Annotated in this window: 122 protein-coding genes and 1 pseudogene (2 of these 123 cut by a window edge); 53 read left to right on the top strand and 70 right to left on the bottom strand. The window is 54.0% G+C overall.

All coding sequences use genetic code 11. The annotated features are described in order from the left end of the window. The 6 genes from TGAM_RS04175 to glmM all read left to right on the top strand — a co-directional run. Nucleotides 1-976: the 3' portion of an ADP-specific glucokinase gene (locus TGAM_RS04175; protein WP_015858437.1), read on the top strand. 386 nt of this gene lie to the left of the window's left edge; 976 of the gene's 1,362 nt are visible here — the last part of the coding sequence; its start codon lies beyond the left edge, outside the window; it ends in the stop codon at nucleotides 974-976. An 82-nt stretch (nucleotides 977-1,058) separates the two neighbouring features. After that, the gene (gene mpgS / locus TGAM_RS04170) at nucleotides 1,059-2,234 is read left to right on the top strand and encodes a mannosyl-3-phosphoglycerate synthase (RefSeq protein WP_015858436.1); all 1,176 of its coding nucleotides are present in this window, start codon (nucleotides 1,059-1,061) and stop codon (nucleotides 2,232-2,234) included. Between the two features lie 3 nt (nucleotides 2,235-2,237). Further along, nucleotides 2,238-2,981 carry a mannosyl-3-phosphoglycerate phosphatase gene (gene mpgP, locus TGAM_RS04165; RefSeq protein WP_015858435.1) on the top strand — a complete coding sequence of 248 codons (744 nt, stop codon included), beginning with the start codon at nucleotides 2,238-2,240 and terminating at the stop codon, nucleotides 2,979-2,981. Further along, nucleotides 2,978-4,375, top strand: a complete 1,398-nt coding sequence (locus TGAM_RS04160; RefSeq protein WP_015858434.1) for a mannose-1-phosphate guanylyltransferase/mannose-6-phosphate isomerase — start codon at nucleotides 2,978-2,980, stop codon at nucleotides 4,373-4,375. Before mpgP ends, TGAM_RS04160 begins: the two co-directional genes overlap by 4 nt. A gap of 101 nt (nucleotides 4,376-4,476) precedes the next feature. Beyond that, nucleotides 4,477-4,767: a hypothetical protein gene (locus tag TGAM_RS04155; RefSeq protein ID WP_238516252.1), complete on the top strand. Its 291-nt coding sequence runs from the start codon at nucleotides 4,477-4,479 to the stop codon at nucleotides 4,765-4,767. Nucleotides 4,768-4,777: 10 nt separating this feature from the next. Beyond that, a complete protein-coding gene (glmM, locus tag TGAM_RS04150) occupies nucleotides 4,778-6,157 on the top strand; it encodes a phosphoglucosamine mutase (RefSeq protein ID WP_048811116.1) in 1,380 nt (459 codons plus the stop codon). On the opposite strand, the gene TGAM_RS04145 is transcribed toward glmM, so the two are convergent. From TGAM_RS04145 to TGAM_RS04110, 8 genes are all read right to left on the bottom strand, one after another. Next, nucleotides 6,154-7,701, bottom strand: a complete 1,548-nt coding sequence (locus tag TGAM_RS04145; RefSeq protein ID WP_148206263.1) for a hypothetical protein — start codon at nucleotides 7,699-7,701, stop codon at nucleotides 6,154-6,156. The genes glmM and TGAM_RS04145 overlap by 4 nt on opposite strands. A gap of 301 nt (nucleotides 7,702-8,002) precedes the next feature. Continuing rightward, entirely contained in the window at nucleotides 8,003-8,803 is an 801-nt protein-coding gene (locus tag TGAM_RS04140; RefSeq protein WP_015858430.1) for a proteasome assembly chaperone family protein, read from the bottom strand. Continuing rightward, nucleotides 8,800-8,979, bottom strand: a complete 180-nt coding sequence (locus TGAM_RS04135; RefSeq protein ID WP_015858429.1) for an RNA-protein complex protein Nop10 — start codon at nucleotides 8,977-8,979, stop codon at nucleotides 8,800-8,802. The genes TGAM_RS04140 and TGAM_RS04135 overlap by 4 nt, the downstream gene beginning before the upstream one ends. 2 nt (nucleotides 8,980-8,981) lie before the next feature. Next, nucleotides 8,982-9,803 carry a translation initiation factor IF-2 subunit alpha gene (locus TGAM_RS04130; protein WP_014121321.1) on the bottom strand — a complete coding sequence of 274 codons (822 nt, stop codon included), beginning with the start codon at nucleotides 9,801-9,803 and terminating at the stop codon, nucleotides 8,982-8,984. 99 nt (nucleotides 9,804-9,902) lie between these two features. After that, the gene (locus TGAM_RS04125) at nucleotides 9,903-10,118 is read right to left on the bottom strand and encodes a hypothetical protein (RefSeq protein ID WP_015858428.1); all 216 of its coding nucleotides are present in this window, start codon (nucleotides 10,116-10,118) and stop codon (nucleotides 9,903-9,905) included. A 72-nt stretch (nucleotides 10,119-10,190) separates the two neighbouring features. Beyond that, complete coding sequence (locus TGAM_RS04120) at nucleotides 10,191-10,781, bottom strand: lysine exporter LysO family protein (RefSeq protein ID WP_015858427.1); 591 nt, start codon at nucleotides 10,779-10,781, stop codon at nucleotides 10,191-10,193. Then, a complete protein-coding gene (locus TGAM_RS04115; RefSeq protein ID WP_048811115.1) occupies nucleotides 10,778-11,014 on the bottom strand; it encodes a hypothetical protein in 237 nt (78 codons plus the stop codon). Before TGAM_RS04115 ends, TGAM_RS04120 begins: the two co-directional genes overlap by 4 nt. A 94-nt stretch (nucleotides 11,015-11,108) precedes the next feature. Further along, nucleotides 11,109-11,312, bottom strand: a complete 204-nt coding sequence (locus TGAM_RS04110) for a MoaD/ThiS family protein (RefSeq protein ID WP_048811114.1) — start codon at nucleotides 11,310-11,312, stop codon at nucleotides 11,109-11,111. 132 nt (nucleotides 11,313-11,444) lie between these two features. Here TGAM_RS04110 and TGAM_RS04105 point away from each other — a divergent pair, with 132 nt between their 5' ends. Then, nucleotides 11,445-11,705, top strand: a complete 261-nt coding sequence (locus TGAM_RS04105) for a 50S ribosomal protein L37ae (RefSeq protein WP_015858424.1) — start codon at nucleotides 11,445-11,447, stop codon at nucleotides 11,703-11,705. Between the two features lie 23 nt (nucleotides 11,706-11,728). Further along, nucleotides 11,729-11,878 (top strand): DNA-directed RNA polymerase subunit P, encoded by a 150-nt coding sequence (locus TGAM_RS04100; protein ID WP_048811113.1) that lies wholly within the window; start codon nucleotides 11,729-11,731, stop codon nucleotides 11,876-11,878. Here the strand turns inward: TGAM_RS04100 and sfsA are convergent. Continuing rightward, entirely contained in the window at nucleotides 11,875-12,585 is a 711-nt protein-coding gene (sfsA, locus tag TGAM_RS04095) for a DNA/RNA nuclease SfsA (protein WP_015858422.1), read from the bottom strand. The genes TGAM_RS04100 and sfsA overlap by 4 nt on opposite strands. A 46-nt stretch (nucleotides 12,586-12,631) precedes the next feature. On the opposite strand from sfsA, the gene TGAM_RS04090 reads away from it, so the two are divergent. Beyond that, complete coding sequence (locus TGAM_RS04090) at nucleotides 12,632-13,240, top strand: hypothetical protein (protein WP_015858421.1); 609 nt, start codon at nucleotides 12,632-12,634, stop codon at nucleotides 13,238-13,240. Nucleotides 13,241-13,291: 51 nt separating this feature from the next. Further along, a complete protein-coding gene (locus TGAM_RS04085; protein WP_015858420.1) occupies nucleotides 13,292-14,338 on the top strand; it encodes a M42 family metallopeptidase in 1,047 nt (348 codons plus the stop codon). Between the two features lie 112 nt (nucleotides 14,339-14,450). Here TGAM_RS04085 and TGAM_RS11335 read toward each other — a convergent pair whose 3' ends face one another. After that, a complete protein-coding gene (locus TGAM_RS11335; protein WP_015858419.1) occupies nucleotides 14,451-18,329 on the bottom strand; it encodes a PEGA domain-containing protein in 3,879 nt (1,292 codons plus the stop codon). A gap of 202 nt (nucleotides 18,330-18,531) precedes the next feature. Continuing rightward, the gene (locus tag TGAM_RS04070; protein ID WP_015858418.1) at nucleotides 18,532-18,849 is read right to left on the bottom strand and encodes a hypothetical protein; all 318 of its coding nucleotides are present in this window, start codon (nucleotides 18,847-18,849) and stop codon (nucleotides 18,532-18,534) included. 94 nt (nucleotides 18,850-18,943) lie between these two features. Here TGAM_RS04070 and TGAM_RS04065 point away from each other — a divergent pair, with 94 nt between their 5' ends. From TGAM_RS04065 to TGAM_RS04040, 6 genes are read left to right on the top strand one after another with little or no spacing between them, the layout of a single operon-like run. Then, nucleotides 18,944-19,372, top strand: coding sequence for a class III signal peptide-containing protein (locus TGAM_RS04065; protein ID WP_048811111.1), 429 nt, complete (start codon nucleotides 18,944-18,946; stop codon nucleotides 19,370-19,372). Nucleotides 19,373-19,416: 44 nt separating this feature from the next. After that, nucleotides 19,417-21,339 carry a helicase C-terminal domain-containing protein gene (locus tag TGAM_RS04060; RefSeq protein ID WP_015858417.1) on the top strand — a complete coding sequence of 641 codons (1,923 nt, stop codon included), beginning with the start codon at nucleotides 19,417-19,419 and terminating at the stop codon, nucleotides 21,337-21,339. 60 nt (nucleotides 21,340-21,399) lie between these two features. After that, complete coding sequence (locus tag TGAM_RS04055) at nucleotides 21,400-22,398, top strand: hypothetical protein (protein WP_048811110.1); 999 nt, start codon at nucleotides 21,400-21,402, stop codon at nucleotides 22,396-22,398. Nucleotides 22,399-22,402: 4 nt separating this feature from the next. After that, nucleotides 22,403-23,161, top strand: a complete 759-nt coding sequence (locus tag TGAM_RS04050; RefSeq protein WP_015858415.1) for an ABC transporter permease — start codon at nucleotides 22,403-22,405, stop codon at nucleotides 23,159-23,161. Next, nucleotides 23,158-23,622 carry a hypothetical protein gene (locus TGAM_RS04045; protein ID WP_048811109.1) on the top strand — a complete coding sequence of 155 codons (465 nt, stop codon included), beginning with the start codon at nucleotides 23,158-23,160 and terminating at the stop codon, nucleotides 23,620-23,622. The genes TGAM_RS04050 and TGAM_RS04045 overlap by 4 nt, the downstream gene beginning before the upstream one ends. Further along, nucleotides 23,619-24,290 (top strand): ABC transporter ATP-binding protein, encoded by a 672-nt coding sequence (locus tag TGAM_RS04040; protein WP_015858413.1) that lies wholly within the window; start codon nucleotides 23,619-23,621, stop codon nucleotides 24,288-24,290. The genes TGAM_RS04045 and TGAM_RS04040 overlap by 4 nt, the downstream gene beginning before the upstream one ends. On the opposite strand, the gene TGAM_RS04035 is transcribed toward TGAM_RS04040, so the two are convergent. The 5 genes from TGAM_RS04035 to TGAM_RS04015 are packed head-to-tail and all read right to left on the bottom strand — an operon-like array spanning nucleotide 24,277 to nucleotide 27,547. Further along, nucleotides 24,277-24,639, bottom strand: a complete 363-nt coding sequence (locus TGAM_RS04035) for a hypothetical protein (RefSeq protein WP_048811108.1) — start codon at nucleotides 24,637-24,639, stop codon at nucleotides 24,277-24,279. The genes TGAM_RS04040 and TGAM_RS04035 overlap by 14 nt on opposite strands. A 42-nt stretch (nucleotides 24,640-24,681) precedes the next feature. Continuing rightward, a complete protein-coding gene (locus tag TGAM_RS04030; protein ID WP_015858411.1) occupies nucleotides 24,682-25,521 on the bottom strand; it encodes a M55 family metallopeptidase in 840 nt (279 codons plus the stop codon). A gap of 1 nt (nucleotide 25,522) precedes the next feature. After that, nucleotides 25,523-25,948 carry a secondary thiamine-phosphate synthase enzyme YjbQ gene (locus TGAM_RS04025; RefSeq protein ID WP_015858410.1) on the bottom strand — a complete coding sequence of 142 codons (426 nt, stop codon included), beginning with the start codon at nucleotides 25,946-25,948 and terminating at the stop codon, nucleotides 25,523-25,525. 38 nt (nucleotides 25,949-25,986) lie between these two features. Further along, nucleotides 25,987-26,277 (bottom strand): hypothetical protein, encoded by a 291-nt coding sequence (locus tag TGAM_RS04020; protein WP_015858409.1) that lies wholly within the window; start codon nucleotides 26,275-26,277, stop codon nucleotides 25,987-25,989. Continuing rightward, complete coding sequence (locus tag TGAM_RS04015; protein WP_238516250.1) at nucleotides 26,252-27,547, bottom strand: prenyltransferase; 1,296 nt, start codon at nucleotides 27,545-27,547, stop codon at nucleotides 26,252-26,254. Before TGAM_RS04015 ends, TGAM_RS04020 begins: the two co-directional genes overlap by 26 nt. 80 nt (nucleotides 27,548-27,627) lie before the next feature. On the opposite strand from TGAM_RS04015, the gene TGAM_RS04010 reads away from it, so the two are divergent. The 3 genes from TGAM_RS04010 to TGAM_RS04000 are packed head-to-tail and all read left to right on the top strand — an operon-like array spanning nucleotide 27,628 to nucleotide 29,381. Next, nucleotides 27,628-28,728, top strand: a complete 1,101-nt coding sequence (locus TGAM_RS04010; protein WP_015858407.1) for a TRM11 family SAM-dependent methyltransferase — start codon at nucleotides 27,628-27,630, stop codon at nucleotides 28,726-28,728. 32 nt (nucleotides 28,729-28,760) lie between these two features. Continuing rightward, the gene (locus TGAM_RS04005; RefSeq protein WP_238516249.1) at nucleotides 28,761-28,985 is read left to right on the top strand and encodes a hypothetical protein; all 225 of its coding nucleotides are present in this window, start codon (nucleotides 28,761-28,763) and stop codon (nucleotides 28,983-28,985) included. 48 nt (nucleotides 28,986-29,033) lie between these two features. Next, entirely contained in the window at nucleotides 29,034-29,381 is a 348-nt protein-coding gene (locus TGAM_RS04000; protein WP_094745784.1) for a PIN domain-containing protein, read from the top strand. Here the strand turns inward: TGAM_RS04000 and TGAM_RS03995 are convergent. Then, a complete protein-coding gene (locus TGAM_RS03995; protein ID WP_015858404.1) occupies nucleotides 29,371-29,799 on the bottom strand; it encodes a CoA-binding protein in 429 nt (142 codons plus the stop codon). The two genes, TGAM_RS04000 and TGAM_RS03995, sit on opposite strands and share 11 nt — an antisense overlap. A 57-nt stretch (nucleotides 29,800-29,856) precedes the next feature. Between TGAM_RS03995 and TGAM_RS03990 the strand changes: the two genes are divergently transcribed. Next, a complete protein-coding gene (locus TGAM_RS03990) occupies nucleotides 29,857-30,297 on the top strand; it encodes a hypothetical protein (protein ID WP_238516248.1) in 441 nt (146 codons plus the stop codon). Here TGAM_RS03990 and TGAM_RS03985 read toward each other — a convergent pair. Together TGAM_RS03985 and TGAM_RS03980 are read right to left on the bottom strand one after the other, a co-directional pair. After that, the gene (locus tag TGAM_RS03985; protein WP_015858402.1) at nucleotides 30,254-30,664 is read right to left on the bottom strand and encodes an NfeD family protein; all 411 of its coding nucleotides are present in this window, start codon (nucleotides 30,662-30,664) and stop codon (nucleotides 30,254-30,256) included. The two genes, TGAM_RS03990 and TGAM_RS03985, sit on opposite strands and share 44 nt — an antisense overlap. Beyond that, nucleotides 30,643-31,290 carry a M48 family metallopeptidase gene (locus TGAM_RS03980; protein WP_048811107.1) on the bottom strand — a complete coding sequence of 216 codons (648 nt, stop codon included), beginning with the start codon at nucleotides 31,288-31,290 and terminating at the stop codon, nucleotides 30,643-30,645. The genes TGAM_RS03985 and TGAM_RS03980 overlap by 22 nt, the downstream gene beginning before the upstream one ends. A gap of 37 nt (nucleotides 31,291-31,327) precedes the next feature. Between TGAM_RS03980 and TGAM_RS03975 the strand changes: the two genes are divergently transcribed. Next, the gene (locus TGAM_RS03975; protein ID WP_193777120.1) at nucleotides 31,328-32,128 is read left to right on the top strand and encodes an SPL family radical SAM protein; all 801 of its coding nucleotides are present in this window, start codon (nucleotides 31,328-31,330) and stop codon (nucleotides 32,126-32,128) included. Here the strand turns inward: TGAM_RS03975 and TGAM_RS03970 are convergent, their stop codons facing one another. Together TGAM_RS03970 and TGAM_RS11240 are read right to left on the bottom strand one after the other, a co-directional pair. After that, nucleotides 32,129-32,758: a diacylglycerol/polyprenol kinase family protein gene (locus TGAM_RS03970; RefSeq protein WP_048811106.1), complete on the bottom strand. Its 630-nt coding sequence runs from the start codon at nucleotides 32,756-32,758 to the stop codon at nucleotides 32,129-32,131. 60 nt (nucleotides 32,759-32,818) lie between these two features. Beyond that, nucleotides 32,819-33,142 (bottom strand): hypothetical protein, encoded by a 324-nt coding sequence (locus TGAM_RS11240; RefSeq protein WP_048811105.1) that lies wholly within the window; start codon nucleotides 33,140-33,142, stop codon nucleotides 32,819-32,821. Nucleotides 33,143-33,191: 49 nt separating this feature from the next. Here TGAM_RS11240 and TGAM_RS03960 point away from each other — a divergent pair, with 49 nt between their 5' ends. Then, complete coding sequence (locus TGAM_RS03960) at nucleotides 33,192-33,563, top strand: hypothetical protein (RefSeq protein WP_015858397.1); 372 nt, start codon at nucleotides 33,192-33,194, stop codon at nucleotides 33,561-33,563. 40 nt (nucleotides 33,564-33,603) lie between these two features. Here TGAM_RS03960 and TGAM_RS11115 read toward each other — a convergent pair whose 3' ends face one another. Next, complete coding sequence (locus TGAM_RS11115) at nucleotides 33,604-33,900, bottom strand: hypothetical protein (RefSeq protein WP_015858396.1); 297 nt, start codon at nucleotides 33,898-33,900, stop codon at nucleotides 33,604-33,606. Between the two features lie 57 nt (nucleotides 33,901-33,957). Here TGAM_RS11115 and twy1 point away from each other — a divergent pair, with 57 nt between their 5' ends. The 11 genes from twy1 to TGAM_RS03905 all read left to right on the top strand — a co-directional run bounded on the left by twy1 (nucleotide 33,958) and on the right by TGAM_RS03905 (nucleotide 46,878). Continuing rightward, entirely contained in the window at nucleotides 33,958-34,959 is a 1,002-nt protein-coding gene (gene twy1 / locus TGAM_RS03955) for a 4-demethylwyosine synthase TYW1 (RefSeq protein ID WP_048811104.1), read from the top strand. 74 nt (nucleotides 34,960-35,033) lie between these two features. Beyond that, complete coding sequence (locus TGAM_RS03950; protein ID WP_048811103.1) at nucleotides 35,034-37,298, top strand: prenyltransferase/squalene oxidase repeat-containing protein; 2,265 nt, start codon at nucleotides 35,034-35,036, stop codon at nucleotides 37,296-37,298. Between the two features lie 9 nt (nucleotides 37,299-37,307). Next, nucleotides 37,308-38,405 (top strand): FtsZ/tubulin family protein, encoded by a 1,098-nt coding sequence (locus tag TGAM_RS03945; RefSeq protein WP_015858393.1) that lies wholly within the window; start codon nucleotides 37,308-37,310, stop codon nucleotides 38,403-38,405. Then, nucleotides 38,395-39,021: a hypothetical protein gene (locus TGAM_RS03940; RefSeq protein ID WP_015858392.1), complete on the top strand. Its 627-nt coding sequence runs from the start codon at nucleotides 38,395-38,397 to the stop codon at nucleotides 39,019-39,021. Before TGAM_RS03945 ends, TGAM_RS03940 begins: the two co-directional genes overlap by 11 nt. A 64-nt stretch (nucleotides 39,022-39,085) precedes the next feature. Then, complete coding sequence (locus TGAM_RS03935) at nucleotides 39,086-39,727, top strand: class III signal peptide-containing protein (RefSeq protein ID WP_015858391.1); 642 nt, start codon at nucleotides 39,086-39,088, stop codon at nucleotides 39,725-39,727. A 1-nt stretch (nucleotide 39,728) separates the two neighbouring features. Next, the gene (locus tag TGAM_RS03930; protein ID WP_048811102.1) at nucleotides 39,729-40,169 is read left to right on the top strand and encodes a hypothetical protein; all 441 of its coding nucleotides are present in this window, start codon (nucleotides 39,729-39,731) and stop codon (nucleotides 40,167-40,169) included. Next, nucleotides 40,150-40,620 carry a hypothetical protein gene (locus TGAM_RS03925; protein WP_015858389.1) on the top strand — a complete coding sequence of 157 codons (471 nt, stop codon included), beginning with the start codon at nucleotides 40,150-40,152 and terminating at the stop codon, nucleotides 40,618-40,620. The genes TGAM_RS03930 and TGAM_RS03925 overlap by 20 nt, the downstream gene beginning before the upstream one ends. Then, nucleotides 40,617-41,612 carry a hypothetical protein gene (locus TGAM_RS03920; RefSeq protein ID WP_015858388.1) on the top strand — a complete coding sequence of 332 codons (996 nt, stop codon included), beginning with the start codon at nucleotides 40,617-40,619 and terminating at the stop codon, nucleotides 41,610-41,612. The genes TGAM_RS03925 and TGAM_RS03920 overlap by 4 nt, the downstream gene beginning before the upstream one ends. A 2-nt stretch (nucleotides 41,613-41,614) precedes the next feature. Next, nucleotides 41,615-43,723 carry a hypothetical protein gene (locus TGAM_RS03915; RefSeq protein ID WP_015858387.1) on the top strand — a complete coding sequence of 703 codons (2,109 nt, stop codon included), beginning with the start codon at nucleotides 41,615-41,617 and terminating at the stop codon, nucleotides 43,721-43,723. Beyond that, nucleotides 43,723-46,113, top strand: a complete 2,391-nt coding sequence (locus tag TGAM_RS03910; protein ID WP_015858386.1) for a DUF2341 domain-containing protein — start codon at nucleotides 43,723-43,725, stop codon at nucleotides 46,111-46,113. Before TGAM_RS03915 ends, TGAM_RS03910 begins: the two co-directional genes overlap by 1 nt. Before the next feature lie 9 nt (nucleotides 46,114-46,122). Next, the gene (locus TGAM_RS03905) at nucleotides 46,123-46,878 is read left to right on the top strand and encodes a DUF2101 family protein (RefSeq protein WP_015858385.1); all 756 of its coding nucleotides are present in this window, start codon (nucleotides 46,123-46,125) and stop codon (nucleotides 46,876-46,878) included. 344 nt (nucleotides 46,879-47,222) lie between these two features. On the opposite strand, the gene TGAM_RS03900 is transcribed toward TGAM_RS03905, so the two are convergent. The 5 genes from TGAM_RS03900 to guaB all read right to left on the bottom strand — a co-directional run bounded on the left by TGAM_RS03900 (nucleotide 47,223) and on the right by guaB (nucleotide 50,922). Continuing rightward, nucleotides 47,223-47,789, bottom strand: a complete 567-nt coding sequence (locus tag TGAM_RS03900) for a GMP synthase subunit A (protein ID WP_015858383.1) — start codon at nucleotides 47,787-47,789, stop codon at nucleotides 47,223-47,225. After that, nucleotides 47,786-48,232 (bottom strand): type II toxin-antitoxin system VapC family toxin, encoded by a 447-nt coding sequence (locus TGAM_RS03895; RefSeq protein WP_015858382.1) that lies wholly within the window; start codon nucleotides 48,230-48,232, stop codon nucleotides 47,786-47,788. The genes TGAM_RS03900 and TGAM_RS03895 overlap by 4 nt, the downstream gene beginning before the upstream one ends. Beyond that, the gene (locus TGAM_RS03890; protein ID WP_048811101.1) at nucleotides 48,229-48,438 is read right to left on the bottom strand and encodes an antitoxin AF2212-like protein; all 210 of its coding nucleotides are present in this window, start codon (nucleotides 48,436-48,438) and stop codon (nucleotides 48,229-48,231) included. Before TGAM_RS03890 ends, TGAM_RS03895 begins: the two co-directional genes overlap by 4 nt. A 41-nt stretch (nucleotides 48,439-48,479) precedes the next feature. Next, the gene (gene guaA / locus TGAM_RS03885; protein ID WP_048811100.1) at nucleotides 48,480-49,403 is read right to left on the bottom strand and encodes a glutamine-hydrolyzing GMP synthase; all 924 of its coding nucleotides are present in this window, start codon (nucleotides 49,401-49,403) and stop codon (nucleotides 48,480-48,482) included. A 61-nt stretch (nucleotides 49,404-49,464) separates the two neighbouring features. Next, entirely contained in the window at nucleotides 49,465-50,922 is a 1,458-nt protein-coding gene (guaB, locus tag TGAM_RS03880) for an IMP dehydrogenase (RefSeq protein ID WP_015858379.1), read from the bottom strand. 90 nt (nucleotides 50,923-51,012) lie between these two features. Between guaB and TGAM_RS03875 the strand changes: the two genes are divergently transcribed. Further along, nucleotides 51,013-52,077, top strand: a complete 1,065-nt coding sequence (locus TGAM_RS03875; protein WP_015858378.1) for a DUF835 domain-containing protein — start codon at nucleotides 51,013-51,015, stop codon at nucleotides 52,075-52,077. On the opposite strand, the gene TGAM_RS03870 is transcribed toward TGAM_RS03875, so the two are convergent. From TGAM_RS03870 to purD, 8 genes are all read right to left on the bottom strand, one after another. Then, entirely contained in the window at nucleotides 52,070-53,065 is a 996-nt protein-coding gene (locus TGAM_RS03870) for a formate--phosphoribosylaminoimidazolecarboxamide ligase (RefSeq protein ID WP_015858377.1), read from the bottom strand. The genes TGAM_RS03875 and TGAM_RS03870 overlap by 8 nt on opposite strands. Beyond that, a complete protein-coding gene (gene purL / locus TGAM_RS03865; RefSeq protein WP_015858376.1) occupies nucleotides 53,062-55,200 on the bottom strand; it encodes a phosphoribosylformylglycinamidine synthase subunit PurL in 2,139 nt (712 codons plus the stop codon). The genes TGAM_RS03870 and purL overlap by 4 nt, the downstream gene beginning before the upstream one ends. Before the next feature lie 4 nt (nucleotides 55,201-55,204). Next, nucleotides 55,205-55,876 carry a phosphoribosylformylglycinamidine synthase I gene (gene purQ / locus TGAM_RS03860; RefSeq protein ID WP_015858375.1) on the bottom strand — a complete coding sequence of 224 codons (672 nt, stop codon included), beginning with the start codon at nucleotides 55,874-55,876 and terminating at the stop codon, nucleotides 55,205-55,207. Between the two features lies 1 nt (nucleotide 55,877). Next, complete coding sequence (gene purS, locus TGAM_RS03855) at nucleotides 55,878-56,120, bottom strand: phosphoribosylformylglycinamidine synthase subunit PurS (protein ID WP_015858374.1); 243 nt, start codon at nucleotides 56,118-56,120, stop codon at nucleotides 55,878-55,880. A gap of 82 nt (nucleotides 56,121-56,202) precedes the next feature. After that, nucleotides 56,203-57,399 carry an MFS transporter gene (locus TGAM_RS03850; RefSeq protein ID WP_015858373.1) on the bottom strand — a complete coding sequence of 399 codons (1,197 nt, stop codon included), beginning with the start codon at nucleotides 57,397-57,399 and terminating at the stop codon, nucleotides 56,203-56,205. A 266-nt stretch (nucleotides 57,400-57,665) separates the two neighbouring features. Beyond that, entirely contained in the window at nucleotides 57,666-58,355 is a 690-nt protein-coding gene (locus TGAM_RS03845) for a hypothetical protein (RefSeq protein ID WP_015858372.1), read from the bottom strand. A gap of 68 nt (nucleotides 58,356-58,423) precedes the next feature. Next, nucleotides 58,424-59,566, bottom strand: coding sequence for a formate--phosphoribosylaminoimidazolecarboxamide ligase family protein (locus TGAM_RS03840; RefSeq protein ID WP_015858371.1), 1,143 nt, complete (start codon nucleotides 59,564-59,566; stop codon nucleotides 58,424-58,426). 10 nt (nucleotides 59,567-59,576) lie between these two features. Beyond that, nucleotides 59,577-60,893 carry a phosphoribosylamine--glycine ligase gene (gene purD, locus TGAM_RS03835; protein ID WP_015858370.1) on the bottom strand — a complete coding sequence of 439 codons (1,317 nt, stop codon included), beginning with the start codon at nucleotides 60,891-60,893 and terminating at the stop codon, nucleotides 59,577-59,579. Nucleotides 60,894-61,056: 163 nt separating this feature from the next. On the opposite strand from purD, the gene TGAM_RS03830 reads away from it, so the two are divergent. The 7 genes from TGAM_RS03830 (at nucleotide 61,057) to TGAM_RS03800 (ending at nucleotide 66,455) form a co-directional block, all read left to right on the top strand. Next, nucleotides 61,057-61,692 (top strand): hypothetical protein, encoded by a 636-nt coding sequence (locus tag TGAM_RS03830; RefSeq protein WP_148206261.1) that lies wholly within the window; start codon nucleotides 61,057-61,059, stop codon nucleotides 61,690-61,692. Continuing rightward, nucleotides 61,689-62,438: a hypothetical protein gene (locus TGAM_RS03825; RefSeq protein WP_015858368.1), complete on the top strand. Its 750-nt coding sequence runs from the start codon at nucleotides 61,689-61,691 to the stop codon at nucleotides 62,436-62,438. The genes TGAM_RS03830 and TGAM_RS03825 overlap by 4 nt, the downstream gene beginning before the upstream one ends. Nucleotides 62,439-62,510: 72 nt before the next feature. Further along, nucleotides 62,511-62,942, top strand: coding sequence for a 5-(carboxyamino)imidazole ribonucleotide mutase (gene purE / locus TGAM_RS03820; protein ID WP_015858367.1), 432 nt, complete (start codon nucleotides 62,511-62,513; stop codon nucleotides 62,940-62,942). 116 nt (nucleotides 62,943-63,058) lie between these two features. After that, nucleotides 63,059-64,048, top strand: a complete 990-nt coding sequence (locus tag TGAM_RS03815) for a membrane protein (RefSeq protein WP_048811097.1) — start codon at nucleotides 63,059-63,061, stop codon at nucleotides 64,046-64,048. Between the two features lie 5 nt (nucleotides 64,049-64,053). Next, entirely contained in the window at nucleotides 64,054-64,950 is an 897-nt protein-coding gene (locus tag TGAM_RS03810) for a zinc ribbon domain-containing protein (protein ID WP_015858365.1), read from the top strand. A 9-nt stretch (nucleotides 64,951-64,959) separates the two neighbouring features. Beyond that, on the top strand, nucleotides 64,960-65,454 hold the full coding sequence (locus TGAM_RS03805) for a hypothetical protein (protein ID WP_015858364.1): 495 nt from the start codon (nucleotides 64,960-64,962) through the stop codon (nucleotides 65,452-65,454). Nucleotides 65,455-65,456: 2 nt separating this feature from the next. Next, nucleotides 65,457-66,455 carry an SPFH domain-containing protein gene (locus TGAM_RS03800; protein ID WP_015858363.1) on the top strand — a complete coding sequence of 333 codons (999 nt, stop codon included), beginning with the start codon at nucleotides 65,457-65,459 and terminating at the stop codon, nucleotides 66,453-66,455. Between the two features lie 139 nt (nucleotides 66,456-66,594). Here the strand turns inward: TGAM_RS03800 and TGAM_RS03795 are convergent, their stop codons facing one another. The 5 genes from TGAM_RS03795 to TGAM_RS03775 form a co-directional block, all read right to left on the bottom strand. Next, nucleotides 66,595-67,356, bottom strand: a complete 762-nt coding sequence (locus tag TGAM_RS03795) for an acetate--CoA ligase family protein (RefSeq protein WP_015858362.1) — start codon at nucleotides 67,354-67,356, stop codon at nucleotides 66,595-66,597. 24 nt (nucleotides 67,357-67,380) lie between these two features. Continuing rightward, nucleotides 67,381-68,805 (bottom strand): acetate--CoA ligase family protein, encoded by a 1,425-nt coding sequence (locus tag TGAM_RS03790; protein WP_015858361.1) that lies wholly within the window; start codon nucleotides 68,803-68,805, stop codon nucleotides 67,381-67,383. Between the two features lie 87 nt (nucleotides 68,806-68,892). After that, a complete protein-coding gene (locus TGAM_RS03785; protein ID WP_015858360.1) occupies nucleotides 68,893-69,666 on the bottom strand; it encodes a sugar phosphate isomerase/epimerase family protein in 774 nt (257 codons plus the stop codon). Next, nucleotides 69,663-70,847, bottom strand: coding sequence for a magnesium transporter (locus TGAM_RS03780; RefSeq protein ID WP_015858359.1), 1,185 nt, complete (start codon nucleotides 70,845-70,847; stop codon nucleotides 69,663-69,665). The genes TGAM_RS03785 and TGAM_RS03780 overlap by 4 nt, the downstream gene beginning before the upstream one ends. Nucleotides 70,848-70,891: 44 nt before the next feature. Continuing rightward, nucleotides 70,892-72,082, bottom strand: coding sequence for a magnesium transporter (locus TGAM_RS03775; RefSeq protein ID WP_048811096.1), 1,191 nt, complete (start codon nucleotides 72,080-72,082; stop codon nucleotides 70,892-70,894). Between the two features lie 106 nt (nucleotides 72,083-72,188). On the opposite strand from TGAM_RS03775, the gene TGAM_RS03770 reads away from it, so the two are divergent. Both TGAM_RS03770 and TGAM_RS03765 read left to right on the top strand, forming a co-directional pair. After that, nucleotides 72,189-72,794 (top strand): potassium channel family protein, encoded by a 606-nt coding sequence (locus TGAM_RS03770; protein WP_015858357.1) that lies wholly within the window; start codon nucleotides 72,189-72,191, stop codon nucleotides 72,792-72,794. Continuing rightward, nucleotides 72,787-73,365: a potassium channel family protein gene (locus TGAM_RS03765; RefSeq protein WP_015858356.1), complete on the top strand. Its 579-nt coding sequence runs from the start codon at nucleotides 72,787-72,789 to the stop codon at nucleotides 73,363-73,365. The genes TGAM_RS03770 and TGAM_RS03765 overlap by 8 nt, the downstream gene beginning before the upstream one ends. Nucleotides 73,366-73,439: 74 nt before the next feature. On the opposite strand, the pseudogene TGAM_RS03760 reads toward TGAM_RS03765, so the two are convergent. From TGAM_RS03760 to TGAM_RS03735, 6 genes and pseudogenes are all read right to left on the bottom strand, one after another. After that, nucleotides 73,440-75,300 (bottom strand): annotated as a pseudogene (locus TGAM_RS03760) (aldehyde ferredoxin oxidoreductase family protein). Beyond that, entirely contained in the window at nucleotides 75,300-76,142 is an 843-nt protein-coding gene (locus TGAM_RS03755; protein ID WP_015858353.1) for an aldo/keto reductase, read from the bottom strand. Before TGAM_RS03755 ends, TGAM_RS03760 begins: the two are co-directional and overlap by 1 nt. A gap of 124 nt (nucleotides 76,143-76,266) precedes the next feature. Further along, the gene (locus tag TGAM_RS03750) at nucleotides 76,267-76,773 is read right to left on the bottom strand and encodes a hypothetical protein (protein ID WP_015858352.1); all 507 of its coding nucleotides are present in this window, start codon (nucleotides 76,771-76,773) and stop codon (nucleotides 76,267-76,269) included. A gap of 245 nt (nucleotides 76,774-77,018) precedes the next feature. Further along, a complete protein-coding gene (locus TGAM_RS03745) occupies nucleotides 77,019-78,254 on the bottom strand; it encodes a 2,3-bisphosphoglycerate-independent phosphoglycerate mutase (protein ID WP_015858351.1) in 1,236 nt (411 codons plus the stop codon). 63 nt (nucleotides 78,255-78,317) lie between these two features. Then, a complete protein-coding gene (locus tag TGAM_RS03740; protein WP_015858350.1) occupies nucleotides 78,318-79,490 on the bottom strand; it encodes a CBS domain-containing protein in 1,173 nt (390 codons plus the stop codon). Between the two features lie 81 nt (nucleotides 79,491-79,571). Next, nucleotides 79,572-80,771: an amidohydrolase family protein gene (locus TGAM_RS03735; RefSeq protein WP_015858349.1), complete on the bottom strand. Its 1,200-nt coding sequence runs from the start codon at nucleotides 80,769-80,771 to the stop codon at nucleotides 79,572-79,574. A gap of 220 nt (nucleotides 80,772-80,991) precedes the next feature. Here TGAM_RS03735 and asnS point away from each other — a divergent pair, with 220 nt between their 5' ends. Further along, nucleotides 80,992-82,284, top strand: a complete 1,293-nt coding sequence (gene asnS, locus TGAM_RS03730) for an asparagine--tRNA ligase (RefSeq protein WP_015858348.1) — start codon at nucleotides 80,992-80,994, stop codon at nucleotides 82,282-82,284. A 95-nt stretch (nucleotides 82,285-82,379) separates the two neighbouring features. Here asnS and TGAM_RS03725 read toward each other — a convergent pair whose 3' ends face one another. Both TGAM_RS03725 and TGAM_RS03720 read right to left on the bottom strand, forming a co-directional pair. Then, nucleotides 82,380-83,258, bottom strand: coding sequence for an MBL fold metallo-hydrolase (locus TGAM_RS03725; protein WP_015858347.1), 879 nt, complete (start codon nucleotides 83,256-83,258; stop codon nucleotides 82,380-82,382). A 49-nt stretch (nucleotides 83,259-83,307) separates the two neighbouring features. Next, nucleotides 83,308-83,487, bottom strand: a complete 180-nt coding sequence (locus tag TGAM_RS03720) for a hypothetical protein (protein ID WP_015858346.1) — start codon at nucleotides 83,485-83,487, stop codon at nucleotides 83,308-83,310. Between the two features lie 156 nt (nucleotides 83,488-83,643). On the opposite strand from TGAM_RS03720, the gene TGAM_RS03715 reads away from it, so the two are divergent. Continuing rightward, complete coding sequence (locus tag TGAM_RS03715; protein WP_015858345.1) at nucleotides 83,644-84,960, top strand: 2,3-phosphoglycerate synthetase; 1,317 nt, start codon at nucleotides 83,644-83,646, stop codon at nucleotides 84,958-84,960. After that, the gene (locus TGAM_RS03710; RefSeq protein WP_015858344.1) at nucleotides 84,944-85,816 is read left to right on the top strand and encodes a 2-phosphoglycerate kinase; all 873 of its coding nucleotides are present in this window, start codon (nucleotides 84,944-84,946) and stop codon (nucleotides 85,814-85,816) included. The genes TGAM_RS03715 and TGAM_RS03710 overlap by 17 nt, the downstream gene beginning before the upstream one ends. Here the strand turns inward: TGAM_RS03710 and TGAM_RS03705 are convergent. The 3 genes from TGAM_RS03705 to TGAM_RS03695 are packed head-to-tail and all read right to left on the bottom strand — an operon-like array spanning nucleotide 85,813 to nucleotide 88,580. Then, complete coding sequence (locus TGAM_RS03705) at nucleotides 85,813-87,315, bottom strand: metallophosphoesterase family protein (RefSeq protein WP_193777123.1); 1,503 nt, start codon at nucleotides 87,313-87,315, stop codon at nucleotides 85,813-85,815. The two genes, TGAM_RS03710 and TGAM_RS03705, sit on opposite strands and share 4 nt — an antisense overlap. Before the next feature lie 5 nt (nucleotides 87,316-87,320). Continuing rightward, a complete protein-coding gene (locus TGAM_RS03700; protein WP_015858342.1) occupies nucleotides 87,321-87,731 on the bottom strand; it encodes a CBS domain-containing protein in 411 nt (136 codons plus the stop codon). A 45-nt stretch (nucleotides 87,732-87,776) separates the two neighbouring features. After that, nucleotides 87,777-88,580 carry a class II glutamine amidotransferase gene (locus tag TGAM_RS03695; RefSeq protein ID WP_238516245.1) on the bottom strand — a complete coding sequence of 268 codons (804 nt, stop codon included), beginning with the start codon at nucleotides 88,578-88,580 and terminating at the stop codon, nucleotides 87,777-87,779. 86 nt (nucleotides 88,581-88,666) lie between these two features. Between TGAM_RS03695 and TGAM_RS03690 the strand changes: the two genes are divergently transcribed. Further along, nucleotides 88,667-89,611, top strand: a complete 945-nt coding sequence (locus tag TGAM_RS03690) for a type I restriction enzyme HsdR N-terminal domain-containing protein (protein ID WP_015858340.1) — start codon at nucleotides 88,667-88,669, stop codon at nucleotides 89,609-89,611. On the opposite strand, the gene uppS is transcribed toward TGAM_RS03690, so the two are convergent. Then, the gene (uppS, locus tag TGAM_RS03685; RefSeq protein WP_015858339.1) at nucleotides 89,608-90,402 is read right to left on the bottom strand and encodes a polyprenyl diphosphate synthase; all 795 of its coding nucleotides are present in this window, start codon (nucleotides 90,400-90,402) and stop codon (nucleotides 89,608-89,610) included. The two genes, TGAM_RS03690 and uppS, sit on opposite strands and share 4 nt — an antisense overlap. A 5-nt stretch (nucleotides 90,403-90,407) precedes the next feature. After that, nucleotides 90,408-90,932, bottom strand: coding sequence for a gamma carbonic anhydrase family protein (locus tag TGAM_RS03680; RefSeq protein WP_015858338.1), 525 nt, complete (start codon nucleotides 90,930-90,932; stop codon nucleotides 90,408-90,410). A gap of 96 nt (nucleotides 90,933-91,028) precedes the next feature. On the opposite strand from TGAM_RS03680, the gene hjc reads away from it, so the two are divergent. Next, nucleotides 91,029-91,445, top strand: a complete 417-nt coding sequence (gene hjc / locus TGAM_RS03675) for a Holliday junction resolvase Hjc (protein WP_015858337.1) — start codon at nucleotides 91,029-91,031, stop codon at nucleotides 91,443-91,445. Continuing rightward, nucleotides 91,435-93,015 (top strand): COG1470 family protein, encoded by a 1,581-nt coding sequence (locus TGAM_RS03670; RefSeq protein ID WP_015858336.1) that lies wholly within the window; start codon nucleotides 91,435-91,437, stop codon nucleotides 93,013-93,015. Before hjc ends, TGAM_RS03670 begins: the two co-directional genes overlap by 11 nt. A gap of 86 nt (nucleotides 93,016-93,101) precedes the next feature. Here the strand turns inward: TGAM_RS03670 and nuoI are convergent, their stop codons facing one another. From nuoI to TGAM_RS03600, 14 genes are all read right to left on the bottom strand, one after another. Further along, the gene (gene nuoI / locus TGAM_RS03665; protein ID WP_048811094.1) at nucleotides 93,102-93,809 is read right to left on the bottom strand and encodes an NADH-quinone oxidoreductase subunit NuoI; all 708 of its coding nucleotides are present in this window, start codon (nucleotides 93,807-93,809) and stop codon (nucleotides 93,102-93,104) included. A gap of 5 nt (nucleotides 93,810-93,814) precedes the next feature. Continuing rightward, on the bottom strand, nucleotides 93,815-94,999 hold the full coding sequence (locus TGAM_RS03660) for an NADH-quinone oxidoreductase subunit D (RefSeq protein WP_015858334.1): 1,185 nt from the start codon (nucleotides 94,997-94,999) through the stop codon (nucleotides 93,815-93,817). 10 nt (nucleotides 95,000-95,009) lie between these two features. Further along, nucleotides 95,010-95,606 carry an NADH-quinone oxidoreductase subunit C gene (locus TGAM_RS03655; RefSeq protein ID WP_094745783.1) on the bottom strand — a complete coding sequence of 199 codons (597 nt, stop codon included), beginning with the start codon at nucleotides 95,604-95,606 and terminating at the stop codon, nucleotides 95,010-95,012. Continuing rightward, on the bottom strand, nucleotides 95,597-96,181 hold the full coding sequence (locus TGAM_RS03650) for a NuoB/complex I 20 kDa subunit family protein (RefSeq protein ID WP_015858332.1): 585 nt from the start codon (nucleotides 96,179-96,181) through the stop codon (nucleotides 95,597-95,599). The genes TGAM_RS03655 and TGAM_RS03650 overlap by 10 nt, the downstream gene beginning before the upstream one ends. A gap of 10 nt (nucleotides 96,182-96,191) precedes the next feature. Beyond that, entirely contained in the window at nucleotides 96,192-97,085 is an 894-nt protein-coding gene (locus TGAM_RS03645; RefSeq protein WP_015858331.1) for a respiratory chain complex I subunit 1 family protein, read from the bottom strand. Next, nucleotides 97,086-98,939 (bottom strand): proton-conducting transporter transmembrane domain-containing protein, encoded by a 1,854-nt coding sequence (locus TGAM_RS03640; protein WP_015858330.1) that lies wholly within the window; start codon nucleotides 98,937-98,939, stop codon nucleotides 97,086-97,088. After that, a complete protein-coding gene (locus TGAM_RS03635) occupies nucleotides 98,936-100,423 on the bottom strand; it encodes a proton-conducting transporter transmembrane domain-containing protein (protein WP_015858329.1) in 1,488 nt (495 codons plus the stop codon). The genes TGAM_RS03640 and TGAM_RS03635 overlap by 4 nt, the downstream gene beginning before the upstream one ends. Next, complete coding sequence (locus TGAM_RS03630; RefSeq protein WP_015858328.1) at nucleotides 100,420-100,776, bottom strand: NADH-quinone oxidoreductase subunit K; 357 nt, start codon at nucleotides 100,774-100,776, stop codon at nucleotides 100,420-100,422. The genes TGAM_RS03635 and TGAM_RS03630 overlap by 4 nt, the downstream gene beginning before the upstream one ends. Further along, complete coding sequence (locus tag TGAM_RS03625; protein ID WP_048811093.1) at nucleotides 100,773-101,480, bottom strand: Na(+)/H(+) antiporter subunit B; 708 nt, start codon at nucleotides 101,478-101,480, stop codon at nucleotides 100,773-100,775. The genes TGAM_RS03630 and TGAM_RS03625 overlap by 4 nt, the downstream gene beginning before the upstream one ends. A 2-nt stretch (nucleotides 101,481-101,482) precedes the next feature. After that, on the bottom strand, nucleotides 101,483-101,767 hold the full coding sequence (locus TGAM_RS03620; protein WP_015858326.1) for a DUF4040 domain-containing protein: 285 nt from the start codon (nucleotides 101,765-101,767) through the stop codon (nucleotides 101,483-101,485). Further along, nucleotides 101,764-102,159, bottom strand: a complete 396-nt coding sequence (gene mnhG / locus TGAM_RS03615; RefSeq protein ID WP_015858325.1) for a monovalent cation/H(+) antiporter subunit G — start codon at nucleotides 102,157-102,159, stop codon at nucleotides 101,764-101,766. The genes TGAM_RS03620 and mnhG overlap by 4 nt, the downstream gene beginning before the upstream one ends. Next, the gene (locus TGAM_RS03610; protein WP_015858324.1) at nucleotides 102,156-102,410 is read right to left on the bottom strand and encodes a monovalent cation/H+ antiporter complex subunit F; all 255 of its coding nucleotides are present in this window, start codon (nucleotides 102,408-102,410) and stop codon (nucleotides 102,156-102,158) included. Before TGAM_RS03610 ends, mnhG begins: the two co-directional genes overlap by 4 nt. Beyond that, on the bottom strand, nucleotides 102,407-102,940 hold the full coding sequence (locus TGAM_RS03605) for a Na+/H+ antiporter subunit E (RefSeq protein WP_015858323.1): 534 nt from the start codon (nucleotides 102,938-102,940) through the stop codon (nucleotides 102,407-102,409). Before TGAM_RS03605 ends, TGAM_RS03610 begins: the two co-directional genes overlap by 4 nt. Before the next feature lie 198 nt (nucleotides 102,941-103,138). Continuing rightward, complete coding sequence (locus TGAM_RS03600) at nucleotides 103,139-103,639, bottom strand: ACT domain-containing protein (protein ID WP_015858322.1); 501 nt, start codon at nucleotides 103,637-103,639, stop codon at nucleotides 103,139-103,141. A gap of 144 nt (nucleotides 103,640-103,783) precedes the next feature. On the opposite strand from TGAM_RS03600, the gene TGAM_RS03595 reads away from it, so the two are divergent. Next, the gene (locus TGAM_RS03595) at nucleotides 103,784-105,043 is read left to right on the top strand and encodes a radical SAM protein (protein WP_015858321.1); all 1,260 of its coding nucleotides are present in this window, start codon (nucleotides 103,784-103,786) and stop codon (nucleotides 105,041-105,043) included. 45 nt (nucleotides 105,044-105,088) lie between these two features. Beyond that, nucleotides 105,089-105,757, top strand: a complete 669-nt coding sequence (locus TGAM_RS03590) for a hypothetical protein (protein ID WP_015858320.1) — start codon at nucleotides 105,089-105,091, stop codon at nucleotides 105,755-105,757. A 4-nt stretch (nucleotides 105,758-105,761) separates the two neighbouring features. Here the strand turns inward: TGAM_RS03590 and TGAM_RS03585 are convergent, their stop codons facing one another. Both TGAM_RS03585 and TGAM_RS03580 read right to left on the bottom strand, forming a co-directional pair. Continuing rightward, nucleotides 105,762-106,334, bottom strand: coding sequence for a stage II sporulation protein M (locus TGAM_RS03585; RefSeq protein ID WP_148206259.1), 573 nt, complete (start codon nucleotides 106,332-106,334; stop codon nucleotides 105,762-105,764). Between the two features lie 2 nt (nucleotides 106,335-106,336). Further along, a complete protein-coding gene (locus TGAM_RS03580) occupies nucleotides 106,337-106,615 on the bottom strand; it encodes a lipoate protein ligase C-terminal domain-containing protein (protein WP_048811092.1) in 279 nt (92 codons plus the stop codon). A 69-nt stretch (nucleotides 106,616-106,684) separates the two neighbouring features. Here TGAM_RS03580 and TGAM_RS03575 point away from each other — a divergent pair, with 69 nt between their 5' ends. Continuing rightward, nucleotides 106,685-108,607: an arginine--tRNA ligase gene (locus TGAM_RS03575; protein WP_015858317.1), complete on the top strand. Its 1,923-nt coding sequence runs from the start codon at nucleotides 106,685-106,687 to the stop codon at nucleotides 108,605-108,607. Here the strand turns inward: TGAM_RS03575 and TGAM_RS03570 are convergent, their stop codons facing one another. After that, nucleotides 108,608-109,678, bottom strand: a complete 1,071-nt coding sequence (locus TGAM_RS03570) for an AAA family ATPase (protein WP_015858316.1) — start codon at nucleotides 109,676-109,678, stop codon at nucleotides 108,608-108,610. Between the two features lie 135 nt (nucleotides 109,679-109,813). Between TGAM_RS03570 and TGAM_RS03565 the strand changes: the two genes are divergently transcribed. Beyond that, nucleotides 109,814-109,874, top strand: the beginning of a protein-coding gene (locus TGAM_RS03565; protein ID WP_015858315.1) for a DUF5646 family protein. 158 nt of this gene lie beyond the right edge of the window; 61 of the gene's 219 nt are visible here — the first part of the coding sequence; its start codon is at nucleotides 109,814-109,816; its stop codon lies beyond the right edge, outside the window.

Raw genomic sequence — 109,874 nt, 5'->3', positions numbered from 1 at the left:
GCACGTCCCCCAGCTTTCCCACCTTCAGGCGGGCCTCTTCAAGGACGGCCCGATTTATGTGCCGAAGGTCGAAAACGATGAACTCAGGCTTGTCCACCCGAGGGACTTCGGTGGCGACGAGGAGAGTTGCATACACTACATCTACGAGTTTCCCAGAGGCTTCAGGGTCTTTAACTTCGAAGCCCCTCGCGAAAACCGCTTCATAGGTGCCGCCGACGACTACAACACGAACCTATACATAAGGCCCGAGTTCAGGGAGCGCTTTGACGAGATTGTCGAAAAGGCCGAACTTGCGATAATAAGCGGACTTCAGGCCCTGACCAAGGACAACTACCGCAAGCCCTTTGAGACGGTAAGGGAGCACCTGAAGGTTCTCAACGAGAGGGGAATTCCCGCTCACCTCGAGTTCGCCTTTACGCCGGACGAGACCGTTAGGAAGGCAATACTCGACCTGCTTCCCGCTTTCTGGAGCGTCGGCCTCAACGAGGTCGAGCTGGCCTCGATAATGGAAGTGATGGGCGAGAAGAGGCTTGCCGAAAAGCTCCTCGCGAGCGACCCCGTTGACCCGATAGCCGTCACCGAGGCGATGCTCAAGCTCGCAGAAAAGACCGGCGTTAAGAGGATTCACTTCCACACTTACGGTTATTACCTCGCGCTGACCGATTACAGGGGCGAGTTCGTCAGGGATGCTCTCCTCTTCGCGGCTTTAGCGGCTGCGGCAAAGGCGAAGCTCGGCGACGTCCCTTCCATAGGCGAGGTCGTCAGAGCCATGGACGTGCCCGTGAACGAGAGAGCAAAGCCCGTTGAGGAAGCCCTCGCCAGAGAGTATGGAATGAGAAACGGCATAGCTGAGGTCAACGGCTACCAGCTGGCCTTCATACCGACCAAGATAGTGGCCAAGCCGAAGTCAACCGTTGGCATAGGCGACACCATATCGAGCTCAGCCTTCATCGGTGAGTTCGCACTGCGTTCTTAGGACAAACCTTTTTATTTGATTTTTCCCAAAATTTTTACGGGGTTTTACCCATACTTCAAAAAATTGTCCGGGAGGTGTCGAATTGCTTTTGGAGGCACCCGTTTATAAGGAGCTCTTCGGGGCAGTTGAAATCTACGAGGTCCAGAAGGTCATAAAGCTGGACAGCGAGACGAGAGACGTTGGGACGTTCACCGTCAAAAACGTTCCCAGGGAGGACATTTACCGAACCCTCGAGGACATAGCGATAGTCGTTCCGATGAAGGACGAAAAGCTTCAGCTCGTTGACGGTGTGCTCAAGGCCATTCCCCATCAGTGCCCAATAATAATAGTCTCGAACAGCAAGCGTGAAGGGCCGAACATCTTCAAGCAGGAGGTGGACCTTGTAAAGCACTTCTACAACCTCACGCGCTCGCGGATAATAATGGTTCACCAGAAGGATCCCGGTTTAACCGAGGCCTTCAAAAAGACGGGCTACACCGAGATACTCGAGGGTAACTCCGTGAGGAGCGGTAAGGGGGAGGGCATGCTAATCGGTCTGCTCCTGGCTAAGGCCATTGGCGCGAAATACGTCGGCTTCGTCGATGCCGACAACTACATCCCCGGTTCGGTGAACGAGTACGTCAAGGACTACGCCGCAGGCTTTCTCATGAGCGAGAGCGACTACACGATGGTTCGCCTGAGCTGGCGCCACAAGCCCAAGGTGACGACGAAGGGGCTCTACTTCAAGAAGTGGGGGCGCGTAAGCGAGATAACCAACCGCTACATGAACGAGCTCTTCGGGGTCGCCACCAACTTCGAGACCAACATCATAGCAACGGGAAACGCCGGCGAGCACGCGATGAGCATAAAGCTTGCCGAGATAATGCCCTTCGCGACTGGCTACGCCATAGAACCCTACGAGCTGGTCTACCTCTTCGAGACCTTCGGAAGGTGGGGAAGAGGCAAGGAGGAGGTCTACGACCAGGGCGTCGAGATCTTCCAGATTGAGACCCTCAACCCGCACCTCCACGAGGACAAGGGGCAGGAGCACGTGAAGGGCATGATTCTAAGCTCCCTTGGAACGATTTATCACTCCGAGCTCGCCACCGAGAATCTGAAGAAGAGAATCCTTGAAGAGCTCCGCGTTCACGGCCTCCTCGGCGAGAACGAGGAACCGCCCAAGCCCAAGGTCATGCCTCCGGTTGAGGGGATAGACGTGAACGAGTGGATGAAAACGCTTGAAGACGAGGCCGAGACTCTCCTCAAGTTCGAGGTGTGAGCGTTGATTAGGGTCATCTTCCTCGACCTCGACGGAACCCTACTGGGAGACGACTACTCGCCAGAAAATGCCCGTCCCGTCATTGAGGAGCTCCTGAGACGGGGCTACGAGGTCGTTGTGAACACCTCAAAGACCCGCTTTGAGGTCGAGTACTACCTGAGGGCATGGAACCTTGAGACGCCTTTCATAGTTGAAAACGGGAGTGCGGTCTACGTTCCGAACAACTACTTTCCGCCTAGGGTCGTCGGTGAGTTCGGGGCGAAACGCGGAAAGTACCGCGTGGGTGAGCTCGGGAAGCCATATCCAGAGATAAAGCGCGCGCTCGACGGCCTCTCCCGGAGATACGGCCTCAAATACTACGGTAACTCGACCCTCGACGAGGTTAAGGCCTTCACGGGCCTGCCCGAGGAGCTCGCAAAGCTCGCGATGAAGCGCGAATACAGCGAGACGATATTCAGGTGGGGGAAGGAAGGATTTGAGGCGGAGCTTGAAAGGGTGGGCCTTAAAGTAAGCAGGGGAACGAGGTTCCTGAACGTCACCGGCAACACCGACAAGGGTAAAGGCGCCAGAGCCCTCCTCGAACTCTACTCCCGCCTCGGCGAGGTTGAGAGCTACGCGCTCGGAGACGGTGAGAACGACTTTCCCCTCTTCGAGGTCGTTGATAACGCCTTCATCGTTGGGAAACTCTCTCATCCAAAGGCTAAGCATATAAGCTCGATTGAAGAACTCCTGGGGGTGATACCATGAAGACCGTAATCCTTGCCGGAGGAAAGGGGACGAGGCTGTGGCCCCTGAGCAGGGAGCTGATGCCAAAGCAGTTCATCCGCTTCCTCGACGATAGGAGCCTCTTCCAGAAGAGTGTTGAGAGGGCACTTCTCTTCTCGAAGCCGGGCGAGATATTCATCGTAACGAACAGGGACTACCGCTTCCGCGTTCTGGACGATTTAAGGGAGCTAGGCATTGAGATTCCAGAGGACAACATCCTCCTTGAGCCGAGCGCTAGGAACACCCTGCCCGCCATTCTCTGGGCGACGCTCAGGATAGAGGAGGAGTTCGGGGACTCGGTCGTTGCAGTTCTGCCCAGCGACCACCTCATAGAGGTCAACGAGGCCTACGAAAGGGCCTTTGAGAACGCCGAAAAGCTTGCCAAGGACCACCTCGTCACCTTCGGAATCAAGCCGACCAGACCTCACACTGGCTACGGCTACATAAAGCCGGGCGAGAAGATTGAAGAGGACGGAAGGATAATCGGGTACAAGGTTTCAGAGTTCAAGGAGAAACCCGACCTTGAGACTGCAAAGCGCTACGTTGAAAGCGGTTACTACTGGAACAGCGGGATGTTCGCGTTCTCGAGCTCGCTCTTCATCGAGGAAGTAAGAAAACATGCCCCCGACGTCTGGGAGGCCTTTGAGGAGAGCGGTGACATAGAGGAGGCCTACAACCGCGTCCCTGAGATAAGCATAGACTACGGCGTCATGGAGAAGACAGACAAAGCAGCTGTGGTTCCCCTCAACACGAAGTGGAGCGACCTCGGCAGTTTTGATGCAATCTACGAGGTTCTTGAGAAAGACGACGACGGGAACGCCGTAAGGGTTCGCGGAAAGAACGGCTACCACATAGGGGTCAACTCGAAGAACAACCTCATAATGACCGAAAGGCTTACCGCGACTGTCGGCGTTGAAGACCTGATAATCATAGACACCGGCGATGCATTACTCGTGGCGAGGAAGGGCGAGAGCCAACGCGTTAAGGAGGTCTACAAAGCTCTTAAAGAGCTCGGTGACGAGCGCGTCATTGTCCACAGAACCGCCTACAGGCCCTGGGGAAGCTACACCGTCCTTGAAGAGGGCGACCGCTACAAGATAAAGCGCCTGACCGTTCTGCCGGGCAAGAAGCTCTCCCTCCAGATGCACTACCACCGCTCGGAACACTGGGTCGTGGTCAGAGGAACCGCCAAGGTCATCGTCGGGGACAAAGAGCTACTCCTGAGGCCAGGTGAGAGCACCTTCATTCCCGCTGGAGTCAAGCACCGCCTTGAGAACCCCGGGAAGGTGGTCCTTGAGGTCATAGAGACTCAGATTGGCGAGTACCTCGGCGAGGACGACATAGTAAGGTTTGACGACGATTTCGGGAGGGCATGAGGGTGAGTGACAAGAACTGTTCGGACTCATGGGAGCGTTTCAGCTCCTCCATTTCCTCCCTTTCATTGAACCTTTTACCAGCGCTGCTTTTCGTGCTCATAATGTCGTACCTCATCACAGGCAACCTGGGTGAGGGGATAACCCTGAACATCAACGGTCAACAGGCGAACATAACTTATCCCCCCACTCAGATCCCGATAGACTATGCCGCAATAAAGACAGCCGTTCTGTACCTCTTTGGGGCAATCCTTATAGGCCTCCCGGTTCCGTTGTTCTCGGGGAAGTTCAAGCCCCTGAAGATACTGATCAGCATCGTCCAGGCTGGTGCTTTCGTCTACGGGCTCTACATTTTCGTCTTCATGATAATAAAACTCGCAAACTCATTAACGTGAGGTGGTGGACATGGGAAGGCTCTTCGGAACCTTCGGTGTTCGTGGGATAGCCAACGAGAAGATAACCCCGGAGTTCGCGCTCAAGATGGGCATGGCCTTCGGGACGATGCTCAAGCGCGAGGGAAGGGAAAAACCTCTAGTGGTAGTCGGCAGGGACACGAGGGTGAGCGGTGAGATGCTGAAGAGCGCCCTCATCAGCGGTCTCCTCAGCGTCGGCTGTGACGTCATCGACGTTGGAATCGCGCCGACCCCTGCAATACAGTGGGCCACCAGCCACTTCAAGGCCGACGGAGGAGCGGTTATAACCGCTTCACACAACCCGCCCGAATACAACGGCATAAAGCTCCTTGAACCCAACGGTATGGGCCTCAAGAAGGAGCGCGAAGCGGTCGTGGAGGAGGTCTTCTTTAAGGAGGACTTCGACAGGGCGAAGTGGGACGAAATCGGCGAGGTTCGCGAAGAGGACATCATCAAGCCCTACATCGAGGCGATAAAGAGCAGGGTGGATGTTGAAGCAATCAGGAAAAGACGGCCCTTCGTCGTCGTTGACACATCAAACGGCGCTGGTAGTCTGACTCTGCCCTACTTGCTCAGGGAGCTCGGCTGTAAAGTCGTCAGCGTCAACGCCCACCCGGACGGTCACTTCCCGGCAAGGAACCCCGAGCCAAACGAGGAGAACCTTAAGGACTTCATGAAGATCGTGAAGGCCCTCGGTGCCGACTTCGGCGTTGCCCAGGACGGCGACGCGGACAGGGCAGTTTTCATAGACGAGAACGGACGCTTCATTCAGGGCGACAAGACGTTCGCGCTCGTTGCCGACGCGGTTCTCAGGGAAAACGGTGGTGGGCTGCTCGTGACCACGATAGCGACCTCGAACCTGCTCGATGACATCGCGAAGAGGAACAACGCTAGGGTTATGCGCACGAAGGTTGGAGATTTAATCGTTGCCCGCGCGCTCCTCGAGCACAACGGAACCATCGGCGGCGAGGAGAACGGTGGAGTCATCTTCCCGGACTTCGTCCTCGGGAGAGACGGGGCGATGACCACCGCAAAGATAGTCGAGATTTTCGCGAAGAGCGGAAAGAAGTTCAGCGAGCTGATTGATGAGCTACCGAAGTACTACCAGTTCAAGACGAAGAGGCACGTAGAAGGCGATAGAAAGGCGATCGTGGCAAAGGTAGCGGAGCTTGCAAGGGAGAGGGGTTACGAGATAGACACCACCGACGGGACTAAGATACTCTTCCCGGACGGCTGGGTTCTCGTGAGGGCGAGCGGAACCGAGCCGATAATAAGGGTCTTCAGCGAGGCCAGGAGCGAGGAGAAGGCAAAGGAGTACCTTGAGCTGGGGCTTGAGCTTCTTAGTATCTCCACTCGCGAGGCCTCTGGCTAACTATTCACATTTTTTGCTATTTCCAGTAACGTCTTTGCTTGGAGGTTTTTATCGGCTATCTTGGAGGATAACAAAAGCGCGTTATCAAGATCCCATTTGGATATCCCAATTGCCAGCAATGATATACATTCCTGTTCGCTATCATCGAACGTGATCTCAGTAATTCGCTTGAGGAATTCGTCATATTTCCCAACATCATTTTTGTGCAAGTACCTGAGAATTTTGACGAATCCTTTCATGCCCCACTTACATCCGTAGGTATTCAACATCCTGAGGGAGACGTTGTAAACAGTCTGAGTGTCGCCGTATCTTTCCAGATACGTGTCTATAATCTCGACTGTAGGTGTTGGCTCTGGGTAGCAGCCGCCAATAGGATTACCCTTCTCATCAAATCCGTCGTAGCATACAGTAGAAGCTGGAACACGGCTGAGGTATTCCCTGCAATATTTAAAGCTCTCTTGAGTCATGTTTAGTTCCCAGAGCAAATTGCATAGAGTCAGATTGTCGAAATATGGTTCGATATCCTGAACGGTGAGAATTCCTTGCGAAAATAGATATAAATCGCGCGAATACTCGGCCGACTTCCTATCATCTTTATATCTAAAGTCAATCCTTTTTCTGACAAGCCTCGCAAGGACGGTGTTGTTCTCCTTTTTGAGTAGGATGTAATATCTAAGTGCCTCAAATGTGCTGGAATTTTCGGCAAGGATATTGGTTATGTTATACGCAAGGTCTGTATCTCCCAACCACATTAAATACTCAATCATCCATCCATTCCCGTATCCACAGGTGTTTTCCACCGTGTGTCTTTTTTCAACAATGGTCTTTAATGTGGCGTTGTCGAGGGGCATTTCCTCGATTTCATGATCCCACATAATTTGGAAAAACCATTCTGTCTTTAGAACATCCTCTAACTGCCATCTCCTCCGGGAGGTGTAATTCTCCTTGCTCTTTTCCTTTCTCACCCAGTCGTATTTGTTAAGAACGAGTTCCTTTACCCTCATCGAATAGTCCGTTCTGTTAACAGCTTCGTACATCATCGCAAGCCTTATCCCGCTGAGATACGATCCAGGATACAGCGTGGAAAGACTTTCGTTGAAGATTTTAAGGGCAAGGGAATGATCTCCCCTTTGTACTATGGACTCTTCTATCCTCGATAGCATCTTCTGATAGTTCCACGGAATTTTATCATAAGCGTATCTAAGTAATACCCTAACTTTCATTTTTTGAATTATCTGTTGGGCTAGGAACTCTTCCTCACCAAGCTCAAAGGACTTACTCAGGAGAACCTCACACGCATCTTGGTTCGTGCATCCTTCGGTCTTGAATATTCTGGGACCCAAGTCATCCTTCAACAGCGCATCTTTAACATCCCCTAACTCAAATCCCACAATCAGTGCGGTGTATGGAAGTCTCTTCTGGGCAAGGTCGTATAGAATTCGTCTTTTATCTTCGGGACTTAGATTTTCCAAGGCCTTTCTTATGAGTTCTCTTCCCTCTTCTACGCTCCCTGACAACACAAGCTCGGCTCCAATTTCATACATTAATTTTGGGTCCGTTGCCATTTTTGAAGCATTAACAAGCAACCTACTTTTTGTTGGATTTTGATGGATTTGATTTGATTCATAGAGTCTAAACAGTTCAACGAGTTCGTTGGACCTTGGATGAGGAGGAATAGTTGGAAATTGATCATGTGGAGGTCTGGGTAAACCATGAAGTACGTACGTTAAACCGATGAGAATCACGATGGTAAGCGCCAAGGCACTTTTGCGATTCATTTCAAGCGCCGGGTAATATACGCTAAAGAATTTAAAAAACTAATGTCACTTGAAAAGTGAAGTAAATTCAGAGGTAGCCCCTGTCCTCTTCCTCGGGAGCAGGGGGCATTGTCTGCTCGAGCATCGCCCTCTGCATCTCCTGGACTTTTCTGAGTATCTCCTCGGTCTCCCTGGCGCGCTCCTCCAGTGCAGTCATGTCGACCTCGATGCCGAGTATCTTCGTGACCGCCGTCAGAACGGCCTTCGCTGCCTTGGGGTCAACTATGTAACCGAGGCTCTCGCCGAGCAGGCTTATGCCGTACATCGAGCGGAGCTTGCCGATGCCGAGCAGAAGACCGGCCGCACCGACTATCGCTCCTCCCTCGTCCTCTCTCCAGATCACCTCGACGGAGCAGTCCTTGAGCTTCTCCTTGTAGTAGTCCACGAGCTCCTCGTGGGTTACCGCAGCTAAAACCCTCGGCTCACCCTGGAGCTCCGGCACCTGGTAGCCGCCCATCGTTATTATCTCCCTGACGCCGAGTTCCTGAACGAGGTCGAGCATCTTGCCGACCACCTCATAGTGGCCGGGACTGTCCGTCGGTGGAACCTGCTGGTCACCGGTGATGATAATTAGGTCCCTTCCGTTCTCGTCGGGGTTAACCCAGTAGTAGAACTCGTTTTTCATGAGCTCGACGATTGAGCCCTTCTTTATGATGACCTGGTGCATGAAGTGCGGTGAGTAAAGTTCGGCGAACTTTACCGCGTTGAGCTCCTGGATGAGGTGCTCCGCGGCGAGCTTTCCGACGAGGCCTATGCCGGGGAGGCCCTCTATGAACACCGGGTCCCTCAGCTGGGGCCTCTCAAGGAGGTAGATGGTAGTTTCCTTCATTTTCTCACCTCTATCCCAAGGACTTCCCTCTTCCACCTGCGCCTGTACTCACCGTAGGGGTCTTCCGGCGAGAAGCGCGGTGGGTGGGCTACCTTGGTCTTGGCTCCACAGACCGGGCAGATCTCTTTGAGGGTGTACCTGCCGCAGTTCGGGCACTTCCTTATGCGGAACCTCATGGTTACCTCCTCTTAATCTTCCTTATGCGCTTCTCCTTCCTTATGAGGGTCGCCTCTCCGCCCGCTTCCTTTATGACGCGGAGGATTTCTTCGGCTATGCTCTCGAGAACCTCTTCTGCCTTGTAGTAGTCCGGGGCAGTTATGTCAATCCTGTAACGGGGAGCGCCCTGGTAGGTGAACTTGACGTCTATGTCCTTCTCCTCGTTGGCCCTGTCCCTGGCTCTAATCAGGGCCTCCTTGATTATCTCGATTCCGTTGGGCTTTGGAACGGTTATCTCGAACTCCGCATCAATGGTAACGGTCGGAATCTCGACGTAGGCCTCGATGATTGGCTTGAGCGCATCGAGCCACTCATCTGGAATGAGCCCCTTCAGAACCTCAATTCCGTTCTGGGCGGCGTCCTCGAATGCGGCGTAAACCTCGCCGTACTCTTCTTCGAGCGGAACCCAGACCTCTCTCCAGGCCGTCTCGAAGTCCTTGCCTATCTTTTCAGCGGCCATCTTTAGTAGGTTCTCGGCCTTCTGGGCGCGCTTGTACTCCTGGAGCTTGGCCTTCCTCTGCTGCTGGTTTACCCTCTTGAGGCTCAGGTCTATGTGACCCTTCTCGGGGTCAACGCGAATGACCTTGACGACTACCTTCTGGCCCTCCTTCACGTAGTCCCTGATGTTCTTGACCCAGGTTGGAGCCACCTCGCTTATGTGCATGAAGCCCTCCTTTCCGGGGTACTCATCAAGTATCAGGAACGCTCCGTACGGGTGAATGTTCTTGACGGTGGCGACGACGAACTCACCCTCTTCAGGATACTCTCTGGCCTTCCTTGGCATGAGAATCACCTCTCCTTTTTGTCCCGGGAAGTCTATGGAAAAGACCTTTTTAAGCTTGGTGGAAGTGGAGAAAAGCGAGGCGATTTAAAAGGAAAGATCTCAAGCCGGCTTGGCGCTCTGCTTTATAACCCTAAGAAGCTTTGCCTCCTCAGCGAGAACGCGGAACTTCTCCCTCTTGACCCGCTCAAGCTTGTGGGCAACTTTTTTCTTCTGGCGGGCCATCCTGACGAGCTTGGCCTCCTCAAGGATCAGGTATTCCTTCTGCTTCTTAACAACATCGAGCCTGCGCTTCAGCAACTTTATTCCCGACTCCATACGCTTTCACCTAAAGAACCATAACGGACTTGAGCCTTAAAAGGTTTTCGCTTAATGCCAATATTAAACTCGTCAATAGTCGAAGAGCGTGAGGATAAGGGGAAGGAGAAACGGAACGATAGCGGTCAGGATGAAACCGTGAACAAAAGCGACCAGCGCCACTTCTTTGCCTCCAAACCTTGCCATAATGGGAAGAGTTGTGTCCATCGTCGTCGCTCCCCCAATGACGATGGCCTTCTCCGGGTTGAGTTTTCGAATTGCAAGCGGATATAGCGTTATCGTCAGGATTTCTCTTAGAAGGTTTCCAAGGAAACCGACCGCACCGTAAACGGCAGAGTACTGGGCTATCAACGGGCCTGTCAGCGAGTACCACCCACAGCCAGCCCCTATGGCGAGGCCCCATCTCATCTCTATCCCGAGAACCAGTGCCGCCAGAAGTCCGCCAAGGATTGAGCCCGTCAGCGTTAAAAACGGCAGGAGAAGGGCCTTCCGTCCAACCTTTCTGAGCTCTCCAGTGCTGAAGCTCAAGCCAAGATCCACTCCAATCAGGAATATGAGGGCGTAGAGCATTATCTCGTAGGCGTTCCCGAAGTCTGGAGTGAAGAGGTGCCCCACAAGGATCCCCGCAACAAGCGACGCGAGAACGAGGTAAAGAAACATCACCCGACCACCTCCGCCAAGAAAAGGCTTCCAGCTATCGTCAGAACTGCAAAAACCGCAGAAACGCCGAGGAGCCAGAGACCGTTCACATGAACCTCACCAGTTTTAACTCCGAGGAAAAATATCATAGCGAGCAACGCAACACTCATAGGTGTTTCCATGCTCGGTCGTTTTCCAGCTTTCCTGAGGAAATAACCGAACAAAAGGCCCGCGATAAGGAATACAAAGATCATCATGATCCCCGTTATCCAGCAGCATTTAATAAAACTTTTGTCGAAACGCTGAAAACGTCGCCGTCCAAAAGGCAGATCCTTCTCTGAAACTCGTCGATCAGCCACCTGAAACGACGGGAATGACCTCCACGTAGTCCCCATCCCCAACGGGATCGTCCTCAAGGACCACCTTTCCGTTTACCCTCGCTATCGCGCTCTCCGTGTTGAAGCCAACCTCCCTGAGGACGTCGGCGACTTTCATTCCCCTTTTCCACTCGACTTCTTTTTCAATTCCCCTTCCAAGGACTTTCACCCTGATCATCCGGCTCACCCGCCCTTCCTGCTCTGGAGTGTTTATAAATCCAGTGGCGGTTTCGGATCATGCAAAGGTTTATAAAACGTCCCCTAAAAAACCCAACAGTCTCAGGAGTGGAGTTAATCAGGGGTGATGCTCATGGGAAGGACTGTTAAAGTTGGTTCGGCTGGAAGGTTCGGTCCAAGGTACGGTCTCAAGATCAGAAGGAGAGTAGCCGCCGTTGAAGCCAGGATGAAGCAGAAGCACGTCTGCCCGGTCTGCGGAAGGAAGGCCGTCAGGAGAATCAGTACGGGCATATGGCAGTGCCAGAAGTGCGGGGCAACTTTCGCCGGCGGTGCCTACCTGCCGACCACCCCTGCCGGAAAGGTCGCGAAGCGCGTTGTCGCTTCCAAGGCCTGATTCTCCCATTTTGGGGTGATATTATGGTCAAGGCCATATACCGCTGCGCCAAGTGCGGCCGGGAAGTTGAGCTCGATCTCGAAACGGCGAGGGAAGTCCGCTGCCCGTACTGCGGGAGCAAGATACTCTACAAACCCCGCCCGAGGGTAGCCAGAAGGGTCAAGGCCATCTAAAGCTCGATCTCGAGCTCTGGCTTTTCTAAAATCACTCTCCCGTCCGGAATAAGAGAAATCGAGAGTCCCTCGATTCTAACCCCTGCCCTCTTTGCCTCTCTCAAAAGCCTCGCGAGTTCCGGGTCGCCCTTCTCGTAGGGCCGGAACTTCTCAACCTTTGGCATCGCACCGATGAAAAAGATTATCGCGTCCTTTCCGGCTTTGACGAGCTCAATCAGCTCTCTAACGTGCCTCTGCCCGCGCAAAGTTGGGCAGTCAGGATACATCGCGTATTCACCTTTCTTCCCTCCCCTAAGAACGGCGCTTTTCATCTCGCCGTAGAGCTCTCCACCGGGACACTCGAAGAGGTAGTCGAGGCGAGAATTGCCGAGGCGAACTTCCTTCCGCTTTATCGAGCAGTTCTTCAGCCAGGGGACTAAACCAAGCTCAACCGCCCTTTCAAAGGCCTTCGCCTGGGTTCTCGTGTCCACTATCGCTCCCTTGCCTTCTAAATCCTCGAAGGCAATCAGGACGAAGTCCGTCTTTCCCCCGCTCTTAGGCGTGCAGAAGGCCTTTCGTCCTGGAATCAAGAACTCCTCAAGGCGACCTGTGTTCGTGAGAAGAGCTTTTCTGATTTCGCCGTTCACCTCGACCAGAGCCACGAAGCGGTTTAATCTTTTGACGAACCTGCAGGGAACCACGTTGAGCTTCATTAACACGGGCTTCATGGGGTTAGCTTAACCGAAAGGCGTTTTTAACCTTAGGGGAAGTTCAATGGGTGGTCCAATGATACCAGAGGAGTTCATACGCTACGCCTTCGATGAGAGGGTCGAAGGGGTTCGGAAACTCGCCGAGGGGAAGTTCGGGCCCGAGGCGCTGATTGGTTTCACCAGGCACAACCCCGCGATAATAACCTGCGGGAAAGCCGGACCAAACGGCTCGATAAAGGGGATTGGGTTCATACACAAGCGGGAGTACCTTGGGGAAACCATTGAGAAGCTCAGGGAGGAACTTCGGAGGCCCTACGACCCCAGGAGAGCCCTTAGGTTCCTTCTAAACGAAATCTACGTGAGGGAGAAGATTGACTTCGGCAAGCTTGTTTCCCTGGAGCTGGCGAAGAAGCACACGTGGACCAACATCACCGGCGGGAGCAGGGAGGCGACGGTGCTCTTCTTCACCCCGCCGAGCACCTCCTACGAGGTTCGGTGCGAGGTGGAGGTACATGAGGGGGATGAGGTCTGGGAGTACACGAACGCGGTTCACGACGTCTTCCACAGGCCGAAAAAGCCCCGGGACTGGACTAAAACGCCCGCCTACCTCTTCAAAATCAAGGAAATATACGACAACGGGGAGCGGGCAATGGGAATCAGGATATACCCTTAGCACCTAAACCCTTAAAAGCTCATTACGATGACTGTCTAAACGGTGGTACCGATGGTGGACTTCGAACTGCTGAAGAAGATTATTGAAGCCCCTGGAGTTTCCGGCTACGAGTTCCTCGGCGTTAGAGACGTTGTAATCGAGGCCTTCAAGCCCTACGTTGACGAGATTAGGGTCGACAAGCTCGGAAACGTCATAGCGCACAAGGAAGGAAAGGGCCCGAAGGTCATGCTCGCGGGGCACATGGACCAGATTGGACTCATGGTGACCCACATCGAGAAGAACGGCTTCCTCCGCGTTGCGCCCGTTGGAGGTGTTGACCCGAGAACTCTCATCGCCCAGAGGTTTAAAGTCTGGATTGGCCCGAACGAGTTCATCTACGGCGTCGGTGGAAGCGTTCCACCGCACATTCAGAAACCGGAGCAGAGGAACAAGGCCCCAACCTGGGACCAGATTTTCATAGACATAGGCGCCGAGAGCAAGGAAGAGGCCGAGGAGATGGGTGTAAAGATAGGCACCGTTATCACCTGGGACGGTCGCTTAGAGAGGCTCGGAAAGCACAGGCTCGTCAGCATCGCCCACGACGACAGGATAGCCGTTTACACCCTCGTCGAGGCGGCCAGGCAGTTAAGCGAGACCGACGCAGACGTTTACTTCGTCGCGACCGTTCAGGAGGAGGTCGGCCTTAGGGGCGCGAGGGTTTCGGCGTTCGGCATTGACCCGGATTATGGCTTCGCCCTCGACGTCACCATAGCGGCCGACGTTCCGGGAACTCCGGAGCACAAGCAGATAACCCAGCTCGGAAAGGGCGTCGCGATTAAGATAATGGACCGCTCCGTCATCTGCCACCCGACGATCGTCAGGTGGATGGAGGAGCTGGCTAAGAAGCATGAGATACCCTACCAGTGGGACATCTTAACGGGCGGAGGAACCGATGCTGGAGCCATACACCTGACCAAGAGCGGCGTCCCAACGGGCGGAATAAGCATTCCAGCCAGGTACATCCACTCCAACACGGAAGTTGTTGACGAGCGCGACGTTGATGCAGCCGTTAAGCTCACGGTCAAGGTTCTTGAGGAGATTCCGGAGCTTAAGCTCTAAAGCTCCATAATTTTTCTTACTTTCTTTTCAAGCCTCTCTTTTCAAGAGGACTCAGTCTATGCTACCCGTTCAATCCCGAGTAAAAAGAAAAAGGAATCCGTGGTCGGTGCTCTTAAGATATCTCATTCTCCCTTTGGATCCTGTGCAACAACACCTCAAGCCGCTCAATCAAATCATCACTAACAGGGATCCCTTCCTTTAACCGCACCTCCACCTGATTTATCGCATTCAACAAGTCATCCAAATTCTCCCGCGTGTAAACCTTCAAATCCTCCAAAGCATTCAACAACCCAACCTTATCATTAAGCCGAGCACTCAATACTGCTATCCTAGCAGTCTTCTCAACAGCCTCCCGCCTAAGCATCTTTATTTCCCACATAGATTTGCTCCTTTTGAGACTCCTCTTCGTCTTTTTCAGTTCCTTAAGCTCCCACTCCAACTTTCTAAGAATCTCTAGTGCTGCTAAGAACTCCTCAACACTCTGGTAGCGATCCTCCTTCCTCTTCGCCAAGAGTCTCTCGAAAATACCGTCATACTTCGCCAAGGCCGGGTTTATCTTCGAAGGAGGGAGTGGTTTCACGTTCTCAGCTAGTATCTTGCCTATCACCGCCCCAGGCGAGTAGCCCTCATAAGGTAGCTTCCCGGTCAACAGTTCGTAAAGGATGACTCCAAGCTGGTAAATGTCTGTCCTGTGGTCTGGCGTTCCGTACAAGCTCTCATCAAGCTGTTCTGGTGCAGCATAAAGTGGTGAGTAGCCAGAGTGCGTTGAGAGGGAACTCCTCGCGCTGATCTTTGCCAAACCCCAGTCCGTAATCTTTGGTGTCAAGTCACTTTTCAAGAGCACATTGAGGGGTTTCAAGTCGTTGTGGTAGATCCCCTTGGAGTGTGCATACTTCAGGCCTTCCGCAATACCCCTGATAAGTTGCAGGGCTTTCTTTTCATCTACTGGCTTTGGATACTTGTCTAAGTCTCTGATAGTCTTCCCGTTGAGGTTTACGCCTTCAACGTACTCCATTTCTAGGTATGGGATTGGGAGAATGTCTGCTTTGTAAAGCCTGACAATGTTTGGATGATTAAGGTTGTACCAGGCGGCAATTTCTTTTAAAAAGAGTGAGCTCGTCTTCTCGTCGATGCGCGGGATTTTGATAGCGACAATTTTACCGTCTTTCTTACGTTTGGCTTTAAAGACTTTGGCAAAACCACCCTCTCCAAGGAATTCTAGAGGCTCGTACTTGTCTAAGAGCTCTGGCGGGAAGCTAGGGATAGTTTCTCGGATTGATTCTTGCTTCTGCCCTTTCACGGGAGTTGGAGATTTGGATTTTACAGGGGTTTGAGCTGGTTTTTCTTCTCTTGGTGAAGTGAGTAGTTTGTTTTTCCCGCCTTTGTTCTTTGTTGCAATCTTGCTAATGATAATTAACCCTATCAATACACCTAGTATGAGGCGGAGGCTGAAGCTTAAACCGCCAGAATCTTCTTCCGTTTTAGAAGGAGATGAAGGAAAGAGATCTGAAGAAGATGCTTTAGTTGTAGTGCTTATTGGCCGTGATGTAGTGGAAGATTTTGTTGAGGTTGACGAAGGAGTTGTGGTAGTTGATTGGGATTTTGACTCAGAAGTTGAGCTAGGAGTGGTCGCCGCTTGAGTCGAGGTTGTCATGGTTGTTGTGCTTGAGCTTGGCTGTGGAATAACCGTTAACGAAGCGCTTAAAGTTGTTGCTTTACCCGAAATAATGTTCACACTCTTTGTGTACTCTTCATAACCTTCTTTTTTAATTGTGATAGTGTACTTGCCAGGAGGAAGTTTGTAGTTTTCCAATGGCGTTGTTCCAATGTAAGTCCTGTTAATGTAAACTTCTGCCCCAGAAGGCGCACTATCAACGTTCAAGAAACCATAAGCAGGCGTTAACGTCGCTGAGACTGTTTTAGTTTCTCCTGGTTTGACTTCAACCATTGCAGTATAATTCTCATAACCTTCCTTAGTGAGCTTTAAAGAGTAGTTTCCTGTTAGCAACTCAAGAGTCAAAGGTGTCACACCTTTGTAAGTCCCATTAACGTAGACCTCTGCGCTTTGAGGCTCAGAATTAATAGTCAGGTGGGCATAGTTCGGGGTCAAAGTAACTTTCAGAGTTCTATTCTCGCCTGCCTTGAGAGTTATTGTTGTTGTGTAATTCTGATATCCATACTTGACTAGTTTTACCTTATAAGTCCCTGGCTGAAGCTCATAATTCCCAACAGGCGTGACTCCGATGTAAGTCCCATCGATGTAAACTTCTGCTTCTGAGGGATTGGATTCAACCTTAAGAAGGGCAGGTGCAATTTCTAGGAAGGCATACACCTCAGTAGTACCGCCAGGATACACAACAACTGTCTTTGAGTACTCCTTATACCCCTCTTTGACCAGTGTCACAACATAAGTATCGGGCTCCATCGTTAAAGTTAATGGGGTTACTCCCTTGTATGTTCCGTTAATGTAAACTTTAGCTCCAGAAGGACTTGAGGAGATCTCAAGCGTCCCAGGAGGCTGGGTAAGATTTGCCTCGATTACTTCTACTTCTCCGGGAGCCACTGTTACCGTAGTTTCGTAACCGTTGTAGTTTGCCTTGATAATCTTCACTGTATAGGTTCCAGACTTTGCAACTACTGTAAGTGGTGTGAGACCTTGGTATTCGTTATCAATATACACTTTGGCTCCACCCGGATTTGAAAAAATCTCAAGAATTCCAGCACTCACCACTGTGGTGATAGTGGCAGTAGAACTCCACTCCAAGGCCTCAGAGTCCATTGTCCACGCTTCAGAATCTGATACTTTAGCATTAGAGTCTGTTATCTGAATACTTGGTTCATTAGCAAAACCATTGGAATCTTTTGAAAAACCCACAATTGACCCCCATGAAGGGAGCCTGAGAACCCAAACATCTTTATAGCCAGCGCCGAAGCTTCTCGTATAGCCTGCCACTATAATGTCCCCATTATCCGCAATGGCAACCGCGTAAGCATAATCATAGGAGCTTCCTCCATATGTTTTCTGCCATTTAACGTTCCCATTCTCGTCCAAACTAAGAACCCAAACATCCTCACTACCAGCGCCGAAGCTGTAAGTGTAACCTGCCACTATAATATCACCGTTTGGTGCAATGGCAACCGCGCGAGCCCAATCACTACCGCTCCCGCCATAGGTTTTTTGCCATTTAACGTTCCCATTCTCGTCCAAGCGGAGAACCCAAAAGTCATCACCACCAGCGCCGAAGCCGTAAGTCCTGCCTGCTACAATAATGTCCCCGTTGTCAGCGATGGCAACCGCGTGAGCCTCATCCCAATTGCTCCCGCCGTAGGTTTTTTGCCATTTCACGTTCCCATTCTCATCCAATCTGAGAACCCAAACGTCGTCACCATAACTGCCTGCTACAATAATGTCCCCGTTGTCAGCGATGGCAACCGCGTTACCGCCCACGTCTTTTGTCCAGATCACGTTTCCGTTAGCATCAAGCCGTATCGTGAAAGGAGAACCCGTAACAATAATGTCCCCGTTGTCAGCGATGGCAACCGCGTGAGCCTCATCCCAATTGCTCCCGCCGTAGGTTTTTTGCCATTTCACGTTCCCATTCTCATCCAATCTGAGAACCCAAACGTCATAACCACCAGCGCCGAAGCTTTTAGTGTATCCTACCAATATAATATCACCGTTTGGGGCAATAGCAACCGCACTAGCTCCATCATCGTATTTTCCACCGTAAGTCTTCTGCCACTTTACATTACCATTCTCGTCAAGCCTGAGAACCCAAACGTCTTTCCCTCCAGCACCAAAGCTGTAAGTGTATCCTGCCACTATAACGTCCCCGTTGTCAGCGATGGCAACCGCAGTAGCCCAATCATCATATTTGCCGCCGTAAGTCTTGACCCAGTATGATTGCTCTTCAGCGCTCACTTTTTCAACTGGAATTAACGCCCCAACAAGTAGTAAGAGTATCCAGAAGAAAGTGAGTATTCTCCGCATGGAATTACACCCCAGCTGATAGTTAAGTCGTGACTCTTAATAACAGTTGCGCAGGATGCAACGTCTTTGATGAGACAGGAAGCGAGCTTTTAGATAAATGGAACACCGAATAGATATGATTGATCTTCCCGCACACGTAAGCAATAATCTCAGTTATCTCCCTAATTCTTCCAATTCAAGAACGAAGCAAAAAGAGTTGCTTTCAGTCAGACCATTGAGAAAAGTCTGATTCCTCTGGAGATCCCACCTCCCCTTCGAGGGGCTTCTCTCCCGACTTCACCGGTTTGACTTCTGGCTGGCGTGTCTCCACTTCTTTCAAAATCTCCCTAGACTTATAAAGGAAGAACCCCAGCCCCACAACGGCCCCGATGATGAGGAAGGGCAGCTTATCAGGGAGCGGTAGGCCGCGATGCCAGCGGTAGAGGAGGTAGTTCTGGTAGGCGAAGAGGTACGTGAACGCCCCAAGGAGAAGTGCCTCGACACCGTACTCAATGAGCTCCAGTGTCCTTTCCTCGTCCATTTTGATCGCCGTATTGAATGTGCCTGACACTTAAAAAACTTGGCCCCAGTAGGTTTAAAGATATTTTTATCGCAGGTCTAGATGGGTGGTTGCATTGAGGAAGGGGCAGTCCGCCGTTGAGTACCTCCTGATCATCGTTGCTGTCCTGATAGTTATCGGTATCAGCGTGCACTACCTCCGGGGGACCACCAGGAACGTCCCCTACTACAACCAGCTCGTCCTCGATCCGCTGATTTTCAAGAACGCCACCGCAGACTACGGCGATGTGAAAATAGAGGCGCACCTTGTGGATAACGGAGATGGAACGTACAAGGTGGAGTACAAAATCTGGGCGCTCAAGGCATCTGTCAGAAAAGCTCAGCTAGCCCTAGTGTGTTTTAACAAACCCCCCGATGTGGCAGGTTATCAGGTGATCACCCACGAAGGACCGCTCGAACCCGTCAACTACTGGGCCAACTACTGGACGCCGGTTCCGGAGGAATACTTCCCATGCGAGATAAGGTTCTACATCTGGAAGGACTGATCGGGAAAGGTTAAAAGCCCCCCTTCCTACTCCTCCGGAGAGCCATGACTGAACTCGAGTACCTACCCTACGAACCACGTCCGCACCAGTTGGAGTTCATCGAACTGGTTAGAGGGGCAGTTGAGAGGGGCGAGAACGTTATCATCGAGGCCCCAACTGGCTTCGGAAAGACCGTGAGCGTTCTGGCTGGAGTTCTTCCGGTAGCCAAGGAGCTGGGCTTCAAGGTTCTCTACCTGGCCAGAACCCACAGGCAGATGGACAGGGTTATAGAGGAGCTCAAGGCAATAAACCGGAAGGCGCGGGTCTCGGGGGTTGAGATGAGAAGCAGGAAAGAGCTGTGCCTCCACAACTACCTGAGGGAATACACCAGCGACGCTTACACCGCCATGGTGGTCTGCAAGAACCTGCGGAAGAGCGGGAAGTGCCAGTTCTACGAGAACGAGAAGAAGAAAAAGGCGGAAGTCGAGGAACTCACGCGCTTCTTCCTCGAAACTCCCGGACATCCGGCCGAGATCCTGAACTATGCCGAGACCCTTGAGGTCTGCCCCTACGATGTCACCAGGATGATAGCATACAAGGCTGACGTCATCGTTGCGAGCTACCTCTACGCCCTCAACCCCACGATACGGGAGAACTTCATGACCTACCTTGACCTCGATTACTCCGATTTGATAGTCATCTTTGACGAGGCCCACAACCTGCCGGATCAGGCCATCTCGGCTTTGAGCGACAGGATGAGCATCCACACCGTGAACAGAGCAATCAAAGAGGCAGATGAGTACAGGGAGCACGAGATAGCCAACTTTCTCAGCATATTCGGGAAGGGCCTGGAGATCCTGTACTCGGAGAAGCTCGGCAGCCGCGATGTTGAGGAAACCCCCATAGCGCCGGAGCTCGTGTTCGGCCACGTCATGAACGTCCTCGGGCTCGATACCCGGTGGCTCGTTAAGACCCTCAACGAGATGGTGGCGGTCGGCGATTCAATAAGGGAGGACAGGATAAACAAGAACAAGCCGCCGAGGAGCTACATTGGAAGGGTTGGGGAGTTCCTTCTCCTGTGGCTCTCGCTGATCGGACGGGACGATTACCTCTTCCTCCTCACCAGGGAGAGGGGGTTGAGCCTTGAACTAGTTGCTCTGGACCCCTCGAAGGCTTTGACATTCATCCGCGACGTCCAGAGCGCGGTTTTCATGTCCGGCACACTCACCCCTCTGGAGGCATTTCGCGACGTGATGGACATCGAGAACGCCAGGCTGAAGAAGTTCCCGCGCATGGTGAAGCGCGAAAACGCCCAGGTTCTCGTTGCCAAAGACGTATCCACGCGCGGTGAGGAACGCTCCCTCGACCTCTACCGGAGGATGACGGAGTACATAGTTGAAGCCGTCAAGCTGATCCCCAAGAACGTCGGCGTCTTCACGGCCTCTTACGAGGTTCTCCAGGGCCTCCTGTCTGCGAACCTTCAGGTCAGGCTTGAGGAGACCGGAAAGGCCATCTTCATCGAGAGGCAGGGGACGAGCTCTGCTGAGAACGACGCGATGGTGGCGAGCTTTAAGGCCCACGCGAGGGGCAACGGTGCAGTTTTGCTCGGCGTTATGGGAGGGAGAAACAGCGAGGGACAGGACTACTCGGGCGACGAGATGAACGGTGTGATCCTCGTTGGGATTCCATACGCGAGGCCCACACCGCGCGTCCAGGCCCAGATAAGGTACTTCGAGCGCAAGTTCCCTGGAAAGGGCCGCTACTACGGCTATTACTTGCCGGCCCACAGGAAGCTCGTTCAGGCCGCCGGAAGGGTTCACCGCTCGGCGGAGGAGAAGGGCTCGATAATAATCCTCGACTACCGCGTCCTCTGGAGGAACGTTAGAAAGGACTTCCCCGACTGGATGGTAGAAACTATGAAACCCGTTGATCTCGCGAGGATGCGGCTGTATCTGAGGAGGTTCTGGGGAACCCCGACTAAGGGTTAGATCCTTAAGCAGGAGAAAGGTATTTAAGAACTTCTCACCAAGTTGTTTCGGGGGAAGATCATGAAGCGCCTTCTCCTGCTCCTACCCCTCCTCTTCCTTCCGGGAGTTCTAGCATACCCCTCATGGTTGAGACCGGGGGTTTACCTGACTTATCACGCCGAGGATCCCAGCGGCAATACCGGTCTCCTCTACTCCTGCAACGGAACGAACTTCCTGATAATCGGCGTCTCAAGCCTCACAGTGAACTTCTCGGTTTTGAACGTCTCCAAGGGCGGAGTTGAAATAGGGGTTACCGTTCTTCTTGAGCCGTCCAGAAACTCAACGATCAGATCTCCGGGCTTTCACATCACGTTTCTGACGGGAAAGGCGCGCTGCAACTTCTGGGGATCCGGGGAGAGCCTGATCGGACAGGTTCCACTTGAAAAAGACGGGAAAACTGTCCAGATAAACGTGACTACGGTGATAGTGGAGCACCCCCTAACGCTGAGGGGAACCTACATCGTGACACCCGACGGAAAGGTCTACGACCGCTCGGGAACTTATCTCGGCCACACCGTCCTCTGGGGCCTGCGAGAGCTCAAACCCGGGGACGTTTTCGCAATCATCAACGGGAGCGCCGTGACGGTCGTTAGAAACGACGAGACCGACTACGATATCATCACCTACTGGAGGACGTTCCAGCGCCCCAACGGTAACCTCATAACCAACTGGTCCCACATCACCCTGCCTTTCTATCAGAGCAGTTTTGCAGACATTTATTACTACAATCCTGCCCTCGACATCACGGAGGTCATGATGGGCTCCGCTCCGGATCTCAGGGCCATCGGGATAGTCTCAATATCCCCGAACGACGTTGAGGCAGAACGTTACAACATGCTTCACAAGGAAGAACTCCTCAAGGGAAAGCTGAAGACAATAAGACCCCAGGGCCTCAGCCTCTACGACGCAAACATCAACATCGGCAACCTTCACATCGCCGGCAAACCTCCGAGGACGCCCCTGGTTTACCTCTTTCTCGCCTCCCTGTTCCTTCCGCTCGTGGCCTATCAAAGGAGGTGAGAGCTTGAAGGGGCTCTTTAAGTGGGAGCTCTCCGAGCACCTGAGGGTTTCAATGCTCGTCGCTGGGATTCCTACCCTCCTGATGGTTCTGACCTCAGACCTGCTGAGTCATGGCAGGGCGTTTTCTTACTCAACCGGAGGGTCCATCGGCGGGGGAAGCGAGGGGATGCCCCTTTCCAAGAGCCCAACGGGGAGCGTTATTCTCTCCACCTTTGGACTGAATCACTTCTGGATCCTCCTCTCGATCTTTATAATCATCATGAGCGCCATGATCTTCCGGGCCGACAGGGAGGGCGGCTACGCCCAGGCGATATTCACCCTCCCCATTTCAAAGAAAAAGCTCTTTGGAACCAAGTTCCTGGTTCTTCTCGTGTACTCGCTCCTCCTGCTGTATTTCCCAATGTTTCTGTTCCTTGCGATGGCCTTCGCCAGCGTCCCCAACCTCTTCTCCGGGCTCTTTGGCTGGGAGAGCTTCAGGCACCTGCTGGTCTTTGCCCTGTATTTCGCCCTATACTCGGCTTCTCTGTCGGTGCTCGTCTCCCTCGTGCTTCCAAACTCCTCCCAGGCCATAATGATATCCTTCATACTGATCCTCCTTCCCAGCTTCCTCGGCCTCAACCTCCCGCCCTTCAGTTTCGTCACCGCCATCCCCAAGTATCTGGGTCAGGCCTTCAGTTCGGGTTACGTCCTCCAAGGAGTCGTCGTCCCGGCGGTTTTTGTTGCGCTTTCCCTAGCGCTGGTAGAAAGGAGGGATGTGGTTTGAGGCGATTTCTGGCGGGAGTGCTGCTCTCCCTCGTTCTCTCGACGGTCGCTCTCTTGGTTGTCTATCCCCTCAAGTCCGGTGAATCAATAACGATTCCCCCGGTTCAGGTGAGCAGGCTCGAGAGCGGAAACTACACCATGCAGAGCACGCTTTCCCTCCACATCCCGGCTTGGTCAAGGGTGAACCTCACGTGCGGAAACGGGAGGGGTCAAATCTACCTCAAAAACGTCTTCACCGGGAAGATCGTTTTCGAGGCCCCCATCTATGGCAGCCTGAAGGCCAGCTTCCCAGTTCCCCACGAGGGCACCTACGTGCTCGCTCTTAGGGGGAACGGCTCGGCCATCTGCAGTCTCGTGGTGACGGACTTCCACGCACCCGAAAGAACCCAGGAGCGTTACTCCATCATAGGAATAGCCGCCTCGATTCTGCTCGCCGTCATGATAAGGGGGTGGTCCCGTTGATCGAGGCGAGTGATCTGAAAAAGTACTTCGGGAGCATTAGGGCTCTCGACGGCGTGACCGTTGAGATTCCCGGGGGAGTAAACCTTATCGTCGGCCCAAACGGCGGCGGAAAGAGCACGTTCTTCAAGATAGCGGCCGGAGTCTACCGCCCGACCTCCGGCAGAATAAGGGTTCTCGGAAAGGATCCCTGGAGGGACGCGGAATTCAAGAGGAAAGTCGGTGTCTCCTTCGATCCAGCGGGTTTCCCGCCCTTCGTCACGGGCAGGGAGTGGTTGGAACTCTTCGCTGAATACAGGGGCGGCAATCCGGATGAGGTGGCGGAACTGCTCGGCATCGACTTCCTCGACAGGAGGATCCGAGAGTACTCTTCGGGAATGAGGAAGAAGCTGAGCCTCGCTCAGGCTTTAGTTGGTGATCCCGAGCTGGTTATGATCGATGAACCTCTGGCTAACCTCGACTTTGAGGCCATGGGTAGGGTCGTGGAGATAATCAAAACCCTGAGAAAGGAAACCAACTTTCTGCTGATAAGCCACATCTGGGAGCCTCTCCTGCCAGTGGTCGACAGGGTCTACGTTATAGCAGGCGGAAGGCTGGTGGCGCAGGGAGAAGTAACTGAAATGAAGGAAGTGCTGAGAAACCTCTACTCCCTCTCCTTCACATCACAGTAAACTCCTTCTCGACCCTAACCCTTGCGCCGTCCACGTAGGCGAACTTAACGACCTTGTAGCGGCCGGGGCTTAAATCGACGGGGAGCCTCTGCTCGTAGGTTTCACCGGGCAGGAGCACTATCCTCCTCTCGATGAAAACTATCCCCGGGTCGAGCCTGGCCCAGAAGCCGTCGTACTTGTACAGCTCGACTTCGTTGGTTATCTCTACCTTCACGGTGTTTGGGTTCGTTGTTCGGATCAGCAGCTCACCCCTCTTGGGAACCACCTCGATGATCAGCTCAACCTCGGGAACCGATCCATAGGGGATAACACCAACTCGATCGTCGCGCGGAACCTTAACTATCCTCATCGGTTCGAATTGATCAATTCTTCGCATAAGCTTTTCGGCCCGTTACCGCGTTGCTATCGCGTTGACGCCCGCCCCGGCGAGGATCAGCAGTTCAACGATCCGGTAGGCATCTTCAACCGTCTCCGCTTCGAACCTGACTGTCTTCCCGTCAATGCGCTCGATGATGGGCAGCAGTTCAGCCGCGTCGGCGAAGGCGCTGCTCAGGAAGCGAAGCTTAACCTCAACGGGTTCCTTTGCCTTTAGGGGCTTTGCTTCTCCTTCCTCAAGCTTGATGACCGCCTCCGTAACACCAGCCTTGAGTAAAGCCTTCACCTTCCCAAGGCTCGGGCTCTTGGCGGCGTAACGGGAGAGGCTCTCCTTGAAGGCTATTCCAACCGCCCAAGGGGCAAACTTTTTGACATCCTCTATGAGCCTCGCGTCCCCACCGACAAGTATCACTGGAACCCCCCAGCTACCGAGGAGGTACGCGTTGAGGAGGAACTCGCTGACCTCGATTCCGTTTATCTCGAGCCGATCAATGGTCGAGCCGCTGTATGTATGGTCGAAGGTTGCGTAGCCTGTTCCCGCCTTAGCGTGGTAGCCGAGAAAAATTGCCGCATCGCTTCCCTTCGCGAAGGCGACCATGCTCAGGGGCCTAGGAAAGCCCCTCACGAGCTCCACGTAGTCCGGCATCTCCTCCGGGATGACGTTCACCATGGGGCCGTGACTGTCAGCCACCACAACCTCGTCAAAACCGTTCTGGTATAAGGCCTCGGCCGCGGTTTTGACGACTTCAGTCGCTATCCTCCGGGCCTCGCTGTACAGGGCCCCCTTAACGAAGAGGTGCTCCCTGCTGACGACATGGGGAAGGCCCTCCAGGTCAACCGAGATAAACGCCCTCATTTCACTCCTCCTCCGGATACTCAGGACAGGGACAGAGCATAACCATGATCTTCCGGTGTCTCGGCCCATCGAGCTCAACGAAGAGTATTCTCTGCCACGTGCCGAGAACCAGCTCGCCCTCATCAACGGGAACGACTAGTTCGGTGTTCAGGAACAGGCTTGCCCTGAGGTGGGAGTGGGCGTTGCTGTCAATCCTGTCATGTTTGTAACCGGCACCCCTCGGAATTAGTTCCTTCATCTTGGCCTTGATGTCCTCAAGAAGTCCTTTTTCCGGCTCGTTTATCATCAGGCCGGTTGTCGTATGCTTTGTAAAAACAACAGCTATGCCGTGCCTCAGCTTCCCCTTCCACACGAGCCGCTGAACCTCGTCGGTCACGTCAATGATCTGAAACCTTTCAGTCGTGGACACTTCAAAACTCAGCAACATCGGGACCACCGGGGAAAGTTGGAAAAAGAGCTTAAAACTCATTCGAGGATCTGAACGAGTTCCTCAAGTATCTCCCTTGAGGTCTTAACGCCATCCTGTACAAGGTAGCGGAGTACGACGGCGAGCTCATAGGCCTGGATCAGGTTCTCGTTTCCCTCCTTTCCCTTGAAGAGAGCCTCCTTCAGGGTGGTGTAGATCTCGTTCACCGCGTCCCTGAAGAGAACGTCCTCCCCAATAACCCTGCCCTCAAGCAGGGCCTCCGCAAGGTCCCTTGCATAATCAACGGGATCGCTCTTCTTTCGTCTAAGAGTGATTCTTAGCCTTTCCATTGACTATCACCTTGGCCTCTATCTCCCTGTCAAGGGCTCCGATCAGGATTTCAGCTATCAGAATGGAAGAGAACTTCGGATCCCTAACTTCAAGGGCAACGTCAATAGCCCTTGAAACGTCCCCCATCTTGAGTAACCTGTGGGCTATATCTGCCAAGACTATCGAGCGGAGCCTTTCGTTCTCTATGTGCTCAACGACCTTCATGGCGCCGTCTATGTCGCCCTTGACGAGGGAATAGCGCGCTATCTTAACCCTGATCTCCTCGCTCCGGGAGCGCTCCCATATCGCCCTGATCGTTTCCCACTCCCCCTCGTCGGGGTTCTCAAGGAAGCGGTTCATGAGGGCCCTTCCAACTTCTGTCGCCTCGCGCTCGTTCAGAACGCGGATGAACGAGGGGAGGTACCTCGGGGCAACCTCAAGGAGCCTGATGGCGACTTCAACGAGGGCTTTGTCACCGTCGAGCTTCCTCAACAGGTCCGCCGCCTCAACGGGTTCCTCTGCGAGTGCAAAGGCAACGCCCAGCTCTATCTTGAAATCATCCCCAAACTTCCCAACGAGATACTTGGCGAGTTCCTTGAGGTTTGGAACGTACTTCTCAATAACCCCCCTCTCCTTGAGGAAGAACAGGGCCTCCTTAAAGGCGTACTTGGCCCACTCCCTCTGCTCAATCTCCCTGATCGTGGCTATCCCGTTCTCGTAGCTACTCAGGAGGAAGTACGACTTCATTATCTCAATGAGAGCCTTCGAGCGGTGGGGTTCCGTAGAGATGTTTTCGAGGGCCATTTTGCTCTTCCGTATCCTGTAGGCAACCCTGACCTTCTCGGTGCCTATGAGGGAGGTATTCCTTCGTATTATTTGGAGGAGAACGGTATCCCTGAGGGAGGGGTTCTTGACCTCCATCGCGTAGATTATGGCCTCGTTTATCTCGCCAAGACCGAGCATGTAGCGCGCCGCGAGAACCATGAGGTCATCCCTAACCGGATCCGGGAGCTCGCGCGAGTCCTCAAGAACCCTCTGGTAGATCTTTTTTGCAGAGCGGAGGCCTGCCTTCTTCATAGAATACCCTATTGAGAGGAGCGCCCTGAAGGTCTTGACGGGATCATCAATCTCCCTCGTGGTCTCGATTGCCTTTAGAAAAACTAGCTTGAATTTCGCATCCCTGACCCGGGCGAGCCGCTCCCCGATTTTAGCATACGTGGTTGCCCGGAGATAAGGATCGCGGATGACTTCAGCCGTCTCGATTATTTCACGGATGAGCAACCAAAACACCCCCGTAAAATCCTTACGGAATAAAGGTTCTTAACATTATCGGCCCAAAGGCTTTTAAAAGCCCGAGTAAAGGCTTTTTCATGTACGGGGTAATTCTTGGCAAGAATCCAGAGCTGAGCAGGGCGGAATTTTACAGTTTCGGCAGGAGATTCGGTCTAAAGGTTAAACTACTCGAGGAACATTCTAACTGGTTGCTCATCGAGGCAAGACCCTCGATAGAGAGGCATTTCCGGTGGCTCGGAGGTTCCTTAAAGCTTGTCAGAATCGTCGGCGAGGGGGAAGAGGCGATAAAAGACCTCGAATACGCCAAGCTCTTCACGGTAAGCCTCTACGGGAGGGACGACTGGAGGCTCTGGCGGAAGCTGGGAAGCGCCGTAAAGAGGGAGTTCAAGCAGGAGGGCCCTGCCAAGTTCTTCAAGCCCGCTAAGGTTTACTCCATGCCGGCAGAGCTGATTCTAAAGGGCTTTCCTGAAGTTAAGGACGTCGTTTTCCTGTTCCGCGACGACGGGAGCTTTCTGGTTGGCGAGACGGTTAAGGTTACCGATCCCTTCGAGCTGAAGAAGCTCGACGTGGAAAGACCGGTTCAGAGGCCAATCCTCTCGATTCCACCGAGGCTCGCTCGAATAATGGTGAACCTCACCGAGGTGAGGAGGGGCCTTTTCCTTGACCCATTCTGCGGTATCGGAACTGTCCTTCAGGAGTTCGTCCTCCAGGGGTTGCCCGCTTACGGGAGCGACCGCGACCCCGAGAGGGTTAGGGAAGCACGTAAAAACATCGAGTGGCTCAGGCGGGAGTTCAGGCTCAAGAACTCGGCGAGGATAGAGGTCTGCGACGCGAGGAAGCTGAAGCGCTGTTTCCGCGAGAGGTTCGATGCCATAGTCACCGAGCCCTACCTCGGGAAGCCCCTGAAGAGGAACCCGGGCAGGGGAGAGGCGATAAAGTTAGCGAACGAGCTGGACAGGCTGTACTTTTCGGTCTTCGAGAGCTTCTCCGAGGTTTTGAAGAGGAACGGAAGGGTCGTCTTCGTCTTCCCCGCCTACAGGCTGAGGGACGGGAGCATCTACCGGAAGGAGCGGAGGTGGCTCGGTAAGCTGGGCTTCGAGGTTCTGGGGAGATATCCTGACTACGAGGAGAGGCACAGGCTCGTTAGGGATATTCACGTGATAAGGAAGAGGGGCTAAAGGTTATATAACACGGGAACCAACCGGTGTTGGTGGTAGTCTTGGGTGGTATTGTTGTTAAAGTCCCGCAGGGCGTGGACGATAGGATAGCCCTGCTGATTGCCAGAACAATTTCGGAGAGGCTCAAAACGCTCGTGGAGATAAACGAGGCCCTTAAGGATTCTAGGCTGTCCGAGGAAGACGCCGTAGAGCTTGGTCGGCTGGCAAAAAAGGGCAGAGGGAAATACCTTGAGAGAAGATATTCTTCTCGTCGTTAACACGAACGTGCTGTTCTCTTTCTTCGGAAATCCACAACCACCCGCGAGCTGGTATTCCTCCTCTCAGGAAGACTAATCAGCCCTGAGTTTGCGATTTCAGAACTGGAAGAACACAAGGAAGAAGTTCTTCGCAAAGCCAAAATAGATAAGGGGACTTTCCAGGGAATGCTCGAAATTCTGAGGGAACACGTTATTTTCGTCCCAGAAGAGTTCTACTCAGAGTTCATACCCCTTGCGCTGGAGATATGCCCCGACAAAGATGACGCCGACTTCGTTGCCCTCTCCCTCAAGGTGAACGCTCCACTGTGGAGCAATGACAGAAGGCTAAAGGAGATTAGAGAGATTAAAGTCCTGAACACCGGAGAGGTACTGAAACTGCTCGGCATCACCCGATAAGCCTCTCATGTTCCTGCTTGATACAGCGGTGGGCGACAGCGGTTAAGCCCGCTTCCCTGGCTCTTCTAAAGGCTTCTTCGTCGAACGTCCCGAACTGGAACCAGACAACTTTCGCACCCTTCTTTATCGCCTGCTCAACGTAGTCCCTCGCGAACTCCGGGCGAACGAAGAGGTCAACTATCTCGACTTCCTCGGGGATGTCGAGGACGCTCGGGTAACACTTCCGCCCGAGAACCTCTGAGTAGCGGGGGTTGACCGGATAGACCTCGTAGCCCTTCTCAATGAGGTAGCGCATGACCTCGTTCGCGTCGCGCTCGGGCTTCGGAGAGGCTCCAACGAGGGCTATCTTCCGATACCTCGTCAGGATTTCCCTAACTTCATCGTCGGTCAGTCCGTCGACGGCAATCGCGTTAACCATCGTATCACCACCATAGGTTTGGGAAGGGGTTTAAAGCCCTAACGAGAATTCACCGTGATGGCCATGCTCTACGAGGAAACGCTCTACTCGAAGTGGATAACGCTCTTGCTCCTCCCGCCTTTGGTTCTTATGCCCATCGGGCTCTACGAGAGCCTCAAAACGGGGGAGGCAGTTCCCATAATGGCTGTTTCAACGGTCCTTACCGTCACGATACTCATTGAGGTCATGGCCTTTCGCGTTAGGGTCTACGAGGATAGGATATTTCTCAGCGGTTTCCTCGGCCTCTTCCTCAGGAAGACGGTTAGGGTTGACGAAATCGAGTGGTTCGCGGTCAGGGAAGGCTGGATGAGCTGTCCGGCGAAGATTCACTTCACCCTTCCTGCAAAGGCCTGCGTCTACATCAAGCGAAAGAAGGGCTGGGACGTCTCCTTCTCGACCAACAGGCCGGAGGAAATTATCGAGGTTCTTCGCTCGCTGGGAGTTCAACGAGGAGCTTAGTTCCATCAACTTCAACAACCCTAACCTTTTCTCCCCTCCTCGCGGTTCCGTGAAAGCATCTTGCCCGCCAGAGCTCGCCGTCGAGCTTCACGAGGCCTTCCGGCGAGAGGTCATCCACGACCACAGCGGTTCTGCCGACGAGAGATTCTGGCCCGGCCTTGGGCCGTTTTTCGAGCCCGCCTCCGAGCACGTACGGGGCTATCAGAACGTCCTTGACGAGGAGGACTCCCAGAACCAGCCCCGTGACCAAAACCGGTACCCCCATTCCAAGGGCTGGAAGAACAACGAGAAGGAAAACACCAACGATTATCTCGTCTGCAATCAGCGCGATGAGCTTGAGCAGACTTACTCCCTTCCCTCCAGCCATCTCCACCCCTCGTTGACCTCAATTACTCCCCACCAGCGCCTCAGCTCCCTCCTAGCGGTTCCATAGTCCGGATAAAACCGTCCCACGAACCTCCAGAAAGCCCTGGAATGGTCGAGGTAGCGCAGGTGGGCGAGCTCGTGGATCACGACGTATTCGATAAGTTTCTCGGGCAAAGCCGCGAGACGGAGGTTGAAGCTCAGGTTTCCCCTGCTTGAGCAGCTCGCCCACTTCGTTCTCTGGTTCCTGATGTATATTTTGCCCGGGGAGACGCCCATCAGGACGGAGTAGAGGGTGACGAGAGCTGCTACCTTGTCCCGCAGGAGCTCCTTCAGAGCCTTCCGCGCCCGCTCGCGCTCGGCCGGGAGGATTAGCTTGCCGTCCCTGAGCTCAACTTTCCGAACGTTCCCCAGCTCAAGCCTGTAGAACTCGCCGAAGAACGGGAAGCCCCTCGCAGATTCCCTCCTTACCTCCTCAAGCTCCCTCAGCCGGTTTCTCAGCCACCTTTCGTGCTTTTTGATGAACGCCTCCACATCAAAGCCTTCCGGCGCCGTCACGACGATTCTCCCGTCGGGTTTGATTTCGAGCCTCGCATAGCGGACAGGCCGGTGCCGAACCTCAACCTCCATGCGACCACCTTTTAAGGTGTAGTCCCTACCCGTGCTTATGAAGGTTGAGGTCATAAAGCGGAGGGCCAAATCCCTCTACACCCGTTCGCGAATTCCCGGCGTTTCGTGGAGCGCCAACCAGTACGTCGGCTGTTCCTTCGCCTGTCCATACTGCTACGCCAAAAACGTAGTCCGGGAGTTTGGGGAGAGAGAATGGGGGAGCTGGGTGATAGCCAAAATCAACGCGCCCGAGCTAGCGAGAAAGCACGTTTCCGGGAAAATCGTGATGTCCACAGTAAGTGACCCCTACCAGCCTGTTGAGGCCAAACTTAAGCTTACCAGAGCGACGCTCCGGTTCATGGACAAGAGGAACGAGCTTTCAATCCTTACCAAATCGCCCCTAGTTACGAGGGATATTGCCCTTTTCAAGCTCTTCCGCTCGATTGAGGTCGGCTTAACCCTCAACTCCTTCGACGGCCGGGAAAAGTCCCTCCTGGAACCCTTGACACCGGTTATGAAAGCCCGCGTAAACGCCCTTCAGAAGCTCCACGAGGAGGGAATACGGACTTACACCTTCGTTAGCCCAATAATCCCTGGAGTTACAGACGTTTCGAGGATTGTTAAGGAAACGCGTGGTTTTGTCGATTACTACTTCTTCGAAGTTCTAAACCTCAAAAAGGCCGGAAATGAATTTCAGGAAACGCTCCGCTCCGAGTTCCCTGAGAGCTACTGCATCCTAACCAGCGAAGAGCTCTTCGGGGCCTTCATCTCGGAGCTCCGCGACGAGGTTCGTTCGCTGGGGATAAAAACGGAGGGCATAGAGACGCACTTTAGAGGTTGGGGGTTTGTGCGGATTTAATCACCACACCGGCGACAGCAGGGACCCGCCGTAGGCGAGCCACAGGAGGAAAGCTGTCGCGAAGGGAACCGTGAACTCATCGTAGGCCGAGCGGAGGGGAAGGCTCTCAAGGGCAGTAGCGACAAGGGCGACGCCAGTGATAAGGCTCCAGCTTGGGTCGAGCGAGAGAACACTGTGGGCAGTCCAGAGGACCAGAACTGAAACAATGAACATCGTTGCGCTTCCGATTAGGGTCTTCTTCCGGTTCCAGGGAATCCTCGGCCCACCGAGAGCCTGTCCAGTTATGGCGTTGAAGCAGTCGCCGAAAGTCGAGACCCATAGGGCCGAGAGCGCCATGAGCTTCGGAAAGACCGTGCAGATAATCCCCATCGTCACCCAGAAGAGGAAGCTCCCGAGGAAGTTGTCGCGCTCGTCTTCCCTCGCCATCGTCCGGTAACTCAGCTCCGCTATCGGAACGGTGAACTTCCAGCCCCGCCTGAGCTTGAGGTGCTGGAGCGTGTAGAGGAAAGCCAGCGACCAGACCACAAGCAGGGTAACCCATCTCGGCGTGAAGAGTATTATCGGCGCCCCGAGGATTCCGGGCGAAACGTGCCAGAGCTTTCTTATTAGCTCCCTCTTGCTCAAACCCATGATTTCACCCTAATATCATTGGGTTTGGAGTATTTATCGGTTTTTCCCGCCTATCGTTAACTATAAAAAGGGATAATACAACAGAAACACATGCGAGTAACGTTTGAGCGCGTAGTGGTCGTTGAGGGAAGCCCCGAAAACCTCGAAAAGTTCCTCGGGGAGAACACATTCGTTTACTGGGTTAAAGGGCCCAACGGAGAGATATGGAGCCTTGCGCCGGACTTTATCCGGGAGCGCTACGAGGGACACTTTTATCTGGTGGACTTCGAGGAGGAGAGCTTCCTTCTTGCTTCCACAGTCACTCTGAAGCTTCCCGTTCTCGGCAACCGCGTCGCTCGGTTTGAGGGAAAGAGAAAGGCCGTAGCGAGGAGGGTTAAGCTTCACCTCATTGACCCCTTTAGGAGAATTTTAATGCTTCAAAAAAAGTGGAAACGTGGGCATCGGCAGGGTCTTTTATCTGGCCTTAGCATACGCCCTCTTTGCATGGCTTAGCCCTTGTCTCCTGCTCGTCATTGTTCCAATAACTCTTTTAGAGTTTGTTCCGGGTAGCGAGAAAGTTGTGATGAGGGAAGGCGAGTATGTTAAAATGTTCTCAAGGGACAGAAGGGCAGTTTTTGCCAGAGAGTTTCTGCTGGGGACGTGGCTTCTTGTAATCGGTGTGGGAGCAACAATTTACCGCGCTTACCTTGGACAGGAAGACCCCGAGGAGGCAATATTCCTTGCGGCTCTCACCTTTGCTCTGGCCGTTGATGAGTACCGGCGTTTCCAAAAGCGCCGGCGGGGGGTTCTCCAACAACCGCTATGACCAGAGTTCATGCTCGTTCCCGTTAGTTTCTTTTTCTCTTTCAGTTCCAGAGATAAAGGGTCAGAAAATACCACTTTATCCGGTCGGGTTGAGAAAAGGCATAGCCGTGCCTCGTAACTACCAGCGCGTTCCCAAAGCTCTCTTGAAAGGGCCTCAAAAATCGTCCGCATGAGAACGGAACTTCCCGAACTGCAAAAATCTCTCCTCCATGAGGAAAGCCTTCCTTCTTAAATCTGAAAACCTTACTCATAGAGCTAAAACGGATCAGTGGCTTTAACGGAAGCCCGATAGGCTCCCTCACGATATCGTAGGTAACACCCTGAACAACACTGACCAATCAGATTTTTAAAATGCTCCGCGCACTTAGGCCAGAGAAGAGAATTAGGTGAGACTAATGGCGATAGTGGTTAAGGCCAACCCGAACATGCCGGAGGAAATCGCGCTCCTCTTCAGGAAACAGCACTACGAGCTCGTTGGGAGGCACAGCGGGGTTAAGCTCTGCCACTGGCTCAAGGAAAGCCTTACTAAGGGTCGCTTCTGCTACAAGCAGAAGTTCTACGGCATAGCGAGCCACCGCTGTCTACAGATGACGCCCGTTTTAGCTTGGTGCACCCACAACTGCATCTTCTGCTGGCGTCCGATGGAGAGCTTCCTCGGCACTGAACTGCCAGAACCCTGGGACGACCCTGCCTTCATCGTCGAGGAGAGCATAAAGGCCCAGAGGAAGCTTTTAGTGGGCTACAAGGGCAACCCCAAGGTTCCGAAGGAGAAGTTCGAGGAGGCCTGGAACCCGAAGCACGCGGCGATTAGTCTCTCGGGCGAGCCGATGCTCTACCCCTACATGGGCGACCTCGTTGAGGAGTTCCACAAGCGCGGTTTCACGACCTTCATAGTCACCAACGGAACCGTTCCGGAGCGGCTGGAGGAGATGATTAAGGAGGACAAGCTCCCGACCCAGCTCTACGTCTCGCTCACGGCTCCGGACATCGAGACCTACAATCGCGTCAACGTCCCCATGATTCCCGACGGCTGGGAGAGGATTATGGAGACGCTCAGGCTCATGCGCGACGCGGAAACGAGGACGGTGATAAGGCTCACCCTTGTGAAGGGCGAGAACATGCACAGTCCAGAAAAGTACGCCGAGCTGATTAAGATAGCGAACCCGATGTTCGTCGAGGCTAAAGCCTACATGTTCGTCGGCTTCTCGCGGAACAGGCTCACCATCAACAACATGCCGAGGCACGAGGAAATCAGGGCCTTCGCCGAGGAGCTCGTGAAGCACCTCCCCGGCTACCACATTGAAGACGAGTACGAGCCGAGCAGGGTCGTTCTCATCATGCGCGACGATGTTAATCCAAAGGGCAGGGGGCTTGAGGGAAGGTTCATCAAGGATTGAACTCTCTCCAATTTTTGCCCCGAGGAAAACTTTATTTATTCCGCCACCGTTTAGCGATTTTAGAGGTGTGGACTATGGTGAAAAGGTGGCCCCTGAAAATTATTCCCCTAATTCTCATCGGTGTAATCGTTTTTGCTCCCCTCACTGCAGCCCTTTCCATTACTGAGGGCTCTGCAAACTTTCTCAAGAAGTTTGGAGACAGCAGTGGGCAGATAAGGACCCTGAGCCTTACTATCATCGCCCTCGCGGAAGCCAGCGGTAGGGTAAACGAGGATCTGACGCCGAAGGTTAGAGAGTTCACTAGGGAACTGATCTCCTACCAGAATCCGGACGGCGGCTGGGGCTACTTCCCCGGAAGCGTGAGCAACGTTCTCGATACCTCCTATGCCCTGATAGCCCTCTCAAAGGCGGAGAAGTTTTTCGAGGGGACCGATGACCTTTTCAAGGTAGATGACGCCCGTAAGAAGGGAGTTAAGTTCCTGGTAAGTTCCAAAACGGGGAATACATGGGGCTACATTCCCAACAGCACGCCCATGTTCTATCCGACGGTTCTGGCGCTCTGGGCCCTGGGAGAGAACGGCCACAACTCATCAAGTCCAGTGGTCTCATCTGCGGTCTCATCCCTACCCGAACTGCCGAGGTACATCGACGATTACACCGCCCTCGGCCTGAGACTCATAGCCTTCAAAGCGGTTGGAGAGCCCGTTGACAAGTCCGAGGTAAAAGAGCTCATAGAAATACTCAACGGAGACGATCTTTCTCCGGCCCAGAGGGCACTGCTTACATATGCCCTGACCCTCTACTCGGAGCCAACTTTCGAAGTCGTGGCGACGATAGCAAGGCTCGACCAGATAAAGCACACCGGGGCCAACATGGTCTTCTGGGCGGACACCCCGAAGTATCCTATCTCGGTAACGGATACTGTAACGCCAACGGCCTACGCTCTCCTCGCAGTTTCCGAGCTCGTACCACCGATAAGGGAGGTAACGATCAACCCCAATGAGATGCCCTGCGACCAGTTGATATCCTACCAGAACCCAGATGGGGGATGGGGAATCTACCGCGGCTCCCCCTCCAACGAGAAGGCAACGTACTACGCTCTTATAGCTATAGAAGCCTGCTATCCCGCTCCAGATATCGTTGAAAAAGCCCTGAACTGGACGGAGGAGAGGCTTAAGGAAGACGAGAGGGTAGTCCTCAATGAGGGCAGGCTTACGGTTGGTTACTACTACGCCCTCATGACCCTACTTCACTTCAATCGGCTCAACGAGAGTGAGAGGGAACACGCGATAGAGGTTATAAAGTCTGTTAAGATGGACACTGGAAAGTGGGGCGTCGAGAACCTCGGTCCTCAGCCGGCCGAGACGGCTATGGCCCTGAGCGCTCTCATGGCCCTTGGGATCAATAGATCCGACCCCGATGTTATTGCCGCCAAGAAGTGGCTCCTCTCGATAAGTTCAACGGGCTGGGGCCTCTACTACCAGAGCGGCCTCTATCCTTTCATGCTCGAGGTGAACGTCCTTGACACGCTCACCGTTCTAAAGGCCCTGGAACCAATAGCGACCAGACCGGAACTCGAGGCTCATCTGAAGTGGCTTATCTCCCAGAGGGTCGACGGTGGCTGGCCCTACATGAAGGAACACACCAATATCAATGGAACCAAGATCGAAGGAAGGCCCCGCGTGGATCTTACCGTCGAGGCAACTCTCCTGCTCATGCACTACGGCTTTGACTACACCCAGCAGACCCTCGATTTCGTGAAGAAGGCCAGGGATTCCGGATTGATCGCCAACGACACACTGGAGACCGCCTTTGCGGTGATATACCTTTCAAGCTTCAACAAAATGCCAATGGTGGATCTCTCGGACGTTAGAAACGCCCTTGAAACCTCAACTTTCAACGTGGTCTGCCCCGAAGATAGGATAAGTGACGCAAAGGATGTCATAAACTACCTCCGTGAAACCTTTGGCTACCGCTTTGACCTAGGACCCCTCTCGCTAATGGAGGAGGGGAACTCCATTGTGCTGGCGGGCTTCGATGACGTAAACGTCTCCCGCTACAACCGTTACATAGTCCTAGACATTTCAGGAAACGAGATAGGGCTCAAAAACTCCACTTATCCGCGCCAAGACACGGTTCTCCTGATCCCGGGAAGAACCGCGAAGGGAGTTATGCTCTTCGTCCTCTACGACGAGGACTCCTCGGAGATAGCGAAGCTCGTGTTCAAGATAGGCTACGTCAAGTACATGCAGGGGCCTGCGGTTGTGGTTCACTATGAGGACAGGAACGGGGACGGAAAGATAGAGCTCAACGAGGTAACCGCCGAGACAGTTGGATGAGGTGAGATCGTGAGAGCTATAATCATAGGGGTCGGCCAGTGCGGAACCAAGATAGCCGACCTCTTTTCTTTAGTCGATTTTGAGGCTTTGGCGATAAACACTTCCAGGGGTGATCTCGACTATCTCAAGCACATCCCCTCCGACAGGAGGATCCTCATAGGGGAGAGCCTAACCGGTGGGAAGGGCGTTAACGCGAACCCCGTCCTCGGAAGGGAGGCCATGAAGAGAGACCTTCCGATGGTTATGAGGAAGATCTCCTCAATGGTCGGCTACGAGGACGTTGACATCTTCTTCCTTACCTTCGGCTTTGGTGGTGGAACCGGAGCGGGCGGAACGCCGGTTTTGGCGGAGGCCCTCAAGGAGGAGTACCCGGATTCACTGGTAGTTGCCATCGGAGCCCTGCCACTAAAGGAGGAGGGTATACGGCCTACCATCAACGCCGCCATCACGATAGACAAGCTTTCCAAGGTGGCGGACTCAATAATAGCCATAGACAACAACAAGCTCAAGGAGGGCGACCTCGACATATCCCAGGCCTACGAGATGATAAACTACACTATCGTAGAGAGGATCGCCTCACTTCTCGCCCTGATTGACGTTCCTGGGGAGCAGACCCTCGACGCAAGCGATCTGAAGTTCGTCCTCAAAGCCTTTGGAAGTTTTGCAACAGTCGGCTACGCGAAGGCCCGGGCGGATCAGCTCAAGAGCCTCTCGAAGCTGATAGTCAGGTCGTTCGAGAGTGAGGGGCTTTATCTCGAGGCCAACGTTGAGTCAGCCCTTTACGGTCTCGTAGCAGTTCACGGCCCACCCGAAGTCCTCAAGGCGAAGGAGATCTTCGAGGCCCTTGACGAGCTCACAGACAGAATCAAAGGAAAACAGATCTTCAGGGGCTTTTATCCTGATCCAAGAACGCGCGAGGTTGAGGTTGTAACGCTTCTCAGTGGCATCTACGAGAGCGAGAGCATAGAAAGAATCATCAGAACCGCCAAGGAGTACGCAAGCTCGTTTATGAGGGCAAAGAAAGAAGCAGAGGAGAAGAAGAGGGAACTGCTTTCAGGCCTTCCTGATTTCGATGATCTCTACCCCGGTGGTGAGAATGCCGAGTGAGGGGATAAGGGATTCGGTAGAAGTCGCGCTGGAGCTCGATGAGCGGGAGGTATACTCCCACATAGCCCACGAGAGCGCGGAGGACATAAGGCGGATAATTTCATCAATAGACGCGGAGAGGGCCCAGAAGAAGGGCTTCCTCGTATATTACCATGACGATTGGGACAGCCTGATAAGGGAACGCATCAGAAAAGGAAAGAGGCATACCGCCTTCGATTTCTACAACCCAGCCCTTCTAGACATATGGGAGGCCAAGGTCGAGGAGCTCAAGGACGTCAGAAAAGCCAAGTACTTCCTCCTTTCACTTATAGGTATCGGCGTTATCTTTTCAATCACCGCCGGACTGCTCTTCTCGTGGTACTTCGTCCTCCCAGGGCTGGGACTACTGCCCTTGGTGCTCTGGGTCTTAGATCGAGCCAGGGAGAAGAGCGACCTCATCTACCATCAGCTGACCCAGTTCTTCATCGATGAGATGAGGGCCCTTCTGAGCAGATACAACCTCAACCCGGAGAGGTACAGGTTCAAACTGTTCAACGACGATTATTTCGGTGTCAGGAGGATTAAAATCGGAAGGGAATCCTTTGCCATTGCCGAACCCCTCAATGATGTGGAATGACCCCATATTTTTGTTGAGCAAGCGTTAAATAGGCAAAATCCATAACATACTCAGAGTGAGGGCTATGGGCAAGAAGGGTCAGATCTCCCTCGAATTCCTGTTCATCTTCGCAATCCTGCTCATCCTGTTAGCTTACTCAGTCAAAAACACGACGTTCCAGCAGGGTTCCCAGTCAATCGAAACACTAAGGGTACAGATAGCCCTTGAAGAGAAGGAGCTGGCCAACACCATATCCGGAGCCATAAGCCAGGCGTACTCCCAGGGACCGGGCTCGAAGACGACCGTTTACGTAAAGCTCGTGTACCTTAGAAAGCCGTACTACCTAGAGAAAGTGTGGGGCGTTGCAGATCCCATGATCTTCGTAACCTATGGCCAGCATCTAAACGATGGGAACGGAACGTACGTGATGGTCCTCAACGGCACCGGAACAACGAAAGTCATCCTGACGGGGGGAAACAAGAACGCCTTCTGGACTAGGGCGCTCTACCAGAGGGATCTCCTGGGAAACTCAACGGTGTGGGGCGGTTCGAGTGCCAGCGTTGATTTTGGCACTGGAGTGACAACAGTGTACGGCCTCAGGCTGGATCCATCAACGATCCCCCAGGTCCTCAAAGTGGTCGTAGAGTGGAACCCAGACCTTCCGAACTCGTGGGTCTTCAACTCGACCGCCGGCGAGCTCATGATAAACATAAACCCCGGTGGGTGAGATGAAAAGAAAAGCCCAGATAACCTTTGATTTCCTCATTGCCATAATGCTCGTGACCGTTACGGTAGCTGGTATTGTTTCCATTGCATCGGGGGAGACTGCAAACGCCAGAACCTTCGACAGCGCGGCCAAGCTGAAGATCCTCGCAGTGGATCTGCGGGACACCGTCACCCAGGTCTATGCCGCTGGCGACGGCTTCACGGTGAGGAAGGAGCTTCCCTTTGAGCTCAAAGCTGGTGACAGCGTAACCATAACGCTGAACTCGACGACGAACAGGGTTGAAATAGCGGCGACGCTCGGCGGTAAGACATTCAAAGTCGCGCAGAGATTGCAGGTCCCACTCTACGCAACGAGCTCGATTACACTCGGACAGGGGGAGAGGGACTTCAACGTGACAGCCCAAAACGTTGGGGGTGAGATCCATGTCCTCCTCCAGGGCTAAAGCTCAGACTGCTCTTGAAGTTCTTTTCATAGCAGGGATCATACTTATCGGCGCTGCAATACTCCTCCCCGGGTACATGAATACCAACACCGACACTGTCGTGCTGATGCACGTGAAGAACGCGGCCGACAATGCATGCTCGTACCTGGGGACTGGGGTTGAAGTCAATGAGCCCGCCTATTCGTCACTCAATGCTGTGATAAAGGAGGCAAACTACTCATCGATTCAGTGCAAGGTGTCCAGGACTTTCATAGACTCCTCAACGGAAAGTTCGATAAACCTCAACGTTACTGTGATTTACTCGGGGCCGCTCGAGGTTAGTAAGGTCGAGAATGCGATCTCCGGGTTCATTGAAAACTGGCTTGAATCAAAGGGATTCTCCCGGGTGAACGGGGCCCTATCCTATGGAGGTAAAACCGTGAGCATAACCGTGAAGGTGGTGAGAGCGTGAGAAGGGCCCAGCTACTATCGCTCGATGCGATGCTGTCGCTGATAATCATGATGTTCGTGTTCGCGGCGGTCATAAACACGTCCACTACGTTGAAAGGCGAGATAACATCGATGATCGGCTGGTACGAGAGGTCGAACATAGCTGACAACATGCTCGACGTTTTAACAAAGAGCCCGGGGGATCCCGTGGACTGGGAGCTCAATCCATCCGCTTTCAGGGTCATTGGATTGAGGAGCGTTAATAACACGTTTGCCATCAGCTACCGCAAGATAGTGGTTATGAATGAGAACCTTCCCAGCGTCCTTGGCTCGCTGGTGAACATGTCTCTAGGTAGGAACATCATGATGTCAACATACATATCAAAATTTGAGCTCGCCGGAACATTTCCCACCATTAATGGAAATTACACCCTCGCGTCAACATTCGTGGAGCTCAACCAGCCGACGTATTCCTTCGCGATAGTGAACAGGACTATCGTAACAGATTACACCACGATTTCAAGCTCGCTCAATGAGTCAAGCTGGATAGACGTGTCCCAGAAGAAGTTCGTCGTGGAACGCTTCGAGTACAACCTCTCCGCCGGTCCCTCCACCGAAGAGCCCATCGTTTATGGGGTACTCGCCCAGAAGCCCCCAATAAATTCCCACATGGAGATAACCGCACCAGACGTGGCGGGTAACCTAACGCTGGTAGTACTGGCAGGATCCGGGCTAAAGGCCATCCTCATTTATCGTAATGAGACTGGCAATCCCCTCTCAGCAACGCTGGTCGAGAACGGAACGGTGATCAATTACTCAGGGAACACATCCTCAATTTCGATACCTCTTACTAATGTCATTGGCGATAACGTCAACAGTGTTGTGGGTATATGGTTGTACTCTCTCAACGGCTGGGCCCGAAATGAGATTGAAATAACCATCATCCCGTCACTTAAGTGGCTGCTCAAGCCCAAGTTCGATGAGGGGATAATAAAACTGGTCGTGTGGGATTGACCATGAGGCGAGGTTTCGTGTTCACGCTTGACGCTTTGCTATCGCTCATACTCGTCACCCTATTCATCACGGGGATAGTCGCCGTTACCGAAAACAGCTCAAAGGTTTACTCCACCTACATGAGGTCCCAGTCAAAGGAGCTGGCCTCAAGCACCCTTCTAACTCTCAGAACAGTACCCCTCAACGAACTCGTTGATCCGGGCGTTATTCAGGGGTGGATTCAGAACGGAACCCTGAACCTGAGCCTTGTCAATCCGGATATGAGTCCACTGGACATAGTTTCAACGTACTGGGCGACCGCTCCGATATATCCCTCCGCAAACTTGAGGCACAAGGCCGAGGTTATACTCGGGTACATCCTCAACAAGACACTTCAGAGGTACAACTACGAGCTCCTCATCAACAACTACACTAGTCCCTACCTGAGAAAGCTCGGATCAAACTACTCAAGAGCACCCGATGTCTCCCCCGCGACCCTGATAATGAGCGGCTATGCCTACAACCAGACGCCGAGGGGATACATGGCGAGGGCATATCTAACAAAGCTGGGAAGTAAAGAGAATACATATATAATAAGAGGTGGTTACATCTACGCTAAGACGTATAGTTCAGACGATGAAGTTATTATCAAGTATACAGTGCCCGCAGGTGCAATCCCACCCGACGCCACAATAGAGGAAATAGACTGGTTCCTAGAGCCAGCGTGGGTCGGATCAGAGTACGAGGTGTATCTGAATGGGAATAAGATCTGGTCAGGATACGTTGACAACAACCGCCTTCTAACCGATACGGATCCTAGTGGAGGACTTAGGCTAATAGAAAACTTCAAACCGGGAGAGAGGAACACATTTGAGGTTAGGGTCTACAAGTCTTGGTATGATGGTGGAGAAGATGGGGCCCAGTACATAAGGATAAAGTACCAGACTTCAAAACCCTCCACATTAAGGTTCCCGCAGAAATTCCACTTTGAAGATGTAAGTGCAAGGTACGGGATAACCGCATGGAAGTACCTGTTCGTGCCAGGATTACTGAAGTCTCTCAGCGTGCAGATCTCTGTAGGCAACATATCCTCAGGCACTCCCATAACCCTTTCCTTCATGTTTGATAGAGAAATAAAGATTCCAGCAACGAGGTGTACCTACGACCAAGCAAGTAAAACGAAAACCTGCTACTGGACCAACTCCACGATTTCAACTACACTGGCACATGAGGGCTACAACTACAATCAGATATCTAGTAGGTATACAACTATCATTGTCCAAGCTGGAGAGAGCGATACAGAGTACTCCCCAAGAATACACCTGATCGGGGACAACTCCTTTGTAGAGGCTGATTATCGCTCTGAGGTTCTTCTCACAGCCTACACAATAGACATTACCGAGCCAATACCAATGCCACGCTCCGACTGGACCAGCTACCTCACCATACAGTTCAGAGTGCCCTCTGGTGCAACTCCCCTTTGGGCAAAGTTCCAATTTCCTTGGCTCTATTACACCGGCTACGACCCGTATCAGAAAATACAGATCGATAATGACGAGATATCACCCACTTATATTCACTGCCACGGGGGAGGTTGCAATCCTTCAAGCCCCTTCATCTACGCCCTAGCAAGGGTGGGATATACCAAAGATACGTTCGATTGGAGATACAGACCACTGCCAAATGCAATATCCAAGGGGTTTAACAAACTTACAATATCACTAGGATATGGGTACTGGCTGCAACCAAAAAACGGAAACGGAGAGCTCACATATGTAATCCAGGCCTATGCAGGCTACGGAGATGTCTTCCCCAAGTACATCCGCGATGGGTGCAACGGATACAATATCACATACTACTGGGTGGGGGACAACTCCCCACATCATATATTAGCTGGAGAGGAACCCTACTGCGATCTAACCGCACAGGATCTTCTCGACGGAAGAAACACGTACGCCGTTGACGACGCAATAGTAAGACTGTTCAACAACCTCGGCGGTGATGGCACACAGAGCAACCCGATCCTCGTTGAGCTGCCCTCAACGGTTCAGATTGAGGTCGCATCAATGGGGAATATTCCAGGTCTCTTCAAACCGATTCAGATAACCCTACGCGTGTGGAGGGAAGGCTGATGAGGCGGGGCTTCCTTCTCAATTCGGCCGTCATTGTGCTCCTTATTCCCCTCCTCCTTCTTCTGGCTACTTACGAGGACGTTTCCTCCTCGATAATCAAGGCCCAGAGCGAGAGAACCCAGTTTGGGAGGACATACGATGTCATCAACTTCCTGAATCTCGAATTCCAGAAGGCGTTAGAGCTGTCAGGAAAGAGGGCCGTTGTTGCCGCGGTCGATTACGTGGCCGTTACTGGCAACTTCATAAGTCCAACATACAAGGCGAACAACACCATCCGCGATTTCATAAAGAGCGGAACCTCACCCGCGGTTACTGGATACGATACACTTCGCGTTATGGGCGGTCAAACCCTCAAAACATGGCTTTCAAACGTGAGCAAACTTCTTCAGGATCAGGGTTACAGCATCTACCCCTCAATAAGCGATATCGTCAGTTCCACGGAAATAACTGTGGCTCCCCTCGACGCGTTTACAGTTGTTATCAAGGCTCGCATACCCAGGGTGAGGATTACCGATTCATCTGGTCTCGTAGTCTACGACGGACCGATACCCTCAACCGGCGGATACGTGTACTCAACCGTTGACATTCGCGATCTGGAGGACCCAATATTCTCGGCGATGACTGGAGGAAGGTACCAGAGGTCTCTAAGAGCCTGCCCCTACGCCTACCCCGAGCTTGGATCAAGACCCCTCACCATAGCCAACGGCACCGGAGTTGGCACATCATCCACGGTCATTGGCTACTTTGGAACGGACTTTCAGTACAACCTAACGGACATATGGGACTCCTCCGGCGACCACGTCTCTAACCTGACAGTTGACGGAATCCCCACAACGACAAGGGACGTCATCCTTAACAGCGGAGACGTTGGAATCCTTAAATTTGGCAACGTTACCTCCTCCGGAACCGGAACGGGACTTCCATCGGGATGGTGCTCCATCCTAGGCTATCGTATAAACCTGACCATCGAGAACAACGTGGGAATAGACCTCAACGACTACCAGATTCCCCTCCTGATAAGCACCGCCAAGGGCTTCACAACCCAGATGCTGGACTTCATCTTCCAGAACACTCAGAACACGTACTTAGGAGACCCATACCAAACAAACGCCTCCATAGCCTTCTACGACACAAACTGCAATCCAGTTCCGTTCTGGATAGAGTATTGGGATCCAACGACGGAAACAGCCTTGGTGTGGCTCAGGCTATCGATTCCGGTCAACGGCCGCGTGACGGTGGAGATGTACTTCGGCAACGAAACCGCGCCAACTAAGGGAGACGGAAACGCCGTGTTTGAATTTTTTGAGGACTCTCTGACAATCGACGGCGGAAATGAGGTTGAGATCAAACTGAACCAGAACTCCCTCGATCTCTACGGAGGCTTTGCCGTCAGGTTCAGGATGAGGGCAGAGAGGAACTATTATGACTGGGATTCCGGCGTTGGTGTTGAGGACTCAAGCGGCAGAATGCTCCTGTTTACGGATGATGGAACCTGGAGCGACGACGGCCTTGCGATCCACAGACCCTGGTGGGTATATCTTTCGGAGATCGGGGGGAGGGATCCAATAGACACATTCCACGTCTACGAGGCCCTTATGAAACCGTACTCCACAACTTCCAAGGATTCCAAATTCAAGGATATAACAGAGGGGAGGGTCAACAACGATAACTACTACAGGACATGGACTGAACCCCTGGCATACGTTTACGCAGTAACCGACAGTGAGTTCTGGTACAGAAAGACAGACTACCAGTGGATAGCAGTCCGCAAGTACGATACCTCCACCGATCTGCTTGAGGATCCCCATTTCAATGGAATAACCCTTTACTGGCAGACCACGACGCTGAGTCAGATCATAGAGTCCAAGCCGGCTCCCTCCACATCCGCGCCGTCATCGAGCAACGCAACCGTTTACGACATACAGCCCCTTCTCAACTGCATCCTGGACCAGAGGTACATAGCCACCGAAAACGGGTGGTCCTTCTTCGAGAGGCTCGAGGGAAGCGACGCCAATCACGCCGCTTACGTTACACTTTCCCATCAGATGCAGGATGAGATGGGTTACAAATATGGAAACCAGTACTACCCCATTGGACTGGTGAGCTTCATGATACCTGATCCCACCTACGACAGGAAGCTCTTCAATCTGTTCCTCACCCTCGGAATTTCAGTGGAAGAGGGGCAATCCAGCACCGACTACTACTTCCTCAACTATTACTTCGGAGACGGAACCAAGGTTCAGGGATATCGTGTATGGGGTGTCTCAGAGGGGACAATAGGAACAAGCAACCTCGAAGAAATACCGTTCTTCCTGGATCCTCAGACCAGCGAGGAGATCTTAGGGCCACAGGGGACGTGTGACCTTCTCTACGGCTACACCTGTCCGTGAGGTGATCAAATGTCTCTCCTGGATCTTTTTTACTCAATTGGCGAAGCGGTAGAGGAGTTTTCTAGAAAAGCCGTTCACAGTATCAGAGAGCTTGTAAGCCCGACCCCCCAGTCTAAACCACCGGAATTCAGGATCCTGCGGCGGCTCGTGAGGAGAGAAGTGACAGTCCACGAGCTCCTCAGCCTCAAGCTCCAGCTCGTACTCGTGGGTTATCTTCTGCTTTCCCTCCTGATAGTCCTGACCTTAAGAAGTCCTTATCTCCTTGCCCTTCTGTTTATTGGAGAGATAGCCTACCTAAGGTACCTGATAAAAAGGAACTGGAACTTTTTCGTTGAGGCCGAGCCGTACTACTTCTTTTACAGCGTGATTTCAGTGATATCGTTTCTCTCCTTTCTGGGATACCTCCTCCTGAGAAAGCTTGCAACGAGCGTTTACTACTACTATGGCTACCTCATAGGCGTTCTGATAGTGGTTCTGCTCTTCAGATGGTACTTTAAGGGGCGGTACGGAAGGGAATACACCTACGGGATCGTCGAAGAGGTAAGAGGTGACCTCATAAGGGTCTTCGTGAACGATGATTTAGCTGCAAACGTCAAGCCGGGACGGTACTGGGTTCCCGCCGTTCCTGATGCCGAGCCGGGCAGGGTCGTGAAGCTACTGGTGGAGGAGAGAACTTTGAAAGGTTCGGTGCCGGTCAGAGTAATCGAGGTCTACCTAGATCAATCCTCCCACACCGAGACCGAGCCAAAGGACGACACCGAGTGAAGGATAAGGAGATAAATTGAGTGGCAGGGTTCAATAAGGTTAGTTTTTACGAAGCCCTCCCCACTTCGCGGAATGAGGAGGGGCTCCACTAGCGAACAGGTGGGAAATACACTGACGGACTCCCCCACAGGTGCCACTTCATAGCCCAGCCCCTGACAAACTCTACCAATGAAACTCAGAAACTCTTCCCACCGATGGATTGAAGTTTTATAGTAGATCGTATGTCCCAAGATATCACCAAAAATAGTAACAAGCAAACCTTAAAAAGTTTTTCCCTAAAAGTAGTGGATGCGATGATGAGTAAATCCGTTGCGGAAAGGTGAAGAGAGGACCGACTAGCTGAGCTAGAGCTCCCCGCAGAGCCTCGCGAAGTTCCTGTAAACCTCGGCCCCGCGCTCGGTGTGGGAGACCTCGGGATGGAACTGGACGCCGTAGATTGGGAGCGTTTCGTGCTTCATGGCCTCAATCGGACAGGTCTCGCTCCTCGCGAGCAGTTTAAAGCCCGGCGGGAGCTCCTTCACCTCATCCATGTGGCTCTCCCACACCTTCAGCTTCCTTGGAAAGCCCTTAAAGAGGTCGTTTTCCTCGACTATTTCAATCTCAACCAAGCTGTACTCGGCCTTCTTGCCCCTACCGACCTTTCCACCGAAGTGCCTCGCTATGAGTTGGTGACCGAGACAGATCCCGAGGATTGGGACGTTGAACTCGTCGTAGTGCTCTAGAATGGCATCGCAGTTGCCCGTCTTGTTTATGTCGGGGCCACCTGAGAAGATTATTCCCTTCGGCTCCATCGCCTTGATTTCCTCAAGCGGGGTTGTGTTCGGAATTATCTTCGCCTCGACGCCCAGATAGCGGAGCGTTCTCCAAATCCTGTGGACGTACTGTCCGCCGTTGTCCATTATAACTATCATGAGCCCACCTCCAGGAGTTTGAAGAAGGCATCGTGTTCTTCAACGAGATAAAAAGCCCTCAAACCAAGGGACTTGGCCAGCTCGGCCATCTTCCTGTCATTCGTAACAAGAACCCCGTCAAGGTATCGGGCTGTCGCAATGAAATAGATATCAGAAGCCTTGTGATGCGTCTGAAAGGCCACTTCTCGAAGCTCCTCGATGAGCAGTTCCTCAGGAACCCACGCAACTATTTCGCTGTAGTAGGTTAGCGCCTTCTCAACCTGCTCCCGCTCAAAATACCTTGAGAGAACAGCAACGAACTCAACTTCCCCCAAGCGGGGAGCGTAAAGCTCAAGCGAGCCTAACTGTGCATACTCTATGATTCTTTCGGCGACTTCTGCCCTTTCAGGATAGAAGCTAGAAAACAGATGGAAAACAACGGAGGTGTCAACCACGACCTTCATGTTTCCTCCTCCCTCAAGCGAAGGAGATAGTCCGTCGGGTCTTCCCTGAACTTTTCGGGCGTTACTCTTTTCCTCATCTCCCTTGCCAGCTCAAGGAAGTCCTCGTGGTAAATCCTTACCCTGAGCCTCTGCCCCTCCTTCAGCTTGAGGGGCTTGAGGGGCTTCAGCACGCCGTTCTCGTAAATCACCTCGATAATCTCACCCATGCTCCCACCGCTTAAAGTTGGAAACGGAGGTAAATAAGCCTTCACTCGAACTCTATGGTAGCGGGTGGCTTGTTGGTGATGTCGTAGAGGACTCTCCCGACCTCGGGAATCTCGCTCGTTATCCTGAAGGCTATCCTCTGAAGAACCTCGAAGGGGACGTTCATAGCATTAGCAGTCATTCCGTCGAGGCTCTCAACGACCCTAACCGCTATCGTTTCCTTGTAGGCCCTTATGTCGCCCTGAACACCGACGGTTTTAACTCCAAGGAGAACCGCGAAAGCCTGCCAGGGTCTGAGCCCGGCCTTCTCGATTTCCTCCTCGACTATTGCGTTTGCTTCCCTGACTATCGCTATCTTCTCCGGCGTGACCTCACCAAGAACCCTGACGGCGAGGCCCGGCCCCGGGAAGGGCATTCTGTTGTAAATCTTCTCGGGAAGGCCGAGCTCCTTCGCCAGCTCCCGAACCTCGTCCTTGTAGAGGTCACGGAGCGGTTCAATGAGCTTGAGGTTGAGCCTCTCTGGCAGACCTCCGACGTTGTGGTGGCTCTTGATCTTCCCCTTGCTCTCAATCCAGTCCGGGGCGATGGTTCCCTGAATCAGGAAGTCGGCGTTGATTTCCTTAGCTATTTCTTCGAAGACCTCGATGAAAACGCGACCTATTATCTTCCTCTTCTCCTCCGGGTCGGTAACGCCCTTCAAAGCCTTGAAAAAGCGCTCGCTCGCGTCAACGTAGTGCAGGTTGAGGCCGAACTCGTCGCGGAAGGTCTTGACAACGAACTCGGGCTCGCCCTTGCGCATGAAGCCCGTGTTAACGAACACCGCGTGAAGTCTATCACCTATAGCTTTGTGCGCGAGTACAGCGGCGGTTGAGCTGTCAACACCACCGCTGAGCGCTATTATCGCCTTCCCATCGCCGACGGTTTCCCTTATCTCCTCAACCTTCTCCCTGATGAAGTCCTTCCACATGAACATCACCATTCAGCGTTTAAATGACAAAAACAATTTAAAAATTTGGCGATCTTAGCATTTATTTGTTAATCGGGTAGTTTGGGGCTTCGTTGGTGATAAGGATATCGTGAGGGTGGCTCTCCCTGACGCCGGCCTGCGTTACGATAACGAACTCACCCTTCTCTTTGAGTTCCTCAATGTTCTTAGCGCCAACGTAGCCCATTCCAGAGCGCAGACCACCGATGAGCTGATAAATGACGTCGCTGACCGATCCCTTATAGGGGACGACACCTTCAACGCCCTCAGGTACAAACTTCCTCGTCTTCATGTGACCCTTCTGATAATAGCGCTCTGCCCCGCCCTTCATCATTGCACCGAGTGAACCCATCCCTCGGTACTGCTTGTAGCGCCGTCCGTTGATTACGACCTCCTTGCCCGGGGCCTCCTTTGTTCCTGCCAAAAGGGAGCCGAGCATGACAGCATCTGCTCCAGCCGCTATGGCCTTCACTATGTCCCCGGAGTAGCGGATTCCACCATCTGCTATGACGTGAAGCCCGTACTCACTCGCCCTGTCCGCCACGAGCGCTATGGCCGTAATTTGGGGGACACCAACACCAGCTACAACGCGGGTAGTGCATATACTTCCGGGCCCTATGCCAACCTTCACCGCGTCGGCAAAGGTTAAATCGTCAACCGCTTTTGGATTGGCGATGTTTCCAACGATGATGTCGGCATCAACCGCTTTCCTTATCTCCTTCATGGCCTTAATCGCCTTGAGATTGTGTGCGTGAGCGGTATCGATTACGATAACATCAGCTCCGGCCCTATCGAGAGCCTTCGCCCTTTCAAGATCAAAGGGTCCAACGGCTGCAGCAACGACTAGATCTCCGTTCTCGTCCCTGACTGCGTTTTTCCACTTCCTTCTCTTTGCCAAATCGCTCATCGTGATTATGCCAACGAGCTTCCCTTCAGAGTTCACAACCGGCAGTCTGTCAATCCTGTGCTCGAACATCAGAGTGAGGGCTTCTTCAGCCGTCACGTTCTCGGGGACGGTTATCGGCTCGCCGGTCATGATATCCCTTACCAGTTTTCCCTGCTTGACAGCTATGTCCTTTTTGCTGATAACGCCGACGACTTTTCCATCCTCGACGACGGGCAGGCCGTCTATGTCGTTCCTCTCCATAAGGAAGATGGCGTAGTCCACCGTTTCATCGGGCGAAATCGAGATTACATCCTCGACGATAAAGCGCTCCGCGCGCTTGACCTTCTTCACCTGCTCAACCTGCTCCTCGATGCTCATGTTCCTGTGGATTACTCCAAGACCCCCTTCACGTGCCATCGCGACGGCCATTTCCCATTCCGTAACCGTGTCCATCGCCGCGCTGAGAATCGGGATGTTGAGCCTTATCTTCGGCGTAATCCTCGTTGAAACGTCAACGTCCTTCGGCTCGACCTCAGTCGGCTGTGGTATAAGAAGAACGTCGTCGAAAGTGTAACCCCTAATGGCATTAACAAGTTTGTGTTCAAACTTTCCCATTTTTTCTAAACCTCCGCGTCCTTTTTGACTTGAAAAAGTACATGTTTTTTAAGGTTTGCGGAAGGTTTTAAAGGGACTCCCCCAACATCCTTGGGGGCAAAGATGGACTATGCATTCGTAACGGCAGCCTTCAGCATAGCCATCAAGCTCGTCGCCGGAGGGATGATACTTTTTTTCGCAGAAGTGAAACACAGAAAGACTTCCCTCCCTTGGGGGCTGGCATGGATAGCGTACGCCTACGCAATTGCCGGCGATATTTCAGGGAACTACATCATAGGGGCCATGTCGGTAGCGATTTTTGCCTCGCTAATATTCTATGGTACAACCAGGCTCATAGGGGCGGAGTTTTATATCGGAAAGGTGTCGCGAATCATTGCACTGCTTCCCATGTTCTTCGTTATCCTCCTTGTATCGGGTGCATTAATGCTCCCAAGGAACCTCAACCTTCTGATAATGGGCGTCTCCCATGCGGTTTCCGGTCTCTTCATGATACTCTCCGGATTTCTCCTCCTTGAGCTCAGGGAGATCTACGGGAAGAAAGCCAACAATCTCGGCATCACATTGATAATCTATGGCATTCACCAAGTCGATTACCTAGCCCTGAGGAACGAGCAGGGATTCGCAACAGTGGGGTTTGTTCTTGGACTGATTTTAACTGTAGTTTCAGCACTCCTCATGATCCAGTTCGTTCTGGTTACTCCTTTCGGCCCAAAATCAGCCCGGGTTCATGAAAAGATCCAGAAAGGAGTTCTGATACTCAGACTGGAATCGATCGAGGGATACATGGATCTACTTAGGGACTACCCCGTCCTTGCATTTGTCAGGACTATAAGCACTCCAAATAAATGGACTACGTTCAAGCTGAGCAACGTCCCTGGGAAGCTCACAATAGAACCAACGAACCTGCCGAGAATCCTGGAAACTGCCGTGGAATACATGAAACGGGCTCGAGAAGATGGGGACTCGTTCAGACCCGTTATATTGATAGAGGGCCTCGAGTATCTAAGGCTTTACAACGATTTCAGCAGCATAGCCAAGTTTCTCGCGACCCTGAAAGACTACGTAAGCGTTAACGAGGGGACCCTTATTGTGGTGCTGGATGAAAAAGCCTGGGAAAAGAAGGAATTCCACCTCCTAACCCGGATCCTCACGTAACGATCTCGTCGAGTCTGCCCTCTTCTAAAGCCTCCCTCAGCTCCATCGCTATCCTCCTGCCGGTGCTCACCGGGAAATCATAGCGGAGCCAGCTGTAGGGGGAGCCGTGGACAAAGGGGTTCGTTCCGGCAACTATCCTCGCCGAAATCTCGAAGACGACGAACTCTAAATCCTCCGTGAAAACCCCCTCAAGGCAGAAGGGACCCCAGAGGCCACCCATGAGCTTTTCAGCGGTCTTTACTACCCTTTCACCGGCCTCAATGACGTCCATGAGCAGGCTCTCGCGCAGGACGATTGGAATGTTGCCGATAACAGTGTAGTTGGTGTTTACCTCGATGTCCAGTTGCTCTTTCGCGGGAATCCTGCCTATCGCGTCGGCGTTCGACTCGTAGCGCCTGTCGATGCTCATCAGCTCCAGCTCGCGGTTCAGCTTTGAGTAGAAGTAGTGAGGATAAACGGGGACGCCGACCACGTACTCCTGAATCTGGACCTCGCCCAGGTCTTCCTTGTCTCTGATGCCGAGCCTCTCTGCCTTCCTCCAGAAGTCCTCAGGGCTTTTGGCTAGGAAGTAGCCCTTCCCGCCCTTGGCTCCAAAGGGCTTGACGATTACCGGCCGGTCTACCTCGTCGGGGTCGTCGTAGACCCTCGGAAGGCGTAGCTTCGCCTCCTCGAGCCACTTCCTCTCGAGCGAGCGGTCGCTCTCCCACTTCAGGACTTCTTTGTTGCCGTAGTGGGGGACGCGCATCCTCTCGACGAGCTCAACGCCGAGGTGAGCGACAAAGGAACCTGTGGGAATGACTACAGCGTCCAGATTAAGGAGTTCTTCCTCGGGATAGCTTCCCTCAAGGAAGTAATCGGCAACCGGGAAGTACTTCGTGTAGAGCGGTCTAACCCGGGCCTTTCCGAAGGCTACCGTCTCAAAGCCCTCCTGCTTCGCCCCCTTCAGAATCTGAAGGGCCGAATGGGAGGCGTAGGTCGCTATCCTCATTCCTCCTCACCCAAAAGCATTGGTAGAGACTCGTGAACGGCTTTAAGCTCCGAAACGGGTTTTCTAAGGAGTTCCCACCCATTCCAGAGGAAGACCGCGTCGCTTCCTCCTGTCCTTCCGATGATGACAAAGTGCTTGAAGAGGCCCTTCAGCTCCTCAAGGTTCTCTTCCGGGAACGCCACGATGTAGCGCCCGTGGCTCTCGCTGAAGGCGACCTCGATTGGGTTAGTGGTTTCGGAGGGAACCTTCGAGAGGTCTGCGGTGAAGCCAGTATTCCCGGCAACAGCCATCTTGGCCAAGGCAACCGCCAGGCCGCCCCTGCTCACGTCGTGGACGGCCCTGACGAGGCCCCTCCTTATCGCCTCAAGGACGCCATTCGCGTTGGCTTTTTCTTCCTCCAAGTTCACGCGCGGTGCGAGGCCACCCTCAACGCCGAGCCTCGCGAAGAGCTCAGAACCGCCGAGTTCGGGCTTCGTGAGGCCTACAACGCCAATGAGGAGGCCCTCCTCGAAACCCCCATTCGGAATAGCTTCAAGCTTCACCTTCCCGAGGCCGGCAACGACGGGAGTCGGCTTTATCGGCCTGTCAACGACCTCGTTGTAGAAGCTGACGTTCCCGCTGACGTACGCCAGGCCAAAGGCCCTCGCCGCGTCAGCCAGGCCCCTGACGGTCTCGGCGAAGCTCCAGTAGACCTCGGGCCTCTCGGGCGATGCGAAGTTGAGGTTGTCAACGAGCGCTAAAGGCTCGGCCCCAACGCTGACCAGGTTTCTCACCACTTCGGCAACGGCCCCCATCGCGCCTTGGTAGGGATTCAGGTAGCTGTGGTTCGGGTTTCCATCTGCTACAAAGGCCAGACCGTACTCGTCGTTTATCTTAAGAACCGCCGCGTCCCTTCCAGGCTTAAGAACCGTTCTCCCCTGAACCTCGTGGTCGTACTGCTCCCAGACCCAGCGCTTGCTCAAGATGTTTGGACTGCCCCAGACGAGGTCGAAGGCCCTCTCAAAGGGAACGTCGGGAGTTTCGACCGGCCCCTCGGCGCTGTAAGGCTTCAGCTCCCACTCTATCGTTGGAACCTCTGTCAAAAGCTCTATAGGCAAATCCGCAACCTTCTCACCCTTCCAGTAGACGACAAAGCGTGGCTCCTCAATCGTCTCGCCGACGACGGTCCACTCGAGCTCGTACTCCTCGAAAATCCTGCCTATCTCCTCGACGTCCTCCGGCTTAACCGCGAAGAGCATCCTCTCCTGGCTCTCGGAGATCATGACCTCGGTTGGGGTCATCCCCGGCTCGCGGAGCGGAACCCTGTCCGCGTAGATTACCGCCCCGAAGCCCTTCTTGCCCGCCATTTCGGAGGCGGCGCAGGTCAGTCCCCCGCCCCCCAAATCCTTGAGTGCCTTGACTCTGCCCGTGTAGACCGCCTCGAGGGTGGCCTCGATGAGGAGCTTTTCTGTGAACGGATCTGGAATCTGAACCGCGGAGCGGTCTTCTTCGGTGTTCTCGCTCAGCTCCTCGCTCGCGAAGGTGACGCCGTGAACCCCGTCCCTGCCGGTCCTGTTGCCGACGAGGATTAGCTTGAGTCCTGCCTCGGTCACGTAGCTGTGGACGAGGTGCTCGGGCCTCATTATCCCGACGCAGGCGACGTTAACGAGCGTGTAGCTGTCGAGGCTCTCGTCGAACTCCGTCTCGCCCCCAACGGTCGGAACGCCTATCCTGTTGCCGTAGTCGGCTATACCCTTAACGACATACTCGAAGAGGTATCGGTTTCTCTCCTTCTCCAGCGGGCCGAAGCGTATGGGATCGAGAAGCGCTATTGGTCTCGCGCCCATGCAGAGTATGTCCCTCACAATTCCCCCGACTCCAGTGGCCGCTCCCCCGTAGGGCTCGACCGCGCTTGGATGGTTGTGGCTCTCGATTCCAACGACTACCCACGTCTCGTCGTCGAACTTCACTATTCCAGCATCTTCACCCGGGCCCAAAATCACATGCTCGTTCTCCGTTGGGAGGAGCTTGAGCCAGGGCCTGCTGGATTTGTACGATGCGTGCTCGCTCCACATCACTTCGAGCATCGCCCACTCAAGTTCGTTCGGCTCCCTGCCGAGCCTTTCGCGGATGAGCTTCTCCTCGTGCGGGAACATTTCCTCACCTCCTCGCCCACTCAACCATGCTTTTGAACAGCCTCAGGCCGTCCTCACTGCCTAAAAAGCGATCACTCGCACGCTCCGGGTGCGGCATCGTTCCGAGAACGTTTCCACGTTCGTTGGCTATCGCCGCTATGTTGAGAACCGAGCCGTTGGGATTGACTTCTTCGCTCACATTCCCGTTCTCGTCGCTGTACTGGAAGACGATTCTAACCTTCGACGGGTCGTCAATGTAGTAGTTGCCCTCCGCGTGGGCAATCGGCATCCTTATTACCTCACCCGGCTCGTAGAGGGAAGTGAACGGCGTTTCCACATCGTTTACGCGGAGGTGAACCCACCTGCAGAGGAAGCGCGGAACCCTGTTGGGCCTCAACGCCCCTGGAAGGAGGCCCGCCTCGGTGAGGATTTGAAAGCCGTTGCATATCCCGAGAACCGGCCGTCCCTCCTCGGCAAACTCCTTAACCTCCTCCATTATCTTCTGACGGGCGGCTATCGCACCTGCCCTTAGGTAGTCGGCGTAGCTGAAGCCGCCAGGCAAAACCACGCCGTCGAAGTCCTTGAGACTGGCTCTGTACCAGACGCGCTCGGCCTCGGCGCCGGCCTTCCTTATGGCCCTCTCAGTCTCGAAGTCGCAGTTGGTTCCAGGGAAGACCACAACGGCAAAGCGCACCATCTCAGCTCACCGGCTCTATCCTATACTCCCAGCTGTGGATGAGCGGGTTGGCGAGGAGCTTCCTGCACATCTCCTCTACCTCTTCCTCCGGCCTCTCGCTCTCAAGCTCGAACTCGAAGCACTTCGGAACTCTCAGGCCATCAACCGCGTAGCCGAGGTTTCTGAGTGCCTTCCCTATGACCCTTCCCTCGGGGTCGTTGAGGCCTTCCTTGAGGCGAACGGTGACGGTAACCCTCCACTTCATCGCGACCACCCTTGCCAGAAAAATGTAAAAATTGGGAGTTTTTAAGAGTTATTTTAACAAGAAAATGCAAAAAAGAAAGATTTCATCCCGAGAGTTCTTCGACCGGGAGCTTCATGCGGCTCGAGAGGAGAAGGGTGGCAATGCCGAGGGCAGCCATGAGCAGGTAGATTACCATCCCAGTGTTCACGCTGTGCACGAGGACGAACATGACGTTCGGAGCGACGGCGTTGGCGGAGTTCGAGATGAGTCCGAGGGCAAAGCTGGCCTCGGGATATATCTCCCTTGGGTAGGCCGCTGGGGCGGTTGTCCAGAAGGCCGGGCCAGTCCCCTGGACGATTCCCGTTATTGCTATTCCAATGAGGGCGAGGGTGTAATCATTGGCAAGTATGGCTTTCCAGACAATAAAGATCCCGAGGAAGGTTACCGCGTAGGAGAGAGTCATGACGCTGACGATGGCCTTGAAGAGACCCCTGTTGCTCGGGTTCCCCCTCGATAGGCGGTAGCCGAGATACCCCATGATTATCGACCACAGACCCATCGAAACCTCCAGCGCCCTGACGAGGTTTGCCACCTGCGCCTCGCTGAAGTCCACATTGTGGAGGGTGAAAGAGCCGAGGGTAAAGATAATCCACAGGGCCGGGAAGAATGTGAAGCCGAAGACCCAGGTGAACGGCATCTTCCAGACGTTTGCCTTAGAGGAGCGCTTCTCCTTGGGGATCTCAAAGTCCTCCGTAAAGAACCACCAGATTGCGAGCATGACGTACATGAGAACGGCTGAGATCAGAAAAGCCTGGGTGACGGAGGACCAGCTCGCATCACTCCCATCAGCCCATTTGGCCAGGCTTATTCCATAGATCCCGCCCCAGAAAATGCCTGACAGTATTATACCCTTTGCAAAGGGCCTCTCTGCCACAAAGAGCCTTCCAATCTGGTTGCTGAACACTGCTATGAGGGCGACGATGAAGCCCTGGAAAAAGCGGAGCGCAACCACTCCCCACCAGTTTGGCATGAATGGAATCAGGAACTGTGGAATCGCGGCGAAACTGACGATTAAAGCCACACTCCTCTTGAAGGAACCCTTGAAGAGGGTCGTTCCGCCGAGGAGGAAAGCAACGAAGAGGCCAACGACGTAGGCTGTCTGCTGGTAGCCCATCATTGTCTCGGTGATCCCGTAGTGATTCACAACTGCATCCTTAAACTTCTCCAGCATGTGCATCGTTCCGAAACCTGAGGCAACAACGAGGGTGTTAAGAATGACCGTTCTCCAGCGGTTATCCATGGTTTCAACCCCCAGATCGTTGATCGACAGGAAAAGCGGCTCTTCCTCTCTTAAAAACGTTTCCCGAATGAGATGCGGCTTTAATAAGCTGAACAGAAAGAGATGAGGGATTATCTGGCAAAGAATAAAAAATTTTCTAAGAGGTCATGGGCCCATCCGAACGTGCAGAGAGCCCTCTACATAGTTGAGGAAGTACTGGAGAGTTAGTTGGGGAGACTCGGCACCAATGGTTGCACTGAGCTGGACGTCATGATCTCCGTTGTTTTTCACTGTCCACGCCGCGGTGTTCCTGAAAAAGCTCGACCTGTCGTGGATGGTGAAGTCTGCCCCTTAGATGTTGTTGGATGGTAATTGGATAGTTTCCCATTCAGGGGGACAAGGGAGAGCTCAACGTTCTCGTTCCCGGGAACAGTTATCTCCACAGAAACGAAGTACTCTGGAAGGGTGCCTCCAACGGAGCTCCAGTTCTTAGGTGGCTCAATGTGAGATGATCTAACGGCCAGCAGGATTCCCGAGTGTTCAGAGTAAATTCCAAAGCTCCAGTGGGCTTCATATCGTATGACTTCGCGAGTCCAGACAAGGAACTTCCTCACATCTCCAGATTCGAGGAAAAGTAACCCTCTGTTGTACACAAAGACGGCCTTGGGGGAAGGTTCAATGGAAGCAAGCGGTGTCGTTATGTTGAAGGTAATTAAGAGCCGTGTGACGTTGATCTCTCCAACCACAAGAACCGGCTTGCTCAAGTTAATCGGTGCCTTTTCAATGTCAGAGTACTGGACAACGAGAATCCCCGGCCCCTCGTTTGAGAATCTGGCGTTTAGGGAAACGTTGGAAAGGTAAACTGGCCTGAAATCTATGGGATTATTTTTCTTCCCGTAATGAGCACTGTGGGTGAAGAACACGCAAACTGTCGCAATCAATCCGATTAGTAAAAGAACCCCCACAACTTTTCTCATTGAAATTGCCCTACTTCTTTACGCATTGTAAGTTAAAAATGTTTCGTCTTAAAAGATTAAAACTGTGATTAAGTCACCACCCTCTCAAGCTCGTCGAGCTCGATTGCGCGCTTTATCTCGAGGGCAACCCTCCTTCCCGTGCTCATCGGCTTTCTCCAGAGGGCGTTTCCGTAGGGGTGACCCATCGCCATATGGATGTTCGTCCCGCCGCCGGTTCTCGGGGCGACGTCGTAGATGTAGAAGTTCAGGTCCTTGTCAACCGCCGTCTGGAGCGTGAAGGGCCCGATTATGCCTGGAGAGTAGTACTCCTGCGTCGCCTTCACGTACTTCTCGGCCATATCGAAGACCTTCTCAAGGAGGGACTCGCGGAGCGTTGAGGATGCATGGCCCGTTACGGTGTATTCGGGTTCGAACTGCCACTCAGGGAGGGTCAGTTGCTGGGCCGCTGGAAGCCTTACGTGACCGTCCAGGCTCGTTTCAAAGCGCCAGTCTATTCCCAAAAGCTCTATTTCCCCATCTATCGGCGAGTAGAAGAAGTCGAAGTTGAACACCGGTCCAATGATGTAGCGCTCGATTCTGGCCCTCGCGAGGTCCTCTTCCGTGATTACGCCGAGCTTGATGAGCTTCTCAGCCTTCTCGCGGAACTCCTTGTAGCTCGCGGCCGTGAAGAATCCGCGTTCGAGCCTCTTCTTGGCGTGCGGAAGCTTGACTATGACGAGGCCGACCTCGTCAATCTCTTCCGGCTTCACAGGTTCCGGATATGGGAGCCCGGCCTTCTCAAGGAGCCAGTAGTAGCTCTTCTCCTCGCTCCTCTCCTCGCTCCTGAGGAGGTTCCTGCTGCCGAAGAGAGGAACCTTAAAGTCGTTCTCAACCCTGTCTATACCAGTGTACACAACAAAAGAGCGGTTGGGGACGAAGATGACGTTCCTCTTAACAAGCTCATCCTGGACGTCTATTATCCGGGCGAACTTTTCAAGGACGATGACCTCGTCGATGAAGCCCTTGGTTATGCCGTCCCTCGTCTTCCTCAGCCTGAAGTACTCGGCGTAAGTTTTGTGCCTGCCCCTCTGGGCGACGACGAGAACGGGCAAACCTTCCTCTTTAGCACCGTCGGCTATGTCCAGAGCCGAATGACTTCCAAGGACGCCAACGGTTATTTTCTCGGGGTCGTACCTCTCGAGTATTCCCAGAATCTCATCGCGGCTTATCATTCCCATCACCTCAGCACGGGTTCGGCTCGAATTCCTTTCCAAACTCCTTCATCAGCTCAATCCTCTTCTCGACACTCTTCCGGGTTCCGACGTCGCGCCTGTAGAACAGCTCGCCTTTTACGTGCGGAATCACGCTCTTGGCTATCCTCTCAGCCTCCTCAAGGCTATCGGCGATTCCAACGACCGCTATGGCCCTCGAGCCTAGGAGAGTGAAGTTCTCGTCAATTGAAGCGTAGTAGAGCCTTGCACCGACCTCTTCAACGGCCTTCTCGTTGACCTCCACCTTTACGCCTCTAACTGGGTTCGTTGGGTAACCTTTCGGCGCGAGGTACTTGACGACCGTTGCCTTTTTCTCGAACTCCGCTCCCTGAAGGTTGCCGTCAACTATTCCCTCCGCAACCTCAAGCAGGCTCGTCTCGAGGAGAGGGAGAACGTTTATTGCCTCTGGGTCGCCGAAGCGGGCGTTGTATTCTATGAGAACCGGCCCGCCTTTGGAAAGCATGAACTGGCCGTAGAGGATTCCCTTGTAGGGCGTCCCCTCCTTCCTCATGGCCTCGACAGTGGCTTTGAGCGTCTCAAGGGCCTTCTCGTAGTCTTCCCGCGTCACGAAGGGAAGCAGGCCGTTTGAGCAGGAGTAGCTCCCCATCCCGCCGGTTATCGGACCTTCGTCGTTCTCGTAGGCGTGGGGGTAGTCCTGGGCGAGGGGCATCGGGAGAACCCTTTTTCCGTCAGTGAAGACCTGGAAGGTGAACTCGACACCGTTTGTGCGTTCTTCGATAAGAACCCTTCCGTCGCGCCTGATGAGCTCCTCGGCGTAGGACTTAGCTTCCTCGTTGTCCCTCAGCTGGTAGCCAACGACCTTAACGCCCTTCCCGCCGGTCAGACCGATGGGTTTTACCACGACAGGCCTTCCAAAGTCGTCAACCCACGAGCGCATCTTCGAAACGTCGGTGAAGACGCGGAAGACCTTTCTCCCAGGGATTTCGTTGCGCTCCATGAAGGTTCTCGCGAAGGCCTTGTCGGTTTCGAGCTTAGCTGCCTCCCTGCTCGGTCCGACTGCGGGGATGCCGTTTTCCTCAAGGGCATCAACGATGCCCTTCTCAAGCGGCGCTTCTGGGCCAATGAATGCCAGCTCGACGCCAAATTTTTCGGCATATTCGAGAACCTTTTTGATATCTGTCTCTTTTGCCAGGCCGTAGCCCCTCGCGAGCCTCGCGAGGCCAGGGTTTTTGTGCTTCGAGACGACGTAGAGCTCGGCACCTCCCCTTACGAGGGCCTCCCCAATAGCGTGCTCCCTTCCCCCTCCGCCAACGAGCAGAACCCTCATGAGCTTCACCATTTATATGTCAAAATTTTTGCTTTTTAAGGTTTGTTTTTACATTAATTCGGCAAGAACATACCAACTAACAAGCCGCCTAACGCCAGAGGATCTTTTCATCCACCATAAAGTATTTAGCCACTTAGACCCATCATTACAGGAGGGACAAACTATGGACGGCGAGGAAAAACTAATGGCGATAATATCAGAATCATTTCTCAAAGGTAAGATTGTGGGTATTGTAGATCGGGATTTTTCAGCGTTCACTTATATCCCAGCCCTTAGAAGCCTCAAAAAACCGCTGGAAGAAGGCAGGTACATATGGGTTGTGTCGTATGAGCCCCTTCAGAGTCTCTTCAGGGACTTCAGGAGGGCGGGACTGGATTACGAAAGTCATCTCGGCAAAAACCTCTACGTCCTTGACGTTTTTGGCTCGATGAGACACATAGATTCGGGAGTCAATGGAGTGTTCGTTTTGTCAGGTTATCTTGACGACAGGGTGTTCATCCTCAAGTACAGGACGCTAATACAGGATCTGCTGTCGGAACTTGGGCCGGAGGATGTCATAGTGGTGGGTTACCTCGAGTCCGGAATGTGCAGGCTCTTCGATAACCCGATAAGGGCCCAGAAACTGCTATGGAATCTCCGTGAAGAGTCCAGAGTAAAAACCGCAGGGCTGATAACGTACATAAAACCGGAGTGTCCGGCCCTCGAGGAGTTTATCTACCTCTACTCCGACTACGTCTTTGAGGGTGTTGTGGAGAACGGTCTCAGAAGGGTTATAATGACCAAGGGTGATGAAGAATGACCCTAACGCTTGGAATTAGGGAATTAGACGAGGCCCTCGGGGGCATTGTCGAGAGAAGCCTCATTCTCATCCACGAAGCAGACCCCCGCTCCCTGGGGAAGTTTTTAGCCTTCGAGATCATGAGGGAGAAGCTCGAGTCCGATAACCTCGTGGGGTATTTTAACATAGGCACTCCCCTCTCGATTACACTAAGCGTTATGGAAAAGGCAGGGGTTGACTGGAGAAGACACCTCCAAGAGGGCAGACTCATGATCATCGACACCTTCGGAAGTATATATGACATAAAGGGCGATCTTGAAAACGTGTGGTACCTCAGAAAGCCTATTGACATCGATACACTGAACGAGAAATACATCCGGGTAATCGGAGCCCACAAGCAGAAGTGGGCAGAGATGGGGATGTTCAAGGGGAGGGAGCTGTGGGGTATTACAGTTTCTATGTCGGATTATCTCTCCATATTCACCCCCAAGGCAACCCAGAGGTATCTGGAGATCGCCGACCTCCAGAGAAGTAGATCCGAGATATATAAAAAGTACCCCGCGGGGACGAACGTGTGGACATACACCGGCGAGGACACGATGGTACTGCCCCTCCTCTACCGCAAAGCTGATTACGTTCTCAAGACGGAGAGCAGAATAGAGGACGACAAAATTAAAAGGTACCTTCACATCGTCAAAGCCCCCGAGCTGGGGGACGTTACAACACTGGAGTACGACTTCAAAGGAGGACGGATTCACTTCCAATGAGTTGACATTTCAACGTTAATTTACTCGCAAATTTTTTAAATTTTAGACATGTTTCTGTGAACGGTGGTTCCGGTGAAAGTCCTGGTGGTTATGGGAAGCAAGAGTGACAGCCATGTAGCTGAGAAGGTAACTTCAGTTCTCGATGAGTTCGGGGTTGAATACGACATCGAAGTTGCTTCCGCCCACAGAAATCCCAAGAAAGTCGAGGAGCTGGCCAGAAAGGACTACGACGTATTCATAGCGATAGCCGGCCTGAGCGCCGCGTTGCCCGGAGTGATAGCGGCCCACACAATCAAACCGGTTATAGGGGTTCCAGTCTCGGCCAAGCTCGGTGGTCTCGACGCGCTCCTAAGCATGGCACAGCTTCCGCCGGGAGTGCCCGTTGCAACGGTGGGGATAGACAACGGTAAGAACGCGGCCCTTCTTGCCATCGAGATCCTCGCGCTGAGGGATGAAAGACTGAGGGAGAAACTCAAAGAACATAGAGAAAAGATGCGGGGTTGACTTTTTCATTCTTACTTGCGTGTCGTTATGGAAAAAGGCGAAAACATCAGAATTCATCCCAATTCCCATAGACACCCTTAAATAGTAGTTTTGCCTAACTACTGTGAGTGATGACGATGGAGGCCCTGGCCTTTAAGTGCGAAAGGTGTGGTGCGCCCCTAGAGGTGTCGCCCGAGACTATCGTGGCGGTCTGCCCATACTGCGGCTTTCCAAACCACGTGAGCGGCAACATCAAAACCGATGAAATCCACATCATACCCTCCTTGGACAAGAACGCCATAGCCCAGGCCTTTTGGAAGAACGTGGAAAGCGATTTCGACCTCAGAAGAATAAAGGACGAGATCGAAATAGTCGGCATAGAGGGCCACTACGCCCCCTACTGGATCGGTCTGGTTCACGTCTACGGAACGGTCCGCTACATGAGGCGTGAGGAAGAGTGCCACACGGACTCAAAGGGAAACACCCGCTGTCACACGGTGGAGAGACACTACACCGAGAGCGTCGATGAGAATCTACGACTCCTGGGATCGGCCAGGAGACAGGTAAAGAGCTTTGGTGTCGATGACCTGATAACCCATTACTCGAAAACGTGGCCCAAAGGTAAGAGGCTGCTCGATCTGGAGGAGGGGGAATGGGAGAGAATAAAGCTCGAGATCCTGAACACCGAAATGGACGAGAGGCAGGCGAAGCTGATAATGCGTGAGGACGCGATAGACGTCATCAGAAATCGCTTCCTGGCAAAATCTGACAGAATAGAAATGTTCAACCTCCACGCCGATGAACCCGAAAACGTCAAGCTGGTCCTCCTGCCGATGTGGACGGTTTACTACCGCTACGGCAACTCGATATTCCAGACGGTTTTTGCGGGCTGGGACGGGAAGAGAGTCGCCGCAACCGAGCCGATGAACGTGCTGAGACAGGCACAGTACCTAGTCGGTGCGGGTGCTGGCATAGCTACCGCCGCTTTCGGCGCGGCTTTCTTCTCAAGTTCACCTGTCTTCGCGCTTTTGGCCATCGTCGGCGGTTCTGCGGTAAGCTGGCTGGCCGGAAGCAAGGTGCTCGAAGGACAGAGGATCGAAAGGGAAAGGAAAGGCCTGATGGGGTGATGGTGATGGAGGTCACCTGTCCGACGTGCTCGGCGAGATTCAAGGTTCCAGATACCGTGAGCATCGCAACATGTCCCTACTGCGGTACCACATTCCACGTTCAAACCGGTGAGGAGAGCAAGGTCGATCACTTCTTCTTTCCGCCGATGAGGGAAGACCCGGCAGGAAAGCTGTTGAAGTTCCTCTCACGGCAGTACGGTGCCCCCGCGGATATCGTCGACGCGAAGGTCACGAAAAAGGAACTCCACTGGGTTCCGGTTTACTTCTTCTACCTCCACGGGAGGAGCAAGAGCAGGGAAACAGTTGAAGAAGTTGAGTTCCTTGGAATTCCAGCGGGTTCCCCCTTTAAAACCCTCCTCGCAGAGTATCCCTTCCCGATCAGGGGAAAGCGCTTCTTCGATGAGGCCGTTGTTAAGAAAGGGAAGTACTACGAGCCGGACGTTGACAGGGAGGAAGCGGAGCGGATAGCACGTTCGAGGCTTGAAAGCGCGCTGAAGAAAGAGGCCAGTGAGGAGAGTGCGTATGCAGGAGAGCTGGAGCTCAACGTGAAGTTTCAGGGCCTGGTTCACTACCCTCTCTGGGAGATTCACTACGAGTACGGCGGCGAGAGGTTCGTTAACTTCGTAGACGGAACCGATGGGAGAGTGATCCGAGCAGAGTACCCTCTCATGAGCGAGGCAAGAAAAAAGGCAACCCTCCTGGGTTCCGGGGTGATAGGGTCAGGTCTCATACTGGGAATCATCGCGTCGGCGGTGGGAGGTAGCCCCTGGGGCATTATAGGCGGACTAGCCGGTGGCGTCGCCGGGGGAATTGGAATTTTCATGAAAGGCTCGGTTAAAAAGAGAACGGTTAGCGAGGTCATCAAGGCTGGAAGGGGTAACGTTTATTTCCAGCCGGTTTGAGGTGATAGCATGGGAAAGGAAACGTCAATAATTGAAAAACTCGAACTTATAGTGCCGGGCTTTCACGGCTACAAAAAGAAGGAACTCCTCAGGGAAGACGACAGACTGATAAGGGGAAAGGTGGCCGACCTCTTGGCCCAGGCAAAGAGGGAACTTGAAAGAGCCCTCCAGAGATGTGCGATGGTGAACTGCAACCAGCTGATGGCCATAGAAGGCATGAGGAAGAAGCTTATGATGCTTGAAAGCAGGATCCGGCACGCCGAGGCCGGCTACCGGGGTTACTTTGACAGGGTCAAGTTTAAGGAGAAGGAACTTGAAAGGCTCATCGAGTACGACGCCAAGATGATCGAGCTGGCCGAGGGGATACTTAACGAGGCCAAGGCTTTAAACGCCCAGATCGCCAATCCCCAGGCCCTTGGTATGGCAGTTCTGGGTCTGGATGAGAAGCTTGTGAACCTCGAGGAAGTTTTAAGCCAGAGAATGAGCTTCGCGGCGGGTGAGTGAAAATGGTCCAGGTAATAGAGTGGGTTAACCCCGGAGAGGACGAGATAATCTGGCGCTACCCCAACGAAGTCATAAAATGGGGTGCCCAGCTCATAGTCCACGAGTACGAAGTCGCTGTGTTTATGCGCGACGGCAAGATCTACGACGTCCTCGGGCCGGGAAGGCACACGCTGACAACGCAGAATTTACCTCTCCTCTACAAGCTCGTCGGCGGTTCAAACAGCCCCTTTAAGGCAACGGTAATCTTTGTCAGCATGAAGCAGTTCCAGGGGCGCTACGGCGGCGAAACGCAGACGAGGGAACTGGCGCCCGTCAAGTACTACGGCGTCTACTGGTTCAAGGTCGCCGATCCGGTTCTCTTCATCACTGAAGTTGTCGGCGGCCAGAGCCTCTACGACGCCCAGGACGTTACAAAGTTCATCAGGGCATACTTCAACGAGGGCATGATGAAGCACCTCTCTACCTACTCAATAGTCGATCTCTTCCAGAACCTCGACGTGGTCAGCACGCAGGTCAAAGTTAAACTCATGGAGGACTTCAGGAGACTCGGCCTTGAGCTCGTTGACGTTAAAATCGAGGGAGTAAATACCACCGACGAGTGGCGTCAGAGGCTCTTCTGGCTAATGCAGACTGGCAACGCTCAAGCGGTTATGCAGATGGACACGGTGAAGCAGGTCGCGGCCGAGCTCGGCAAAAGTCCCGGGGCCGGTATGGGAACCGGGATGGTACTCGTGCCGCAGCTCTTCCAGCAGCAGGCCCAGCCGATTCCACCGGCCCAGCCCTACGCGGGTGGGGGCACCCCTCCAGCACCACAGCAACCCCAGCAAGCGGCACCTGCCCAGACCCAACAGCAGGAAATCTGCCCCTACTGCGGCAAGCCGATTCCACCGGGGGCGCGCTTCTGTCCCTACTGCGGCCATGAAATCAAGCGCTGTCCCAACGGCCACATAGTTCCAGAGGGAGCGAAGTTCTGCCCTGTCTGCGGTGCAAAGATTGAGTGATGGTTTTTATTTATACTTCCCTTTTTGCAACTTCTCTGCAAGAGTTCGCTTTGGGATCTCTGGTATTCCTCCAGGCTTATTCTCAAGACTTACACTAAACAACGACGACTTCACGAAAAGGGTAGAATGGGAGAAAAAGTCAGGCACACCTCTCCTTGTACTCGGAGCTTACCTCGGGCTTCTTTTCCTCCGGCTCCTTGAGAATGATCCTAGCGTCGACTATAACCGCGCCCTTGCCCTTCTCGTAGACGAAGACCGGGTTGAGGTCCATCTCCTTGATGTAGTCCCTGAGCTCATCAACCAGCTGGCTGACCTTGAGAAGAAGGTCAACGATGGCGTCTATGTCGGCAGGCTCCTCTCCACGCGCCCCCGCGAGAATCGGATAGCCCTTGATTTCCGTTATCATCTTTCTGGCGTCGCGCTCGGTTATCGGGATTATGCGGAAGGTGACGTCCTTGAGGACCTCGACGAATATTCCGCCTAGACCGAACATTATCGCGTGGCCAAACTGCGGGTCTTCTGTAACGCCTATGATTATCTCCCTGCCGGGCCTGAGCATCGGGGCAACCAGAACGCCGAGGATTTCGGCGTCGGGGCGGTACTTCCTCGCGTTCTCGTGTATCTCCTCCCACTTCTGCTTGAGCTCCTCGGGGCTCTTTATGTTCAGCATGACGACCTTCGCGTCGCTCTTGTGGAGTATCTGAGGCGACATGAGTTTTAGGGCAACGGGATAGCCTATCTCCTCCGCATACTTGAGAGCCTCATCGAGGGTCTTGGCGAGCTTTTCTTCCGGAACCGGAAGGCCGTAAGCTTTTAAAACCTGCTTGGCCTCATACTCAACCATAGCCGTCCTGCCCTGGGACAGGACGGACTCGATAACTTTGAGGGCTTCCTCCTTCATACTACCACCACCAGTGGGTAAACATCACTCACCTTTAACTTTTTTCAAATATTCGGCGTACCTCACGAGACCCGCCAGAGCGCGGACGCCCCTCTCGGGAGTCGGGTAAACGGGAACGCCCTTCTCCTCCAGCATTCTAGCGTAGCGGTCGGTCTTCTTACCGCCCATAGCTACGGCCACAATCGGTTTGTCGCTCTTCTTCTGGTACTCGGCGAGAATGTCGATTATCTTCTCCTCCTCGAGGAGCGGGACCTGGAAGAGCACTATGACGAGTATCGCGTCAACGTTGGGGTCGTTCACGAAGCCCTCGATGGCCACCCTGTAGCGCTCGGCGTCGGTATCTCCAACGACGTCGGTCGGGTTTCCTGCCACCGCGTGCGGCGGGAAGTTTTCCTTGAGGAACTTTATCGTCTCCTCGCTCAGCTCGGCCATCCTGAGACCGAATTTGGCAACGGCATCACTGGCCATGACTCCGGCGCCACCGCCGTCGGTGATTATGCCTATCCTGTCACCCTTCGGGAGCTTGTCCTTGAGCGCGGCGAAGGCCTTAGCTAAGTCGAACATGTGCTCGAAGTCCTCAGCCCTTATGATGCCCGTCTGCTTGAAAACTGCGTCGTAAATCGTGTCCGCTCCGGCTAAGGAACCGGTGTGGCTCGAGGCGGCCTTTGCTCCGTACTCGGTCCTTCCGCTCTTGAGAGCGATGACGGGCTTGACCCTGGTTATCCTCTTGGCGCTCTCCATGAACTTCCTTCCGTCCTTGACTCCCTCGATGTAGAAGGTGACGACGTTTATGCCATCGTCGTGAATGAAGTAGTCCATCAAATCTGCATCGTCAACGTCAATCTTGTTGCCATAGCTAACCATCTTTCCTATGCCTATTCCTGCCATCGCCGCCCAGTCGAGCATCGCGGCGGCAAATGCACCGCTCTGGCTGACGAAGGCTATCGGCCCGCTCTGAGGCCTGTCCATCTTGCTCTCGGGCAGGAAGACGGTGTCAACGCCGGTGTCTGGGACGTAAACGCCGACACAGTTCGGGCCGATGACCCTTATCCCGTTGGCCTTGGCTATCTCGTAGATCTCCCTCTCGAGCTTCTTGCCCTCCTCACCGAGCTCTCCGAAACCGCCGGTGATTATGATAACGGCCTTTATTCCCTTCTCCGCTATCTGCCTCATGGTGTCGGGCACGAACGGGGCGGGAATCGAAATAACTGCCAAATCGGTGTCATCGGGAAGCTCTTCAACGCTGTGATAGACCTTGTATCCCTCAATCTCGTCGAGCTTGGGGTTAACGGGGTAGATATTACCTTTGAAAATACCGCGCTCCTTGTTCATCCTGAAGTTCTCGAAGATGACGTTGCCAACTTTCCCCTTCTTGTTGGTTGCACCGATGATAGCGACCGCCTTCGGGTCGAAGAAGGGCCTCAGTTCCTCAACGATTTTTTCAGCCATGCTCGTTCCCTCCAGAAGTTATCGAGAGTTCATTGGGTGGGGATGTATAAAAGGGTTGCGTTTTGTAAAAGTGAACCCCAATGAGCTTCAAAGCTCACCAATGTCCCTGAGAAAGGCCAGACTGACCCGGGCGTCGTCGAGACCCGACACTTCAAGGGCCCAGGTCAGTCCACCAAGCTGGGGCAGAACCTCCCGCCAGGGGACGGTTCCCTTTCCGAGGGGCAGGTGCTCGTCGCTCTTCCCCGAGTTGTCGTGGAGGTGGACGTGAACGATCCTGTCGCCGAGGAGCTCCATAAAGCGCTCGAAGGGAAAGCCGACGGTGTTGAGGTGGCCGAGGTCAAGGGTAACGCCGAGATTGATGCCGTCCAGAAGCTCGGCCAGCCTCTCAGGGGTTTGAGCGTCGAGTATGAGAAAGGCCGGCATGTTCTCAACGCCAACCCTAATGCCAAACTCCCCGGAAAACCTCTCAAGCTCCCGAAGGGAATCGCGGTGAACTCTGTTGTAGTCCTCCCTGAACTTCCTGCTCGCCGGCGAGCAATGGCCGGGATGAACCGTGACGGCGAGCGCGTTCAAGCGGGAAGCAACGTCAAGCGTCTCGGCCAAAACTTCAAGGGAAGCCTTTCTAAGCTTCTCGTTGAGCGAGCCTATGTTGACGTCGCTGAACGGGGCGTGAACGGTAACCTTAAGCTCGAAGCTTCCGAGAACGTCGGCGTAGGTTTTCCAGGTTTCCCTCGTCAGGAAGTTCGGCCACTCGCTAACCAGCTCGACGAAGTCGAAGCCGAGCCCTTCCGCTTCCTCAAGCCAGCGTTCGAACTCCTCGGGAGTCCTGCCCTTGTAAGACGTCATCGAGAGCCCTATCATGCTCCCACCATCAGCCTGGCCATCAGGACGACGTATATTGTTCCGAATATATCGCTGTTGTTCGAGATGAGCGGTATCGCCACGTGGTCAGGGTCTATGCTCCTCTGGAAGAGGAAGTATGAGAGCGTGTAGGAGTAGAGCATGATGAAGAGCACCATGAACGGGTAGGTCAGGACCACCAGATAAGCGGAGCGCGGAATCGGGTTCCCCGTGATGAGGGTCATAAGGGCACCGCCGATGAGTATCTTGGTCAGCCCTATAACCGGCGCCGTCGTGAACAGGGCTATGACGTCGGTGAAGGCCTTTGGGCAGAGGAAGCTCTCTATCTCACCGAGGTGGAGCTTCGTCGAGGTTTTCGCGGCTATTATGGAGCCGTAGTTTCCGAAGCTGCTGAGGAGCGAGGGGTAGATGAAGCTCAGTATCACCGAGGCCTGGATAATCCCGCTGAACCTGGCGAGTATCGAGCCCGAGACGGTAGATAGAAGCGCCAGGGCGGTTATCGTCACGAACACCTGCCTGAGCTCCGAGAACTCCTCGAGCCTCACCCTGCTTAACGCTGTCACGAACAGGAAAAAAGCTATGGTGACGTAGTTGAAGGCCTTAAAGGCCCAGGGGGAGCGCTCTATCAGGAGGATGAAAAGGACGAGCGACGGAACTGTGAGGAAATCGCCCATAGATGCAACCAGCGGTGCGGCAACGCTGTCCGGGTCTGTACCGCGCCTGAAAGCGAATATCGTGACGAAGGAGGTGAAGTAGCCGAGTATGAAGGAGACGAGTATCGTTGAGGTTATCACAATGAGGAGGACGTCAAAGGCGTTCTTTTTAATGCCCGTGAGGACTCCAATCGCCCAGAGGAGGAAAACCGGGATTAGGGAGAGCACCATCCTCAGGACTATTTCCTTCAGAATCCTCCTGTCCCCCAGAGACGGCTCGAGCTCACCGAGGTAGAGCATCGTGGAGAAGCGCGAGGCCATCGAGCCGAAAACGTTCCCGCGAAGCCCCATGATACCCGGCAGGACGACGAGGAGGCCCGGAAACCTGAGCCTCACCGTCTCGAAGTACTTACCCAAGAAGGTGCCCCCGAACAGGCCGAATATCTGGGACGTGAACAGGGAAGGTAGAGTAACCCTGTAGGCTTCTCCAATTTTACCCCGGAGTTCTGAGAGCATTGATTCTCTCATGGATTTCCAACCTTCTAGAGAATAGAAAGGTAGGCTATTAAAATTTATGCGAGGCTCTCCGCGAGCAGAACGACGTACACAGTACCGAGGACATCGGAGATAGTCGTCACAGTCGGAATCGCGACGTTGTCGGGGTCTATCGAGTGTGTGTAGGCAACGTAAGCAACTCCAATTCCCACCAGCGCGTTAACGATGACGAGGATTGGATACGTTGCAACGAATGCCCATATCATGCCTCCTTCAAGTCCTGCGAGGTGAGAAACGTAGACTGCTATGAGGTTGGTGAGAAGGCCTATGACTGGCGAGAGCAGTAAAACCGAACCGACGTCCGCGACAAAATCCCGGCTCCGCAGTTCGGAGGGGCCCGCAAGGTTCAGGCGGGTTGAGGTTGTTGCCGCAACAATCGAGGAGAAGTTACCAACGCTGTCCAGGATTGAGGGATACATTATGCTCAGGATTATGACCTTGGATATGACCTCACCGTAGTGCTCAAGCGTGGAACCCGAGAAAATTTCTATCATCGCCAAGGCGGTGAGTATCAGCGTTATCTCCCTGAAGGACTTCCGGTATTCCCCCGTAAACCTCGACCGGTAGATGAGCACCAATAGCAGGGCAACCATGAGGGCCGTAAAGGCGTAAAACTCATCCGGGTGCCTCTCGTAGAAGAATATCAGGTAGACGAGGCTCGGTATGGTTATGAGGTCAGCCACAGAGGTTATCAGTGGAGCCGCGATTGTGTCCGGGTCAATGGAGTGTTTGTAAGGCACAACCGTGATGAAGGCGGTGGAGTAGCCGAGGACGAGGCCTATAAAAAGGGCCGAAGAAACCACGATGGCGAGGACAACAATCGCCGAGTGCGAGAGGCCCAGCTGGACGGCTCCGGCCACCCAGAGGATTATCAGTGGAATCGTGGAGCTCGTTATCGCCATCGTGATGTTGGTCGTAACGTCGGGGTCCCTTATGCGGCTTATTTTTCCCAAGTATAAGGCGGTGGTCAGCCTCGATGCCAGAGCCCCAAAAACGTTCCCCCTGAGGTCCATCATTCCGGGAAGAATAACGAGAATGAGGGGATAATGGGTCAGTATCTTCTCAAAGTTCTTTCCCAGGATTCCGCCCCCAACGAAATCAAGGGCTAGGCACAGGAGAAGGGCTGGAAACGTGATGAGAAACGTCCCTTTCAGGCGTTCGCGCCAGCCACTGTAGCCGGCCGTTCCCTTCGAGACTATCACCGCCATCACTCTCCACCACTGCCACCCCGAGCTTCAATAGGTGGAAGGAGTATAAATTTTTCGGCGAAAACTAAATAAAATTCCCCTCCTTTTCCCCTTCGGTGAGAACGGGGTGGAAGAATGGGACGAGATTGAGGTTCCCAACAACGTCAAGGACATCTTCGTCGAGATGAAGAACACCGCCGAGCTGATGGTTGACCTGGCCTACTCCTCGGTCCTGTTCCAGGAGAAGGAGATAGCGGAGGAAGTCCTTGAGCTCGAGGAGTACCTCGACCTTCTCAACTACCACCTGATGGTTAAGGCAGTGCTCGCGGCGAGGAGCCCGAAGGAGGCCGAGCAGATAACGGCAATTCTCCAGATGGGGAGAGCAATAGACGAGATATCCAACGCGGCCGCCGACCTCGCGAAGATGGTTCTCGAAGAGAAGCTCCATCCGGTGGTGAGGGACGCCATACTCGAAAGCGAGGAGACCATCGGCAAGGTGCAGGTTTCCCCCGAGTCCATACTCGTCGGAAAAACGCTGGAAGAGCTTGACTTGGCAACAAACACCGGCGTTTGGGTGTCTGCGATAAGGAGGGGCAAGCGCTGGATTTTTGACCCCGACGAGGACACCAAGATAATGCCCGGGGACATCCTCATAGGCAGGGGCACGAGGACTGCCCTGGACTACCTGAAGGAGATAGCGAGGGGAATCCTGAAGGTGATGAAACATGAGTGAGCTCGACGAAATCAGGAACTGCCTCGTGGAGATGAAAGATTTGTCGGCCCTAATGGTTGACCTCGCCTTTTCATCGGTCCTCTACAACAGCGAGGACATAGCGGAGGAGGTCTACCTCCTTGAGGAGAAGATGGACGACCTAACTTTAAAGGTCAAAAAGCTGGCCCTGAGGGCCGCGAAGAGCGAGGAAGACCCCGAGAGCCTTTTGAGCATCATAGATCTGGCCGACATCAACGAGCGCATAAGCGATGCCGCCTACGCGATAGCGGACATAATCCTGCGCGACATCGAGCCCCACCCGATAATAAGAAGGATAATGGAGGACACAGAGGAGGAGCTCGGCCGCGTTACCGTCAGGCCCGGCTCGGTGCTCATAGGCAAAACCCTGCAGCAGCTCAAGCTTCCGAGCAAGATAGGGACGAGGATTCTGGCGATAAAGCGCGGAACTAGGTACATCTACAACCCCGGAAAGGACGACGTGATACAGGAGGGCGACGTTCTCATAGCGGTGAGCCCCGATCTCGACAAGCTCAGGAAGCTCGCCGGGGAAGAAGTGGCAGAAGAGGAGTAATGGGGGATAAATGCATCATTTTCCTTATTCTCCCAGCTCGGCTTTTGAGTGCGAAGTAAAGAGACGATAGAACCTCACTCCACGCCCATTCTCTTCTTTACAACTTTCAACGCCCGCTCCGCGTCTTCCTTAAACTCCGGATAGCCAAGCTCCTCCATCGTCTCCGGCAGCGGGACACCGAGCTCCTCGTGCCAGCCCCTGAGCCTGTAGAACTCTCTCCTCGCCTCGAGGAAGTCGTCGTAGTCTATGAAGGCCGCGTTGCCCTTGGCCGGCCCGTCCGGCTCGGGTTCCCACCAGCGAGGCGGAATCGTATCGTCGAGTGGAGGCGTCACCCAGTCGAGGGCGTTGTGTATCCTTGCTATGCTCTCAACTGCCTGGGCAATTTTTCTGAGCCTCTCGACCGTCCACTCCTCCCCGGTTGCGAGCGAGTAGAGCTCGGCCAAGTCCTCCATCCTGTAAGGCACGAACTTGCAGACCCCGAGCATGTCGGTGATGTAGCTCTCGTCCCTGCTCTCTATCATCGACGGCACAAGCTCCTTAGCGGGTCCCTGGTTCGGGTAGCTGATGGGGTCTTGGCCAGCCCCTTAAATGGCTCGCTCCAACGTCAGCGGTGGCGTAGCTGAGCGCGTAGGTTCTCCTCCCGCGGGGGTCCCAAGCTGGACTTTCCATGCCCTTCACGTGCACCGCGAACTCGCAACCCCTGCCGAGCCTCTCACAGGCCCTCTTTACGCCGTCCGCTAAAATCGCTCCGATTCCCTTCCTCTCGGCCATCAGCCTGATGAGCCTCTCCTCCGCCTCCTCGTCGCCGAAGCCCTTGACAGGGAAGCCTATCTCCTCCTCGCTTATGAGACCCCTCTCGACCAGCTCGAAGAACCAGGCTATTGTGTTGCCCGTCGCTATGCTGTCGAGGCCGAGGTTGTTGACGAGCCAGTTGAAGTAGGCAACGGCAGGAAAGTTGAATACTCCAGTCGCCGCTCCGAGCATCGCGATGCTCTCGTATTCCGGCTTGACGCGGATTCTCCTGCCCCTATACTCGACCTCTACGTAGCGGGCGCACTTAATCGGACAGCTCTTGCCGTGGACGAACCACTCCGGTTCAACCTCGTACTTCTTGACCTCATCACCCCCGAGTTTGCTGGCAAGCTCATCGGGAATGTAGGGCCTTGAGAAGTTGTAGGCCGGGCTCATGCCGAGGGAGGCCGAGCTTCTCAGCCCATCGCTCGTCCCGTATTTTCTGCTGTGCTCGTACTTTGGGTCGGTCGCGAAGTGCTCGTAGAACTCCTGCCACAGTTTCTGGAACTCCTCCGGGTTGGCAACCGGTGGCTTCTCCCCGGGCTCAACTACAATTGCTTTAACCTTCTTGCTTCCGAGGACGGCTCCAAGACCGCCCCTCCCGCTCGCGCGCTCGGTGTCGTAAATCACGTTGGCAATCCTGCTGAGCCTCTCGCCGGCCGGGCCAATTAAAGCCAAGCTCGCCTTCGGGTGCTCCCTCCAGAGTTCTTTGGCCACTTCATAGTTGCCCCTGCCCCACAGGTGCTCTGCATTCCTGATTTCCACCTCCCCATCGTGGACGTAAAGGTAGACGGGCTCCTCGGCTTTCCCTTCGATAATGAGCGCATCGAAGTGGCCCTTGAGCTTGGGTCCGAAGGCGTCTCCACCGCTGGAATCGCTGATTAATCTGGTTTCGGGGCTCTTGCTGACCGCTATGACCTTGCTCGAACCCGGAATTAACCCGGTCAAACCGCCAGTTGCAAATACGAACTTGTTGGCCGGGCTGAGCGGGTCGGTTCCCGGTGGAACCTCCCAATAAATCAGATAGTATCCGAGTCCCTTTCCGCCGATGAACTTCCTTATCACCTCGTCGGGCAGTTCCTCGTAGGTGACCGTTCCCTCGGTCAGGTTCACCCTCGCTATCCTGTTGTGGTAAGTGAACATCAGACGCACCCCCTTGCCCTCTCCCTATCTTCCCTGCTCAACCTCCAGCCCATCGCTCCCGCGTTCTCTTCCACGTGCTCCTTCCTGCCGGCCTTGGGAATAGCGATAACGTTTTCCTCCCAGATGAGGTAGTTGAGCGCGACCTGGGCGGCGCTCTTGCCGTATTTTCTTCCAATCTCGGCCAGGCAGGGGTTCCTCGCGAGGGAACCCTTCTCCAGCGGGGTGTAGGCTATGAGGGCAATCTTTTCCTTCTTCATGTAGTCGAGCAGACCGCTCGTCTCGGGCCAGCGGTCGCGGAGGGAGTACTTCACCTCGTTGGCGACTATCTCATACTTTCTCATCGCCTCCTGAGAGCGCTTGAGGAGTTCAAGGTCGAAGTTGCTGACGCCGATGTAGCGAATGAGTCCCTCATCAACGAGCTCTTCAAGGGCGTGGAGGGTTTCCTCTATCTTCCTCCACTCCGTCCCGGGCCAGTGGAGGAGGTAGAGGTCTATGTAAGTCCCTAACCTCTTAGCGCTCGCCCTTACCGCTCTCTTCGCCCTTTCGTAGCCGAAGTTCGTTGGCCAGACCTTGCTGATGATGAAGAGCTCGTCTCGGTCAAAACCCTCAATAGCCCTTCCGACGAGCTCCTCGGAATGACCAGCGCCGTAGAACTCGGCGGTGTCTATGAGGTTTATGCCGAGTTCGAGGCCGTAGCGGAGAACCTCAACATTCTCCTCGTCCCTGGAGTAGTCGGGGCTCTCGTAGCCACCTATCCCCCAGGTGCCCATACCGATGGCAGTGACCTTGTCGTCGCCTATAATCTTGAGGTCAGAAATTTTTACCATTTTCAACACCATCATAATAGTTAGGGATTGAATTTAATTAACGTTTCCGTCTGAACGCTAAGATATTGGATAGAGCCTGAGGGCATGGCTCGGAGAGGGATTCTACCTAGGAAATTGGAGAAGTAGGAAAAATGAAAGGTCAGTCCGTTCCACGCCCCCGGTAGTGGATGAAATGAGAGACTGGAACTCCGAATATCCATCCCAGAAAGCCTAGGATTCCAAGTGGAGTTACAGAGCCCACCGTGGCGATTAGATACGAAAGCCCTTGGACTCTGAAGGCAGAAGTGCCAGTTTTCTTTGATATCCTCGACAGGGCGGTGTAGTACGCAACGCCTGAGGCGGAGCTGAGAAGGTAATCCGGAGCTGAGAAGCTGAGCCCTACGGAGTCATCGGTTATGGCCACAATCCCCGGCTGATTGAGGAGCATGTCCATGGCAGGTGCCATAAGGGCCATGGATCCGATCAGGAGGAGGATCGTCTCTTCTCCTTGCTCTTCCACTGTCCACGGCAGTAAAAGCGCGTAAATCAGGAAAGACGTCAGGAACATCACGTCGTCGTACCCTTCCCAGAACCCTCCCAATACGATCGAGATAAGGGGCAGCAAACCAGCAAGGACTCCGATAAGGGCCTTTTTTCTCCCGTGCACGGTTCATCATCCTTACATTACCCGGAAATCAGCAATATAAACATTTTGGTCGTATCCTGCTCATTGTCCAACCAAGTAAAAACTCGAAAGGCTGGAGGAGGCCTCGGGATATCCCCCAGGTGCCAGCTTTGGCAACTCATAAAGAATAAAGGGCAAGATCATATTGAGAGAAAACCTTCATGGGCCTCTCTTGGAAACTGAAAAGAAAAGCTAAAGAGCTGGTTGAGAGGCTTGGCCCTAAGGGTTCAAGCCCCGAACTTCTCGGAGCGGTTCATTAGGTCCATCATTACCGGCACTATGTCGTGGCCCCTTATCCTGCCGAGGCCGCCGCGCATGCACTCACGCTCGCCGAAGCTCTCGGTGTGGTCGGGCCTGACGCCACCACCCACGATAAGGAGCGGAACCGGGTCTCCGCTGTGGTTCATGACCTCACACGGTGTGCTGTGGTCGCCCGTTATCGCTATGACAACGTCCTCTAGGTTGATATGCTCGATGATGTAGCCTATCATCCTGTCGGCCTTCTCAATCATCTCGGCCTTGAGCTTCGGGTTGTTGTCGTGGCCGGCGGCATCAGTTGGCTTGAAGTGGAGGAACACGAAGTCGTACTCCTTGAGCAGTTCAACGGTCTTCTTGGCCTTGGCCATCTCGTCGGTGTTGTACTCGCCGGTTGCTCCCTCTGGGGTGTAAACGTCGAAGCCTATCGCTCTGGCTACTCCTTTGACGAGTGAGACCGCTATGACGGCCCCTGCCCGGACCTTCCACTGCTCGGTGAACTTCATCGGAATGTCAGGGTATGTTCCGGCTCCCCTTATTAGGAGGTAGTTGGCTACCGGCTTACCCTCCTTCCTGCGCTTCTCGTTTATCGGGTGCCTCTCAAGAACCTCGTGCGCCTGTCTGACGAACTCCTCAAGGATTTCCGCAACGCGCTTGCTCTCCTCGTCCTCCCAGGTGAACCTGTGCGGTGGCTTTCCTGCCTCATGCGGGTCGTTCTCGCCGACGCGATAGCCCTTGGCCATGCCCTTGAGGACCAGAACGGCCCTGTGCCCGGTGGCTCCAACGAAGATGAAGTCGACGGGCAGTTTGACGTTCTCCTGGATGGCCTTCGCAAGCTCGTGGGCCTCCTCAGTGCTTATTCTGCCCGCGCGCCTGTCGGTTATGATGCCGTTCTCGATGGTGGCGAAGTTGACGCGGAAGGCTAAGTCGTCCTCGTCGAGGTCGAGGCCGACACCAAGGGCCTCAAGGAAGCCCCTTCCGCGGTAGACCTTGTAGGGGTCGTAGCCGAAGATGCTCAAATGGGCTGTGTCGCTCCCCGCCGGTTGACCGGGCTTTATCGGATCCTGCTGGCCGAGGATTCCGAGTTTCGCAAGCTTGTCCATGTTGGGCGTTTTTGCATATTCCAGCGGGGTCTTTCCTCCAAATTCTTTAATCGGTCTGTCTCCGAGACCGTCGAGGATTATGAGAAGCCCCTTTCTCTTCTTCATCGCCTAATCACCGGGAGTGATAGAGAAGAAGGGTTATTAAAGTTAAGCCCAAAAGGAAAGGGATCAGAACTCAAGCTTCTCGAGGAATCTCTTAGCGTACCTGATGTCCTTTTCAAGTTCGGCCTTCTGGAGGAGCTGCCTCTCAATGGCCCTGAGAGCGTCGTGGACGGCCTGAATTGCACCCCACGTCTCGCCGGTGGCCACGAAGACGCCCCTGTCAGTCACGACCCTCATCCTAGCCTGGTAGAGGTGCACTCCCCTGAACTTCTCCTTGAAGCGCCTGATGTAGAGATATATTATGCCCTCCTGGCCGAGTAAATCCTCGTAGCCATCGACGAAGCGCCTGATGTCGCTGATTATCCTCTCCCTCGTGAAGTCGCTGAGTATTGCCGCATCCCCTCCGAGCTGGAGGTAGAAGCGGGCCTCCTTCTCTGTCATCTTTGATATGGGGAGGAGCAAGTCCTTGACTGTAAGAACTCCGACGACCTTGTTGTCCTCGTTCACAACGATTAAACCGTCTATATCGTTGTCCCTCATCGTGGCGACCGCTTCCCTGACCTTCGCGTCCGGAAGAATCGTTATAACGCCCTTTATCATGACATCGCGAAGGGGCATGCTGAAGGGCGGTATCTTTTCACCGGCAAGCTCTCCGGCCTGGGCCCTGAAGCGGGGCTTTATGAAGCGGATTATGAGGTCGTGGAGCGTGACGAGACCCTCAAGCCTGCCCTCCTCGTCAACTATCGGAATCCTCGATATCGCATAGTCGCGCATCGTCGCGAGGGCCTTGGCGACGGTATCGTCTGGCTTAAGGGTTATGACGTCCTTGGTCATGAACTCCTCAACCTTTCTCTTTCCGAAATCCCCCTCGGAAACCCTCTCGAGGAGGGCTATATCGTTTATAACGCCGATGATTTCAGCCTTACTCTCCCCAACGGGGAGGGAGCGCAGGTCAACCTCCATCATGAGCTTGGCAGCCTTGCTGAGATCCTCATCCGGTTTTATGACGGGAGCGGGCTTGTAAACGTCCCTGACCTTGGCCTTAGTTGGATCCCACTTGAGGTGGGAGCGGATAATCAAATCCTGCGTTAGAACACCTTTGTACAGGTTCCCATCGAACACGAGAATGAGGTCGGGGTCTTCCTTCTCGAAGATTCCTATCGCCTCAGAAAGGGGGGCGTCAATGTCTATCTTCTCGAACCTGTCGGTCATTACCTCCTGCACCTGAATTCCGACCATTTCTGCCACCTCCTGCAATTTATATATTGGTTCTCTGGGGATTTAAACCTTTGCAACCGCCAGAGTTTTAGTTAACTCAGGTTAATAAATTTTGCGGTGGACGGGCCTGCCGTTCACCACAACCTTTTCTACGTCGCTTCCCCTCACCGAATAAACGAGGAGCGAGTAAACGTTCTCAATCGGCCTGAACCAAGGTTTATCTGCGTTTATGAGAACTAAATCAGCGAGATAGCCGGGCTCTATAAGGCCCGCCTTCAGGCCGAGGGCGTGGGCCCCTCTAACCGTCGCCATCCCAAAGAGCTCCCTCGCCGGAACGGCATGAGCCCTTCCAGCTGTGAGGTTTGCAACGATTCCGGCGGTTCTCATCTCAAGGAAGGGGTCGAGGATTCCCGTCGGGTTCGGCGAGTCGTTGCCCAAAGCCACGTTGAGGCCGAGGTCAAGGAGTTTTCTCAGGTTCACGGTCTGTGCCTCAAGCTTGACGTTGCTCGTCGGGCAGTGGACGAGGCTTGGGCCAGCCTTGGCAAGACTTCTGAAGTCAGAATCGTCCAGGTAAACGCCGTGAACTCCAATCAACCTTCCGTTCAAAAGCCCAGCCCTTTCGAGAAGACCGACAGGCGAGAGCCCATAGCGCCTTCTAACCTCAGAAACCTCCGCCCTGCTCTGGGCCAGATGGATGTGAACCCTCGCCCCGGTTTCCTCCGAGAGCTCGGCGATTTCCCTGAGGAGGTCTAGCGAAACGGTATTTGTTGCATGCGGTGCCAGAGTAAGTTTTACGAGCTCGCTTTTGTTTTGCCAGCGTCTGAAGAACCTAAAGCCCTCATCAGGACTCGCCGGGGAAAAATCAACCTCGTCCATAACCGTCTGCCCGATGAAGGCCCTTACGCCAAGCCTTTCAGCGACCTTCGCTATTTCATCGGCAAAGAAGTAGTGATCGTTTATTGTCGTCGAGCCGTTCATTAAAGCCTCTTTAATGCCGATTTCGGCCCACTTGCGGATTTCCCTCCGTGTCCACTCAAGTTCCATCGGCCAGATGATTTTCTCAAGCCATTCCTCAGTGGGCAGGTCTTCGCCGAGCCCCCGGAACTTCGCCATCGCCACGTGGGTGTGGGCGTTGATTAGGCCGGGGATTACGAGGTAGTTCTCCCCGCCGTAAACCTCGTCAACGCCCCACTCCCTGAGTTCCTCCACCGGAACGACGGCCCGAATGATGTTGTCCTCGACGATGACTGCTCCGTTTCTAACGGAACGGTAATCGACGAGCTTCCCGACCAGTGCGAGCATTTTCTCACCGTTGAACATATGGCAGGGGAGAACTTAAATCTTTTGACGTTTTGACATCAAAATGCCCAAAGGGTTTAAATCCCAAAACGAAAAACTCCGACCATGCCCCGGCTCGTTCGGATTGAGTCAAGGTTAAGGGTCCTGTCACTCTGGTTGAATCGCCTCTTCTGATTGGGTTAGCGTTATAAACCCCGCTGAAAAGCTTTTGGAGGTGGTAAAGGTGATTGATAAGGTTTACTGCGCCGACGTTAAGCCCGAAATGGAAGGAAAGAGGGTTAAGCTCGCCGGATGGGTTTACAGGAAGAGGGAAGTCGGAAAGAAGGTCTTCATAGTGCTCAGGGACTCGAGCGGGATCGTTCAGGTGGTCTTTTCAAAGGAGCTCAACGAGGAAGCCTACAGGGAGGCAAAGAAGCTCGGCATCGAGTCGAGCGTCATCATCGAGGGAACCGTCAAGGCTGACCCGCGTGCCCCAACTGGAGCCGAGGTTCAGGCGGACAAGCTCCAGGTAATTCAGAACGTTGACTTCTTCCCGATAACGAAGGATGCAAGCCCGGAGTTCCTGCTCGACGTTAGGCACCTGCACCTCCGCTCGCCGAAGGTCGCGAGCATAATGAAGGTCAAGGGCACGCTCATGCAGGCCGCCCGTGAGTGGCTCCTCCAGGACGGCTGGTACGAGGTCTTTCCGCCGATACTCGTCACCGGGGCCGTTGAGGGTGGCTCAACGCTCTTCAAGCTCAAGTACTTTGATAAGACCGCTTACCTCAGCCAGTCGGCCCAGCTCTACCTTGAGGCCGCTATATTTGGCCTCGAAAAGGTCTGGTCGCTCACGCCGAGCTTTAGGGCCGAAAAGAGCAGGACGAGGAGGCACCTCACCGAGTTCTGGCACCTCGAGCTTGAGGCCGCGTGGATGGACCTCTGGGACATCATGAAGGTCGAGGAGGAGCTGGTAAGCTACATGGTGCAGAGAACGCTCGAGCTCAGGAGGAGTGAGATTGAGACCTTCAGGAAGGATCTGACGACGCTCAAGAACGCGGTTCCGCCGTTCCCGAGGATAAGCTACGACGAGGCGATAGACATACTCCAGAGCAAGGGCGTCGAGATAGAGTGGGGCGAGGACATGGGCGCCGACGAGGAGAGGGTTCTTACCGAGGAGTTTGAGGCTCCATTCTTCGTCTACGGCTATCCGAAGCACATCAAGGCCTTCTACATGAAGGAGGATCCGGAGGACCCGAGAAAGGTTCTGGCCGCTGACATGCTCGCGCCCGAAGGCTACGGCGAGATAATTGGGGGCAGTCAGCGTGAGGACAACTACGACAAGCTCATTCAGCGCATTTTGGAAGAGGGGATGGATCCCAAGGATTACGAGTGGTACCTCGACCTCAGGAAGTACGGTTCAGTTCCGCACAGCGGTTTTGGATTGGGCTTAGAAAGGCTCGTCGCCTGGGTTCTGAAGCTCGACCACGTCCGCTGGGCCACTCTCTTCCCGAGGACGCCGAGCAGGCTGTATCCATGAGCCCTTTGCTTCGCAAAGCGCTTGCGGAAAGTTTTTGTTCCTTTATTCTTTCAAGGTTTTGATGGCAGGTTCTGCTAGATCATGCCGTCCTGTAACTACCCCTTCACGACCCTCCATTTTAGCCCCTTTTCGACAGTTGCATCAATGAGACCCCGGTTGTAAAACTCGGCGATAACTGCCCTAACCGGAACGAGGTTCAGGGCGAGCTTCTGGGGCGTTATCTCCACTGAGTAAAGGCGCATAAGCTTGAACGCTATTTCGTCGATTCCCAGGGGGCTTTCGAGAAGATCCTGGACAAGTCTCTCAATCTCCTCCACCCGTTCAAGGTTCTTCATGATTAGGGATCGAGCTTCCTCCTCCACCACCGGCCTGCCGTGAGAGGGAATCAGGAGATAACCGTCATCGGCATAGCGGAGTAGTCTCCCGAGGGAGTCCTTAAACCCGGCCAGATCGACGAAATAGGGAAGGCCAACGGTTTCGAGAACCCTCTCACCGAAGAAGGCATCGCCCGCATAGATAAGCCCGCTCTCCAGGTCAAAGAAACCGGTCATTCCCGGTGAATGGCCGCTAAGGTTCAGGGCCTTGAGACCGAAGAGATCATCGCCCCACTCGAAAACCGCGTGAACCCTGACTTCCTCAGGGAACTGGAAGACGAGGAATCCCTTGGGCGCTTTGGCCCCGAAGGTTATGATCTCCCTTGCGAGCGGGCTTTCAGCGATGGAGAACTCGAACCTGTGGATGTAAAGAGGGGCTTCGAGCTTTGTGGAAACCGCAACGTGATCTGCGTGCCCGTGCGTGACGAGCTGGGCTTTGATCTCGAGACCCAGCTTTCTGGATTCCCGTTTTAGATCCTTGTGCCTCCCCTTTCCGTGACCGGGATCAACTATCACTAGCTTCCCGTTGTGAACGCGGAGGAGCGTTGAAGGGCTGCCCGGATAAAGGTACGCAAAATCAGACAGTTTTCTAAGGCCCATGAAACCACCTGAGAATATTGGAAAGGGAGAATAAAAGGGTATCCAAAAATCAGACGTGCCTGGCATAGAGGGTCTTTCTGCCCTCTTCCTTGGCCCTCTTGACGGCCTTCTCGATGAGGACCTTGACCTCAGCCTCAAGGGCGTCGTAGAACTCCGGGCTGACCCTCATCTCTGCGTCAAGGCTCTTAACAAACTCCTTAACCTTTGACTTAACTATAATCTCGGCCATTTTTCAACACCTCCTTTGCGGGCTGTCCGGTGGACAGCGCCGTCTATATCTGGTATGGAGAGTTTATAACTCTTCCCATTGAACGAGACAGAGCCTTAGAGTCTCGCAACACAAAAGGTTAAATCTTCTCCCCTGGTAATCCTATTGGTGGGCCCCATGAAGATAGCACTCATAGACGGCGAGCATTACCCGGATGTTGTCAAATGGGCCCTTGATAAGCTTGGAAACGTTTGCTGTGCGGTTTTCCTCGGAGGTTCGGAGAAAATAGGCAGCTTGGAGGAAGTCGAAAGACGTCTCGGTGTGCCCATCTACCGTCACGATGATTACCTAACGGCCCTCGCGAGGGCCCTCGCTGAGAACCCGGGAGTAAAAGAAGTAGTGGACCTCAGCGACGAGCCTATCGTTGGCTACGAGGATCGGTTCAGGATAGCATCACTCTGCCTTCTTCACGGTGTTACCTACAGGGGGGCAGATTTTGTATTCAAACCCCGTCCCCTGAATAGAACGTCAAAACCGAGCATCGGGGTCATAGGAACTGGGAAGCGGGTGGGAAAAACCGCAGTCAGCGGCTTCGTCGCGAGAACCCTCAAGGCCATTACCAGGCCTGTGATAGTAACGATGGGCAGAGGAGGGCCGGAGGAGCCCGAGCTGATAGACGGGGAAAAGTTGGAGATAACGCCGGAGTTCCTCCTGAGGATAGCGGAGAGCGGAAGACACGCGGCATCGGATCACTTCGAGGACGCCCTCACATCGAGGGTCACCACGATCGGGTGCAGGCGATGCGGCGGGGGAATGGCCGGGTTTCCTTTCTTCGATGCCGTTGACAGGGGGATTTCCCTCGCGGAATCGCTTCCCCACGATCTGATAATACTGGAGGGAAGTGGTGCAACGTTCCCCCCCTACCGGGCGGACGCGTACGTTGTCGTCGTTGGAGCGCGGCAGGAACTGAGCTCGATAGCAAACTACTTCGGCCCGTTCAGGCTTTCCCTGGCTGATCTCGTAGTCGTCACGATGGCTGATCTTGTGAAAGAGGAAAAGATCGAGAAAATAGTGGGGGTCGTCGAGGGGGTAATTCCCAGGGCGGAGGTCCACGTTACTGTCTTCAGGCCGAGACCCCTGGGGGATGTCTCGGGAAAGAGGATCGGGCTGGTTATGACGTCTGAAGAGGCCCTAGAGAGCTCAGCGAGGCACCTCGAAGCGCTGGGCGCGGAAGTTCTGCACTCATCTGGAAACCTGTCGCGGAGGAAGGCCCTCCTCAGGGATCTTGAGGGATTCAGCGGAATAGAGGGAATAGCTGTGGAGCTCAAGGCGGCTGCGGTTGACGTTGTCACAAGATGGGCCCTGGAGAGGGGAATCGAGGTCATTTACCTGGACAACGAACCGGTCAACATAGACGGGAAGAACCTTAGGGAGGCCGTTTTGAGACTCGGCAAAAAGGTTCTGGGGAGGCGGGCCGATGATACTCGTCGTTGATAAGGAAACCGGAGCGAAACTGCCATTTTCAAGGGGAATACTAACGAGGTCGATAACGCTCTCGGGCGTTGATGTCGGCGTGGCATACGCGATAGCCTCTGCGGTTCAGAAGGAGCTGATAAAGCGGGGAAAGAGATTCGTGACAACGGATGAAATAAGAGAACTGACGTACTCAACGCTCATAGAGAGGGGGCTTCGGGAGGAGGCAGAGAGGTACCTCTTCTGGCGTACCCTCAGGCGAAGGAAGGTGCGGCTCACAGTTCTCCTGGGTGGAGCAACCGGTGTGGGAAAGTCAACGATAGCAACGGAACTGGCCTTCCGGCTGGGAATACTGAGCATAATCGGAACGGATACGATAAGGGAGGTTCTCAGAAAGGTCATAGCAAGGGAGCTCCTCCCCGACATACACGTCTCCTCCTTCCTGGCAAGCAATGTGGTAAACGCGCCGAGGGGCATTGACCCCCTTATCTACGGCTTCGAAACGCAGGTGAAGCACGTATCGGTGGGCATCAAGGCAGTCTTGGAGAGATCTAGGAGGGAAGGTCTGAACGCCATTATCGAGGGGATCCACGTGGTTCCAGGTTTCATAGAGCTGGACGAGAACGAGTTCATGTACGTTATAACCGTTCCGGGCAGGGAGAGCCTTTTGGCACACTTCTACGAAAGGGCCAGATACTCCCCAAGGGGAGCTGAAAGGTACGTAAAGAACGTCGAGAAGATAATGCGCATCCAGGATTACATCGTCGATCGTGCCAAGGAACTGGGCATCCCCGTTATTGAAAACGTCGAGCTGGAGAAGGCCGTGACAGCGATAATGGAAGATCTCATGAAAAGATTGAAAAAAGAGGTCGATTAGTTGCCCTTCCTCTTCCATATTCCCAGGAGCTTTCTGCTACCCCACGTTGCCTGAACTTCCCAGACCACCACCATGTCAGTGTAAACGTCTATCAGGTTGAAGCTGTTTCCAAAGGGATTTCTGTGGAGTTCCCAGCTCACGGAGCCGGCGTTAACTATCGGCGTTCTCTCAACCTTGACTCCGTAAGCGTTGCCGCCGTGACCGGTCAGCACGAGCTCGGTTCCCTCCCTCGTCAGGAGTTTGAGAACGTCTCCGCCGTCTTCGAGGAAGCCGATCTCCCTGCTCCTGGGGATTGGGATGACGTTGTGATGCATAACCACGATGCGGAACCTGTCATCGTATTCCTCAAGCACTTTCTCCAGCTTCTTCTGTCCCATCCTGCCGACGACTCCGATCGGCGTCTCGTACTGGGCGCTCAGAACGGGTATTATAACGTACCCGTCGAATTCTATAACTTCTGGCTCCCCGAAGTACTCCTCGAAGAGCTCGTGGCCGAGGTAAGTTATGTCGTTGTGACCGGGGACAACGAGCTTTTCAGCAGAGATCGCGCGGTAGTACTCATAGGCCCGCTCGTAGTACCGCTCTATGCCCGCATCGACAACGTCACCGTTGTGTATGACGAGGTCCGGTTTAAGCCTCTCGTTGATCATCCGGATGACGTTCTCAAAGACCTTCCTCCTGAAGTAGACCCTGTCAGAAACGTTGCTCTCGCTTAACTGAACGATGCGGAGGACCCTTTTTCCAGAGGGGATAAAGATTTTCGGCCGTATAGGCTTGTGATCCTTCCTCTCCTCATCGCCGGTAACACGCCTTATCGTGACGCTTACCCTGCCGTCATCGTGGAGTTTGATGATGTTATAGCTGTTCACATCACCCCTCCTCGTCTTCCGGCAGGACGTGCAACCCGCGTTGTCGATAACGAGATCCTCAACGCGATAAACGTTGGGAACATGCTTGTGGCCGCAGGTGTAGAGGGTCACCTCGTGCCTCAGGAGGAGATCGAGGACGTCTCCCGCGTTGAAGAGAACGTTCCTCTCCCTCCCCGTGTCTGGAAGGGGAACGAGGTGGTGATGGGCAGCGACGATCTTGAACCTCCTGTCGGAGTACTCCTCGAGCTTTGCCTTGAGCCAGCGAAACTTATGGCCCCCGATTCTGCCGTCACTCAAATCCGGAATCGTTGAGTCCACCCAGATCAGAACCCCGTTATCGAACTCGTAGACCCCGTTGAGGGGCCCTATAAACTTCTCGAACAGCTTGTAGCCGACGTTCCTGACGTCGTGGTTGCCGGGAATAACAACGAGCGGCTTCCTTATCTTGCCGAGCTGATAGGCAGCCTGCTCGTACTCCTCCCTCAGTCCCTGGTTGGTTATGTCCCCTGTGTGAACGACGAAATCGAAGTCCCCCCTGTTGATCTCCTCCACGATGAGGTCGAAAGCGTAGCCCTTGAAGGCCCCTTCGTTCGTTATGTGGGTGTCACTTATGTGGGCTATCTTTATCATCGCCATCACTCCGTTGCTATCGCCGTTTCAAGCTTTCTCCTGCTCGCCTCGAGAAGATCCGTTATCGAGAATATCCCAACTATCTTGCCGTTCTCCTCTATGAGGATGTGCTTCAGCCCCTTCTTTGCCATAACGTCGAGGACGTCCTGGAGGGGCGTTTCAGCTGGCACTGTAACGAGGTTCTTCGTCATTATCTCCCTCACAGGGGTTGTGTTCGGAAGGCCCGGAACCACGAGGCGCCTTATGATGTCCCCCTTGGTGAGAAATCCAACGACGTCGCCGTTCTCGTCCACCACGACGAGGGAACCTATATCGAACTCAGTCATGATCTCGCCGGCCCGCTTAACGGTATCGTCGGGCCTTATACCTATGAGCTTCCTGCTCATGTAAACCCTGATGGGGGCCTTCATATCCATAGCGATCACCTGCGGGAATACGTCACAAAAATATAAAACGATACCTCATCCCATAACGAGTTCATCCACTGTGAAGCGCCCTTCCTCAGGAGAGATCTCAAGGTACAGCGCCGTCCCATTCCTCAGAGAGTTCCACTTGGCCTCGTAGTAAAGCTCAAGGGTTGACGAGGCGACCGCAAAGACATCCCTGCTACGTAGGAGTATCTGCCTCACGTAGTCCCAGTTCTCCCGTTTCAGGAGGTATTCAGGCCGGGAGTAAGCGGTGATGAAGCCCCTCACCCATTCATGGCTAATGAAGAGCGAACCCGTGTTAAGGCTGGTGTTCACGAAGGGCATTATGGAAGAGTAAACCCTCAGGAGCTCACCTTTACTGACGGAATGGAGGGCCCTGCAGACGTAGAGGGCCATAACGTAGCTGTCAGATGCCTTCTTCAGCGAGCTTTCATCAAGACCGGCCCTCTCCACCAGTCCTGCCTTGTTGAGGTCTCCGTTGTGGTAGATCCAGCACGAGAACCCCGTGGAGGAAAGGGAAAACGGCTGGGTGTTGAGGATTCCCTTACTTCCCTGGGAGGCAGCCCTGGAGTGCACGAGAAGAACCGAGAAACCATCGAGCAACTCCACCAGTGTCTTAACGCCCGGGCTGTCCTCAAAGATGGGCCTGATCGAGCGGTAGTGCTGGAGGGAACCTCCGTTGAACAGAACGTAGCCCCAGCCGTCGCGATGCCGGCTTCCCTTCCCCCTCGCTTCTTTATAGGGGTCTTTCTCTGAGGCCCTGACCATCGCCTCCACGAGGGGGGCCATCTTTTCTCCCTCACCCACCGCGAAGAGAACCCTGCACACATTGATCACCTTTCATCCGTACTCGGGAAAGGATAAAAGGTTTCTCACCAAAAACGTTTTTTAGCGGGAGGAGTACAGTTTATGGGAAGAAAGCCATGGCTGAGAGCAACCTTGATGCGTTGAGCTCAACCCACGAATTAACCCGGCTTGAGACTAGGTCTTCTGACATCGGGCCGATAGCGGAGGGCATAATGAAAGTTCTAAAGAAGATAAACGCCCACAGAAAGCTCTACGAGACCAACGAAGAGGCAGTTAAGCAACACCTCATAGGAGAGGTAATGCGAACCCTTGGCTGGGAGTGGGACAACCCGGAGGAGGTAAGGCCAGAATCGAGAACAGAGGAGGGAAGGGCTGACTACGCGCTCATACTGGGCGGGGAAATAGTGGCCTACGTTGAGGCCAAGAACCTCGGCGTGAACATAGAGAAGCGTGAAGAACCACTGAGACAGCTCGCCAAGTACTGCTTCAACACCGGCGTGAGGTACGGCATACTGACCAACGGGGCGGTGTGGATAGGGGTGAAGGCCTTTGAAGTCGGCTCAAGTTTGAGGGAGAGAATCCTCGTCAAGGTAAACCTCCTCAACGAGCCCCCCATGAAGGCCGCGCTCAAGCTCTCACTCTTCTCCAAGTCGCGAATTCTCGAAATGGAGCGGATCTCATCCCTTCTCAAGGCCCTTGAGCTGAGCTTCATGGGACTCGTCAAGGAGGGCTACCCAAGGGAGGCCCTCTTTGAGTACCTTAAGGTCGATCGTGGAAAGAGAATCGTTCCGATACATCTACTCGAAGGGCACGAGAACCCGAAGGTTGCCTACGTCTACGACAACGGCTGGAAGCTACTCCCCCTGCCGGAGAGGACAATGAAAGGTGTGCTCCTGGCTGTTCTGCTCTACATGGGGCAGAAGGCCTTCGGCGACGAGAAGAGGGAGATAATGGCGGCATATGAACAGCTCAAGAGGATACCTCTAGAACAGAGAAAGGCCCACGAGATCCTCGTCAGACTCGAGGAGGAAAAGAAACTCAACATCTCCGTCGAGCTTTAGCGCCCGAAGCGCCTTTGCCTCTTCTGGTACTCTCTGATTATCCTAAGGAAGTCTATCTTCCTGAACTCCGGGAAGTAGACATCAACGAAGAACAGCTCGCTGTAAGCTATCTGGTAGAGGAGGAAGTTGCTTATCCTTACCTCCCCACCCGTCCTTATCACGATGTCCGGATCGGGCATGTTCGGGTAGTAAAGGTAGCGCTTTATCAGATCTTCGTCGATGTCTTCGGGCTTTACCTTGCCAGCCAAAACGTCGCCCACTATATCCCTCACGGCATCCGTGATCTCGCTCCTCCCACCGTAGGCCAAAGCGATGTTGAGGGTATAGTTGCTATACTTCCTCGTCGCCCGCTCGGCTTCCTCAATGGCCTTCCTGACGTTTTCGGGCAAAAGCTCCTTTCTTCCGATGACGTTAACCCTCACACCGTGTCGGTGAATCCTCTCGTCATTCACGAGCTCCTTAAACTTCCGTTCGAAGAGGTTCATAAGGGCGTTTACCTCTTCCGGGGAGCGCTTGAAGTTCTCAGTTGAGAAGGCGTATACGGTCAGGGTTCTTATTCCAAGCTCCCTGCACCATTCGAGGATTTCTTCGAGCTTTCTCGATCCAAAGTAGTGGCCGTACCAGGGGGGCTTTTCAAGCTTTCGCGCCCATCTCCTGTTTCCGTCCATTATTATTGCCACGTGCTTTGGCATGTTCCCCGATTTAACCTTCTCAAAGAGGTAGCGCTCGTAGAAGTCGTAGACTGGCCTGAACAAAATGTGGGGAACGTGGGAAAGGAGCCTGTAGATCATGGCCCTCACTCAATCCTCTTCCTTGATTTGAGGTGTTTCTCTGCCAGCTCCATGTAGATTTCCGCGTTCTTCTTCGTCCACTCGATTTCCTCCTCGGTGAGCTGTCTCACGACTTTCCCTGGGACACCTATGACGAGACTGTAGTCGGGGATCTCCTTACCCGGCGGAACGAGTGCTCCCGCGCCGATGACCACGTGCTTCCCTATCTTCACCCCGTCGAGGATCACCGCACCCATACCTATGATGACGTAGTCATCAATGGTAGCCCCGTGAACGACGGCGTTGTGGCCTATGGTGACGTACTTTCCAACGATCGTGGGTTGGTTGTGGGAGGTGTGTATGCTCACGTTGTCCTGAACGTTGGAGCAACAGCCGATGTAGATCTGCTCGATGTCGCCCCTGAGAACGGCGCTCGGCCAGACACTCGTCTTCTCCTCCAGAACAACATCACCTATGATGGACGCGCTCTCATCGACAAAAGCCGTCGGATGAATCTTGGGTTTCTTTCCTTCCAGCTCGTAAATGGCCATCTAACCCACCCCCGCGTGAGTTGGATGGATGGCTTATAAACCTAACCGGAAACAAGTATATAAGTCCGGCCGATCGAATAAGAGGTGTGTTGAGCCATGAGGTACAGAAGGGGAGCCAGCGCGGAGAGGGAACTTATACACAGACTGGAAGAGCTTGGCTTCGCGGTCGTCAGATCAGCAGGAAGCAAGAAGGTCGACGTTATAGCGGGAAACGGCAGGCTGTACCTCTGCATAGAGGTCAAGAGCACCAAGGGGCGGAGGATCTACCTGAGCAAAGAGGACCTTGAAAAGCTCCTCTCGTTCTCGCGAATGTTCGGAGGAAAGCCCTACGTGGCGGTAAAGTTCATCGGGAGGGAATGGCGGTTCTTTCCGGCGGAGGAGATAACCAAGAGGGGGGCCGGCAGGAGTTACCGTATAGACTACACCGACGCCGGCATGAGCCTTGAGGAAGTCGTTGGAAGACAGAAGAGCCTTCTTGACTTGATGAAACCGGGTGGTGGGAATGAAGGTTAAAACACTCGTCCCCTTGGTCGTTCTCATTGCTTCGCTAATCCTAATCGACCACGTTGCAGCTTCCGTATCCTTCGACGTCTCACCCGTGAAAGAGACCATGAGCGCGCCGCCGGGGGCAATCATATCCGTCCCCGTCAGGGTGACCAACACTGGCGACGAGCCGCTTGGCAACCTGACACTCTCCCTCATCTGGAACATGGAAAACGGCCTCTACGTCGTGAACAAGACCGTTTACGTCGGCGTGAACGAGAGCAGGGTATTTGACCTGACGCTGAAGGTCCCCGAGCTACCGTCTGGGTACTACAACGTAACCGTTCGCGGAACCCTGGGGAACGTTAGCGTCGAGAAGAAGCTAGTCCTCCGCGTTGAGAAGGAGGTTCTCTACTCCCTTTCAATAGACGTGGGGGAGCGCTACATCTACGGAAACGACGTCAGGATAGGATTCTCCCTGGTCTCCCACTCCAACGATAGAATAATCGGCCCAATATGGATGAAGGTTTACAGGAACGGAACCATAGTCGCCGAAAAGGCCGAGATAACGTATTTGGACCCGGGGGAGAGGTGGAACTACACTCTCGTGCTCAACCGGCCGAAGATCGGCATATACAGCGTCACGCTCTCAGCAAACATGTCGGGTGTTTACAGGAAGGTTGAGAAGACCTTCGTCGTCTACAGGCGGAGGTTCACCTACAGGGCCTGGTACTCCGACGGTGAGCTGAAGGTTCAGGTCAGGCTCATCAACGGCTCGCCTGTGAAGGGCATAGAGGTCACCGTGAACGGGCTAAAGCTGAAGACCGACGAGAACGGTCTCGTTAAGTATCCCACTACCTCGCCTGGCCTCTATGAAATAGAACTCAACCTCGACGGCGTCGTTGAGAAAACGGCCCTCTACGTCGGGAGACTCTTCATAAACTACGAGGTCAGGGGAAACACCCTTGAACTGAGGGTTCTTGACTCCAGCGGAAACCCCGTCCCCAACGTAACCCTCAGCATAGCCGGCCCCAAAGGAGAGTACCAGGCAGTAACGGACGGGAAAGGTAAAGCGTCACTCTCGCTCACCGCACTCGGGTACGGCACGATATCGATAACGGCCAGTGCAGAGAACTACGTGGGCTCCAGCCTGACCATCGCGGTACCTTCCCCATCACCGACCACGACGACAACAACCCACCGGACGACCACCAGCTCGACTACCCCGAGCCCAACGACCACCACTGAGAGCACGGGGAGCAGTTCAACCGCTCAGACGGGGCCTCCCTCCAAAGGAGGAGGCATCAGCTGGAGCCTACTCGGTTCGGTAATCCTCTTCCTGGCGGTGTTCGGAGGGAGCATTTACCTGTCCTTCCTGAGGCCCCACCTGATAGAGGAGGAGCTGGGGAAGTACTACTTCGTGAAGCTCAGGGCCCCAAGAATCATTCCCATCAGGAACTTCAGGTGGGAGAAGGGAATGAACGCAGTGGAGGTCAGGGCGACGAAAGGAAACGCAAAGATCGAAGGCTCAAAGGTCGTCTGGACGATCGATGAGCTGGAACCCGGGGAGGAGGCCATCCTCCAGGTTGTCCTCGGGTGAGCTCTTTTCTATTTCATCCAACATGCCGGACTGCGACGGGAGTTCATGGGAAAATGGGATAAAATTTGCCGGCAAAAGGGAAAGCATCAGGATGATGCCCCTTCCTTCTTTTCGGCCTGTTTTGTTTCGTCTTTCTTCTCGGCCGGCTTTGATTCCTTCTTTTCAGCTGGTTTGGCGGTCTCTTTCTTTCCAGTGGCCTTGGCGGCGGGCTTGGCTGGAGTCGGCCTCTTGGGGGGCCTTATGCCGTAGCCGACTATCTTGAACTCGATTACCTCCCCATCGCGGAGGTGGTAGCGGTAGGTTCCATCGGCTTTCTTCTCAATCTTGACAACTGGGAAGCGGTAGTCACCGAACTTCTCGTTGAGCTCCCGTACTTTATCGGGGTGAATCGGCACCCAGTTGAAGAGCTCTAACGCATCTTCCGTTCCATCGGTGGTCAGGAGGTAGGCCTCGCTGAAGCCGAGGGCTCCCGTCGGACAGACGTCGACGCAGAACTGGCAGAAGGTACAGCGTCCGTAGTCGATCTTCGGGTGGGGCCTCTTCTCCATCTTGCCGTCCACTTCGAGCCACGTCATCTCTATTGCCCTTGCCGGACATATCTGACCGCAGAAGTTACAACCAACGCACTTCTTCCAGTCGAGCGTGTGGAATCCCCTGTACTTTGGAGCAGGCTCTATCTTCTCGAAGGGTATCTTTATCGTCACGGGCTTCTTGAAGAGGTACTTGATACCCATCCAAGGCTTGACGAAGGACTTCTTGATCTTGACCTTTTCCTCACCAACGACTCTAGCCATCGTCATCACCTGTCTATGTCGGGCGGACAGTTGTCGAGGGTCTTCAATATGACGGGCACATCTGCCAGGCGGGCTCCCTTAAGGAGCTCCTCAAGCACCGTGACGCCGTGACTCTGGCTCGGTCCGCGGACGTGAACGCGATACGGCTTGTGGGTTCCGTCGCTGACGACGTAGGCCCCGAAGTCACCCTTGGTGCTCTCGACGTGGGCGTAGGCGTCTCCGGCGGGAACTTTAAAGCGCGGCAGGTTCTTGAGCTTGGGGTCCTGCACCATGTAGGGCCCGCTCGGCGGCCCCATGTCGAGGAGCTGTTCGAGTATGTAGAGATCCTGCTCAATCTCGTACCTCCTCACGAGGACGCGCGCGAGGCTGTCGCCCTCTTTCAGGACTGGAACCTCGAAGTCGAGCTCGGGGTAGAGGTAATAGGGGTCGTCTTTCCTGACGTCGTAGGGGACTCCAACAGCTCTAAGGTTCGGTCCTGTCACGGCATGCTTCAGCGCGAACTTCTTGTCCATAACGCCGACTCCCTCGGTCCTCTCGAAGGTTATGTAGTTGTCAAAGAGTATCTCGTCGAAGTCCTTGAGCTTGGACTTGATGTACTCGACGGTGTCCCTCAACTGTCTCAGCCACCTGTCACCGGGTATGTCCCTTCTAACTCCCCCGGGGACGGTGTAGATGTGGTAGACCCTCCCGCCGGTTAGCTCCTCAAAGAGGCGCATGAGCCTCTCACGGTAGGCCGCGGCCCACTGGCCTGCAGTGTAAAGGCCTATCTCGTTTCCAAAGCCCATTATCCAGAACATCCACGCTGAAAGCCTTGCCATCTCAAGCACTGTCGTTCTAATCCATATCGCCCTCTCAGGAACCTCCCAGCCGACTATTTCATCAACGGCCATCGAGTAGATGTTCTCGGGAACGTCGCTCTCGGGAACGCAGATGCGGAGGAGTAACGCTATGTTTGTGAAGTAAGGCCTCCCCTCGGCGAGCTTCTCGAAACCCCTGTGCAGGAAACCCGGGTTGACTATGGCCCTCTCAACCCTGTTGCCGTCCATCTTGAGTATTATGCTGAAGTTCTCGGTAGCCATGTGCTGTGGGCCGAAGAACAGCTCGTAGGTGTCTTTGGCTATTGGTGTGAGGTACATATCGTGCTTTCTCGCCTCCTCCCTAAGCTCCTTTGGAACCTCCAAATTCGCCATGAGCATCACCTCATATCACGTAGTTGGTCTTACTCTCGTCATACCTGTCGAAGTCCTCGCCGTAGATTGTCTTGACGTAGCTAAGGGTGTTAAAGTCCTTCCTGAGCGGGTGCTTCTCGTACTCCCTCGGCTCGAGGATGAACGGCCCAAGCCTCGGGTTGCCCTTGAAGATTATTCCAAAGAACTCGTGGGCTTCCCTCTCGTAGGTCTCTGCAACGGGCCATATGTCCATTACCGTCGGCACCTCTGCGCTGTCCCTCGGAACCCTTGTTTTCACGAAGGCGTGAACGCTCTCACTGACGCTCCAGAGCTGGTAAACGAGCTCGAACTCACCCTGCTTGAGCCAATCGACAACGCTTATCTGCATGAGCATCTCAAACTTCTCGCTCGCCAGCTCGAGGAACTCGTGTATCCTCTCGGCAGGAACCTTGAACTCTATCCTTCTCTCGCGCCTAACTTTGCCTTCAGCGTAGGGGGCCTTCTCGAGGAGCTCTCTAACGAGGTTGCCCTCCTTGGTGTTCGGGAGCTCGGGCTTCTCCTCAGGAACCTCCTGAGCTTTCACCTTCCCCTCAGCCTTGTTCTCAACCTTGCTATCGTTCACAGCCATGCCAACCACCTCTTCGCGTCCTTCTCACGCCAGCCCTCTCCAAACAGCTCGTCCTGGTTCTTCCTGTACCACTCGTAGTTCTCCCTGTAACGCTTCCAGCCATCGGCTTCTCCGTTCTCTATCTTCCGCATTATCTCCATGATTCCGTCCATTACCGCCTCCGGCCTGGGCATGCAGCCTGCTATGGCCACGTCTATCGGGATGTACTTATCAAGCTGCTTAACCACGTTGTAGGAGTCCCAGTAGACACCGCCGTTGATGGGACAGGAGCCGTGAGCGAGGACGTACTTTGGATCCTGCATCATCTCGTAGGTTATGATTATCCTCTTCAGCGTTTTTGGCGTGACGTAGCCGGTGATGAGGAACAAGTCCGCCATCCTCGGGGCAGGATTGGGCATTATTCCAAAGCGCTCGAAGTCGTAGCGGGCGGTTGCAAGTGGGGGCATCTCTATACCGCCGCAACCGGTACAGAACGCCACTATCCAGAGGCTCTTCTTTCTCGCCCACCTGAAGAGGGGCTCGAAGAGCTTGAACTCTTGGAGTTCATAGCTTATGAAGCCGTCTTTCTCACTCATCCACATCACCTCACATCGTCAGCAGCACGGCTATTATCCCAAGTATCGTCGGCCACTTCCAGAAGAACTTCGCGGCCTGGTCGATGGTGAAGCGCGGGTAGATGCTCGCTATGAATATCGCTATGAAGAGCACCGCTATCTGCTTGACCAGCAGTTCGAGGAGGTTGCTTGCGCCGCCGAGGAACAGTATCGCGAAGAACGCCGTCTCGGCAAAGAGCTGAACCGCGTGCTGGGTGAAGAGCAACGCCGCGTGTTTGCCTCCGTACTCGACCATTGGACCCATCGAGATTTCCGCCGGGGCAGTTACGATGTCGAAGGGCTCAAGACCGAGCATCGCCTGGAAGACTATGTCGAAGATTATCATCGCTATCAGGAGGGCAGGAACCGTTATGCTCCAACCGTGCAGTTCCTGAAGGGCAACGATTTCACTGAGCTTGAAGGTTCCCCAGTGCTGGATGAGGGCTATAAGCGCGAGACCGTAGGGCAACTGCATGGCCACCATCGTGAGCAGACCACGCTGGACACCGACCGCTGAGTAGGGGTTGCCCGAGCTCATGGCACCGAGCATTATTCCGAGCATCGGGATTTCCAGGAGGTAGGCAACCACGATGAGGTCTGCGTTCGAGCTGAAGAGCTGGAAATTGGCTATTGGAAGGAAGAGGAGCGCCGTTATGCTCGCCCCGAGGGCAAAGACCGGGCCGAAGTCGTAAATGAGGCCGTGACTGACGCTTTCCTTCTTGCCGAGCAACTTCAGCGTATCGATTATTGGCTGGTATATCGGGGGCCCCACGCGCCTCTGTATCCTTGCCATTGCCTTCCTCTCGATACCCATGAAGATGAAGCCCATGAAGGTGGCGTAGATCAGCATTCCGATTGCCTCAAGGATGAGCTTCCAGTCAAACATTCACAACACCCCCCAGAGTGCTAGGATCAAGAGCACTATTGCCAGGTACCATGAATACGCCTGGACGTTTCCGTTGTAGAAGCCCTCCCTCAGCCAGTCGGCGAAGTCCTCGGCTATCTTGGCCACTCTGGCGTAGAACCTGTCGAAGCTGTACTTGAGCCAGAACTCAAGGGCTTCGGCGAGAGGCCGGTAGAAGTTCCTCCTCATGCTGAGGTTGTAGTCCTCGGTGACGGGGTTACCCGATTGGTAGGTGTTCGTGAGGGGTATCCTCCTCGCCCTCGCACCGTAAATGTAGATCAGACCCGCTATGGCAAGGCCAACGACAAGGATCAAAGCAACGCTGAGCGCGTTGTAGGTTCCAACGCCCGTGCTTATGGAGTAGTAGCTGTTCACAGCGACGCCAGTGTTTATGAACTTGTTAAGGAACCTTACCACGAGCCCCGGGGCTATACCGAAGACGACGTTCGGTATCGCGAGTATCGTCATGCCGACGAGGAGCGGGAGCGGTGCCTCCTCAACATCGTCAAGGTCGCTCGGCCTCTGACCGAACCATATGGCGTAGAGGAACCTGACGACGTAGGCAAATGCTATGGCGCTTCCGAGGAATATTGCTCCCGCGACGAGGGGCATGTGAGCGCTTATGGCGGCCTCGTAGATCAGCCACTTGCTGGCGAAGCCGGCCATCGGCGGGATTCCGGCGAGGCTGAGAACCGCTATGAGGGCCATCGCAAAGGTTACCGGCATTTTCTCGGCTAAACCGCCGAAGTCCTCAAAGCGGGTCTTTCCTGTTCTGAGTATCAGGGCAGCGGTGATCAGCCAGAACAGACCCTTGAAGACCGCGTGGCTGAGGATGTGGAAGAACGCTCCAGTGAAGCCGATTCCGCTTCCAACCCCGAGGGCAAGAACGATGTAACCTACCTGGCTGACGGAGGAGTAAGCCAGGAGTTTTCTGAGGTCTTCCTGAAGGACCGCCAAAAATCCCGCGACGACGACTGTTATGGCTCCAAGCCAGGCAAGGATGTACGTGAACAATGGATGTCCGCGGAACGTTCCAAGATCGGTGTAGAGCTTGACACCGAGGAGTATAAACATCAGGACGAAACCGTAGGCACCTGCCTTGCTCAATGCACCGCTGAAGAAGGTGGTGTAACTCTGGTTGGTCTCAGAGTAAGCGTCGGGTGCCCAGACGTGCAGCGGCCAGGTTCCGGCCTTAACGCCAAAGGCAACCAGGAAGAGCGCGTAAACTAGTACCATATCGGTCTTTGTGAGGGGTACCATGCCGTAGGCAGCGTAAACTACCATCCTGCGCAGGGACTGGAACTCCAGCGTTCCGGTTTTGGCGTAGAGGATCGCTATGGCCAGGAGCATCGCGTAGGCGCCGATGATACTGAGCACGAAGTACTTAAGCGAGGCCCGCTTGTTGTAGCGGAGCACCATCATGAAGCTCGCGAAGGTCATGAGCTCCCAGAACAGGAAGAAGCCCGCGAAGTCCCCACTGAGGAAGACTCCCAGCAGGCCGGAAACACTGAAGAGGGCAAACATCCACTCGTAGCCGCTCCTCGAGGTCGAGACCATGCCGAAGGCCATCGCAGCTGCAACTACGGCCGCAACCGCGGCGAGGTACCACGACATGTGCTCAAGCTGGAAGAACAGCTTGAAAACGCCGGTGTCAACGGTCCACTTTATTCCGTCTCCGAGCTTTCCGTAAGTGATGGCTATGATCACGAGTGGCGAAAGACCACCGATGAGTCCAAAGATCTCCCTGACAATATCCCTGTCGAAAAGCCATGCGAGGACACCACTGACTGCGGGTATGAAGAGGAGCAAGGGTATAGCATAATCGACGAACGTCATGATCCCACCCCCATCAACGGGACGTTCTTGACGTAGTCAACCACGTTGAAGATGTCCTGACCGGCCTTCTGGGAGACCGTCCAGAAGTAATTGGGGTAGAGGCCGATGAAGAGTATCAACAGCACGAGGAACAGTGCAATCGTGCCTATCGCTAGGTTCTCCCTGATCCTTCCCTCACCCTCTCCGAACCACATCGTGTGTATCAGTCTGATGTAATAGACGGCCTCGACGACGCTCGCACCGAGGATTAAAGCAACTCCCCAGGTGTAGCCTGCCTCAACGCCCGCTATGAGGATCCTGATCTTGCTCCAGAATATGTTGAAGAGCGGTATTCCAACTGCCGCCAGCGAACCGACGGTTATGACAAAGGCCGTCAGGGGCATTCTCCTGCCGAGACCGGAAAACTTCTCGATTCCAGTCCCCCCAAGGGTTATCCCAACGTAGCCAACCGCCAGGAAGAGGAGGGCCTTCACTATGGCGTGGTTGATCATATGGAAGACGCCCGCCTCAACGCCCGCCTGGGTGCCCAGAGCGAGCGCAAAGGCTATCATCCCAACCTGACTTATCGAGGAGTAAGCGATCATCCTTTTGACGTCCCTCTGCCTCAAAGCTGAGAACTCGGCGACGAAGACAGTGAGTGCGGCCATTATGACAACCATTTTGAGTACTGAGCCCCAGCCGCTGGCGTTCTGCATTATGTAGAGCAGCCTCGCGGCGGCGTAAAGGCCCGCTTTAACGACGAACGCGGAGAACATAGCGGTTATCGGGTGGGGTGCGGCCTGGTATGCATCCGGCGCCCACGCGTTGAGCGGGAAGAGCTCGGCCTCAACGGCCAGGCCGAAGATCAGAAGGGCCAGGCCTATTTGGGCGACGGTGGGGTTGATGCCGCCCGCTAGCTGGGCTATGTGTGCCATGTTGAGCGTCCCGGTTGCGCCGTAGATCAGGGCAACACCGATGAGGAAGAAGCTCGACCCGATTCCGCCGAGGACCATGTACTTGAGTGACGCCTCCGCCGCCTCACCCGTCTTGTTGTAGGCAGTTAGTGCGTATGCGGTTATGGAGGTTATCTCCATGAAGACGAAGAGGTTGAAGATATCACCGGTCGCTATCATTCCGGTCGAGCCAAGCATGAGCAGAAGGAAGAGCATGGCGTACTTGTCTATAGGTTCGGTTTCAACCGCTTTGAGGCTGAAAACTGCCATGAAAAAGCTCATTATTGCAACTATGAGGACGAAGAGTGCAGCGAATGGGCCAACGTAGAGGTTTATTCCAACCGGGGGTTTCCATCCGCCGGCCATGACTATCATTGGTTCCCCCGTGCGGTAGACGTTAACGAAGACTGCTCCAGCGATCGCGGTCTGAACTAGGGTTACCAGCATAAGGTAGTACTTCACCGTCCTCTTACCGAATCCCTTGATCAGGGGGACGAAGAAAGCGCTTATGAGCGGAACTGCGATGAGGAGCGAAGCGTACTGCGCGTTCATCCTCTCAACCTCCTTATTTCCTCAACGTTGAGCGTTCCATACTTCTCGTAAAGGATTATGGCAACGCTCAAGGCCATAGCCGTGGTGGCAACGCCTATGACTATCGCGGTAAGAACGAGTGCCTGTGGAATTGGATCAACGGCCCTTGAAGCCGTTACCCCCTCGCTCAGAATCGGCGCGCTCCTTCCGGAAATGTAGCCTATGCTGATGAGAAGCAGGTTGACACCGGTTTCCATGATGCTGAGTCCAACGAGAATCTTAAGGACGTTCTTCTTGACGAGGACGGCGTAAAGGCCGATGAGCACGAGGCTTATCGCTCCGAAGTAGTAGACGCTGATGTCTGGAACGTTCATTCGCTCACCCCCTCCTTGAGCATGTTGTCGATGATACCGCTCAGCTCTGTACCTACCTTAATGCCTATCAGCGTGTAGATTATCGGGATGAACCCGCCGCTGAAGAGCCTGCCGATGTTGTCGTGTCCCCAGTTCCAGGTCTGCCAGATCCAGTCGAAGAGGAAGTAGCCGCCTATGGCGAGGCCTATGAGGCCGACGAGGACGTAGCCCATTCCAGCCAAACCTTCGGTCTTCTCGAAGGCCCTGTGCGGAATCTCGTAGTTGATGAAGGCCATGTAGAGCAGCAGGAAGGCAGTTGCTATGGTCGCTCCTCCCGGAAATCCTCCACCCGGTGTGAGGTGTCCGTGAATGAATATGTAGGCGCCGAAGAGAACCACGAACGGAAAGAGCAGCTCTGTCCCCGTCTTCAGGACAACAGAACCCTCAGCTCTGGCTGTTCTCTTTTTCTTCTTCCTCCAGAGAAGTGCCCCAACGCCTGTTGAGGCTATGAAGAGCACGGTAACCTCACCGAGTGTATCGAAACCACGGTAGTTAACCACGATGGCCGTTACCGCATTAACGGCACCGGTCTGCTCTTTAACGTTCTCAAGGTAGTACCTGCCAACGATCATCTTGTCCTGCCCAAAGGGCACACCGGCCAGCCCCTGGGCCAGCCAGTAGCCGATTATTAGCAGAGTGATTATCGCGAGGGCACGCTTGAGCATGTTCACCACCTCACCCACCAGCCGGGTTTCTCCTCTTCCTCCGTCTCAAAGCGCTGGGTTCTCTTAATGGCGAAGATGAACACGGCACCGCTGAGCGCTGCGCCTATGGCAGCTTCGGTCATTGCAACGTCGGGAGCCTGGAGCATGAAGAACAGTATCGAGGCGAAGAGGCTAACAGCCGCCATTCCAACAGTAGCGGCGAGCAGGTCGCGCCACTCGACCGCGAGCACAGCGGAGAGTATCATGAGGGCCACGATTATATACTCAACGCAGGCAATACAGTTCATTCGGCATCACCTTCCCCCTCAACGCTTTCGGCCTTTTCAGCCTTGGACTCAATGTATTCGTGGTACTTATCAACGACGCTGCCGTGCCAGAGGGGAATCCCTCTCTTGTATGCCGCCCTGATCAAGGCGTGGGCGCTTATCGGGTTGGTGAGGAGAAGGAACGTCGCTATGACCACCGTCTTGGTGAGCCAAGCAACGCTCCCAAAGTCGCTTCCAAGGGCCCAGAGACCAACTCCTATCATAACACCGAGGCTCCCAAGGGTTGCACTCTTGGTTGAGGTCTGCATCCTGTTGTAAACGTCCGGCATCCTGATGAGGCCGAGGGCCGAGAGGAAGTAAAAGAACGTCCCTATGAAAACGAGGATCTCACCGATTGCAGCTAGCACGTTCATAGGCCTCCCTCCATGTAGCGCGCGAAGGCTATAACGCCTCCAAAGGCCAGAACCGCGTAAACCAAGGCAACGTCCAGGAAGATCATGCGCTTGTAGTAGAGTGCAAAGAGCACCATCAGGCCCGTGGTGATTGTCGTCATAATATCAACGGCAACGAGCCTGTCGACGGTCGTCGGACCTCTGAAGACCCTGTACATGCTGAGAAGTGTCGCTATGGCTATCAGGATGAGGTAGATGTTTATCCCTATCATCCGAAGATCACCTTCAGGAACTTTTCAAAGGGGGCCGTTATGTTGGAGGAGGCCCTCTCAACGTGCTCTTCATCGCTTTCCGCGCGGAGAACCTCATCGGGAACCCAGATCCAGTGAATGAAGTAGTTATCGTCGTCAACGTCGAGGGTTATGGTTCCGGGGGTGAGGGTTATCGAGTTGGCCAGTGCCAGCTTGCCTGGGTTGGTCTTCAGTACTGTTTTGCAGTGGACTATGCCCGGCCTTATCGGTCTCTTCGGATGAAGAACCCTATAGGCCACGTCGAGGTTGGCCATGATCATGGCCCACAGAAAGTACGGTATGTACGCTATCGCGTAGGCGACCCTCTTGGGATGAAGGTTTGCCAGGCCTCTGGTGGTGAATATTGGATACGCGAAAGCCGCTATCAGCAGGGAAAATATTACCCCCATAACGAGTTCCTGTGGGTCCGTGCTTGCCGTTAAGAACAGCCATATCAAGAACAGGACGATCACTGTGTACAGGTACCTGCTTATTTTGCCCGCTTCTTCCATTTATCAACCCTCCAGAGATGTGGAAGTTTAACCGTGAGCTACCGAGGGTTGAAAACAATTGCTTATAAACCTTGCTTGATTAGACCAAAAGTTTGAAACTTTTAGTTTAATCGAAGGAAGCAAATTTGTCCTTTAATGCATCGGAGGGTTCTTCAGGCTCCAAAGTTAAACTAGGGAATGGAAGAAAAGAACGGGAACTCAGTATATCGAGATCCTCTTAACACCCTCCAGCTTGGAGAGCTCGTTGATGAGATCGCCCGGAATCGGCTTCTCCGTGATTATCGTGAGAGTTGCCTCGGGATATAGCTCGGGATCCTCCGCAACGACCTGGACGATGTTTATCCCCCTGTCCGCTATCTTCTGGGCTATCTTGGCGAGTATTCCAACCGCCCTCGGCTCGGGCTCGATCTCGATGACACCGTAACCAACGTGCCTGCCGACGTGCTTCATATGGACGGTCGGCTCGAGGTTCGTGTATATCTCCCTCAGGTCGGGAATCTTGAGTATCATGCTGACGGTCTCCTTGACGACCCTCCTGTCAACGTCGAGGGCCTTGGCTATCTTCGTGTAAGGCACCTCAATGTCGCCGGCCTTTATCTTGAGGTCGTCCGAAACCCTGAGACCGTACTTAAGGAGCGTCTTTGCTATAAGCTTCCTCACGGGGTACTCGTCAAAGTAGTGCTCGATCTTTCCCCACATCCTCATCACCCATAGTAGTTCATCACTAACCGTTTTGCATCACTGATATTAAAATGTTTCCATGTTCACATGCATCCAGATATGACAGTGATGGATTTTTCATCCATCGTTTGCTTTTTAAGTCCCGACCCCGGAACTGGGGGCATGATAGAGCTCCGCCTGCCAAACTCACGCTTTGAGGATCTTGGGGATGCCATCAGGCTGATCTGGCGCGAAACCCTCTACGCAGACTTTCCAAAGCGAGAGCTTGAGAGGGTCATCAGAAGAAAGTACCGCGTCTCGCCCCAAATCACAGCCCGAAACGGTACACTAATTATAGACACTGACTACAAAAAAGTTGAAGGGTTTATAGCACTATACATTCAGAACAACCTCGGTGCCCTGCTTAGAAATCGGTACACCAAAAGAAAAGTTCTTTACATTCACGAAGCTCTTGACGTTCCTCTCCTCGGCTACAACGCCTTTGGCCTAATAGACCGGGGAACGAACCTCATCCAGATAAGGGGCGTGAGCGGCTGTAACCTGAGCTGCATCTTCTGCTCTGTTGATGAGGGCCCGTATTCGCGAACCAGAAAGCTCGACTACGTGGTTGATATAGACTACTTGATGAAGTGGTTCGACGAGGTCGCGAGGATAAAGGGAAAAGGTTTAGAAGCCCATCTAGACGGTCAGGGAGAACCGCTCATCTATCCATTCCGCGTCGAGCTCGTTCAGGCCTTGAGAGAGCATCCAAACGTCTCCGTGATCTCCATGCAGAGCAACGGGACGCTTCTTACGGATAAACTCGTCGAAGAACTTGCGGAGGCGGGCCTCGACAGGGTAAACCTCTCCATTCACTCCCTCGACCCGGAAAAAGCTAAAATGCTCATGGGAATGAAGAGCTACGACCTCGATCACGTTCTGGAGATGGCGGAAGCTCTGGTAAACGCGGGAATAGACGTCCTCATTGCTCCTGTCATAATCTTCGGGATCAACGACGACGAGGCGGAGGCCTTCATAGAGTTCGCAAGGAAAATCGGCGCTGGAAAGCGCTGGCCGGCCCTCGGTTTCCAGAACTACGTTCCCTACAAGTTCGGGAGGAATCCAGTCATAGCGAAGCCCGTTCCCTTCAAGGAGTTCTACGCCTGGCTGAGGAGGCTTGAGGAAAAGACAGGGATGAAGCCCCTCGTCCTGAAGCCGAGCCACTTTGGCATGGAGAAGAGGGAGTTCATACCGCTGGCCTTTCGGCCCGGAGAAATAGTTAAGGCCGAGGTCGTCCTCCCGGGCAGGATTGAAGGAGAGATGCTTGCAAAGGCCAGGAACAGGCTCATAGAGGTCGTTGGAACGAGGGCGGAAGTTGGAGACAGGATAAGGGTGAGAATAGTGCGGACGAGACACGGGATTTACATCGGGAGGGAAGTCTAAAAAACTTTTTAAAGTAATTTTTTCGACTATTCCCTGTGAGGGCGTATGAAGCGCTGGTTGGCCCTCGGCATCTCAATCCTTGTGCTCCTATCCGTCCTTGTCGTGACAACCGCCAGTGAATCAACCGTACTATCTGAACTCTCTGGTGAATCCCAATATGGTGGTTCTCTCATTCCCAACAGCTCCGGCTGGAGGAGCGCTCCGGAGGATCCGCAAACGGTCTACATTGAAATCGTCGCCCCAAACGTCCGGCTTAAGAAGGCCCTTAGAGAGGCCCTCACCAACGTGACCCGCGCCCATAACTTAAAGCCGGTTTACGTCAGCGGCTCAATAGATGACCACGACATGAAAGGCAGAGTCGTGGTAGTTTATCTGCCCCACGCCTTTTCCAGGGACGGTCTCCTCTCCCGTGAGTGCGGTGTTTCGGGAATCCTCTATTACTCCTACGCCGGCGACGCCAAAACTTTCGTCGATATCATGATGAGCCGGAATACCTCAAAAGAGACCAAAGGAACAATCAAAAAGCCCGCCCTTGAGTTGAAGTTTTCAAGCGTCAGGAGGCTAAACGAGGAGCACATCATGAACCAGACAGTCTGGGTCGCCTACTGGTGGAACCTGAAGGCCAGGGTAGGGAGGCTTAGAGAGGGAGATCCTTACAAAATGGTCGCCAGGGAGATAGCAGCTCATCTTGATCGGTTCCTAGAGAACTCATAGGTGCTCATCCAATGCCCGCCACCTTTGGGGTTATGAAGGCCTCAATGAAAGCCGCCACGAGGAGCAGGACGGCGGAGAGGGCATAGAGTTTGAGGGAGGCGTAAACAACCTCCATACCCTCCTTCTTAAGCGTCCCCCTGTAAACCAGTATTCCAGCCGCTGCCGCCAGGAGTATAGCGGGAATCTCAAATATCCCATGAGGGAGCACGGCGAGCATCGCGGTTACTGGGCTAATAAGCCCCGTAGACACTACAACGGCCAAAACGAGGCCCAGAATGAAGCCGTTCACCAGAACGATGATCCAGGGCACAATGCCGAAGAATATCCCGAGGGCGTAGGCAGAAGTGGCAACGGTGAGGTTGTTGGTGTATATCGACAGAAACGCGCCAAAGCCCTCTCGATCCCCAACTTTACCGGCTATCGACTTCCCAATCTCAACGAAGAGGTTTGCGGCGGTTTTGGGAAAAACGACAGCAACCAGAACGCCCAGAAAGGCGCTCACCACGAACCCAACCGCCAACCGGAGGAGCTGGCCTATCGCCAGCTCTTTGGCCCTCATCCCCAGCGAAAGCCTCACCCTCACCCCTCCAGGGCCTTCTTGAGGGCAATCTTGAAGTCCTCGACGTTCACGTACGGCATCTCGACATCGAGGCGCATCGCGAAGAACTCGTCAATCAGGCTTTCAAGCTCCTCGATTTTATGTCCTTCCAGCTTCTTCTCGAGGTCGTGGACTGCCTCCTCAGGGTGCATGAAGAAATCTCCCGTAATCTTAACGTGCTCGGCTATGCCGTCCCTCTCGTCGAACTCAATCCTTATGAGGCCCTTTTTCGCTTTGTGCTCACCGACGTGATGCTTCATACCCATCCCCGTTGTAAGCTCGCGGGAGAACTTTTTAAAGGTTGGGTTAAAGTGGGAGCGGTGGTGAAGATGGTCTATAAAGAGATACGGGAGAGGGCGAGGCTTTCTCTGAAGAAGGCACTCGACGAGATGCTCACCGAGGCAGGAAAGAAGTGGGAAGGAGAGATAACCTTCGACGACACACCGAGCCTCGAGCTCGGCGACTTTGGCACGGCTGTGGCGTTTCAACTCGCGAGGGTCTTCAGGAAGGCCCCGAAGCTCATAGCGGAAGAGCTCGTCGAGCGGATTGAGAAGCCCGAGGGCATAGTCGAGGTTAAGGCGGTCAACGGCTACATCAACTTCTACGTTGACTACTCCTACTTCGGACGCGAGCTGGTCAGGGAAATCCTTGGCAAAGGCGAAGCCTACGGCGAGAGCGAGCTTGGAAAGGGCAGGAAGGTCATCGTCGAGCACACCTCGGTCAATCCCACGAAGCCACTCCACATGGGGCACGCGAGGAACGCGGTTTTGGGCGACACGATGGCGAGGATTATGCGCAGGCTCGGCTACAAGGTTGAAGTTCAGAACTACATAGACGACCTTGGAGTGCAGTTCGCCCAGGTTCTCTGGGGCTACCTCAACATGAAAGAGGAGTTCGAGAGGATTGAGGCAGAGCTGAGGGAGAAGGGCCTGAAGGAGGACTTCATAGACCACGTAATGGGCCTGCTCTACGTCGAGGTTAACAAGCGCATCGAGGAGAACCCCGAGGTCGATAAAGAGGTTCGCGAGCTCATGAAAAAGCTCGAAGAGGGAAACAACGAGATAGCCGAAATCGGCAGGAAGCTGGCGGAGCGCGTTGTCAAGGCCCAGATGCTAACTACATACCGCATGGGCATAGCCTACGACCTGCTCAGCTGGGAGAGCGACATAATGAGGAGCGGAATCTTCGAGGAGGCCTACAGGCTCATCGAGGCCAACGAGAACTTCTTCTGGGGGAGGGAGGGCAAGTACAAGGGCGCTTTTGTGATGGATTTGAGGAAGCTCTTCCCGGACATGAAGAACCCGTTTTTGGTTCTCAAAAGGAGCGACGGAACAGCAACTTACACGGGCAAGGACATAGCGTATCACCTCTGGAAGTTCGGCAAGGTGAAGGCCGACATGCTCTACAAGCTCTGGGATAAGAGGGAGAACCACGAGACCTGGACGACTGCCCCTGATGGCGAGGAGATGCCCGGCAGGTTCGGCAGAGGGGACATAGTGATAAACGTCATCGGAGCGGAGCAGAGACACCCACAGATGGCGATAAAGTACGCACTCCAGCTCCTCGGCTTTGAGGACTCGGCTGAGAACTTCCACCACCTGGCTTACGAGCACGTTGTGAGGCCTGAAGGCAAGTTCTCGGGCAGGAAGGGAACCTGGGTCGGCTTCACCGTTGATGAAGTTCTCAACGAAGCCGTCCAGAGGGCGAGGGAGCTGGTCGAGCAGAAGAACCCGAACCTGAGCGAGGAGGAGAAGGACGAGATAGCCGAAGCCGTTGGAGTTGGCGCGGTTCGCTTCAACCTCGTCAAGTACAGCCCCGACAAGATAATAACCTTCCGCTGGGACGACGTTCTCAACTTTGAAGGGGAGAGCGCACCCTACATCCAGTACGCACACGCGCGCTGTGCCTCAATCCTGCGGAAGGCGAGGGAAAGCGGAGTCGAGACCGAATGGGAAAAGCTTCTTGAGAAGGCCGACTTCTCGAAGCTCACCCTACGCGAAAAGGAGCTCATCAAGCTTCTTGCCAAGTTCCCTGAGGTAATAGAGAGCGCGGGCAGGGACATCAAGCCCCACCTGGTTCCAGCGTACCTCAACGAGCTCGCTTCGCTCTTCAACAAGTTCTACATGGATCATCCGGTGCTCAAGGCAGAGGACGGAATCAGGGAAGAGAGGTTACTCCTCGTTTTAGCTGTGAAGCAGGTTCTCAGGAACGGGCTGGAGCTGCTCGGCATAGAGGCGCCGGAGAAGATGTGATTAGCTTTTCAATATTTTCTCCACGAGAGGGTCTATTATCCGGTACTCCCCGCTTTCTTTCCTCACCCAGCCCATCTTCTCAAGGTTCTTCAGGAGCGCGGACAGTCTCGCGTTCGTTATGGGCCCGCCTTTAGCCTCCACGTAGTCCTTGATGTCCCTCCAGCGCGTGAGCCCTATCGCTATCGCCCTGAGGATTAGGGCGTACCTTGGAGAGCGCTTTTCAAGCTCAAGAAGCTCCTCCCGTATCATCACCCTGGCCCTCTCGACGGTTCTCTCCATAGCTCTCTCAAAACTTCCGCTCTTCCAGTAGTTAAACCCAAACTCCACGAGCCAGCCAGGAATGCCGTCGAGCCCATCGACAGCTCTCTTTATTTCCTCGTCCGGAACTTTCAAGCCTACCTCCTCAAACCCCGCCCGCAGGAAAGCCTCCGAGACCCCTCTCTGGAACGGCCTAACTTCAACTTCCTCGTAGACCCTGCCGAAGAGTGGACTTGAGTAGTCGTCGATACCGATGAAATCGTGGAGGAGGCCGACCTCTGAACCCGTGAACACGAAGCCGAGGTCCGGGAGGGAGTCATAGGCGTAGGCTATTCCAGCTAAGAGGTCTTTTCCGCCTCTCGGCCCGTAGAAGCGAAGGTACTGGGCCTCGTCGAAAGCCAAGACGACCCTCCCAAACCTCTCCCCAAGGCCGTTCAGGAGTTCAAAGACGTCTATTATGGTCATTTCCTTTGGTGCGATTTTTACTCCCGCCAGATTAACGCTCTCCAGCTTTATCCCGCTCAGAAAGCCAAACCTGCCCTTTCCGAGGAGTATCTTTCTGATCTCGTCCACAAGGACGGCGGGACTTATTGCCCCACCTCCCGCGGCGTAGAGCCTCCTTGCATCGAGGTAAAGGCCAAGACCGTTGAACTCATTCAGGGCTACCCTTAAGAGAGAGCTCTTTCCTACTCTCCTGATTCCTATGAGAACGGTTATTGGATACTCCTCGATTCCCCCAAGTAAGGAGTTCAACTCCTTCTCCCTGTCGAAGATTTCCTCCCTCTTGCTCTTCGGCCTCGGGTCAAACAGCATAGGTATCGCCCCCGATACTAAGTATCGGTACCGGTACTTAAAGGTTCCGAAACGATGCATATTATCATCATTTGAACGAGCGAATCAAAGGGAAAATTAAAATATCATGCCGAAAGAATTCAAAGTGGTGAGAACATGGAGCGGGTAAGAGATGTCAACGTGCGTTACGTTATGGAAGAGCTTGAGCGCCTGAAGG

This window comes from Thermococcus gammatolerans EJ3 (genome assembly GCF_000022365.1).
GTDB classification, from domain to species: Archaea; Methanobacteriota_B; Thermococci; order Thermococcales; family Thermococcaceae; genus Thermococcus; species Thermococcus gammatolerans.
Note: the sequence above shows the minus strand (reverse complement) of the source record. Positions and strands in the feature narration are given on the sequence as shown.

Excerpts from the sequence above, each read along its gene's own strand:
- TGAM_RS04160 (WP_015858434.1), top strand. The coding sequence starts at position 2,978 with ATGAAGACCGTAATCCTTGCCGGAGGAAAGGGGACGAGGCTGTGGCCC.
- TGAM_RS04155 (WP_238516252.1), top strand. The coding sequence starts at position 4,477 with ATGTCGTACCTCATCACAGGCAACCTGGGTGAGGGGATAACCCTGAAC.
- glmM (WP_048811116.1), top strand. The coding sequence starts at position 4,778 with ATGGGAAGGCTCTTCGGAACCTTCGGTGTTCGTGGGATAGCCAACGAG.
- TGAM_RS04145 (WP_148206263.1), bottom strand. The coding sequence starts at position 7,701 with ATGTATGAAATTGGAGCCGAGCTTGTGTTGTCAGGGAGCGTAGAAGAG.
- TGAM_RS04140 (WP_015858430.1), bottom strand. The coding sequence starts at position 8,803 with ATGAAGGAAACTACCATCTACCTCCTTGAGAGGCCCCAGCTGAGGGAC.
- TGAM_RS04135 (WP_015858429.1), bottom strand. The coding sequence starts at position 8,979 with ATGAGGTTCCGCATAAGGAAGTGCCCGAACTGCGGCAGGTACACCCTC.
- TGAM_RS04130 (WP_014121321.1), bottom strand. The coding sequence starts at position 9,803 with ATGCCAAGGAAGGCCAGAGAGTATCCTGAAGAGGGTGAGTTCGTCGTC.
- TGAM_RS04125 (WP_015858428.1), bottom strand. The coding sequence starts at position 10,118 with ATGGAGTCGGGAATAAAGTTGCTGAAGCGCAGGCTCGATGTTGTTAAG.
- TGAM_RS04115 (WP_048811115.1), bottom strand. The coding sequence starts at position 11,014 with ATGATGATCTTTGTATTCCTTATCGCGGGCCTTTTGTTCGGTTATTTC.
- TGAM_RS04110 (WP_048811114.1), bottom strand. The coding sequence starts at position 11,312 with ATGATCAGGGTGAAAGTCCTTGGAAGGGGAATTGAAAAAGAAGTCGAG.
- TGAM_RS04105 (WP_015858424.1), top strand. The coding sequence starts at position 11,445 with ATGGGAAGGACTGTTAAAGTTGGTTCGGCTGGAAGGTTCGGTCCAAGG.
- TGAM_RS04100 (WP_048811113.1), top strand. The coding sequence starts at position 11,729 with ATGGTCAAGGCCATATACCGCTGCGCCAAGTGCGGCCGGGAAGTTGAG.
- sfsA (WP_015858422.1), bottom strand. The coding sequence starts at position 12,585 with ATGAAGCCCGTGTTAATGAAGCTCAACGTGGTTCCCTGCAGGTTCGTC.
- TGAM_RS04090 (WP_015858421.1), top strand. The coding sequence starts at position 12,632 with ATGGGTGGTCCAATGATACCAGAGGAGTTCATACGCTACGCCTTCGAT.
- TGAM_RS04085 (WP_015858420.1), top strand. The coding sequence starts at position 13,292 with ATGGTGGACTTCGAACTGCTGAAGAAGATTATTGAAGCCCCTGGAGTT.
- TGAM_RS11335 (WP_015858419.1), bottom strand. The coding sequence starts at position 18,329 with ATGCGGAGAATACTCACTTTCTTCTGGATACTCTTACTACTTGTTGGG.
- TGAM_RS04070 (WP_015858418.1), bottom strand. The coding sequence starts at position 18,849 with ATGGACGAGGAAAGGACACTGGAGCTCATTGAGTACGGTGTCGAGGCA.
- TGAM_RS04060 (WP_015858417.1), top strand. The coding sequence starts at position 19,417 with ATGACTGAACTCGAGTACCTACCCTACGAACCACGTCCGCACCAGTTG.
- TGAM_RS04055 (WP_048811110.1), top strand. The coding sequence starts at position 21,400 with ATGAAGCGCCTTCTCCTGCTCCTACCCCTCCTCTTCCTTCCGGGAGTT.
- TGAM_RS04035 (WP_048811108.1), bottom strand. The coding sequence starts at position 24,639 with ATGAGGATAGTTAAGGTTCCGCGCGACGATCGAGTTGGTGTTATCCCC.
- TGAM_RS04030 (WP_015858411.1), bottom strand. The coding sequence starts at position 25,521 with ATGAGGGCGTTTATCTCGGTTGACCTGGAGGGCCTTCCCCATGTCGTC.
- TGAM_RS04025 (WP_015858410.1), bottom strand. The coding sequence starts at position 25,948 with ATGTTGCTGAGTTTTGAAGTGTCCACGACTGAAAGGTTTCAGATCATT.
- TGAM_RS04020 (WP_015858409.1), bottom strand. The coding sequence starts at position 26,277 with ATGGAAAGGCTAAGAATCACTCTTAGACGAAAGAAGAGCGATCCCGTT.
- TGAM_RS04010 (WP_015858407.1), top strand. The coding sequence starts at position 27,628 with ATGTACGGGGTAATTCTTGGCAAGAATCCAGAGCTGAGCAGGGCGGAA.
- TGAM_RS03995 (WP_015858404.1), bottom strand. The coding sequence starts at position 29,799 with ATGGTTAACGCGATTGCCGTCGACGGACTGACCGACGATGAAGTTAGG.
- TGAM_RS03990 (WP_238516248.1), top strand. The coding sequence starts at position 29,857 with ATGGCCATGCTCTACGAGGAAACGCTCTACTCGAAGTGGATAACGCTC.
- TGAM_RS03985 (WP_015858402.1), bottom strand. The coding sequence starts at position 30,664 with ATGGCTGGAGGGAAGGGAGTAAGTCTGCTCAAGCTCATCGCGCTGATT.
- TGAM_RS03980 (WP_048811107.1), bottom strand. The coding sequence starts at position 31,290 with ATGGAGGTTGAGGTTCGGCACCGGCCTGTCCGCTATGCGAGGCTCGAA.
- TGAM_RS03975 (WP_193777120.1), top strand. The coding sequence starts at position 31,328 with ATGAAGGTTGAGGTCATAAAGCGGAGGGCCAAATCCCTCTACACCCGT.
- TGAM_RS03970 (WP_048811106.1), bottom strand. The coding sequence starts at position 32,758 with ATGGGTTTGAGCAAGAGGGAGCTAATAAGAAAGCTCTGGCACGTTTCG.
- twy1 (WP_048811104.1), top strand. The coding sequence starts at position 33,958 with ATGGCGATAGTGGTTAAGGCCAACCCGAACATGCCGGAGGAAATCGCG.
- TGAM_RS03950 (WP_048811103.1), top strand. The coding sequence starts at position 35,034 with ATGGTGAAAAGGTGGCCCCTGAAAATTATTCCCCTAATTCTCATCGGT.
- TGAM_RS03940 (WP_015858392.1), top strand. The coding sequence starts at position 38,395 with ATGCCGAGTGAGGGGATAAGGGATTCGGTAGAAGTCGCGCTGGAGCTC.
- TGAM_RS03935 (WP_015858391.1), top strand. The coding sequence starts at position 39,086 with ATGGGCAAGAAGGGTCAGATCTCCCTCGAATTCCTGTTCATCTTCGCA.
- TGAM_RS03930 (WP_048811102.1), top strand. The coding sequence starts at position 39,729 with ATGAAAAGAAAAGCCCAGATAACCTTTGATTTCCTCATTGCCATAATG.
- TGAM_RS03925 (WP_015858389.1), top strand. The coding sequence starts at position 40,150 with ATGTCCTCCTCCAGGGCTAAAGCTCAGACTGCTCTTGAAGTTCTTTTC.
- TGAM_RS03915 (WP_015858387.1), top strand. The coding sequence starts at position 41,615 with ATGAGGCGAGGTTTCGTGTTCACGCTTGACGCTTTGCTATCGCTCATA.
- TGAM_RS03910 (WP_015858386.1), top strand. The coding sequence starts at position 43,723 with ATGAGGCGGGGCTTCCTTCTCAATTCGGCCGTCATTGTGCTCCTTATT.
- TGAM_RS03905 (WP_015858385.1), top strand. The coding sequence starts at position 46,123 with ATGTCTCTCCTGGATCTTTTTTACTCAATTGGCGAAGCGGTAGAGGAG.
- TGAM_RS03900 (WP_015858383.1), bottom strand. The coding sequence starts at position 47,789 with ATGATAGTTATAATGGACAACGGCGGACAGTACGTCCACAGGATTTGG.
- TGAM_RS03895 (WP_015858382.1), bottom strand. The coding sequence starts at position 48,232 with ATGAAGGTCGTGGTTGACACCTCCGTTGTTTTCCATCTGTTTTCTAGC.
- TGAM_RS03890 (WP_048811101.1), bottom strand. The coding sequence starts at position 48,438 with ATGGGTGAGATTATCGAGGTGATTTACGAGAACGGCGTGCTGAAGCCC.
- guaA (WP_048811100.1), bottom strand. The coding sequence starts at position 49,403 with ATGTGGAAGGACTTCATCAGGGAGAAGGTTGAGGAGATAAGGGAAACC.
- guaB (WP_015858379.1), bottom strand. The coding sequence starts at position 50,922 with ATGGGAAAGTTTGAACACAAACTTGTTAATGCCATTAGGGGTTACACT.
- TGAM_RS03870 (WP_015858377.1), bottom strand. The coding sequence starts at position 53,065 with ATGAGGATAGCGACCTACGCCTCCCATTCGGCCCTTCAGATTCTGAAG.
- purL (WP_015858376.1), bottom strand. The coding sequence starts at position 55,200 with ATGTTCCCGCACGAGGAGAAGCTCATCCGCGAAAGGCTCGGCAGGGAG.
- purQ (WP_015858375.1), bottom strand. The coding sequence starts at position 55,876 with ATGGTGCGCTTTGCCGTTGTGGTCTTCCCTGGAACCAACTGCGACTTC.
- purS (WP_015858374.1), bottom strand. The coding sequence starts at position 56,120 with ATGAAGTGGAGGGTTACCGTCACCGTTCGCCTCAAGGAAGGCCTCAAC.
- TGAM_RS03850 (WP_015858373.1), bottom strand. The coding sequence starts at position 57,399 with ATGGATAACCGCTGGAGAACGGTCATTCTTAACACCCTCGTTGTTGCC.
- TGAM_RS03845 (WP_015858372.1), bottom strand. The coding sequence starts at position 58,355 with ATGAGAAAAGTTGTGGGGGTTCTTTTACTAATCGGATTGATTGCGACA.
- TGAM_RS03840 (WP_015858371.1), bottom strand. The coding sequence starts at position 59,566 with ATGATAAGCCGCGATGAGATTCTGGGAATACTCGAGAGGTACGACCCC.
- purD (WP_015858370.1), bottom strand. The coding sequence starts at position 60,893 with ATGAGGGTTCTGCTCGTTGGCGGAGGGGGAAGGGAGCACGCTATTGGG.
- TGAM_RS03830 (WP_148206261.1), top strand. The coding sequence starts at position 61,057 with ATGGACGGCGAGGAAAAACTAATGGCGATAATATCAGAATCATTTCTC.
- TGAM_RS03825 (WP_015858368.1), top strand. The coding sequence starts at position 61,689 with ATGACCCTAACGCTTGGAATTAGGGAATTAGACGAGGCCCTCGGGGGC.
- TGAM_RS03815 (WP_048811097.1), top strand. The coding sequence starts at position 63,059 with ATGGAGGCCCTGGCCTTTAAGTGCGAAAGGTGTGGTGCGCCCCTAGAG.
- TGAM_RS03810 (WP_015858365.1), top strand. The coding sequence starts at position 64,054 with ATGGAGGTCACCTGTCCGACGTGCTCGGCGAGATTCAAGGTTCCAGAT.
- TGAM_RS03805 (WP_015858364.1), top strand. The coding sequence starts at position 64,960 with ATGGGAAAGGAAACGTCAATAATTGAAAAACTCGAACTTATAGTGCCG.
- TGAM_RS03800 (WP_015858363.1), top strand. The coding sequence starts at position 65,457 with ATGGTCCAGGTAATAGAGTGGGTTAACCCCGGAGAGGACGAGATAATC.
- TGAM_RS03795 (WP_015858362.1), bottom strand. The coding sequence starts at position 67,356 with ATGAAGGAGGAAGCCCTCAAAGTTATCGAGTCCGTCCTGTCCCAGGGC.
- TGAM_RS03790 (WP_015858361.1), bottom strand. The coding sequence starts at position 68,805 with ATGGCTGAAAAAATCGTTGAGGAACTGAGGCCCTTCTTCGACCCGAAG.
- TGAM_RS03785 (WP_015858360.1), bottom strand. The coding sequence starts at position 69,666 with ATGATAGGGCTCTCGATGACGTCTTACAAGGGCAGGACTCCCGAGGAG.
- TGAM_RS03780 (WP_015858359.1), bottom strand. The coding sequence starts at position 70,847 with ATGAGAGAATCAATGCTCTCAGAACTCCGGGGTAAAATTGGAGAAGCC.
- TGAM_RS03775 (WP_048811096.1), bottom strand. The coding sequence starts at position 72,082 with ATGGCGGTGATAGTCTCGAAGGGAACGGCCGGCTACAGTGGCTGGCGC.
- TGAM_RS03765 (WP_015858356.1), top strand. The coding sequence starts at position 72,787 with ATGAGTGAGCTCGACGAAATCAGGAACTGCCTCGTGGAGATGAAAGAT.
- TGAM_RS03755 (WP_015858353.1), bottom strand. The coding sequence starts at position 76,142 with ATGATGGTGTTGAAAATGGTAAAAATTTCTGACCTCAAGATTATAGGC.
- TGAM_RS03745 (WP_015858351.1), bottom strand. The coding sequence starts at position 78,254 with ATGAAGAAGAGAAAGGGGCTTCTCATAATCCTCGACGGTCTCGGAGAC.
- TGAM_RS03740 (WP_015858350.1), bottom strand. The coding sequence starts at position 79,490 with ATGGTCGGAATTCAGGTGCAGGAGGTAATGACCGACAGGTTCGAGAAG.
- TGAM_RS03735 (WP_015858349.1), bottom strand. The coding sequence starts at position 80,771 with ATGCTCGCACTGGTCGGGAAGCTCGTCGATTACCGTTCCGTTAGAAAC.
- TGAM_RS03725 (WP_015858347.1), bottom strand. The coding sequence starts at position 83,258 with ATGGGCCTTAGAAAACTGTCTGATTTTGCGTACCTTTATCCGGGCAGC.
- TGAM_RS03720 (WP_015858346.1), bottom strand. The coding sequence starts at position 83,487 with ATGGCCGAGATTATAGTTAAGTCAAAGGTTAAGGAGTTTGTTAAGAGC.
- TGAM_RS03715 (WP_015858345.1), top strand. The coding sequence starts at position 83,644 with ATGAAGATAGCACTCATAGACGGCGAGCATTACCCGGATGTTGTCAAA.
- TGAM_RS03710 (WP_015858344.1), top strand. The coding sequence starts at position 84,944 with ATGATACTCGTCGTTGATAAGGAAACCGGAGCGAAACTGCCATTTTCA.
- TGAM_RS03705 (WP_193777123.1), bottom strand. The coding sequence starts at position 87,315 with ATGATAAAGATAGCCCACATAAGTGACACCCACATAACGAACGAAGGG.
- TGAM_RS03700 (WP_015858342.1), bottom strand. The coding sequence starts at position 87,731 with ATGGATATGAAGGCCCCCATCAGGGTTTACATGAGCAGGAAGCTCATA.
- TGAM_RS03690 (WP_015858340.1), top strand. The coding sequence starts at position 88,667 with ATGGCTGAGAGCAACCTTGATGCGTTGAGCTCAACCCACGAATTAACC.
- uppS (WP_015858339.1), bottom strand. The coding sequence starts at position 90,402 with ATGATCTACAGGCTCCTTTCCCACGTTCCCCACATTTTGTTCAGGCCA.
- TGAM_RS03680 (WP_015858338.1), bottom strand. The coding sequence starts at position 90,932 with ATGGCCATTTACGAGCTGGAAGGAAAGAAACCCAAGATTCATCCGACG.
- hjc (WP_015858337.1), top strand. The coding sequence starts at position 91,029 with ATGAGGTACAGAAGGGGAGCCAGCGCGGAGAGGGAACTTATACACAGA.
- TGAM_RS03670 (WP_015858336.1), top strand. The coding sequence starts at position 91,435 with ATGAAGGTTAAAACACTCGTCCCCTTGGTCGTTCTCATTGCTTCGCTA.
- nuoI (WP_048811094.1), bottom strand. The coding sequence starts at position 93,809 with ATGGCTAGAGTCGTTGGTGAGGAAAAGGTCAAGATCAAGAAGTCCTTC.
- TGAM_RS03660 (WP_015858334.1), bottom strand. The coding sequence starts at position 94,999 with ATGGCGAATTTGGAGGTTCCAAAGGAGCTTAGGGAGGAGGCGAGAAAG.
- TGAM_RS03655 (WP_094745783.1), bottom strand. The coding sequence starts at position 95,606 with ATGGCTGTGAACGATAGCAAGGTTGAGAACAAGGCTGAGGGGAAGGTG.
- TGAM_RS03650 (WP_015858332.1), bottom strand. The coding sequence starts at position 96,181 with ATGAGTGAGAAAGACGGCTTCATAAGCTATGAACTCCAAGAGTTCAAG.
- TGAM_RS03645 (WP_015858331.1), bottom strand. The coding sequence starts at position 97,085 with ATGTTTGACTGGAAGCTCATCCTTGAGGCAATCGGAATGCTGATCTAC.
- TGAM_RS03640 (WP_015858330.1), bottom strand. The coding sequence starts at position 98,939 with ATGACGTTCGTCGATTATGCTATACCCTTGCTCCTCTTCATACCCGCA.
- TGAM_RS03635 (WP_015858329.1), bottom strand. The coding sequence starts at position 100,423 with ATGAACGCGCAGTACGCTTCGCTCCTCATCGCAGTTCCGCTCATAAGC.
- TGAM_RS03630 (WP_015858328.1), bottom strand. The coding sequence starts at position 100,776 with ATGAACGTTCCAGACATCAGCGTCTACTACTTCGGAGCGATAAGCCTC.
- TGAM_RS03625 (WP_048811093.1), bottom strand. The coding sequence starts at position 101,480 with ATGCTCAAGCGTGCCCTCGCGATAATCACTCTGCTAATAATCGGCTAC.
- TGAM_RS03620 (WP_015858326.1), bottom strand. The coding sequence starts at position 101,767 with ATGAACTGTATTGCCTGCGTTGAGTATATAATCGTGGCCCTCATGATA.
- mnhG (WP_015858325.1), bottom strand. The coding sequence starts at position 102,159 with ATGAACGTGCTAGCTGCAATCGGTGAGATCCTCGTTTTCATAGGGACG.
- TGAM_RS03610 (WP_015858324.1), bottom strand. The coding sequence starts at position 102,410 with ATGATAGGGATAAACATCTACCTCATCCTGATAGCCATAGCGACACTT.
- TGAM_RS03605 (WP_015858323.1), bottom strand. The coding sequence starts at position 102,940 with ATGGAAGAAGCGGGCAAAATAAGCAGGTACCTGTACACAGTGATCGTC.
- TGAM_RS03600 (WP_015858322.1), bottom strand. The coding sequence starts at position 103,639 with ATGTGGGGAAAGATCGAGCACTACTTTGACGAGTACCCCGTGAGGAAG.
- TGAM_RS03595 (WP_015858321.1), top strand. The coding sequence starts at position 103,784 with ATGATAGAGCTCCGCCTGCCAAACTCACGCTTTGAGGATCTTGGGGAT.
- TGAM_RS03590 (WP_015858320.1), top strand. The coding sequence starts at position 105,089 with ATGAAGCGCTGGTTGGCCCTCGGCATCTCAATCCTTGTGCTCCTATCC.
- TGAM_RS03580 (WP_048811092.1), bottom strand. The coding sequence starts at position 106,615 with ATGAAGCATCACGTCGGTGAGCACAAAGCGAAAAAGGGCCTCATAAGG.
- TGAM_RS03575 (WP_015858317.1), top strand. The coding sequence starts at position 106,685 with ATGGTCTATAAAGAGATACGGGAGAGGGCGAGGCTTTCTCTGAAGAAG.
- TGAM_RS03570 (WP_015858316.1), bottom strand. The coding sequence starts at position 109,678 with ATGCTGTTTGACCCGAGGCCGAAGAGCAAGAGGGAGGAAATCTTCGAC.